Origin of the sequence: Bradyrhizobium sp. B120, assembly GCF_049075665.1 — a bacterium.
Taxonomy (GTDB): Bacteria; Pseudomonadota; Alphaproteobacteria; order Rhizobiales; family Xanthobacteraceae; genus Bradyrhizobium.
Genome location: NZ_CP185242.1, coordinates 8,363,181 through 8,476,191 on the forward strand (window position 1 = coordinate 8,363,181; position 113,011 = coordinate 8,476,191).

At 62.7% G+C, this 113,011-nt stretch carries 104 protein-coding genes and 6 pseudogenes (2 of these 110 only partly in view); 64 read left to right on the forward strand and 46 right to left on the reverse strand.

Features of this window, described 5'->3' with window-relative positions; translation table 11 throughout:
* On the forward strand, window positions 1–247 hold the 3' portion of the coding sequence (locus ACOIX3_RS38775; protein WP_173639261.1) for an HPr family phosphocarrier protein. The gene continues 80 nt to the left of window position 1, outside the view; the window shows 247 of its 327 coding nt (coding positions 81–327); the start codon falls outside the window, past its left edge; the stop codon is at window positions 245–247.
* A gap of 188 nt (window positions 248–435) precedes the next feature.
* On the opposite strand, the gene ACOIX3_RS38780 is transcribed toward ACOIX3_RS38775, so the two are convergent.
* From ACOIX3_RS38780 to ACOIX3_RS38790, 3 genes are all read right to left on the reverse strand, one after another.
* Complete coding sequence (locus tag ACOIX3_RS38780; protein ID WP_420967238.1) at window positions 436–2,049, reverse strand: glycosyltransferase family 39 protein; 1,614 nt, start codon at window positions 2,047–2,049, stop codon at window positions 436–438.
* Between the two features lie 174 nt (window positions 2,050–2,223).
* On the reverse strand, window positions 2,224–2,991 hold the full coding sequence (locus tag ACOIX3_RS38785) for a M15 family metallopeptidase (protein ID WP_420967240.1): 768 nt from the start codon (window positions 2,989–2,991) through the stop codon (window positions 2,224–2,226).
* The gene (locus ACOIX3_RS38790; RefSeq protein ID WP_420967241.1) at window positions 2,992–4,356 is read right to left on the reverse strand and encodes a YARHG domain-containing protein; all 1,365 of its coding nucleotides are present in this window, start codon (window positions 4,354–4,356) and stop codon (window positions 2,992–2,994) included.
* 161 nt (window positions 4,357–4,517) lie between these two features.
* Between ACOIX3_RS38790 and lepA the strand changes: the two genes are divergently transcribed.
* The 4 genes from lepA to ACOIX3_RS38810 all read left to right on the forward strand — a co-directional run bounded on the left by lepA (window position 4,518) and on the right by ACOIX3_RS38810 (window position 9,782).
* Window positions 4,518–6,329, forward strand: a complete 1,812-nt coding sequence (gene lepA / locus ACOIX3_RS38795) for a translation elongation factor 4 (protein WP_420967243.1) — start codon at window positions 4,518–4,520, stop codon at window positions 6,327–6,329.
* A gap of 418 nt (window positions 6,330–6,747) precedes the next feature.
* A complete protein-coding gene (locus tag ACOIX3_RS38800) occupies window positions 6,748–7,080 on the forward strand; it encodes a hypothetical protein (protein WP_420967244.1) in 333 nt (110 codons plus the stop codon).
* A 152-nt stretch (window positions 7,081–7,232) separates the two neighbouring features.
* Entirely contained in the window at window positions 7,233–8,459 is a 1,227-nt protein-coding gene (locus ACOIX3_RS38805) for an MFS transporter (RefSeq protein WP_420967245.1), read from the forward strand.
* Window positions 8,460–8,609: 150 nt separating this feature from the next.
* Window positions 8,610–9,782, forward strand: coding sequence for an acyl-CoA dehydrogenase family protein (locus ACOIX3_RS38810; RefSeq protein WP_420967246.1), 1,173 nt, complete (start codon window positions 8,610–8,612; stop codon window positions 9,780–9,782).
* A 148-nt stretch (window positions 9,783–9,930) separates the two neighbouring features.
* Here the strand turns inward: ACOIX3_RS38810 and ACOIX3_RS38815 are convergent, their stop codons facing one another.
* Window positions 9,931–10,344 carry a barstar family protein gene (locus tag ACOIX3_RS38815; protein WP_420967248.1) on the reverse strand — a complete coding sequence of 138 codons (414 nt, stop codon included), beginning with the start codon at window positions 10,342–10,344 and terminating at the stop codon, window positions 9,931–9,933.
* A gap of 375 nt (window positions 10,345–10,719) precedes the next feature.
* On the reverse strand, window positions 10,720–11,331 hold the full coding sequence (locus ACOIX3_RS38820) for a methyltransferase family protein (RefSeq protein WP_420967249.1): 612 nt from the start codon (window positions 11,329–11,331) through the stop codon (window positions 10,720–10,722).
* A 544-nt stretch (window positions 11,332–11,875) separates the two neighbouring features.
* Between ACOIX3_RS38820 and ACOIX3_RS38825 the strand changes: the two genes are divergently transcribed.
* Complete coding sequence (locus ACOIX3_RS38825; RefSeq protein WP_420967250.1) at window positions 11,876–12,205, forward strand: hypothetical protein; 330 nt, start codon at window positions 11,876–11,878, stop codon at window positions 12,203–12,205.
* A gap of 124 nt (window positions 12,206–12,329) precedes the next feature.
* Here ACOIX3_RS38825 and ACOIX3_RS38830 read toward each other — a convergent pair whose 3' ends face one another.
* Together ACOIX3_RS38830 and ACOIX3_RS38835 are read right to left on the reverse strand one after the other, a co-directional pair.
* Window positions 12,330–12,854: a DUF2867 domain-containing protein gene (locus ACOIX3_RS38830; RefSeq protein WP_420967252.1), complete on the reverse strand. Its 525-nt coding sequence runs from the start codon at window positions 12,852–12,854 to the stop codon at window positions 12,330–12,332.
* Window positions 12,855–13,242: 388 nt separating this feature from the next.
* Window positions 13,243–13,674, reverse strand: a complete 432-nt coding sequence (locus ACOIX3_RS38835; RefSeq protein ID WP_420967254.1) for a MerR family transcriptional regulator — start codon at window positions 13,672–13,674, stop codon at window positions 13,243–13,245.
* A 48-nt stretch (window positions 13,675–13,722) separates the two neighbouring features.
* On the opposite strand from ACOIX3_RS38835, the gene ACOIX3_RS38840 reads away from it, so the two are divergent.
* The 7 genes from ACOIX3_RS38840 (at window position 13,723) to ACOIX3_RS38870 (ending at window position 18,945) form a co-directional block, all read left to right on the forward strand.
* The gene (locus ACOIX3_RS38840) at window positions 13,723–14,109 is read left to right on the forward strand and encodes a mercuric transporter MerT family protein (RefSeq protein WP_420967255.1); all 387 of its coding nucleotides are present in this window, start codon (window positions 13,723–13,725) and stop codon (window positions 14,107–14,109) included.
* 14 nt (window positions 14,110–14,123) lie between these two features.
* Window positions 14,124–14,411, forward strand: coding sequence for a cation transporter (locus ACOIX3_RS38845; RefSeq protein ID WP_420967256.1), 288 nt, complete (start codon window positions 14,124–14,126; stop codon window positions 14,409–14,411).
* Between the two features lie 4 nt (window positions 14,412–14,415).
* Window positions 14,416–14,640 (forward strand): GDCCVxC domain-containing (seleno)protein, encoded by a 225-nt coding sequence (locus ACOIX3_RS38850; protein ID WP_420967257.1) that lies wholly within the window; start codon window positions 14,416–14,418, stop codon window positions 14,638–14,640.
* A gap of 7 nt (window positions 14,641–14,647) precedes the next feature.
* Window positions 14,648–15,019, forward strand: coding sequence for a hypothetical protein (locus ACOIX3_RS38855; RefSeq protein WP_420967259.1), 372 nt, complete (start codon window positions 14,648–14,650; stop codon window positions 15,017–15,019).
* 342 nt (window positions 15,020–15,361) lie between these two features.
* Window positions 15,362–17,329 (forward strand): methyl-accepting chemotaxis protein, encoded by a 1,968-nt coding sequence (locus ACOIX3_RS38860; protein ID WP_420967261.1) that lies wholly within the window; start codon window positions 15,362–15,364, stop codon window positions 17,327–17,329.
* A 70-nt stretch (window positions 17,330–17,399) separates the two neighbouring features.
* On the forward strand, window positions 17,400–17,858 hold the full coding sequence (locus ACOIX3_RS38865) for a DUF1801 domain-containing protein (protein WP_420967262.1): 459 nt from the start codon (window positions 17,400–17,402) through the stop codon (window positions 17,856–17,858).
* A gap of 280 nt (window positions 17,859–18,138) precedes the next feature.
* A complete protein-coding gene (locus tag ACOIX3_RS38870) occupies window positions 18,139–18,945 on the forward strand; it encodes a class I SAM-dependent methyltransferase (protein WP_342727039.1) in 807 nt (268 codons plus the stop codon).
* Between the two features lie 366 nt (window positions 18,946–19,311).
* On the opposite strand, the gene ACOIX3_RS38875 is transcribed toward ACOIX3_RS38870, so the two are convergent.
* Together ACOIX3_RS38875 and ACOIX3_RS38880 are read right to left on the reverse strand one after the other, a co-directional pair.
* The gene (locus tag ACOIX3_RS38875; RefSeq protein ID WP_420967263.1) at window positions 19,312–21,504 is read right to left on the reverse strand and encodes a putative bifunctional diguanylate cyclase/phosphodiesterase; all 2,193 of its coding nucleotides are present in this window, start codon (window positions 21,502–21,504) and stop codon (window positions 19,312–19,314) included.
* Between the two features lie 346 nt (window positions 21,505–21,850).
* Window positions 21,851–22,288 (reverse strand): L,D-transpeptidase, encoded by a 438-nt coding sequence (locus ACOIX3_RS38880; protein ID WP_420967264.1) that lies wholly within the window; start codon window positions 22,286–22,288, stop codon window positions 21,851–21,853.
* A 195-nt stretch (window positions 22,289–22,483) separates the two neighbouring features.
* On the opposite strand from ACOIX3_RS38880, the gene mepA reads away from it, so the two are divergent.
* The 6 genes from mepA to ACOIX3_RS38910 all read left to right on the forward strand — a co-directional run bounded on the left by mepA (window position 22,484) and on the right by ACOIX3_RS38910 (window position 27,780).
* The gene (gene mepA, locus ACOIX3_RS38885; RefSeq protein WP_420967266.1) at window positions 22,484–23,431 is read left to right on the forward strand and encodes a penicillin-insensitive murein endopeptidase; all 948 of its coding nucleotides are present in this window, start codon (window positions 22,484–22,486) and stop codon (window positions 23,429–23,431) included.
* 149 nt (window positions 23,432–23,580) lie between these two features.
* A complete protein-coding gene (locus ACOIX3_RS38890) occupies window positions 23,581–24,090 on the forward strand; it encodes a hypothetical protein (RefSeq protein WP_420967267.1) in 510 nt (169 codons plus the stop codon).
* 191 nt (window positions 24,091–24,281) lie between these two features.
* Window positions 24,282–25,097, forward strand: a complete 816-nt coding sequence (modA, locus tag ACOIX3_RS38895; protein WP_420967268.1) for a molybdate ABC transporter substrate-binding protein — start codon at window positions 24,282–24,284, stop codon at window positions 25,095–25,097.
* 2 nt (window positions 25,098–25,099) lie between these two features.
* Window positions 25,100–25,795 carry a molybdate ABC transporter permease subunit gene (gene modB / locus ACOIX3_RS38900; protein ID WP_342708339.1) on the forward strand — a complete coding sequence of 232 codons (696 nt, stop codon included), beginning with the start codon at window positions 25,100–25,102 and terminating at the stop codon, window positions 25,793–25,795.
* Window positions 25,796–25,797: 2 nt separating this feature from the next.
* A complete protein-coding gene (gene modC, locus ACOIX3_RS38905; protein WP_420967270.1) occupies window positions 25,798–26,469 on the forward strand; it encodes a molybdenum ABC transporter ATP-binding protein in 672 nt (223 codons plus the stop codon).
* Between the two features lie 93 nt (window positions 26,470–26,562).
* Window positions 26,563–27,780, forward strand: a complete 1,218-nt coding sequence (locus ACOIX3_RS38910; RefSeq protein ID WP_420967272.1) for a hypothetical protein — start codon at window positions 26,563–26,565, stop codon at window positions 27,778–27,780.
* Between the two features lie 66 nt (window positions 27,781–27,846).
* On the opposite strand, the gene ACOIX3_RS38915 is transcribed toward ACOIX3_RS38910, so the two are convergent.
* Complete coding sequence (locus ACOIX3_RS38915; RefSeq protein WP_420967274.1) at window positions 27,847–29,640, reverse strand: potassium/proton antiporter; 1,794 nt, start codon at window positions 29,638–29,640, stop codon at window positions 27,847–27,849.
* Window positions 29,641–29,860: 220 nt separating this feature from the next.
* Here ACOIX3_RS38915 and ACOIX3_RS38920 point away from each other — a divergent pair, with 220 nt between their 5' ends.
* Entirely contained in the window at window positions 29,861–31,177 is a 1,317-nt protein-coding gene (locus ACOIX3_RS38920; protein ID WP_420967276.1) for a mechanosensitive ion channel family protein, read from the forward strand.
* Between the two features lie 169 nt (window positions 31,178–31,346).
* A complete protein-coding gene (gene map, locus ACOIX3_RS38925; protein WP_092122802.1) occupies window positions 31,347–32,171 on the forward strand; it encodes a type I methionyl aminopeptidase in 825 nt (274 codons plus the stop codon).
* A gap of 22 nt (window positions 32,172–32,193) precedes the next feature.
* On the opposite strand, the gene ACOIX3_RS38930 is transcribed toward map, so the two are convergent.
* From ACOIX3_RS38930 to ACOIX3_RS38940, 3 genes are all read right to left on the reverse strand, one after another.
* A complete protein-coding gene (locus ACOIX3_RS38930) occupies window positions 32,194–33,393 on the reverse strand; it encodes an MFS transporter (protein WP_420967278.1) in 1,200 nt (399 codons plus the stop codon).
* A 57-nt stretch (window positions 33,394–33,450) separates the two neighbouring features.
* Window positions 33,451–34,008 (reverse strand): TetR/AcrR family transcriptional regulator, encoded by a 558-nt coding sequence (locus tag ACOIX3_RS38935; RefSeq protein ID WP_420967280.1) that lies wholly within the window; start codon window positions 34,006–34,008, stop codon window positions 33,451–33,453.
* A gap of 128 nt (window positions 34,009–34,136) precedes the next feature.
* Complete coding sequence (locus ACOIX3_RS38940) at window positions 34,137–34,856, reverse strand: DNA-3-methyladenine glycosylase I (RefSeq protein WP_420967282.1); 720 nt, start codon at window positions 34,854–34,856, stop codon at window positions 34,137–34,139.
* A gap of 119 nt (window positions 34,857–34,975) precedes the next feature.
* Here ACOIX3_RS38940 and ACOIX3_RS38945 point away from each other — a divergent pair, with 119 nt between their 5' ends.
* The 3 genes from ACOIX3_RS38945 to ACOIX3_RS38955 all read left to right on the forward strand — a co-directional run bounded on the left by ACOIX3_RS38945 (window position 34,976) and on the right by ACOIX3_RS38955 (window position 38,315).
* On the forward strand, window positions 34,976–35,587 hold the full coding sequence (locus ACOIX3_RS38945) for a JAB domain-containing protein (RefSeq protein WP_420967284.1): 612 nt from the start codon (window positions 34,976–34,978) through the stop codon (window positions 35,585–35,587).
* Between the two features lie 149 nt (window positions 35,588–35,736).
* Window positions 35,737–36,978 carry a tyrosine-type recombinase/integrase gene (locus ACOIX3_RS38950; protein ID WP_420967286.1) on the forward strand — a complete coding sequence of 414 codons (1,242 nt, stop codon included), beginning with the start codon at window positions 35,737–35,739 and terminating at the stop codon, window positions 36,976–36,978.
* Window positions 36,975–38,315, forward strand: coding sequence for a PDDEXK nuclease domain-containing protein (locus ACOIX3_RS38955; protein WP_420967288.1), 1,341 nt, complete (start codon window positions 36,975–36,977; stop codon window positions 38,313–38,315). The genes ACOIX3_RS38950 and ACOIX3_RS38955 overlap by 4 nt, the downstream gene beginning before the upstream one ends.
* 614 nt (window positions 38,316–38,929) lie before the next feature.
* Here the strand turns inward: ACOIX3_RS38955 and ACOIX3_RS38960 are convergent.
* Window positions 38,930–39,349 carry a hypothetical protein gene (locus ACOIX3_RS38960; protein ID WP_420967290.1) on the reverse strand — a complete coding sequence of 140 codons (420 nt, stop codon included), beginning with the start codon at window positions 39,347–39,349 and terminating at the stop codon, window positions 38,930–38,932.
* Between the two features lie 423 nt (window positions 39,350–39,772).
* Between ACOIX3_RS38960 and ACOIX3_RS38965 the strand changes: the two genes are divergently transcribed.
* The 6 genes and pseudogenes from ACOIX3_RS38965 (at window position 39,773) to ACOIX3_RS38990 (ending at window position 45,932) form a co-directional block, all read left to right on the forward strand.
* Window positions 39,773–40,480 (forward strand): Ulp1 family isopeptidase, encoded by a 708-nt coding sequence (locus ACOIX3_RS38965; protein WP_420967292.1) that lies wholly within the window; start codon window positions 39,773–39,775, stop codon window positions 40,478–40,480.
* Window positions 40,481–40,694: 214 nt separating this feature from the next.
* The gene (locus ACOIX3_RS38970; RefSeq protein ID WP_420967294.1) at window positions 40,695–41,123 is read left to right on the forward strand and encodes a hypothetical protein; all 429 of its coding nucleotides are present in this window, start codon (window positions 40,695–40,697) and stop codon (window positions 41,121–41,123) included.
* 161 nt (window positions 41,124–41,284) lie between these two features.
* On the forward strand, window positions 41,285–41,494 hold the full coding sequence (locus ACOIX3_RS38975; protein ID WP_420967296.1) for a hypothetical protein: 210 nt from the start codon (window positions 41,285–41,287) through the stop codon (window positions 41,492–41,494).
* Window positions 41,495–43,234: 1,740 nt separating this feature from the next.
* Window positions 43,235–44,350 (forward strand): NAD(P)/FAD-dependent oxidoreductase, encoded by a 1,116-nt coding sequence (locus ACOIX3_RS38980; RefSeq protein ID WP_420967298.1) that lies wholly within the window; start codon window positions 43,235–43,237, stop codon window positions 44,348–44,350.
* Window positions 44,351–44,794: 444 nt separating this feature from the next.
* On the forward strand, window positions 44,795–45,067 hold the full coding sequence (locus tag ACOIX3_RS38985; RefSeq protein WP_420971903.1) for a hypothetical protein: 273 nt from the start codon (window positions 44,795–44,797) through the stop codon (window positions 45,065–45,067).
* Between the two features lie 73 nt (window positions 45,068–45,140).
* A pseudogene (locus tag ACOIX3_RS38990) lies at window positions 45,141–45,932 on the forward strand (IS110 family transposase).
* 353 nt (window positions 45,933–46,285) lie between these two features.
* Here ACOIX3_RS38990 and ACOIX3_RS38995 read toward each other — a convergent pair.
* The gene (locus tag ACOIX3_RS38995; RefSeq protein ID WP_420967300.1) at window positions 46,286–46,519 is read right to left on the reverse strand and encodes a TauD/TfdA dioxygenase family protein; all 234 of its coding nucleotides are present in this window, start codon (window positions 46,517–46,519) and stop codon (window positions 46,286–46,288) included.
* Between the two features lie 48 nt (window positions 46,520–46,567).
* On the opposite strand from ACOIX3_RS38995, the gene ACOIX3_RS39000 reads away from it, so the two are divergent.
* The gene (locus ACOIX3_RS39000) at window positions 46,568–47,203 is read left to right on the forward strand and encodes a hypothetical protein (RefSeq protein WP_420967302.1); all 636 of its coding nucleotides are present in this window, start codon (window positions 46,568–46,570) and stop codon (window positions 47,201–47,203) included.
* Here the strand turns inward: ACOIX3_RS39000 and ACOIX3_RS39005 are convergent.
* Complete coding sequence (locus ACOIX3_RS39005; RefSeq protein WP_420967303.1) at window positions 47,189–47,734, reverse strand: GNAT family N-acetyltransferase; 546 nt, start codon at window positions 47,732–47,734, stop codon at window positions 47,189–47,191. The two genes, ACOIX3_RS39000 and ACOIX3_RS39005, sit on opposite strands and share 15 nt — an antisense overlap.
* An 882-nt stretch (window positions 47,735–48,616) precedes the next feature.
* Window positions 48,617–49,752 (reverse strand): IS3 family transposase gene (locus ACOIX3_RS39010; RefSeq protein ID WP_253576835.1). Its coding sequence is split into 2 segments (ribosomal slippage): window positions 48,617–49,494 and window positions 49,494–49,752, totalling 1,137 coding nucleotides; the frame shifts between segments, so codons are not numbered across the junction.
* Between the two features lie 81 nt (window positions 49,753–49,833).
* Here ACOIX3_RS39010 and ACOIX3_RS39015 point away from each other — a divergent pair.
* Window positions 49,834–50,770, forward strand: a pseudogene (locus ACOIX3_RS39015) (IS701 family transposase); the annotation flags it as partial.
* Here ACOIX3_RS39015 and ACOIX3_RS39020 read toward each other — a convergent pair.
* The 3 genes from ACOIX3_RS39020 to ACOIX3_RS39030 form a co-directional block, all read right to left on the reverse strand.
* Window positions 50,678–51,076: a hypothetical protein gene (locus tag ACOIX3_RS39020; protein WP_420971981.1), complete on the reverse strand. Its 399-nt coding sequence runs from the start codon at window positions 51,074–51,076 to the stop codon at window positions 50,678–50,680. The pseudogene ACOIX3_RS39015 and the gene ACOIX3_RS39020 overlap by 93 nt on opposite strands.
* A gap of 122 nt (window positions 51,077–51,198) precedes the next feature.
* Window positions 51,199–52,035 (reverse strand): alpha/beta fold hydrolase, encoded by an 837-nt coding sequence (locus tag ACOIX3_RS39025; protein WP_420967305.1) that lies wholly within the window; start codon window positions 52,033–52,035, stop codon window positions 51,199–51,201.
* 1,399 nt (window positions 52,036–53,434) lie between these two features.
* Window positions 53,435–54,733, reverse strand: a complete 1,299-nt coding sequence (locus ACOIX3_RS39030) for a DNA topoisomerase (RefSeq protein WP_420967307.1) — start codon at window positions 54,731–54,733, stop codon at window positions 53,435–53,437.
* 619 nt (window positions 54,734–55,352) lie between these two features.
* Here ACOIX3_RS39030 and ACOIX3_RS39035 point away from each other — a divergent pair.
* Window positions 55,353–55,787: a hypothetical protein gene (locus ACOIX3_RS39035; protein WP_420967308.1), complete on the forward strand. Its 435-nt coding sequence runs from the start codon at window positions 55,353–55,355 to the stop codon at window positions 55,785–55,787.
* A gap of 58 nt (window positions 55,788–55,845) precedes the next feature.
* Here ACOIX3_RS39035 and ACOIX3_RS39040 read toward each other — a convergent pair.
* Window positions 55,846–56,981, reverse strand: a protein-coding gene (locus tag ACOIX3_RS39040; RefSeq protein ID WP_253576835.1) for an IS3 family transposase whose coding sequence is annotated in 2 segments (ribosomal slippage) — window positions 55,846–56,723 and window positions 56,723–56,981 — 1,137 coding nt in all. Because the reading frame shifts where the segments join, the coding sequence is not laid out codon by codon here.
* A gap of 220 nt (window positions 56,982–57,201) precedes the next feature.
* Between ACOIX3_RS39040 and ACOIX3_RS39045 the strand changes: the two genes are divergently transcribed.
* From ACOIX3_RS39045 to ACOIX3_RS39055, 3 genes are all read left to right on the forward strand, one after another.
* A complete protein-coding gene (locus tag ACOIX3_RS39045; RefSeq protein ID WP_420967310.1) occupies window positions 57,202–57,408 on the forward strand; it encodes a hypothetical protein in 207 nt (68 codons plus the stop codon).
* A gap of 40 nt (window positions 57,409–57,448) precedes the next feature.
* The gene (locus ACOIX3_RS39050; RefSeq protein ID WP_420967312.1) at window positions 57,449–58,237 is read left to right on the forward strand and encodes a hypothetical protein; all 789 of its coding nucleotides are present in this window, start codon (window positions 57,449–57,451) and stop codon (window positions 58,235–58,237) included.
* Between the two features lie 707 nt (window positions 58,238–58,944).
* A complete protein-coding gene (locus ACOIX3_RS39055; RefSeq protein WP_420967314.1) occupies window positions 58,945–59,313 on the forward strand; it encodes a hypothetical protein in 369 nt (122 codons plus the stop codon).
* Window positions 59,314–59,406: 93 nt separating this feature from the next.
* On the opposite strand, the gene ACOIX3_RS39060 is transcribed toward ACOIX3_RS39055, so the two are convergent.
* From ACOIX3_RS39060 to ACOIX3_RS39080, 5 genes and pseudogenes are all read right to left on the reverse strand, one after another.
* On the reverse strand, window positions 59,407–60,732 hold the full coding sequence (locus tag ACOIX3_RS39060; RefSeq protein ID WP_420967316.1) for a hypothetical protein: 1,326 nt from the start codon (window positions 60,730–60,732) through the stop codon (window positions 59,407–59,409).
* 383 nt (window positions 60,733–61,115) lie between these two features.
* Window positions 61,116–61,385 carry a hypothetical protein gene (locus ACOIX3_RS39065; protein WP_420967318.1) on the reverse strand — a complete coding sequence of 90 codons (270 nt, stop codon included), beginning with the start codon at window positions 61,383–61,385 and terminating at the stop codon, window positions 61,116–61,118.
* Between the two features lie 245 nt (window positions 61,386–61,630).
* On the reverse strand, window positions 61,631–61,882 hold the full coding sequence (locus ACOIX3_RS39070) for a restriction endonuclease (RefSeq protein ID WP_420967319.1): 252 nt from the start codon (window positions 61,880–61,882) through the stop codon (window positions 61,631–61,633).
* A gap of 74 nt (window positions 61,883–61,956) precedes the next feature.
* A pseudogene (locus ACOIX3_RS39075) lies at window positions 61,957–62,610 on the reverse strand (restriction endonuclease); the annotation flags it as partial.
* Window positions 62,611–62,647: 37 nt separating this feature from the next.
* On the reverse strand, window positions 62,648–63,232 hold the full coding sequence (locus tag ACOIX3_RS39080; protein ID WP_420967320.1) for a hypothetical protein: 585 nt from the start codon (window positions 63,230–63,232) through the stop codon (window positions 62,648–62,650).
* Window positions 63,233–63,524: 292 nt separating this feature from the next.
* Here ACOIX3_RS39080 and ACOIX3_RS39085 point away from each other — a divergent pair, with 292 nt between their 5' ends.
* The 12 genes and pseudogenes from ACOIX3_RS39085 to glgX all read left to right on the forward strand — a co-directional run bounded on the left by ACOIX3_RS39085 (window position 63,525) and on the right by glgX (window position 77,725).
* Entirely contained in the window at window positions 63,525–64,544 is a 1,020-nt protein-coding gene (locus ACOIX3_RS39085; protein WP_420967321.1) for a caspase family protein, read from the forward strand.
* 1,373 nt (window positions 64,545–65,917) lie between these two features.
* A pseudogene (locus ACOIX3_RS39090) lies at window positions 65,918–66,082 on the forward strand (type II toxin-antitoxin system RelE/ParE family toxin); the annotation flags it as partial.
* 4 nt (window positions 66,083–66,086) lie between these two features.
* Window positions 66,087–66,458 carry an XRE family transcriptional regulator gene (locus tag ACOIX3_RS39095; RefSeq protein ID WP_420967322.1) on the forward strand — a complete coding sequence of 124 codons (372 nt, stop codon included), beginning with the start codon at window positions 66,087–66,089 and terminating at the stop codon, window positions 66,456–66,458.
* Window positions 66,455–67,774 (forward strand): SIR2 family protein, encoded by a 1,320-nt coding sequence (locus ACOIX3_RS39100; protein WP_420967323.1) that lies wholly within the window; start codon window positions 66,455–66,457, stop codon window positions 67,772–67,774. The genes ACOIX3_RS39095 and ACOIX3_RS39100 overlap by 4 nt, the downstream gene beginning before the upstream one ends.
* The gene (locus ACOIX3_RS39105; RefSeq protein WP_420967325.1) at window positions 67,774–68,304 is read left to right on the forward strand and encodes a hypothetical protein; all 531 of its coding nucleotides are present in this window, start codon (window positions 67,774–67,776) and stop codon (window positions 68,302–68,304) included. Before ACOIX3_RS39100 ends, ACOIX3_RS39105 begins: the two co-directional genes overlap by 1 nt.
* A complete protein-coding gene (locus ACOIX3_RS39110; protein ID WP_420967326.1) occupies window positions 68,301–70,349 on the forward strand; it encodes an AAA family ATPase in 2,049 nt (682 codons plus the stop codon). The genes ACOIX3_RS39105 and ACOIX3_RS39110 overlap by 4 nt, the downstream gene beginning before the upstream one ends.
* Entirely contained in the window at window positions 70,346–72,664 is a 2,319-nt protein-coding gene (locus ACOIX3_RS39115; RefSeq protein ID WP_420967327.1) for a hypothetical protein, read from the forward strand. Before ACOIX3_RS39110 ends, ACOIX3_RS39115 begins: the two co-directional genes overlap by 4 nt.
* A 5-nt stretch (window positions 72,665–72,669) precedes the next feature.
* Window positions 72,670–73,122, forward strand: coding sequence for a hypothetical protein (locus ACOIX3_RS39120; RefSeq protein ID WP_420967328.1), 453 nt, complete (start codon window positions 72,670–72,672; stop codon window positions 73,120–73,122).
* A 211-nt stretch (window positions 73,123–73,333) separates the two neighbouring features.
* Window positions 73,334–73,563 (forward strand): annotated as a pseudogene (locus ACOIX3_RS39125) (helix-turn-helix domain-containing protein).
* A 105-nt stretch (window positions 73,564–73,668) separates the two neighbouring features.
* Window positions 73,669–73,833, forward strand: a pseudogene (locus ACOIX3_RS39130) (JAB domain-containing protein); the annotation flags it as partial.
* 50 nt (window positions 73,834–73,883) lie between these two features.
* Window positions 73,884–75,245: a prenyltransferase gene (locus tag ACOIX3_RS39135; protein ID WP_420967329.1), complete on the forward strand. Its 1,362-nt coding sequence runs from the start codon at window positions 73,884–73,886 to the stop codon at window positions 75,243–75,245.
* Between the two features lie 365 nt (window positions 75,246–75,610).
* A complete protein-coding gene (glgX, locus tag ACOIX3_RS39140) occupies window positions 75,611–77,725 on the forward strand; it encodes a glycogen debranching protein GlgX (protein WP_420971904.1) in 2,115 nt (704 codons plus the stop codon).
* A 222-nt stretch (window positions 77,726–77,947) separates the two neighbouring features.
* On the opposite strand, the gene ACOIX3_RS39145 is transcribed toward glgX, so the two are convergent.
* Entirely contained in the window at window positions 77,948–78,835 is an 888-nt protein-coding gene (locus ACOIX3_RS39145; RefSeq protein ID WP_420967331.1) for a LysR family transcriptional regulator, read from the reverse strand.
* Window positions 78,836–78,944: 109 nt separating this feature from the next.
* Here ACOIX3_RS39145 and ACOIX3_RS39150 point away from each other — a divergent pair, with 109 nt between their 5' ends.
* The 4 genes from ACOIX3_RS39150 (at window position 78,945) to ACOIX3_RS39165 (ending at window position 84,022) form a co-directional block, all read left to right on the forward strand.
* Window positions 78,945–79,973 carry a DUF1254 domain-containing protein gene (locus ACOIX3_RS39150; protein ID WP_420967332.1) on the forward strand — a complete coding sequence of 343 codons (1,029 nt, stop codon included), beginning with the start codon at window positions 78,945–78,947 and terminating at the stop codon, window positions 79,971–79,973.
* Between the two features lie 114 nt (window positions 79,974–80,087).
* Window positions 80,088–81,953, forward strand: coding sequence for a sigma-54-dependent Fis family transcriptional regulator (locus ACOIX3_RS39155; protein WP_420967333.1), 1,866 nt, complete (start codon window positions 80,088–80,090; stop codon window positions 81,951–81,953).
* Window positions 81,954–82,034: 81 nt separating this feature from the next.
* Window positions 82,035–83,618 carry a hypothetical protein gene (locus ACOIX3_RS39160; RefSeq protein ID WP_420967334.1) on the forward strand — a complete coding sequence of 528 codons (1,584 nt, stop codon included), beginning with the start codon at window positions 82,035–82,037 and terminating at the stop codon, window positions 83,616–83,618.
* Window positions 83,618–84,022 carry a hypothetical protein gene (locus ACOIX3_RS39165; protein WP_420967335.1) on the forward strand — a complete coding sequence of 135 codons (405 nt, stop codon included), beginning with the start codon at window positions 83,618–83,620 and terminating at the stop codon, window positions 84,020–84,022. The genes ACOIX3_RS39160 and ACOIX3_RS39165 overlap by 1 nt, the downstream gene beginning before the upstream one ends.
* A 9-nt stretch (window positions 84,023–84,031) precedes the next feature.
* Here the strand turns inward: ACOIX3_RS39165 and ACOIX3_RS39170 are convergent, their stop codons facing one another.
* The 5 genes from ACOIX3_RS39170 to ACOIX3_RS39190 form a co-directional block, all read right to left on the reverse strand.
* Window positions 84,032–84,787 carry an SDR family oxidoreductase gene (locus ACOIX3_RS39170; protein ID WP_420967336.1) on the reverse strand — a complete coding sequence of 252 codons (756 nt, stop codon included), beginning with the start codon at window positions 84,785–84,787 and terminating at the stop codon, window positions 84,032–84,034.
* 317 nt (window positions 84,788–85,104) lie between these two features.
* Window positions 85,105–85,659, reverse strand: coding sequence for a flavin reductase family protein (locus ACOIX3_RS39175; RefSeq protein ID WP_092122778.1), 555 nt, complete (start codon window positions 85,657–85,659; stop codon window positions 85,105–85,107).
* Window positions 85,660–85,739: 80 nt separating this feature from the next.
* The gene (locus ACOIX3_RS39180) at window positions 85,740–86,840 is read right to left on the reverse strand and encodes an LLM class flavin-dependent oxidoreductase (protein ID WP_092122775.1); all 1,101 of its coding nucleotides are present in this window, start codon (window positions 86,838–86,840) and stop codon (window positions 85,740–85,742) included.
* A 396-nt stretch (window positions 86,841–87,236) separates the two neighbouring features.
* The gene (locus ACOIX3_RS39185) at window positions 87,237–89,579 is read right to left on the reverse strand and encodes a mechanosensitive ion channel family protein (protein WP_420967337.1); all 2,343 of its coding nucleotides are present in this window, start codon (window positions 89,577–89,579) and stop codon (window positions 87,237–87,239) included.
* Window positions 89,580–89,756: 177 nt separating this feature from the next.
* The gene (locus ACOIX3_RS39190; RefSeq protein ID WP_420967338.1) at window positions 89,757–89,906 is read right to left on the reverse strand and encodes a hypothetical protein; all 150 of its coding nucleotides are present in this window, start codon (window positions 89,904–89,906) and stop codon (window positions 89,757–89,759) included.
* On the opposite strand from ACOIX3_RS39190, the gene ACOIX3_RS39195 reads away from it, so the two are divergent.
* The 4 genes from ACOIX3_RS39195 to ACOIX3_RS39210 all read left to right on the forward strand — a co-directional run bounded on the left by ACOIX3_RS39195 (window position 89,905) and on the right by ACOIX3_RS39210 (window position 92,303).
* Window positions 89,905–91,383, forward strand: coding sequence for an ATP-dependent Clp protease adaptor ClpS (locus ACOIX3_RS39195; protein ID WP_420967339.1), 1,479 nt, complete (start codon window positions 89,905–89,907; stop codon window positions 91,381–91,383). The genes ACOIX3_RS39190 and ACOIX3_RS39195 overlap by 2 nt on opposite strands.
* Entirely contained in the window at window positions 91,347–91,634 is a 288-nt protein-coding gene (locus ACOIX3_RS39200) for a hypothetical protein (protein ID WP_420967340.1), read from the forward strand. The genes ACOIX3_RS39195 and ACOIX3_RS39200 overlap by 37 nt, the downstream gene beginning before the upstream one ends.
* A 103-nt stretch (window positions 91,635–91,737) precedes the next feature.
* Window positions 91,738–92,025 carry a type II toxin-antitoxin system RelE/ParE family toxin gene (locus ACOIX3_RS39205; RefSeq protein WP_420967342.1) on the forward strand — a complete coding sequence of 96 codons (288 nt, stop codon included), beginning with the start codon at window positions 91,738–91,740 and terminating at the stop codon, window positions 92,023–92,025.
* Complete coding sequence (locus ACOIX3_RS39210) at window positions 92,022–92,303, forward strand: helix-turn-helix domain-containing protein (RefSeq protein WP_420967343.1); 282 nt, start codon at window positions 92,022–92,024, stop codon at window positions 92,301–92,303. The genes ACOIX3_RS39205 and ACOIX3_RS39210 overlap by 4 nt, the downstream gene beginning before the upstream one ends.
* A gap of 36 nt (window positions 92,304–92,339) precedes the next feature.
* On the opposite strand, the gene ACOIX3_RS39215 is transcribed toward ACOIX3_RS39210, so the two are convergent.
* Complete coding sequence (locus tag ACOIX3_RS39215) at window positions 92,340–94,427, reverse strand: tetratricopeptide repeat protein (protein ID WP_420971905.1); 2,088 nt, start codon at window positions 94,425–94,427, stop codon at window positions 92,340–92,342.
* A gap of 152 nt (window positions 94,428–94,579) precedes the next feature.
* Here ACOIX3_RS39215 and ACOIX3_RS39220 point away from each other — a divergent pair, with 152 nt between their 5' ends.
* From ACOIX3_RS39220 to ACOIX3_RS39230, 3 genes are all read left to right on the forward strand, one after another.
* Window positions 94,580–95,044 carry an Rrf2 family transcriptional regulator gene (locus tag ACOIX3_RS39220; protein ID WP_420967344.1) on the forward strand — a complete coding sequence of 155 codons (465 nt, stop codon included), beginning with the start codon at window positions 94,580–94,582 and terminating at the stop codon, window positions 95,042–95,044.
* Window positions 95,031–95,849, forward strand: a complete 819-nt coding sequence (locus ACOIX3_RS39225; RefSeq protein ID WP_420967345.1) for a class I SAM-dependent methyltransferase — start codon at window positions 95,031–95,033, stop codon at window positions 95,847–95,849. The genes ACOIX3_RS39220 and ACOIX3_RS39225 overlap by 14 nt, the downstream gene beginning before the upstream one ends.
* A gap of 281 nt (window positions 95,850–96,130) precedes the next feature.
* Window positions 96,131–98,254, forward strand: a complete 2,124-nt coding sequence (locus tag ACOIX3_RS39230) for an Ig-like domain repeat protein (RefSeq protein WP_420967346.1) — start codon at window positions 96,131–96,133, stop codon at window positions 98,252–98,254.
* A 58-nt stretch (window positions 98,255–98,312) separates the two neighbouring features.
* Here ACOIX3_RS39230 and ACOIX3_RS39235 read toward each other — a convergent pair whose 3' ends face one another.
* The 8 genes from ACOIX3_RS39235 to ACOIX3_RS39270 all read right to left on the reverse strand — a co-directional run bounded on the left by ACOIX3_RS39235 (window position 98,313) and on the right by ACOIX3_RS39270 (window position 104,164).
* Window positions 98,313–98,489, reverse strand: coding sequence for a hypothetical protein (locus ACOIX3_RS39235; RefSeq protein WP_420967347.1), 177 nt, complete (start codon window positions 98,487–98,489; stop codon window positions 98,313–98,315).
* 79 nt (window positions 98,490–98,568) lie between these two features.
* Entirely contained in the window at window positions 98,569–98,847 is a 279-nt protein-coding gene (locus ACOIX3_RS39240) for a hypothetical protein (protein WP_420967348.1), read from the reverse strand.
* Window positions 98,848–98,923: 76 nt separating this feature from the next.
* Window positions 98,924–99,334 (reverse strand): DUF3597 domain-containing protein, encoded by a 411-nt coding sequence (locus ACOIX3_RS39245; RefSeq protein WP_420967349.1) that lies wholly within the window; start codon window positions 99,332–99,334, stop codon window positions 98,924–98,926.
* Window positions 99,335–99,615: 281 nt separating this feature from the next.
* Window positions 99,616–100,116, reverse strand: coding sequence for a Rab family GTPase (locus tag ACOIX3_RS39250; protein ID WP_298368275.1), 501 nt, complete (start codon window positions 100,114–100,116; stop codon window positions 99,616–99,618).
* The gene (locus ACOIX3_RS39255) at window positions 100,116–101,867 is read right to left on the reverse strand and encodes an OmpA family protein (protein ID WP_420967350.1); all 1,752 of its coding nucleotides are present in this window, start codon (window positions 101,865–101,867) and stop codon (window positions 100,116–100,118) included. The genes ACOIX3_RS39250 and ACOIX3_RS39255 overlap by 1 nt, the downstream gene beginning before the upstream one ends.
* Window position 101,868: 1 nt before the next feature.
* Window positions 101,869–102,231, reverse strand: coding sequence for a hypothetical protein (locus ACOIX3_RS39260; protein ID WP_420967351.1), 363 nt, complete (start codon window positions 102,229–102,231; stop codon window positions 101,869–101,871).
* Between the two features lie 159 nt (window positions 102,232–102,390).
* Window positions 102,391–103,047, reverse strand: coding sequence for a response regulator transcription factor (locus ACOIX3_RS39265; protein WP_050406118.1), 657 nt, complete (start codon window positions 103,045–103,047; stop codon window positions 102,391–102,393).
* Window positions 103,048–103,093: 46 nt separating this feature from the next.
* Complete coding sequence (locus ACOIX3_RS39270; RefSeq protein ID WP_420967352.1) at window positions 103,094–104,164, reverse strand: histidine kinase; 1,071 nt, start codon at window positions 104,162–104,164, stop codon at window positions 103,094–103,096.
* Window positions 104,165–104,436: 272 nt separating this feature from the next.
* On the opposite strand from ACOIX3_RS39270, the gene ACOIX3_RS39275 reads away from it, so the two are divergent.
* Entirely contained in the window at window positions 104,437–104,718 is a 282-nt protein-coding gene (locus tag ACOIX3_RS39275) for a hypothetical protein (protein ID WP_420967353.1), read from the forward strand.
* A gap of 38 nt (window positions 104,719–104,756) precedes the next feature.
* Here ACOIX3_RS39275 and ACOIX3_RS39280 read toward each other — a convergent pair whose 3' ends face one another.
* A complete protein-coding gene (locus tag ACOIX3_RS39280) occupies window positions 104,757–105,710 on the reverse strand; it encodes an alginate lyase family protein (protein ID WP_420967354.1) in 954 nt (317 codons plus the stop codon).
* 250 nt (window positions 105,711–105,960) lie between these two features.
* Here ACOIX3_RS39280 and ACOIX3_RS39285 point away from each other — a divergent pair, with 250 nt between their 5' ends.
* Genes ACOIX3_RS39285 through ACOIX3_RS39300 form a run of 4 tightly spaced genes read left to right on the forward strand, consistent with a single transcriptional unit; the run spans window position 105,961 to window position 108,577 of the window.
* Complete coding sequence (locus ACOIX3_RS39285) at window positions 105,961–106,413, forward strand: MarR family winged helix-turn-helix transcriptional regulator (RefSeq protein ID WP_420967355.1); 453 nt, start codon at window positions 105,961–105,963, stop codon at window positions 106,411–106,413.
* A 40-nt stretch (window positions 106,414–106,453) separates the two neighbouring features.
* A complete protein-coding gene (locus ACOIX3_RS39290) occupies window positions 106,454–107,029 on the forward strand; it encodes an isochorismatase family protein (protein ID WP_420967356.1) in 576 nt (191 codons plus the stop codon).
* Window positions 107,016–107,345 carry a hypothetical protein gene (locus tag ACOIX3_RS39295; protein ID WP_146988596.1) on the forward strand — a complete coding sequence of 110 codons (330 nt, stop codon included), beginning with the start codon at window positions 107,016–107,018 and terminating at the stop codon, window positions 107,343–107,345. The genes ACOIX3_RS39290 and ACOIX3_RS39295 overlap by 14 nt, the downstream gene beginning before the upstream one ends.
* A complete protein-coding gene (locus ACOIX3_RS39300; RefSeq protein WP_420967357.1) occupies window positions 107,342–108,577 on the forward strand; it encodes an MFS transporter in 1,236 nt (411 codons plus the stop codon). Before ACOIX3_RS39295 ends, ACOIX3_RS39300 begins: the two co-directional genes overlap by 4 nt.
* A gap of 130 nt (window positions 108,578–108,707) precedes the next feature.
* Here the strand turns inward: ACOIX3_RS39300 and ACOIX3_RS39305 are convergent, their stop codons facing one another.
* The 4 genes from ACOIX3_RS39305 to ACOIX3_RS39320 all read right to left on the reverse strand — a co-directional run.
* Window positions 108,708–109,925, reverse strand: a complete 1,218-nt coding sequence (locus ACOIX3_RS39305; protein WP_420967358.1) for an acyl-CoA dehydrogenase family protein — start codon at window positions 109,923–109,925, stop codon at window positions 108,708–108,710.
* Between the two features lie 90 nt (window positions 109,926–110,015).
* Complete coding sequence (locus tag ACOIX3_RS39310; RefSeq protein ID WP_420967359.1) at window positions 110,016–110,444, reverse strand: phasin family protein; 429 nt, start codon at window positions 110,442–110,444, stop codon at window positions 110,016–110,018.
* 23 nt (window positions 110,445–110,467) lie between these two features.
* Window positions 110,468–111,418 carry a poly(3-hydroxyalkanoate) depolymerase gene (gene phaZ / locus ACOIX3_RS39315; protein ID WP_420967360.1) on the reverse strand — a complete coding sequence of 317 codons (951 nt, stop codon included), beginning with the start codon at window positions 111,416–111,418 and terminating at the stop codon, window positions 110,468–110,470.
* Window positions 111,411–113,011 carry the 3' portion of an alpha/beta fold hydrolase gene (locus ACOIX3_RS39320; protein ID WP_420967361.1) on the reverse strand. 103 nt of this gene lie beyond the right edge of the window, so 1,601 of the gene's 1,704 nt are visible here — the last part of the coding sequence; its start codon lies beyond the right edge, outside the window; the stop codon is at window positions 111,411–111,413. Before ACOIX3_RS39320 ends, phaZ begins: the two co-directional genes overlap by 8 nt.

Below are 113,011 nucleotides of genomic sequence, written 5' to 3' on the forward strand. Positions count from 1 at the left end.
CAACAAGCGCGGCCTGCATGCGCGGGCATCGGCCAAGTTCGTCCAGCTGGTCGAGCGCTTCAACGCCGAGATCTGGGTGACGCGCGGCGGCGAAACCGTCGGCGGCACCTCGATCATGGGCTTGATGATGCTGGCCGCAGGGCCCGGCACCACGGTCGTGGTCTCCGCGAAAGGCGACGAGGCGCAGCAGGCGCTGGATGCGATCGCCGAGCTCGTCGCCAGCAAGTTCAACGAAGAAGGCACGTAGGGCGCCGCCTCGCGCGCTGCGCCAAGCCATCACCGTCACCCTGAGGAGCGCGCATCGCGCGCGTCTCGAAGGGTCGACGGCCCCGCTGGTGGCCGATTCATCCTTCGAGGCTCGCTCCGCTCGCACCTCAGGATGACGGAACGGCACTGACGTCTGTTTTCGAGTCAGTTGGCAACAATGCCCCAGCGCTACTTCGCCGGCGGCACCAGATAGACCTTCCACACCGTCGACGGGCCGGGATGGCCGTTGAAGAAGCGCATGGTGTTCATCACCAGCGGCTCGGCATCCTTGGCATGCTCGGCCATCCATGCCTCGCATGGCTGCAGGAACACCGGATCGGTGGTGTCGCAGACGCCGATGAAGCCGAGACGCTTGGCTTCGTCGAGCGACGTCAACCCCGACGACCACGCTTCGCCCGGCACCAGCGAGGCCGGATGATCCGGACTGTAGAACGTCATCGGCTCGCCGATGTCGGAGCGTGCGACGACCACCGCCCAGCGTGAACGGAATCTGTCCTGCCAGGTCTGGGTGAGCTCGCGCGCCAATTCGGAGCGCGCGGCGTAGGTCGAGCCGCCGACACGGTTGGAGGCGATCTCCTGCGTGGCGATGCTGGGCGCGGCGATCAGCGTGACGATCGTGGCCACGAACCACACCGCCGTGATCGAGAACAGCGCCATGCGGGAGAAACGCAGCGAGGGGATCGCAACCAGTGCAAGCGGCACCAGGAAGAACAGCGGGATGCCCCAATCGGTCTTGATGTAGACGGTGAACGCCAGTGCGCCGAGCGGCGGCCCGATCGCGACGATCGACTGGATGATCCAGATGTTGAGCGCCTGCGGAAGATTGACGGCCGGATTGGGTCCGCGCGACCAGATCCGCGCCAGCACGTCCGACGGCCGCCATGGCACCGACCCCAGCAGCAGCGCCACAAGGCCCAGCACGGTCGGAATCGCGAGCAGACCGAGATTGTGCACGATGTAGCCGATCACGAGCTGGACATTGAGCTCACGGCTCGACAGCGCGTAGACGTCGCCGGCATAGGTGAACGGCACGAAGTTCACCTCCTCCAGCCACACCAGATGCGGGATCATCGTCACGAGCATCGTGCCGATCGCAACCCATGGCGCCGGCGAGCGCAGGAATTGCATCCGCTGCGGATGGATCAGCGCGGCGAGCCCGATCGCGCCGATCATCGTCACCACCCAGTACTTGGTCATCAGCGCCAGCATGCCGGCAAAGCCGAGCCAGAGCCCCGACTTGAAGCTGCGCTTCTCGAACGCGTTCAGATAGGCCAGCACCAGCAGCGGCAGCGGCACCAGCTGCGCGAGGTCGGCGTTGTATTTGAAGCCCTTGAAATTGAAGATCGGGTAGAGCGCGAGCATCACCACCATGAAGAACGCACGGCGGCGATCGACGACGCGCAGCGCGATCAGCCAGCACACCACCAGCGCGAAACTGACCGTTGCCATCGCGAGCGCGTAGGTCGACCAGTTGGTGACGGGGAAGATCCTGAACCAGACCCCGGCGATCCAGCCCGACAGCGGCGGATGCTTGCCATAGCCGAGCAGAAAGCGCTGGCCCCAGGCATAAGCCTCCGCGACATCCATATGGACGTCCTGCGCAGCCTTGAGCTTGACCAGGATTAGCGTCCACAGCACCGCGTGAACCAATGCGAATCCGATCACGAACCACAGGCTGGTCTTGGGATCGGTGGCGCGCGAGGCAATCCAGGCGGCGATCCGCCGGATCGTCAGTCTGCGGGTCGTGCGCCTTGCGGCAGGGAGGGTGGTGGCGGTCGACATGGCCTGTGCCTGAGGCATGACCCGGAAACGTGGAAAGCGGTTTCCCGGAACGATCATGCCGAATGGAAGCGGAAGGAGCGATGAGTGATTGCTCACCAGCATTTCATCGCGCTTTAGCGCGTTTTTGTGGCCAGTGTAATCAGCTTGGCGTGAGAACGCCTCCAAGGAGCCGGTTCAGTTTCCGAGAAGCTCCGGCCGGTACTCGAAATGCATGGTATCGTAGTGATACCACTTGCCGCCCCAGATAAAGCCGTGGCGCTCGAAGATGTCGACGATCTCGCGCGGCATCCGGTTCTTGTAGGGGATGGTTTTGCCTTTACCTGCCCACAGCCAGTAATCCGAGACCTTCAGGTTGAGGTCGATCGCGGCCGCATAGCCATGCATGCTCATCCGCCCGGTATCGGCGACGGCGCGACAAGATAGCACACCCGCGATCGGAAAGGCCGCGGCGCGCAGCGCCGGATCGAGCGCGTCGATCTCGGCGGAGACCTGCTTCAGGCGCTCGGCGACGCCGTTGACCCGCGTGACCTGAACCGGCTTGCCCCAGGACCGCGGTAGCCAGGTGATCGTCACCAGGTTCCGCCTGACCTCCGCCGTGTTGCAGTCGCCATACATCTTCGTGAAGAAGGCCTCGTTGCGGAAACGGCCGGGATCGACGTTCGGGGCCGGCGGCGCCGATGGCCCGGACGGATAGGGCTGCCGCATCTGGTCGAGGATCGAGGCATTGCGCAGCAGCTGATCGAACGGCTTGCCTGAGACGCCGTCGTCGACCGGCATCACCGTGCCGTCGCGCCAGGTGATCGTGGTGTCGTCATGGGCGGACAGCGCATCGGGATAGGCGCGCACCAGGCGGTCGAGCAATTCGCTGTTGCTCTGCGCGTGCGCAAACGGCGGCAGCAGCGCCAGCAGAGCAACGATGCAGGCGGGCCAGCGCGCGGCCATTCAGCGCTTTCCGGCCTGATCGATCAGCGCGACATTGGCCTCCTCGATCGCGTTCAGCTTCGGATTCCAGCTGTTCGGCGCATACCATGGGAAGCGCGCGAAATACGCCTTGAGATCGGCGGAATCGAAATAGCGTCCCCTGCGGGCGAAGATCTCGTTGCGCGCGATCCGCAACTCGTCCCGCGACAGCCGCCGCAGATCGGCAGGCGTCAGCAGACGCCGGTCGGAATCCGGGAAGATGAAACCGCTCGGCGCAGCGCCGGCGCCGGATTCGAAGCGATCGATCAGCGCGACATTCGCGCTCTCGATCGCATTGAGCGGCGGATCCCATGAACGGGGCACGTACCATGCGAACCTGCTGAATCGCGCGGTCAGGTCGGGCGCGTTGAAGTAGCGCCCGCGCCGCGCGAAGATTTCATTGCGCGCGATCCGCAGATCGTCCTTGCTGAGCACCCTGAGATCGCTCTCCGACAGCAGGCGGCTGTCGGAATCCGCAATGATGAAATCCGATTGCGTGCGCGCCACCGGCGGCGGCACGTTTTGCGGCGGCAGGCTTTGCTGCGGCGGGACCATTGTCGCCGGTGGATCGGCGGTCGCGACCTGAGCCGGCGCGTTGCCGGCGAAATAGAACGAGCCGTCGATCGGCGAGGTCGAGACCCAGGGCTGCTGCGCGCTGCCGGTGGCACGCTTGACGACGAGACCAACCTGATTGAAGGCCTGCAGCACGTCGAGCCCGGGCTTCTGCATGGTGTCGACCAGCGCGCGCGTGTAGGGGCTGTGGCCGTCATCGCCGTCGAGCGCGACATTGCCGGGCTGGGTCGCGTAGGACAACAGCGTGCCCTCCGGCGCGCGGATCTGGGCGAGGCCACCGTCGGTAGCGCGCAGGCCGCGCCCGCCGAACGGATTGTTCCGGCAGGCGTCCAGGATGACGATGTTGAGCCGCGTCCCCGCGCCTTCCATCTGCCGCAGCACCAGGCCGACATCGACCATCTGGAAATCGACATCGGCCTCGCGCACAGGATTCGCCGACACCGGCACCAGGTAATTCGTTCCGCGCACCTGGATGCCATGGCCGGCGTAGTAGAACAGCGCGACGTCGGCGCCCATCAGCTGGCTGCCGAAGCGCTGGATCGCGGCATCGAAACCGGCCTTGTCCAGATCGACCTGGGCCTGCCCGCCGACCAGTGCAAAGCCCAGCCGCTGCAGCGTACCGGCCACGAGCTCTGCATCGCCCTTCGGATTCTGCAACCGCGACACGTTCTGATAGGTCGAATTGCCGACCACCAGCGCGACGCGCTTGTCGGCGGTTGCGGGCGCTGCGAACAACATTGCGAGCAATCCGGCGGCGAGAAGGGTCCAGCGCATCGTCAGATTCACGGTTTTGGGCCGAAACACCTAGCAGAAACATACCCGAAAATCGATCACGGCAGATCTGACTGAAACACGGCCGTGATTCGCCGTCACATCCCTGCAAAATACCGCAATATGGTTGCCCGTGCGGGGGTGCGGATGCTATCCCGCGCCCCATGACAACTGCCCCGATTTCGAACATCCGCAACTTCTCCATCGTCGCCCATATCGACCATGGCAAATCGACCCTGGCCGACCGCCTGATCCAGATGACGGGCGGCCTGTCGGATCGCGAAATGGCCGGCAAGGAGCAGGTGCTCGATTCGATGGATATCGAGCGCGAGCGCGGCATCACCATCAAGGCGCAGACCGTCCGGCTGAACTACCGCGCCAAGGACGGCAAGGACTACATCTTCAATTTGATGGACACGCCCGGCCACGTCGACTTCGCCTACGAGGTCTCACGGTCGCTGGCGGCCTGCGAGGGTTCCCTGCTCGTGGTCGACGCCAGCCAGGGCGTCGAGGCGCAGACGCTCGCCAACGTCTACCATGCGCTCGACGCCGGTCACGAGATCGTGCCGGTCCTGAACAAGGTCGACCTGCCCGCGGCCGAGCCCGAGAAGGTCAAGCAGCAGATCGAGGACGTGATCGGCATCGACGCCTCCGACGCCGTGATGATCTCGGCCAAGACCGGCCTCGGCGTGCCCGATGTGCTGGAGGCCGTCGTCACCCGCCTGCCGCCGCCGAAGGGCGACCGCGACGCGACCTTGAAGGCGCTGCTCGTCGACAGCTGGTACGACGTCTATCTCGGCGTGGTCGTGCTGATCCGCGTCGTCGACGGCGTGATGAAGAAGGGCAGCCGCATTCGCATGATGGGCACCGGTGCTGCCTACGACATCGAGCGCGTCGGCTTCTTCACGCCGAAAATGACGCAGGTCGAGGAGCTCGGCCCCGGCGAGATCGGCTTCATCACCGCGGCGATCAAGGAAGTCGCCGACACGCGCGTGGGCGACACCATCACCGACGACAAGAAGCCGGTCACCGAGATGCTGCCGGGCTTCAAGCCGGCGATCCCGGTGGTGTTCTGCGGCCTGTTCCCGGTCGACGCCGACGATTTCGAGACGCTGCGCGCGGCGATGGGCAAGCTGCGCTTGAACGACGCCAGCTTCTCCTTCGAGATGGAAACCTCCGCTGCGCTCGGATTCGGCTTCCGCTGCGGCTTCCTCGGGCTGTTGCATCTGGAGATCATCCAGGAGCGGCTGTCGCGCGAGTTCGACCTCAATCTGATCGCGACCGCGCCGAGCGTCATCTACAAGATGAAGCTGACCGACGGCACCGAGCTCGAGATCCACAACCCGGTCGACATGCCCGACGTGGTCAAGATCGCCGAGATCGAGGAGCCGTGGATCGAGGCCACCATCCTGACGCCGGACGAATATCTCGGCAGCGTGCTGAAGCTGTGCCAGGACCGCCGCGGCGCGCAGAAGGAGCTGACTTACGTGGGCTCCCGCGCGATGGTGAAATACGACCTGCCGCTCAACGAGGTGGTGTTCGACTTCTACGATCGCCTGAAGTCGGTGTCCAAGGGCTACGCCTCGTTCGACTACCATCTGACCGACTACAAGCCGGCCGACCTGGTCAAGATGCAGATCCTGGTCAACGCCGAGCCGGTCGACGCGCTGTCGATGCTGGTGCATCGGACCCGCGCCGAGGGCCGCGGCCGCGCCATGGTCGAGAAGATGAAGGAGCTGATCCCGCCGCACATGTTCCAGATCCCGATCCAGGCGGCGATCGGCGGCAAGGTGATCGCGCGCGAAACCGTGCGCGCGCTGCGCAAGGACGTCACCGCGAAGTGCTACGGCGGCGACATCACGCGCAAGCGCAAGCTTCTGGAGAAGCAGAAGGAAGGCAAGAAGAAGATGCGGCAGTTCGGCAAGGTCGACATCCCGCAGGAAGCCTTCATCGCCGCGCTCAAGGTGGACAGCTGAGGCGCCGTCACGGACCGTCGCCAGCCTGACGACTACCGCGCCGGACCGGTCCTGATCGAAAATCTCGAAAACAACCCCATGCACAGTAGCCGGGGTAGATAGCTGATGGGCTGTCGCAAGTGCGCATGACGATGCTCTCCAAGAGTACCGCGAATATTTCGAGATGCTTTGATTGTGGCGTTGCGCAGCCCCTGACCCGTCATCCTGAGGAGCGCGTAGCGCGTCTCGAAGGATGCGCGGCCCGGCTGGTGGCCGTCGACCCTTCGAGACGCGCGAAGACGCGCTCCTCAGGGTGACGGAGGCACATTTACCGCGCCGCTCGAATCTCATTGTCTTTATTGTCTCCATTCTTGTCCCGGCAACAAAACGCACCATGATTTGAATCGCCACGGCGCGGCGGCCCAACTAAGCTCCTCGTATGTTGCGCATCCTGTCCCTCACGATCGTCATCCTCGCACTGCTGCAGCCGGACCTGAGCGCGGCCGCTTCCTCGAAGAAGCGGCAGACCGCCCGCTGGCATGGCTATGGTTTCCTGCCCGGCTACCGTCAGCCGCCCAACGAGACCATTCCGGTGCTCGGTCCACGCGGCGCCGCCCGCGGCTACCCGGACTTTTCGCCGGAATATTACTATGGCGGCGATTGGCACTATTTCGGCCGGCCCGGCTTCCATGGCGGCGGACGCTACAATGGCGGCAGCTACGGCCCGTGCTGGAGCTGGACGCCGATCGGCCGGGCCTGGAACTGCGGCTAGCCGCGCGTCACTGCGACATCTTGCGCATGCAACGCACAATCCGCTTGATCCCGGAATGAGAGGCATGTTGCCCGTCATATTGCCCCTGGACCTCGGATAGGCCACCATCCTCCCTGCGCGCACCACAACAAACAACAGCGCCGGGGAAACGCATGAGCAAGGACGCTCGGTTCGACTATGGCTGGGTCGTCGTCGGCGCGGGCGCGCTGATGACCTGCGTCGGCTTCGGCACCATGCTGGCGCTCGCGGTGTTCCTGCAGCCGATCTCGGATGCGATGGGCTGGTCGCGCGCCGGCGTCTCGGCGGCCGCGACGCTGGATTTCCTCTGCATGGGTTTTGCGGCATTCGCCTGGGGCGCGCTGTCCGACCGCTTCGGCACCCGCATCGTGGTGCTGGCCGGCAGCCTGCTGCTCGGGCTTGGCCTCGTGACGGCAAGCCAGGCGCAGAGCCTGTGGCAATTCCAGCTCTGCTTCGGCGTGCTGATCGGGATCGCCGCCGGCAGCTTCTATGCGCCGATGATGGCGCTTGCGAGCGCCTGGATCGACAAGCATCGCAGTCTCGCCGTCGCACTGGTGTCGGCCGGCATGGGCGTATCACCGGTGACGGTCGCGCCATCCGCAAGCTGGCTGATCACGGCCTATGACTGGCGCTTTGCTATGCTCGTGATCGGCATCGCCGCTTGGGCGCTGCTGATTCCGGCATCGTTCCTGGTGCGCCCGGCGCCGCAGGGATCGAACGTTGCGATCCCAACGGCCGGCAATGCGCCGCAAGCGGAATGGACCGTGGCGCAGGCGCTGCGCACGCCGCAATTCATCACGCTGGCACTGGCGCATTTCGCCTGCTGTGCGGCGCATTCGGGCCCGATCTTCCACATGGTGTCCTACGCCATGGTGTGCGGCATCGCGCCGCTCACCGCGGTCACGGTCTACAGCCTCGCCGGCTTCTCCGGGCTCGGCGGACGCCTGCTGCTCGGGGTGCTGGCGGACCGGCTCGGCGCCAAGCCGGTGCTGGTCGGCGGCCTGCTGGTGCAGGCGCTGTCGATCGCGACCTATCTCGCAGTGGCGCAACTCGGCGAGTTCTACGCGCTGTCTGTCGTGTTCGGCCTCGCCTATGGCGGCGTGATGCCGCTCTATGCCGTGCTGGTGCGCGAGTTCTTCGGCGCGCGCATCATGGGCACGGTGTTCGGCGCGGTGTCGGCTTTCGCGAGCCTCGGCATGGCGCTCGGGCCATGGGCCGGCGGTTACGTGTTCGACACGTTCCATGGCTACACGTGGCTGCACGCCGGTTCCTTCGCGATCGGCCTTGCCGCCGTCGCCGTGGCGCTGAGCTTCTCGACCAAGCGCCAGCCGTCGCTCGATCTCGGCCGCGCCGCCGCCTGAGCGAGGATGCATGCGTCGATCGCGCGCGGCCGCGAGCGATGGATAGCTGATCTGCGTCGGCGCCGCCCCGCCTTGCCCTCCTTTGCCGGATGGGCCACCATCGCCTCAACCCGCCCAACAAGAACGTCAGAAGGGGCGCCGAGGACACGCATGAACAAGCCGCAGGGAGTAGACCTTGTCGAGCGGGCGCGCGCGCTGGCGCCGCTGATCATGAGCGAAGCCGACGAGATCGAACGGACGCGGCGGCTGACGCCTTCCGTCACCGCGGCCCTCGTCGAGAACGGGCTGTATCGCGCACTGCTGCCGAAGCGTTTCGGCGGCGCCGAGGCGACGCTGGACGCGTTCATGCAGATGCAGGAGGAGATCGCCAAGGCCGATGCATCGACCGCCTGGTGCCTCGGCCAGTGCAGCGTCTGCGCCATGACCGCGGCCTATCTCGAGCCCGACGTGGCCCACGAAATCTTCAACACCGCGCCCGGCATCCTGGCCTGGGGCGCGATCGCCCATGAGGTGCGCGCCGAGCCCGGCGGCTACCGCGCCAATGCGCGCTGGGACTTTGCCTCGGGCTCGCGGCAGGCGAGCTGGCTCGGCGCCCATGTCCGCGTCGTCGAGGCCGATGGCTCACCGCGCAAGAAGGCCGACGGCGCGCCGGAGATCCGCACCATCCTGTTTCCGGTGTCGCAGGCTGTGATGTACGACGTCTGGGACGTGATCGGGCTGAAGGGCACCGGCACCGATTCCTATTCGGTCGACAACCTCTTCATTCCGGAGACATTCGCCGCGCTGCGCGACGACCCCAGCGCGTGCCGCGAACCGGGGCCGCTGTACAAGCTCTCCACCAACATGGTGTTCAGCATGGGCTTTGCCGCCACCTCGCTCGGCGTCGCGCGCGCCATGCTGGATGCGGCGACCGAGCTTGCCCGCGGCAAGACCCCGCAGGGCCTCAAGGCGATGCGCGACAACAACGCCGTGCAGGGCCAGATCGGCCGCACCGAGGCGAGCCTGCGCGCCGCGCGCGCCTATCTGTATGCGACGGCGAACGAGGTCTGGAGCGATCTCGCCCGTGGCGATCCGATCAGCGAGGCGCATCGCATCGCGATCCGCATCGCCTCGACCTGGACCATCCACCAGTCGGCCTCGGTGGTCGACATCGCCTATCACATGTCGGGCGCAACGGCGGTGTTCGCGAAGAATCCGTTCGAGCGACGGTTTCGCGACATGCATGCGATCGCACAGCAGATCCAGGCCCGCGACACCCAGTATGAGGACGCCGGCAAGGCGATCCTGGCGGGCAATCTCGGCGCGGCGCCGACGACGCGCTAAGGCGTGATGAAGTCAGATTGAACGAGGGCTCGTACTCATCAATCCGCCATGCCGACTCTGACATAGCCGGGTGACCACAGCATGTCGGTTTTGGGCCAATTGCGGAAGTTGCGCAGCTAAACGACGATGTCGGCGACTGCCATGATTGTCATTGAAGAATAAGTTCGATGCCGTCCGCTTCTTCGTTGCCGCCAGGGCAATGGCGCCGGATTATCTCGACAATCCAGTCAAAGACCGTAGGTCCTTCGTGTTTCAGCGCCTCAGCAAGGTAGTTCTCGACTGAAGCTGTGTTGGACGGGTGACATCGCTCCAGCCTTTTCCGCAGTTGGCGAGCAGTCTCGTCATATCCGAGAGTTCGCTTCGAGATCTCGTGGTTGTCCCAGCAGAAAATGAAGCCTTCTTCCGGCGTCCCAAAACCTCCCCGCAGAATGTCGTTAAAGGCGTCGAGATTTCTGCCCCACTCGGCACCTGGGATGATGCGAAGGCCAACTTGATCGTAAAATCCTTCCAACGTTGAAAATTCATAACCGTCAATATGCAGCTTCTGCTTCGAGGCCATCATGGATGTATCTCTGATACTTGGACTCGACGGGCTTAGGCGGTCAACCCGTGTACTGCTGCTTGGACCGGCGTCAGATGTATCATCTCTGATACCTGATGTCCGCATCGGGTCAAACGGAGACATCATATCGCCGCCACGGCGTCCGCCGAGAACTTCCGGTCTAGCCCGGAGAACGGACCTACTGAGGCCTCCTGCTCATGTGTCAAACGGGCCAAGCCGCTGACTTTGTGGCAAACAAGTTCTGGTCGACGGCGACCTCGTTATCTTGCTTTTCGGTTGCCGTGCATGGCGTCGCCGCAGCTGCTGCACCTGATCAGGGAGGAGAAGCGCGCTTGGACCTTAGCGAAGGCAGTGCCCGTCGTCATGATGCTCGCGTTACGGGACTCGCCATGGGGTCAGCCGTGGTATCCAGCGCGGGACATTGGCCCGAAAGTCCTCGTACTGCGCGCCAAATGTCTGCTTGAGCGTTGGTTCTTCGTACACCAAGACGAAGACGTGGAAAAAAAGCCAGAGCAGCGCGGCATACCAGAGGAGGCGCCAATCGCCGAATAAAAGTGCTTGACCAAAAATGACAGCAACGACCCCGACGTAAATCGGATTTCGTACGTGGCGATAGAGACCCGTGATCACCAGATTCTGTGTCGGCGCGATCGGGGCTGGCGTTCCCAGACCCTGCAGTGCAAACCGCGCGAACGAATCTACGACTCCGGGCACTCCGGCAATGATCAACATAAGTCCGATGGCGCGGGTTAGTTCAAAGCCAAAAAAAGCCGGCCGGAACTCCCAATGTGTGATCCACCATGGGACGAACCCCGCCAGCACCAAGGGCGCGACGACGAAGAACAGGGCAGAGCCCAGGATGGCAATCGCCTTCGACACGCGTAGCCCTGATACCAATGTTGCAATCCACGCTACTCCAACCAAGCGCGAACCGGAAGACGGGCCAAAAAGCTCCTTCCATCCAAAGCCCCATGTCGGAAGCGCCATGTCGGCTTGGGATCAATCGTCGTTTTGCAGTCGGCCAGCTACGTCCGGTCTTCCCTCGACTTCGGCGATGTCGCTGCACTGCGCCAGCTGACGCGGTGGGCCAATAGACGTCGTCGCCAATCATCAATACGATTTGAACCGAGCCTTTGAGAAACGCGAAAGAAAGGACCGCCTATAGGTTGCCGATGATCGAGCCACAAAAAATTACATGTGAGAACTGTCATGAGATGGCTTCCGTCGTATCCAACGCGCGGTGATGTGAAAGGTATTCTATTCATCGTCGCTCTCTTAGGTCTCATGGCTCTCATCTTCTATTGGTTTCCGAACTCCAAGCCTCACAATTATGGCTTCGGTCCGGACTGGGACTGCACCCCGGTCCCCAACGGCCAACCGATCTGCATAAGAAGGCTAGGTCGGTGACCGCCTGGCACGCTGGCGGGAAGAGACATGGCGATGAAGCGATGAGATACCGCCTTCCGCTCTCGCGAGGCTTGGTTGAGCTTGGGCTGGGTCTCGGCATTGAATGTTTTGCGGACCCACAACCATGACCCGGGATCTTGGCAAGACGCCCCCAACTGAGGGGACCCACGAGGCAGGTCTAGTGCCGATAGACAAGGAAGCTTCTCGCATCTGGCGCGGTCGGATCAGAGAAATTCTGAACCAGCAGTGGGATCCGATTGGCGGGTGCCCCGCCGACGAATACGATGCTTATGTTGGTACTATCGCCGCCATGGTCCGCGATAATATGACGGACGATGCCCTGATGAAATATTTGGAATGGGCTGAAGCCGTGCATATGGGCTTTGGTCGGTTTGATTCCGAGCGCGCTCGGATGGTCATCGCATCAATAAGAGCACTAGGTGCCGCACCATAGACGGGTTTTGATATGGAAGGGCCGCCAAGTGAGGCAGGCTCAGCCCATCGGCCTGTGAACCAGGAAACAGAAAGTCTCGCTCTGAACTGGCCAGAGCGCGTACTCATCAATCCGCCATGCAGCTCTACTGCAATTGTGTTTGTGCACAGCGTGCCAGGTTGGCCCTGACCACGAGGTGATGAAAGGGCCTGATCGCGTTGAGGTAGGTGAAGCCAAGGGCATTGTGGGTATGCACAACGGTCGTCGCAATGAGCAACGTGCCTGTTGGAGAATGGCGTCGGAGCAGAGATAGCCGGAAGTCCAGGTGTCGGTCATCGGTACCGAGCACAATTTCGTCCTTGCCCTCCCAGTGCACCGGGAAGAAGTCCACCCGTTCATGGCTGTCCGGGAACGTCCTGACCGTATCGGAGGTCTTGATGCCAAAGGGCGTAACCATGGCGTCGCGCAGCGCGATCAACGTCTTCTGCCACGCGGGTGGATTGACGAGTGTCCGCGTCGCCAGCTCGCGCATGCTCGACTGTTCCGATGCACTCAAGTCAATGCTGTAGCTATCGAGTAAACTGGCGTTCTCGTACCAGCTCGCAACGACACTTTCCGACGGCGGCGTCGTCCGGCGTACCTGCGGTTTGCGGTCTAAACCCATGCCCATGATGATGTCACCTATTCAAGGGGCCAACAGGAAGAGCCATTCCCAGTTTTAGACGCGAGTAATTTCCCGACGCCGAGCGCGCAACTCGTCGCTGGTTTGCAGGCCTTCAATCCTACGGTGGCCGGCGCGGGGTCTCAAGGCCGATCTGCGCGTTGCAGCATTGATCGCACGAACGATAGAGGGGTCAATGTTCGAGGCTTAATCACGCTCAAACCGCGAGGGACTGATTGCGGCCAGCTGCATGGAGAAGGAAGTCCGCATTGGGTCAAAAGCCGTCGATCGCGACCGAACCCAGGGACTTCCGGTTCACGTCGGAGAGCCGACGTTCTCGAAGGTCATTCAGACCATCAGCTATGCGCCAACAACCGACATGCATCGGATATATGGCCTAGCCTTCCCGACCGGCATCCAGAATATCGAGCACCGGGCAATCGGGTGTAGCGCCTTCAGAGCATCGAGCGACCGTTTCCGCCAAGATGGCTTCGAGCTTGACGAGGTCGGAGAGCTTACTCCGAACGCTCGCCAGATGAGCGCTCGCTATCTTGTGCACGTCGGCGCAAGATGCACGTTCTGGACCTCCCAAGGCCAGCAGGGCTCGAATTTCCTCAAGCGTGAAGCCGAGGTCACGGGAGCGCCGGATGAACGCCAACGACCGCTTTTCGGTTGGCCCATAGACCCGCCGCCCGCTTGCGGTGCGTGGGGGCGGTGGCAGCATTTTGATGCGCTCGTAATAGCGGATGGTCTCGATGTTCACGCCGCTATGCTTGGACAACTCACCGATTGAGATGTTTTCGGCTCCCGGAGACGTGATGGTCCGCATGAAATCGTCCTTGATCCTGTAGTCGCTACAGGATGTACGGTTTAGCCCATGACAATCAATCAAGCTGATCACATTGGCGACAACCGGCGGCGGCAAGGTCTCATAGCGGCAGGTGGGCTGCTCGGGGCGCTCGCGGCCTCGTCCTGTTGCATCTTGCCCCTGATGCTGTTCGGCCTTGGGGTCAGTGGGGCATGGATCGGGAATTTCACCCAGCTTGCAGCCTATCAGCCATACTTCATCACCGCGACGCTTGCGCTTCTCGGATATGGCTATTGGCTAGTTTACCGCGCATCAACGCGCGCCTGCGCTGACGGTGAGGCCTGCGCACGCCCGCTGCCGAGCCGCATCGTCAAGACAAGCCTCGTCCTCGCAACGATCCTCGTCGTCGCCGCGCTCGGCCTCGACTTCATCGCGCCGCTCTTTCTCAACTCGTGACCGGAGATCTTCCCATGAACAGGCACCCCCTCGCCGCCGCAGCATTCGCCCTCGGTATCATCGCGTCGTCTTCAGCGATGGCGGCAGAGAAAACCCTTACATTGGCTGTAAAGAACATGGATTGCGCGGCCTGTCCTTCGATCGTCAAGGGCAGTCTGGAAGCCGTCCCCGGCGTTGCGAAAGTAGCGGTGTCCTACAAGGACAAGACGGCAACGGTCATCTATGACGATGCCAAGGCTGATGTGAGCCAACTTACCTCGGCGACCACGAAGGCGGGTTATCCATCCGCACCCAAGAGCTGATCCGATGCTACTTCAATCGACCATCACCTGTCCGCACTGTGCCATCGCCAAAGCCGAGACCATGCCAACCGACGCCTGTCAGTTCTTCTACGAATGCACCGGCTGCGGAACAAAGCTAAAGCCCAAGGCGGGCGATTGCTGCGTGTTCTGCTCCTACGGCTCGGTGCCCTGTCCGCCAATCCAGGCAGTCCGTTCTGGCGAGCCGGGGGCCGCCTCCTGCTGCACGTGAACCGGCGATGACCAACGTGCCAACCCAAACCTCCCGCGACTGGCTTGGCGGCGTTTACACCAGCTCGCTGGCGTGGTGGATCCCCAAAGCAGCTATCTTTGCCAGTCTATTTGTCTCCGTATCTTTTCGCACCGTAATCTGGATCGTCGCCCTCGTCTGGATGGGCACCGCGTGCTTGTTGAATGCGAAGCGCTGTAGTCGGACGCACTGCCGATACACTGGACCTTTTTATCTTGCGATGATCGTACCTGTTGTCGCGTTGGGCACTGGGGTCGTTGCCGCGGGAATCTACGGATGGATCGGCTTGGGCGTATTCACTGTCGGCGGCAGCGGGCTCATCTGGTGGGCCACGGAACGGACATGGGGCAAGTTCTCTTAGGCTGAGAGGCCGGACGTCGCTCACTGCGCGACGTCCGCTTCGGGTCATTCTCGACCGATTTCAACGTGGCTTCGCGATGTCCGCTTATTCTCTGGAAGCGGACATCGGACCGCTGGCGTTTACGAGTACCCGCCCTAACGACCGCGACGACGCTGCGCTCCCTCTCCCGCTTGCGGGGAGGGCTGGGGTGGGGGTATCGCCGCGAATCCCGTCGTGCATGGTACGAAAGTAGGCACCGGCGACAACGGTCGCGGTACGAATATCGGCGGCAACAACACCCGGTTGTTAAGCTTTTTCTGGGATTTTGCGCCCGGCGCTAATGCCTGGAGTTCCGCTGGTCCCATGTTCAAGCTTCGATCGATTGCCGCCCGCCTGATCCTGGCGATCTCACTGACCGTTGCCGTCGCCTGCGCCATCCTCGGCAGCTTCTGCATCAGCCAGCAGCGCACGTTGACGCGGCTCGCGCTCGATCAGCAGCTCAAGCTGCAATATGACAGCGTGATTGCAGCGATCGAATACGAAGGTCGCGCCGCGCTGGCGGTCTCGGCCGTGATCGCCGCCCTGCCGCCGGTCGAAGATGCCATTGCCAAGGGCGACCGCGAGGGCCTCGGAAAGCTGCTCGGGGCGCCCTGGGCGGCGATGAAGGCGCAAGGCATTCCGCTGATCTCGTTCTGGCAGGCGCCGGCAACCAGCTTCTACCGTGTCCATGCGCCAAAGCTGTTCGGCGACGACGCCTCCACGCGGCGCACGACGGTGGTGGAATCGATCAAGGCCGGCAAGCCGATCGTCGGCGTCGAGCCCGGCCGCGAAGCGCTGTCGATCTTCGGCATGACCCCGGTCATGCATGACGGCAAGACGCTGGCCAATGTCGACGTCGGCGCCGCGTTCGGCAAGGAATTCGTCGACCGCGCCAAGAAGCGCTTCGGCATCGACCTCGCCGTGCATTCGTTCGACGGTCAGAGCTTCAGGCGGCTGTCCTCGACCTTCGGCGACACCGTGGTCGCGACCCCGGACGAGCTCAAGAGCGTGATGAACGGCGCAGCCCTGTTGCGCGACGCGAAGCTCGACGGCCATGCGGTGGAGCTCTATCTCGGGCAGATCAAAAACTATGCCGGCGAACCGGTCGCCGTGCTCGAGATCATCAAGGACACCAGCGATTATGAAGCCGCCGCGGCGAGCGCGCAGCGCAATCTGATCCTCGGCACCGTCGCGATCCTGGCCGCGGCCGTGTTGCTCGCATTCCTGCTCGGCCGCGGCCTGTCACGGCCGCTCACCGCGATCACCGCGGTCATGAACCGGCTGTCCAGCGGCGACACCAGCGTCACGATATCAGGCAGCGAGCGGCGCGACGAGCTCGGCACGATGGCCAAGGCGGTCGACGTGTTCCGCCGCGGCATGCTCGAAACCTCCTCGCTGCGCGATGCACAGGAGGCCGACAAGCTGAAGGCTGCGGCCGACAAGCAGGCGCTGCAGCGGCAGATGGCCGACCGCTTCGAATCCGACGTCAAAGGCATGGTCGCCGCCGTCGCGCAGTCGTCGAGCGCCATGCAGCGCGTCGCGGGCGAGATCACCACCAGCGTCAACGGCACTTCTGAGCGGACCGCGGCTGCAGCCGCCGCGTCCGAGGAGGCGTCGGCCAGCGTCAATGCGGTCGCAGCCGCCACCGAAGAGCTGGCGTCCTCGATCACCGAGATCGGCCGCCAGGTCACCCATTCCAGCCGCGTCGCCGACAATGCCGTGGCCAAGGCGGCGGAAACCACCGAGATGGTGACGAGCCTTGCCGCATCCGCGGAGAAGATCGGCGACGTGCTGCGCCTGATCAGCGCGATCGCCAGCCAGACCAATCTGCTGGCGCTCAACGCCACCATCGAGGCTGCGCGGGCCGGCGAGGCCGGCCGCGGCTTTGCCGTGGTCGCAGCCGAAGTGAAGGGGCTGGCGAGCCAGACCGCGAAGGCGACCGAGGAGATCGCCGGCCAGGTCGGCGCGATCCAGTCCGCCACCGGCAATTGCGTCAGCGCGATCGGCGACATCAGCGGCACCATCCGCGAGATCTCGGGCATCGCCACCGCGATCGCGGCCGCCGTCGAGCAGCAGGACTCGGCGACGCGGGAGATCGCCCGCAGCGTCCAGCAGGCGTCCTCCGGCACCGTCGAGGTCTCCGCCAACATCGCGGGCGCGAGCGAAGCCGCCGGCCAATCGCGCGCCCTCACCGGCAATGTGCTGGATACCTCGAGCCAGCTCGGCGATCACGCCTCCGCGCTGTCGCACAGCGTCGACACGTTCCTCGCCGGCCTGCGCAACGCGGCCTGAGCGGCGGGCTATGTGACGTTCAAGGCGCTATGGTAGATTGACGCGATACGTCGTCCTCGCGGAGCCCACCATGCGCAAGCCGGCAACATCGACCAGCAAGGCGGCACGACGTCCGCAAGCGAAAGCGGCAGATGCGCTGTTCGACGCTTACCCTGCCCCCGTCAGGGCCAAGCTGCTGGCGCTGCGGCGTCTGATCTTCGACACCGCGAAGACAACCAGGGGCGTCGGCGCGCTGGAAGAGACGCTGAAATGGGGGCAGCCGAGCTACCTCACGCCGGAGACCGGCAGCGGCAGCACAGTCCGGATCGATCAGGTGAAGCCCGCCGCCGACCAGGTCGCGGTCTACTTCCACTGCCAGACCAATCTGGTCGAGACCTTCCGCGAGCTCTATCCCGAGCTCAGCTACAGCGGCAACCGCGCGATCCTGCTCGATGTCGCGGCCAAGCTTCCGGAGCCCGCGCTGCGCCACTGCGTTGCGCTGGCGCTCACCTATCATCAGAAGAAGCGGACGACAGATAGCGCGGCCTAGCTCCACGTCATTGCGAGCAGCGAAGCGACGAAGCAATCCATCCAGCCGGGCGTGAGGCTACGGCGTGTATCCATCATTCGGGGATGTCCGCTTTCGAGGCGAAGCGGACACGCGGCGCAGACCGCGGGATGTCGCCTTGTGACCCCTTCCAGACATGGGCCTCACGGGCCCGCGCCCTCAGCCGATGACCCCGCAATTTACCGATCCCCGCATTTGGACTAGGCTCTAATGCATAGGGCAATGCGCGCGATGTTACGTCTCGGCCAAAGGGGGAAAAGTCATGCCCGAACCGAACACCCAGTATGCTTGGAGTGATGCCGACGCCTATGAGGCATTCATGGGGCGCTGGAGTGGACTCCTCGCTCCGATATTCATCGACTTCACGGGTATAGCCCCGGGCGCGCGCGTGCTCGACGTCGCTTGCGGGACCGGCGTGTTGTCGAAAGCCCTCGCGGAAGCAGGTGCGAGTGTGATCGGCGTTGATGCCTCGGCAGGATACCTGGCCGGCGCGCGTAGTCATAGGACTCACCCCAATATCACATACCAGGATGGCGACATTCGCCGGATGCAGTTCACCGACAACTCCTTCGATGCAGCCGTTTCGACGCTCGCGCTGGATGTGCTCCCAGAGATCGAGCAAGTGGTTTCCGAGATGAACCGCGTCACCCGCCCCGGCGGCATTGTAGCCTCGGCCGTGCATCAGTTCCTCGGTGGCATGACCGCGTTCGACCTCGTGATCAACACAGCGGCCGTTCTCGATGCCAGCATCCGCGAAGTGCGAGACGCTCGGGCGGGCCGTCAGCAATTCTGGCCGAATGGACAGGCGGCGCTGTGGCGGAAGATGGGCCTCGTAGATGTTGCGGAGATTCCTGTCGTCGTAGATTGCGAGTATCCGTCGTTCGCCGATTATTGGGCAACGTTTACGAGCGGTCAGGGCATCGTCTCTAGATATCTGATGGCTCTCTCGGACGATGTGCAGAGAACCGTGCAGGAGCATGTTCGTGGTGGATATCTGCTTGGCCGGCCGGACGGGCCGCGGTCCTTCCCCATGATGTTCCGCGCGGTGCGAGGGATGGTGCCGAACTGACGGCGAGACCGGTCGGGTAGTACGCGCTCAAAAGAGCGCGATCACCAGACTTGCGGTACAGACGCCCGCGACATTCGAACTTGTCATCGACTTCAAAGCCGCAAAAGCGCTCAGTGCCACCATCCGCAGGCAATCCCTAGCCGCGCCGACGAGCTGATCGAATGTCGTCTTTTGGCGCTTTGCGGACATTCACTTAGGCATCGTCGATGTCTGTTTTTGAGGGCAACCAGGACCTCGCTATTCCCGCGCTAGCGCGTACCGGCTTTGTGAGTACACGCCGTAGATGGATTGCTTCGCGGAGCCTGTCATCCGGCGGCGCTTCGCGCCGACCGGGTGGCTCGCAATGACGCGGTGAAGGCGGCTTCGCTACGCCGCCGTGGCGACGCGCTGCGCCTTCAGCAGGCTGATGACCTCGGCATTCGGCCGCGCGCGGCTGAACAGAAAGCCCTGGCCCTCGTGGCAGCCCTCGGCGCGCAGGCAGCTCAACTCCGCCTCGGTCTCGACGCCCTCCGCGGTGATGGTGACGCCGAGCCCGACGCCGAGGCTGACGATCGAACGCACGATCGCCTGCGCGTCCGGGTTCGCGCCGAGGTCGCGCACGAACGACTGGTCGATCTTGATCTTGTCGAACGGAAAGCTGCGCAGGTAGCTCAGGCTCGAATAGCCGGTGCCGAAATCGTCCATCGACATCCGCACCCCGAGCGCGCGTAGCGCATGCAGCGTTGCCAGCACCTGGCTGCTCTTCTCGAGCAGCAGCGTCTCGGTGATTTCGAGCTCGAGCCGTCGCGCCGGCAGGCCGGATTGCCGCAGCGCATCGGTGATCAGCGCCAGCAGATTGCCGGTGCGGAATTGCAGCGGCGACAGATTGACCGCGACGCGCACGTCGTCGGGCCATTGCGCCGCGTCCCTGCAGGCGCGATGCAGCATCAGCGCGCCCAGCGGATTGATCAGGCCGGTCTCCTCGGCCACCGGGATGAACTCGCCGGGCGAGATCATGCCGCGCTCCGGATGCGGCCAGCGCACCAAGGCCTCGAAGCCGGTGATGCGTCCGCTGGTGAGATCGACCAGCGGCTGGTAATAGGGCCGCAAGCCCTCGTTCTGGATCGCGTCGCGCAGATCGATCTCGATCTTGCGGCGGCTCTGCGCGCGCGCATCCATCTCGGCTTCGAAGAACGAGAAGGTGCCGCGGAATTCGCTCTTGGCGCGCGACAACGCCATGTCGGCGCTCTTCAACAGCTTCTCGGAATCCTCGCCGTCGCCGGGCGACATCGCGATCCCGATGCTGGCGCCGACCACCACCGAATGGCCGTCGAGCAGATAGGGCTCGCCGATCGCATCCAGGATCCGCCGCGCCAGCAGCACCGCGTCTTCCGGCCGCATCACGCCGCCCTGCACGATGGTGAATTCATCGGAGTTGAGCCGGGCCAGCGCGTCTTCCTCGCGCAGCGTCGAGCGCAGCCGCTTGGCGACCCCGCGCAACAGCTTGTCGCCGATGCCGTGGCCGAGCGTGTCGTTGACCGCCTTGAAATTGTCGAGCCCGAGCATCAGCACCGCGACCTTGTCGGTCGAGCGGCGGGTGTGCTGCAGCATATCTTCCATCTGCTGGCGCAGCAGATTGCGGTTCGGCAGGCCGGTCAGGCTGTCGTGCTGGGCCATGAAGGCCAGCCGCGCCTCGGCGCGCTTGCGCTCGGTGATGTCCATCAGCGCGAGCAGCATCGCCGGCTGGTCGCCATGCATCAGCTGGCGCGAATAGATCGCAAGGTCGATCAGCGTGCCGTCGGCGCGCACATGCTTCCAGGTCCGCGCCGCCTGCTCGTCGCTGCTGCGGCCAGCGGCCCAGGGCAGCTCGGCATCGAACGCCTGCAGGCTCTTGATCGTCATCTTCTCGAATTCGGCGCGGACATAGCCGTAATGCGCGATCGCGGCGTCGTTGACCGCCAGAATCTTCTCTCCGTCGAGCGCGCACAGGATCATCGGCACCGGATTGCCGTCGAACAGCAGGCGGAACGAGGCCTCGCGCTGTTTCAATTCGGTGATGTCGACGCGCAGGCCGACGATGCCGCCGTCCGCGGTCAACCGCTCCTCGATCAGCACCACGCGGCCATCGGCCAGGACCTGCTCGTGCCGCTCGCCCGGCCGGTACATCTTCTCGAGCCGCTCGGCGATCCACTCTTCCTCGCGCCCGGCCGCCTCGGGATAGTCGCCGCGCGCGACGCCGACGCGGATGGTGTCTTCCAGGCGCGCACCTTGCTCGAACAGGTCGGAACTGCGCTTGTAGATTTCCGAGTATTTCTTGTTCCAAAGGGTGTAGCGGCCTTCGGGGTCCAGGAACACGATGCCTTGCGGCAGGATGTCGATCGCCTCGCGCAGCCGCGCATTGGACTTGCGGGCCTCGGCGATCGCGGCATCGGCCTGCGCGCGCTGGCGCACCAGTTCGCCGATCTCGACGGCGGTCCGGCGCGAACTGCCGGACAGCTTCGGCATCGGTCTGGGCCGGCGGCCCTGAGGACCGGACAGTTTGGCCTGCTTCGGTTTCTTGATCTTTTTCGGCCGCATCATCGGTATTGTACGCCCCACGCGCATTCCAGTTCGGCGACATTTCTGCGATAAGTGTCTGAAAAATTGGTATCTCTCGGCGAATAGCTGCGCTGCCTGAGAAAGCCGTAGCTGCCTGCTTTGGAGGCGAGCTCACGCCGAACGCGAGGGGCCGGCGCTGCGCAAGCGCCACTGCGCGCAGATTTGCAGCGTGGAAGCGCCGGAGCGTGGTGAAGGAAGGGTAAACCAACGTCCGCCTGCACAGTGAATGCGCCGAAAACGCTGCACGCGCATCAATGTTTGCCAGCGTGTGACAGGGTTATCACGAGGTAAAGGCACGACCGGATTCACATCGTCCTGCGGAGCTGGTTTAGTTGGTGATCTCGATCCGCGTGCCGCTGCGCCCATTGCGCTCGACCAGCCCATAGAGCTGTGCGGCGTGCGAGGGATGCAGGCGTACGCAACCATGCGAGGCCGGTCCACCGAGACGCGTGAGCTCGTAGGTGCCGTGGATGGCGAAGCCGCCGTGGAAGAAGATCGCGTACGGCATCGGCGAGTTGTAGTACTTCTTCGAATACCAGCGGCGCGCCAGCATCTGCGGACGGAACACGCCGTTCGGCGTGCCGTAGCCGCGGCGCCCGGTCGACACCGGCCAGTTGTAGCGCGGCGCGCCGTCGACGCTCACCGCCATGCGCTGCGACGATTTATCGATGTGAACGACGATGTCGGCTTTCGCCGGAGAGAGCGCCAATGTCGACGCGGCAATCGCGGCGGCAAACGCCAGCCGTACGCAACATACGCTTGTCATAACAACGCCTGCCTGAAAATTATTGCGCGCATGATGTCGCCTGCAACGCGTACTTGTAAAGTGGCGTGGATCACATGCGAGCCGGGAAGCCGCGGGTCATCTTAATCCGCCTTGTGGGCGATCAAGCAAATGGGATGAAAGCGCGGTTCGCCTGCTTCGAATCCATGTTAGCCTTGCGCAGACAGAGTGATCCGAATGACACCCCGCCTGCGTCTGATCCCGCTCCTGATCTCGACCCTCCTCGCCTGCACCATCTCCGCGCGTGCGCAGGACAAGGGTTCGCTCAATCCGCAGCCATTGCCGCCGCTCGCTAACCCTAACGATCCAACGATCGGGGCGAAGCAGCTGTTCGCGCGCAAGGTGCTGCCGGCGGCGATGCCGACCCAATCGATCGGCGGCTACACCAAGGGCTGTCTCGCCGGCGCCGCGCAGATGCCGCTGAACGGCGACACCTGGCAGGTGATGCGCCTGTCGCGCAACCGCTATTGGGGTCACCCCAACATGATCGCGCTCCTGAAGCGGCTTGCAGCCAACGCGCACAAGGACGCCGGCTGGCCCGGCATCCTGGTCGGTGACATCGGCCAGCCGCGCGGCGGTCCCGCGCTGTCAGGTCATGCCAGCCACCAGATCGGGCTCGACGCCGATATCTGGCTGACGCCGATGCCCGATCGCAAATTGTCGCGCGAGGACCGCGAGGAGATGTCGGCGGTGATGATGGTGCGCGACGACCGGCTCGATATCGATCCGCGCGTGTTCACGCCGGCTCATGTGCTGGTCCTCCGCGACGCGGCGCGCGAGCCTGCCGTGCAGCGCATCTTCGTCAACCCGGCGATCAAGAAGGCGCTGTGCCGCGAGGCCAAGGGCGACCGCGGTTGGCTGTCAAAGATCCGGCCGTGGTGGGGCCACGACTACCACTTCCACATCCGCATGCGGTGTCCGTCCGGCAGCCCCGCATGCGAGGGGCAGAAGGCGCAATCGGAGGGCGAAGGCTGCAAGCCGTCCGATCTCGCCTTCTGGTTCAAGGATTCGGTGCTGCATCCGAAGCCACCGCCAAAGCCGCCGAAACCTCGCCCGCCGATGACGCTGGCGCAGATGCCGGCGGCCTGCAAGACGGTGCTGAACGCAGCCGACGCCAAGCAATAATACTCAGAGCAATAACATCTTTGTCAGGCGGCTTTTCCGGCCGGCACGAACTGCGTTATGATTGCGCGTCGTCGCGCCGTAAGCGCGTTCGAGCGATGGATCGGGGCCGCTGATCTCTCTTCATCCGTCACAATTGCATTGGACCAGTCATGCGCAAATCGCTCCTCGCCGCATCGCTCCTGCTTGCCTCAGTTCCCGCCTTCGCGGCGGAAGAGCCGAGCGGCTGCGACAAATTCAAATGGTCGATCGACCGCGCGCGCACCGCGCTCAGCGCGCCCGATCGCGCCAAGCTTGCCTCGGGCAGCGAACAGGCCGCATTGCCGCCGACCGCCATCACGCTGGCGCTGGTCGCGCCCGGCGATGCCAAACTGCCGAGCCCGCCGGAACGCGCGCCGAAGGACGGCACCTTCGCCGGCTTCACCAGCTTCAAGGCCGCACCGAAGGCCGGGCTCTATACCGTCAGCCTGTCGGCCGGGGCCTGGGTCGACCTGGTGCAGGACGGGCATTTCCTGAAGCCGAAGGCGTTCAGCGGCGCGACCGACTGCGACGGTATCCGCAAGACCATGAAATATGACCTCGCCGCCAGCCCCTTCGTGCTGCAGGTCAGCGGCTCCAAAGAGAACTCGCTGTCGATCGCGATCCAGCCGTCGGATGAATAGGACTGCCCGTTAGACAAAGGGTCGCCTTTACCGTAAGTCCCAGCCTGCTATGTTTGCAGTGCGATATCCCCGAGGACCGTAAGTCCTTCGGGGACCAGCGGAACAGCGCTTCCGTCCGTCGCGCCCAGAACCCACCCAACGCCTGGTTTGCGCGCGCCTGTCCGTGCGCGAGCTCGCACGGAGCGCTTTCCATGTCACGACTTTCGATTTCAAGGCTTGCAGTTTCAAGGCTTGCCGGACTTTTCACTGCCTTCGTCATCCTGCTCGGCGCGATCCATTCGCCCGCACGAGCCGAGGACAAGACCCTCACCGTCTTTGCCGCCGCCTCGATGAAGAATGCGCTCGACGAGATCGACGCGGCCTACACCGCCAAGACCGGCGTCAAGATCAGCGCCAGCTATGCCGCGAGCTCGGCGCTGGCCAAGCAGATCGAGCAGGGCGCGCCGGCCGACGTGTTCGTCTCCGCCGATACCGACTGGATGGACTATGCGATCAAGCAGAAGAACATCAATGAGCCGACGCGGGTCAACCTGCTCGGTAATTCGATCGTGCTGATCGCGCCGAAGGACTCCATGATCAGCAACGTCAACATCGGACCGGGCTTCGATCTCGCCAAGCTCGCCGGCGACGGCAAGATCGCCACCGGCGACGTCAAGGCGGTGCCGGTCGGCAAATACGCCAAGGCCGCGCTCGAGAAGCTCGGCGCCTGGCAGGCCGCGGAGCCGAAATTCGCGATGGCGGAAAGCGTTCGCGCGGCAATGACGCTGGTGGCGCGCGGCGAAGCCGTGCTCGGCATCGTCTATTCGACCGACGCCAAGGTCGAGCCGGGCGTCAAGATCATCGGCACCTTCCCGGCCGACACCCATCCGGCGATCATCTACCCAGTTGCGGCGACCACGACCGCCAAGCCCGAGACCGCCGACTATCTCGCCTTCCTGCGTTCGTCCGCGGCGAAGACGATCCTGGAGAAGTACGGCTTCAAGTTCCTGATCAGCCCGACGACTTGAGCGTGTTCGAGATCTCGCCGACCGAATGGACGGCGATCCTGCTGTCGCTGCGGGTCGCCGTCATCGCAACGCTGGTGGCGACCCCGTTCGGGATCGCGCTGGCCTGGCTGTTGGCGCGGCGCGATTTCTGGGGCAAGTCGCTGCTTGATGCCGCCGTGCATCTGCCGCTGGTGCTGCCGCCCGTCGTCACGGGCTATCTGCTGCTGCTGACCTTCGGTAAACGCGGACTGGTCGGCGGCTGGCTGGCCGATCATCTCGGCATCGTGTTCGCGTTCCGCTGGACCGGCGCTGCGCTCGCCTGCGGCGTGATGTCGTTTCCGCTGCTGGTGCGCCCGATCCGGCTTTCGATCGAGGCGGTCGACCGCCGCCTCGAGCAGGCCGCCGAGACGCTCGGCGCCGCGCCCTGGCGGGTGTTCGCAACGGTGACGCTGCCGCTCGCGCTGCCGGGCGTGCTGGCCGGCATGGTGCTCGGCTTTGCCAAGGCGATCGGCGAGTTCGGCGCGACCATCACCTTCGTCTCCAACATTCCCGGCGAGACCCAGACCATTTCATCGGCGATCTATTCGCTGATCCAGACGCCTGACGGCGACACCGCCGCGGCGCGGCTCGTGATCATCTCGATCGTGCTCGCGGTCGGCGCACTGGTCGCGGCCGAAGTGTTCGCGCGCCGCGCCACCGCGCGCCTGCACGGACAATAGCGATGCTGCGCGTCGACATCACCAAGCAGCTCGGCGAATTTACGCTCGCGGCATCATTCACCAGCGAGGGCCGCGTCACCGGCCTGTTCGGCGCGTCCGGCTCTGGCAAGACCTCGCTGATCAACACCATCGCCGGGCTGGTTCGTCCTGATCGCGGCACCATCGTGATCGACGGCGAGACGGTTGACGATACGTCGGCAGGCATCCATGTCCCGACCTACCGGCGGCGCATCGGCTACGTCTTCCAGGACGCCCGGCTGTTTCCGCATCTCGATATCAGGCAGAACCTCGATTACGGCCGCCGCATGAACGGCCTCACCGAGGATCCTGCGCAACACAAACGCGTCGTCGATCTGCTCGACATCGGCGCCCTGCTCGACCGCCGCCCCGGAAAGCTCTCCGGCGGCGAGCGGCAGCGCGTCGCGCTCGGCCGGGCCCTGCTGTCCAAGCCGCGGCTGCTGCTGCTCGACGAGCCGCTGGGCGCGCTCGACGAAAGCCGCAAGCTCGAGATCCTGCCCTATCTGGTGCGGCTGCGCGACGAGGCCGGCGTCCCGATGGTCTATGTCAGCCACGACGCGGCCGAGCTTCGCCAGCTCGCCACCCAGATCGTGATGCTGCGCCGCGGCCAGGTCACCGCGTTCGGCGGTGTTAAGGTGTTGACGGGCGGCGCGTAGCTGGCCGTTTTTCCGAAAGTCGGCATAAGATAGCCCATCTTGTCTGCTAGGCCCGGATCGGGACATCCGATCGGGCATGGGGAAAGGTGCACTTTGCGACTGACTGGCTGGGTATTGCTGCTGATCGGCGGGCTGCTGTGCGCCACGATTGCGTGGGCCGCGCTCGGCTTCCTGCTGATGGGCATCGGCCTGATCTCGCTGCAGGTCGCCGAGCGCCGCCGACGCCTCGGTGATGATGCCGCGCCGGCCGGGGCTGGCGGATTTACCCCACCGCGCCTCAGCGCCGGGCTACAGCCGCCGACCCTCGACCCGGTCAGCGGTCAAGACACTGGCCAGGACAACGGCCAGGGCACCGGACCGCAGCGCCAGCCGCGCCGGGTGGCCTGGCCCGACAAGAAGGGCGACGCGCCCTACGACCGGCAGGCCTGGCGCCGGCTGGTCGAGAGCGATCCTGATCTCGCCCAGCTTGCCGAGGTGCTGGCCGATTACGGCCCGCAATATGTCGATGAACTCGCGGCCAGCTATCTCGCCGCCCCCGACAAGAGCCGCCTGGGCGCGATCGTCGACGGCATCATCGCGCGCGCCCGCGACGGCCAGCCGGCCCCGCCGCCCGCACCGGTCGAAGCGTCGCGGCCACCGCCGCTCCGGCCGGAGCCAAAGCAGGTGGCCGCCCCTGGCGCCAAGCCAGCGGCTTCGCCGAGCAATCCCGCCGATGCACTGGAAGCGTCCCTGCTCGCCACGGTCGAGGAGGCTTCCGCCAGGATGGCCGCCGAACGCGCGGGTCTCTTCAAGCCTGGCAAGGAGCTTAATAAGGAGCCTGGCAAGGCCACCGACAGCCGGCCGTCGACGGCGAGCCAGCAAGAACCGCTGTTCGGTCGCGCACCCCGGGACGCGAGGCCTGCCGAGCCGCCGCCAATGCCAGCGGCACCGCCGCCGGTCCCGACCGAGACGCCCGCCGACCTCGAAGCATCGTTGATCGCCGCCGTCAGCGAGGCCGCCGCCAGACGGGCGGACACATTCAAGCCGGGGGCAGAGCCAACGCCGCCGCAGCGCGAGCCCGAGATCCGCGCCGGCGCCCAGCCCGTTGCGCCTCCGCCCGCCAACACGCCGCCTGCAAAGACACCGCCTGCAAAGACACCGGCCGACCATCTTGACGAAACGCTGCTCGCAGCGCTGGCCGAGATTTCCGGCCAGAAGTTCAAGGACGAGCCGAAGCCGGACGCTGCGTCCAAGGACCCGCCGGGGGACGACGGCCTGTCCGACATGATCAAGAAGTTCGCCCCGGATTCGAGCTTCCTGCGCAAGCAGTAGCGGCGCCGGTCTTATTCTGACGCGTTTTCTTCACGCGAACCGGCATCCACTTCGCTCGCAAACGCTTCAGACGCCGGCGACCGACGCCCAGATATCGGCGAGCTTGCGCCGAACGGTCTGCATCCGCGTCTGCGGTGCGACCTCCTCATCTTCCTCCGGCAGGCGCAGACCGACGACATTGACGCGGCCGCCGCTGATGCTGCGCGCCACCAGCACGATTTCGTCGAGCGCGAGCTCGGCACCTTCCTTCGGCGCGCGGTCGAGATTGACGTCGAAATAATCCGCCAGCGTCAGCTTGGCCTGATGCTCGTCAACCTTGACGCCGTAGATCTCGGCGAGCTCGCCGAGCGTATGCTCGCCCGACACCATGAAGTCGCCGAGCAGATGCGGATCGGGAGCTGACGACGGCGCCATGTCGACGAAGAAGCGGTCGAGCGCCTCGGCGCGCTCCGGCGGCGCCAGCAGGTAGATGTAGTCGCCGGGCGCGACCGGATCGGCTTCGACCGGTGTCAGGATCCGCTCGTCGCGGATCACCAGCGTCGGCTTCGACCAGGACGGGATCAGCCCGCGGCGGAAATACAGGCTCTTGGGCCGCACCGGATAGCCGACCAGCTGCTGCTCGAGCTGACCGGGCAGATCCAGCTCGACACGGCGCGGGCCGCGTTCGGCGCGCGGCAGCGCGACGTGCAGCCGCCGCGCCGCCGGCGCCAGCGTCCAACCCTGCAGCAGCAGCGAGATGATGACGACGACGAAGGCGACGTCGAAATAGAGATAGGCCTTCGACAGGCCGACCAGCATCGGGATCGAGGCCAGGAAGATCGCGACCGCGCCGCGTAAGCCGGTCCAGGCGATGAAGACCTTCTCCCGCCAGTTGAACTTGAACGGCGCAAGACAGATCAGCACCGCCAGCGGCCGCGCCACCAGCATCAGCGCGAACGCCACCAGCACCGCGCCGCCGGCGCTGGAGAGCAGGCGATGCGGCGACACCAGGAGGCCGAGCAGCACGAACATCACGATCTGCGCCAGCCAGGTCGCGGCGTCGAGGAACGTCACCACCGAATTATGCGCGCGGGTCGGCCGGTTGCCGATGATGATACCGGCGAGATAGACCGCGAGGAATCCCGAGGCATGCACGATCTGGGAGCCGCCGAAGATCACCAGCGCCGCGGTCGTGACGAACGGCGCATGCAGGCCCTGCGGCAGCGCGACGCGATTCAGCGCAATCACCACCAGCCTGCCGCCGATCACCCCGATGATGGCGCCGAGCACGGCTTCCTGGATGAACTCCATCGCGATGTGCGCGGCCGAGCTCTGGCCGATCGAGATGAACTCGACCAGCATCAGAGTGAGGAAGATCGCGAACGGGTCGTTGGTGCCGGACTCCGCCTCGAGCGTCGCGCCGACGCGCGGGCGCAGGCGCAGGCCCTGGGTGTGCACCAGCAGGAACACCGCCGCGGCGTCGGTCGAGGCCACGACGGCACCGACCAGCAATGACTCGGTCCAGTTGAGGTCGAGCACATAGCGGGCGACCGGTGCCGTGATCAGCGCGGTGAGCAGCACGCCGGCGGTCGCCAGCATCATTGAGGGCGCCAGCACCGTGCGGATGCTGGCGAACCGCGTCTTCAATCCGCCGTCGAACAGGATCAGCGCCAGCGCCACCGAGCCGACCAGATAGGTGGTGCGGACGTCGTCGAACTGCAGCCGGCCCGGGCCGGAATCGCCCGCCAGCATGCCGACCAGCAAGAACACCAGCAGCAACGGGGCGCCGAACCGCAGCGCCAACAGGCTGGACAGGATGCCGGCCATCACCAGCACCGCACCGAGCAGGATCGCTATACTGACGGAGTCGAGGGATGCCATGCGCCTTCGGGGGTCTCAAATACTTGCAATTGCATCCTTATCGTCGCCACACTGGGACGCCAACCGATTTCTGTCCTAAGCGGCAATGTGCCCGGTCCTACAGCCCTAGGTCGCCCCGACACTGTGGTGTATCGATGGTCGCGTGCGCGCCTTTGTGGGATTCTGGCTGCACCTTCGAATCACATTTGCCTGACCCGCACTTCAAGTTGAGACTTTGCCGATGGACATGAGCTGGAAGGACGTCCTGGAATCGATCCAAATGGCAGCGCGCTCGGTCGGCGCCGAGATCGCCTCGCCCTGGTTCTATCTGCAGTTCGGCATCATCCTCGCCGCCGCGGGCCTCGCCTACGCCGCCGATACCGCCATTCATGCGCGGGTCAACATGTCGTCGCTGGCGAGCCGCTGGCCGCTGCCGCTCCGGCACTTTGCCCGCGTGATGGTATCGAGCGCCTCCACCGCCGTGTTCGCGGTCCTGATGGTGATCTCGCGCATCGTGATGTGGCACGCGACCTGGCCGAGCCGCAGCTATCTGATCGCGGTCTCCGCCAAGCTGGCGCTGGCCTGGCTCGTGATCCGCCTCGTGACCTCGGTGATCGACAACGCCTTCATCGTCAAACTGGTCTCGGTCGCGGCCTGGCTGGTCGCCGCCCTCAGCATCATCGGCCAGCTCGACTGGGCGGCCGATACGCTGGATTCGTTCGCGGTCGTCGTGGGCGGTCTGCGGCTGAGCCCGCTGCTGCTGATCAAGGCCGGCGCGGTGCTGATCCTGGCGCTGTGGCTGAGCAATATCGCCAGCAATTTCATCGACGGCCAGATCACCCGCTCGACCGACCTGACCCCGTCGATCCAGGTGTTGCTGGTCAAGATCATTCGCATCGGCCTGATGGTGGTCGCGGTCGCCATCGCCTTGAGCGCCGTCGGGATCAACCTGTCGGCGCTGGCGGTGCTGTCCGGCGCCGTCGGCGTCGGCATCGGTTTCGGCTTGCAGAAGATTGTCGCCAACTTCATCTCGGGCATCATCCTGCTGGTCGACAAATCGGTGAAGCCGGGCGACCTCGTCACCATCGGCGACAGCCAGGGCCGCATCAGCGCGATGAAGACCCGCTACATCTCGGTCGCCGCCGGCGACGGCCGCGAGTTCCTGATCCCGAACGAGGACCTGGTGACGCAGAAGGTCACCAACTGGACCTACACCGACAAGAACACGCTGGTGAAGATCGCTTTTGCCGCCAATTACGACGCCGATCCGCGGCTGGTCTGCAAGCTCGCGATCAATACCGCCACGGCCCACGCCCGCGCGCTCAAGGGCAAGCCGCCGAACTGCATCCTGACCGAATTCGCCGAGCTCGGCATGAAGTTCTCGCTGACCTTCTGGATCGCCGATCCCGACGGCATGGACGGTGTGAAGAGCGACGTCATGCTGTCGCTGTGGGACGCCTTCAAGCAGCAGGGCATCAAGGTGCCTTACCCGGTGCGGGAACTCCGGATCCGCGGCGGCGCGCTGCCGGTCGAGAGCGTGGTCGAGGTCTCCAGCTAGCGCCTCGTCACGGCTTTTTCGGACAAGCGGCCGCGGCTGTTCCGGATTTGGCCCGGAAAATCAAGCCGTTTGAGCATTGTCCCCATGCCCAAGCTTGGCTTGCGCCGGGCGCGCCGATCATTAAATTGGGGCCTGAAATCAGCCCCTTGCCCGCAGAAACAGCCCGCCCATGAGCTATATCGACGCCACCGACACCTCGCTTCGCAAGACCGGCCAGATCAAGCTGCACGGACCGAGCGGCTTTGCCGGCATGCGCAAGGCCGGCGCCCTGGTGTCGAAATGCCTCGACGCGCTCACCGACATCGTCAAGCCGGGCGTCCCGACCTCGGTCATCGACGACTTCGTCCGCAAGTTCGCCTTCGACCACGGCGCCTATCCGGCGACGCTGATGTATCGCGGCTATCGCTACTCGACCTGCACCTCGATCAATCACGTGGTCTGCCACGGCATGCCGGGTGACCGCCCGCTGAAGGAAGGCGACATCGTCAATGTCGACGTCACCTTCATCGTCGACGGCTGGTACGGCGATTCCAGCCGCATGTATGCGATCGGCGCCATCGCGCGGAAGGCCGAGCGGCTGATCGAGGTGACCTATGAGGCGATGATGCGCGGCATCGCCGCCGTCAAGCCCGGCGCCACCACCGGTGATATCGGCCACGCCATCCAGAGCTTCGTCGAACCGCAGGGCATGAGCGTGGTGCGCGACTTCTGCGGCCACGGCCTCGGCCGCCTGTTCCACGACGAGCCGAACATCATCCATATCGGCCGCCCCGGCGAAGGCGCGCCGCTGAAGCCCGGCATGTTCTTCACCATCGAGCCGATGATCAATCTCGGCAAGCCGCATGTGAAGATCCTGTCCGACGGCTGGACCGCGGTGACCCGCGACCGCTCGCTGTCTGCGCAGTTCGAGCATTCGGTCGGCGTCACCGCCGACGGCGTCGAAATCTTCACGCTGTCCGAGCGCCACGGCGAGAAGCCGTGGGTTCAGGTGTAAGGCCACAGCGACCGCACTCCATCTATTTGGTCTCCGTCGCAAGATAGGCGAGCGCGCAGAGCGGCAGCGCGCCGCCGATTGCGGCCGCCAGCCACCATCCGCCCGAGGCGTAGGCCCAACCGCCGACGCCGGAGCCCAGCGCGCCGGCCAGGAAGAACGTCGCCATATAGAGCCCGTTGAGCCGACTGCGCGATTCCGCGCCGAGCACGAACAGTGCGCGGAAGCCGAGCACGACGTTGGCCTGCACGCCGAAATCGATCGCGATCGCGGCGGCGACGAACAGGGCCAGCGACAGCGTCGAGCCCGGCTCGGTGATCATGGTGAGCGCGAAGCCTATGCTCGCCAGCAGCAACGCCACCGCGGTGGCCGGGCGTGTCCAGCCGCGATCCGCGACGCGGCCCGCGAGCGGCGCGGAGACGACGCCGGCGGCACCGACCAACGCAAACAGCGCGATACCGGATTGCGAGAATCTGAAAGCTGGTCCGGCGAGGACCAGCGGTACGGTGGTCCAGAACAGGCTGAACGCCGCGAACAAGCTGGCCTGGTAGAGCGCGCGACGCTTCAGAACCGGCGTATTGCGGGCGAGGTGAACCATGGAGCGCAGCAGCGCACCATAGCCGAGACGCGCCTGCGGCATGCGCGTCGGCAGCGTTGAGCGCAGGAGGATCGCGAGCGACACCATCAGCGCGGCCGAGATCCAGTAGACCATGTGCCAGGACGAGATCGACGCGATGAAGCTCGACGCCGGACGCGCCAGCATCACCCCGACCATCAATCCGCTGGTGACATTGCCGACCACCTGGCCCCGGATGCGCTCGGGCGCCAGATGGCCGGCATAGGGAATCAGGATCTGCACGGCGACCGACGAGAAGCCGACCGACAGCGCGGCGGCAAGAAATGGCAGCGGATGCCGCGACAGCGCAGCCGCGGCCAGCGCGACCGCGGCAAGCGCGATCACCGTGGAGACCAGCCGGCGGTTCTCGATCAGGTCACCAAGGGGAACAATGAGCAGCAGGCCCGCGCCGTAGCCGAGCTGGGTCATCGTCACGAGCAGGCCCGCATGTTCCGGCAACATGCCGAGGTCCGCGGCGATCGGCCCCGCAAGAGGCTGGGCATAGTAGATGTTGGCGACCACCAAGCCGCAGGACAGTGCCAGCAGGAAGGTCAGCCAGGTGGATACCGAATCCGGCCCCGGCGCGGCATCGGATGTGATCGTCGTCATAAGCACTCCATTTCGGGAATAGTCATTTCCTAATTAGCCACGAAGCTGGCCGGCCGTTCATGCCAGCAGCTTCATCGCGATATCGACGGCGGCGGCGGTGTCCGCCGGTGCGCGCCCGGATTTTCCGACCACGCGCAGGCCCTGCGTAAGGCAGACCATCACGCGCGCGGTGTCCTGCGGATCGATCCGGCCCGAGACCGATCCGTCCGCCTGCCCTTGCCGGATCAGATCGGCCAGAAACGCCTCGTTCCGCGCCAGGGTCGCGCCGACGCGCGTGGCGACCTCGCGGTCGGCGATGGCGAGCTCGACCGCGCTGCCGACGACCATGCAGCCGCGCCGCCCTTCGACGCCCTTGGCCGAATCGATATAGAAGCCGAGCACCGCGCGCAGGCGCTCGCGCGCCGAGCCTTTCGTCCGGGCGGTCGATGCAACCTGATCGTTGCGCAGGAGCATGTAGCGGTCGAGCGCCGCCAGGAAGACCGCGCGCTTATCCTTGAACGCCTTGTAGATACTGCCGGACGCCAGCCCCATTGCCCCGGTCAGGTCCTCGATCGAGGTCGCGTTGTATCCCTGTTCGCGAAACACCTTGATGGCCTTGTCGAGTGCCTCGTTCACGTCGAATTCCCGCGGCCGTCCCCGCGGACGCCCGACCTGACGCAATGGCTGGACCATGGTGCTCATTTGCCCATTTAGGAAAAGATCATTCCCGAAATCAAATCACGTCTTTGTGCGGCGCGGAAAAATCAATAATCGCTCCGCGTCCGCTCGATGATCTCTTCAGCCGTGTGGTTCTCGCCGATCGACATCGCGCAGATCCGCGACAGGTGCAGATAGGATAGCCCGGTCTCGTCCGCCCAGGCGTTGAACTGCGCCTGCACCTTGGCGAGATCGCGCTTCGACTTGACCTCCTCGGCGATGTCGAGGCCGGCGTCGCGCAGGCAGGCGACGACGTCGCGCGAGGTGACGAAACCGTCCCAGCCGAGGAAGCGCAGCAGCATCTGCCCGGTGTTGCCGCCGAGCCGGCTGCCGCGCTTGGTCAGCAGATCGAGCAGCCCGATCTCGTCCGATGACGGCCAGGCGCTAAGGAATTTGCCGAAGCTGCCGTGCTCGCGCGCGATCTCCTGCACGAAGCGGCCATTGTCGCGCACCGACATGATCTTGGCGCCGTTGCGCACGATCCTGGTATCGCTGACGAGCTTCTCCCAATATTCGTCCGGCTTGAAGGCGAGCTTGGCCGGCTGGAAGCCGAGGAAGGCGTCCTCGAAGCCCTCCCATTTGGCGTCGATCACGCTCCAGGCGAAGCCCGCGCAGAACACGCGCCTGGTCATTTCGGCCAGCACGCGGTCGTCGCCGAGCTTTGCCAGCGCCTTGGCGCCCGCCGGCGGCCGCAGCAGTTTCTCGAGCGCCTTCGGCCCGCCCTTGCGCTTCTCGGCGCGCGAGCGGATTACCTTGAATGACGTCACGCCGCTCTCCCCTTTTCGATCACGTTGCAGGTGACGGTAATTCGCCCGTCGCGCGGTGGCAAACCGGGAAGTTGCTTCAGCTCTTGCAAAACGCGGCAGGCACGGCATGGTTGTGGCCGATGCCCGCCAAACCCGATGCCAGCAACGACGACACCAGTGAGACGCCGCATTATCACGGCCATCGCGAACGGCTGCGCGAGCGCTTCTACGCCGCCGGGCCGGACGCGCTGACCGACTATGAGCTGCTGGAGATGGCGCTGTTCGCCGCGATCCCGCGCCGCGACACCAAGCCGTTGGCGAAGGCGCTGTTGAAGAAGTTCGGCTCGTTCGCCGAGGTCGTGCACGCGCCGCCGGCGCGGCTGCGCGAGGTCGAGGGCGTCAAGGACGCCTCGATCAACCAGCTCAAGCTGCTCGCCGCGGCAGCGGACCGGATCGCCAAGGGCGAGATCAAGCGCAGCATTGCGCTGTCGTCCTGGAACGACGTCATCGACTATTGCCGCACCGGCATGGCGTTCGCCGACAAGGAGCAGTTCCGCCTGCTGTTCCTCGACAAGCGCAACCAGCTGATCGCCGACGAGGTGCAGCAGACCGGCACCGTCGATCACACCCCGGTCTACCCCCGCGAGGTGATCAAGCGCGCGCTGGAATTGTCGGCCACCGCGCTGATCCTGGTGCACAACCACCCCACTAGCCCGTTTTCGATCACGCTTGGTCACACTCAATCCCTCTGAAACACCTATAAAATTAGGCGTTTCCTCGCATTGCGTGCTGGCGGTGGCTATGGCAAATTGGGAGCGGTTAGAGGGATAGAGAACGGCCTTCCGCTCCCAGCAAACGATCCCCGTTTCTCCCGACCGATCCCAGTTGCGGAACAGAAGAAATGCCAAGCCTGACCGACACCGCGATCCGACATGCGCTGAAGCGCGTCGAACTCAGCCGGAAACAAGAAAACCTCGCAGATGGTGAGGGCCGCGGCACCGGCCGTCTCGTCCTCGTCCTCAAGCCGATGCCGAAGCGTGTGACCGCCGACTGGATGGCGCAGCAATGGCGCGACGGCAAACGCACCAAAAAGAAGCTAGGCGCCTATCCGTCGACGTCCTTGGCTCAGGCGCGCGAGATCTTCAAGCGCGACTATGCCGACGTGATCCAGAAGGGCCGGAGCATCAAGATCGCAACAGACACCCGCCCCGGCACGGTCGCCGACCTGTTCGAGGGCTATGTCGCGTCGCTCAAGGCTGCCGGCAAGCCGTCCTGGAAGGAGACAGAGAAAGGCCTCAACAAGATTGCCGACACGCTCGGGCGCCACCGCCTCGCGCGCGAGATCGAGTCTGGCGAGATCGTCGAGCTTATCCGACCGATTTACGAGCGTGGCGCCCGCTCAATGGCCGACCACGTGCGATGTTACATCCACGCGGCCTATAGTTGGGGGATGAAATCCGACAACGATTATCGGAACACATCCCCGCGCCGTTTCCGTATCCCATACAATCCGGCCTCGGAAATTCCGACTGAACCCAAGGTCCAGGGCACGCGCTGGCTCAACGAGGAAGAGTTCGTGCAACTCTTTCGCTGGCTGGAATGCCCCGATACGCCGGTTCATCCCTCCTATCCTCGTGCAGTGCAGCTCATCATGCTGACTGGTCAACGCGTCGAGGAAATCGCGCGCCTGCATGTCGATCAATGGGACGCCCCGGAGAGGATCATAGACTGGTCCAAGACCAAGAACCTTCAGCCGCATGCCGTTCCAGTGCCGTCGATCGCCGCCGAACTGATTGCGTCGATCAAGCCAAACAAGTACGGCTGGTTCTTCCCCTCAGCGAAGGATCCATCCAAGCCCGTGAGCCACGGTACGCTCTATAGCTTCGTTTGGCGGCAGCGAGACCGCGGCGTGATCCCCTACGCAACAAACCGGGACCTCCGGCGAACCTTTAAGACTCTGGCAGGCAAGGCCGGTGTCTCAAAAGAGATTCGGGATCGTCTGCAAAATCATGCGCTGCAAGACGTCAGCTCCAAGAACTACGACCGCTGGCATTACATGCCTGAGAAGCGTGCCGGTATGGCAAAGTGGGACAAATTTGTGCGCGCGATGCTTACCAAGAAGCCCATGAAGGCGGCGGCATGACCAAGCGCCCGTCCAAACCCACGGCTCCGCGAAAAGGCGCGAGACCGACGACCGAGATCGACGCGCAGAGCTACTCGGCATTCGTCGGCGATCTCAAGACGAAGATTGCCGAGGCGAGGCATCGTGCCGGCCTATCGGTGAACCGCGAATTGATCCTGCTGTACTGGACGGTCGGCCGCGACATTCTCATCCGGCAGGAGAAAGAAGGTTGGGGCGCCAAGGTCATCGATCGCCTCGCCGACGACCTTGGCCGCGCCTTCCCCGAGATGACAGGTCTGTCCTCCCGAAATCTCAAGTATATGCGGGCCTTTGCGGAGGCTTGGCCGGACGGCGAATTTGTGCAACAGGTTGTTGCACTATTACCCTGGGGCCATAACGTTCGACTTCTCGACGCCATCAAGAGGCCCGAGGAACGCGCCTGGTACGCTCGCCAGGCCATTGAACACGGATGGAGTCGAAACGTCCTCCTCCATCAGATCGACAGCAATCTGTTCGCCCGTCAAGGCAGCGCGCTGACAAACTTCTCGCGGACCTTGCCGGCGGAGCAGTCGGAGCTTGCCCGGCAGATCCTCAAGGACCCCTACACTTTTGACTTTCTCTCGCTCGGCCCTGAGATGCTGGAGCGCGACCTCGAACGCGGGCTGATTGAGCACCTCCGCTCGCTCATCCTCGAACTCGGCAAGGGCTTCGCCTTCGTCGGCAGCCAATACCATCTCGAGGTCGGCGGCCAGGACTACTATCTCGACCTGCTCTTTTATCACTTGCGGCTACGATGCTTCGTGGTGATCGAGCTAAAGATCGAGGACTTCAAGCCTGAATTCGCGGGAAAGATGAACTTCTACCTGTCAGCGGTCGATGACCAGCTTCGGCACAAGGATGACCAACCGACGATCGGCATCATTCTCTGCAAGGGCCGGAACGAGGTGATCGTCGAGTATGCCTTGCGTGACACCAGCAAGCCGATGGGTGTCGCCCACTATCAACTCTCGCCAGCCCTGCCACCCCAGCTTCAGCAAGATCTGCCAACCGTCGAGGAATTCGCCCGCGAGTTTCCGCTCATGTCCATCGTCAAGCTGCGGATCGAGATCGAGCGCGCGCTACGCGATTTCGCGACCGCGAACGGCTTTTCTCCATCGCAGCCGACTAGCCTTGGCATCATGCTCCGAGAGCTACAGCGCCGTGGGCTAGCACCGGCCAGCACGCAACAGTTTCTCGATTCTCTCCGCGTTATGAATGAAGCAGCGCATGGCGTTGATGTCGATCCGGAGAGCGCGCAGCGGGCCGTGGATGTCGGAACAATCTTTCTGGCGGAGCTCAGCCCCAAACGCCGGCCGTGAAAATTGAGCCCGCGCCGACTCTTACGCGCACAATCAAGGTGATGACGCGCAGCTTCCAAACGAGGCAACCGACCCAGAGCGTCTCGTAGAAAAACCAGGCGCAAATCAGCGTCGCGGCCAAAGAGGTTGAACGTCGAATTGTCCCCTCAACTCCTCGACGCCCTCTTCGATGGCCCAACTCAGTCGTCGGTCCGCGCCTCGCCTCGAAAAGCGCGCGTCATGCGTCGCTTGCGGGCGACGGATTCTGGAGTGAGATGGTCGCCTCGTCTAAGGTCAACCGCGACCACGTCGCAGACAATTGAGAGATAGGTCTTCAACGCCAGCACCGGGCGATCACACCTCAGAGGACGTCGATTGCGGTGCTGGTCCGGTGGCTCTGAGCACAAACGACCGGAGAGTCGCAGGTTGAACAATGCGGCTCCGAACTCGCTACATGCAAGCGAAAGAGTTTTATTTTGCCATCGAATGCCGGCGGGAGTACGCCACGAGCGTGATCAATCCGATGAGGATTGGGCCATCATGCGTATTCCGCTATGGCAGAAACATCCTTCGCTCGGCTAGGTATCCAAAGGTAGCCATGATCCTCTTTCACTCGGTGCTTACACGCCTTGATTTCATCGCCTGCGCCGTGCAATCTCGTCAGCAACTGCGCTGGCGGCGCGCACCAGCCGTTCATGCAGGGTCTCGAACATGCCGAGGATCTCATCATTGGGTTCATTCCTGCCGTCTTCGATAGCCTCGGCAACCAGTTCGTCGAGAGGCGTTTCCACCAATTGACCTTTCTCGAGAAGGTGTTCAAATAGCCCGTCGCTGCCCGGCTGCGGTTGGATGCGGCCGTCGGAGTTGCACCAAACCCCGAATGTCTGATGGCCCATAACGGCTTGCTCGACCATCTCCGCCTCCAGTGAGATCAGCGTACCCCACGCCTCGCCCTCCTCATCGAGGAATCCCGCCACATATATCTGTTGCTCCTCAGCGTCTTCATCGCGCGGGCGGAAGAACGGCGTAAGGACGATTCGAGGGGGATTTGCCATAGTAATCTCTCCAGGGGGCTCAAGCACAAGTTGCATCAGTTCATGGCAGCATCAGGACCTGCGCCGAACACGCTGGATCATGCGAAAAATGTAAACTGTAGGAGCGGCCGTGGCCGCCCCCTCCAATTAACAGTTCGTTCTTTTATTCATCGCTCTGGCAGATAGATTTTTCTGATGCGACACCCGATCGTATCGGCCAACCCTGTCCATCTCCTCGGCTGCCCGCAATCGACAACGACTTTGGCTGCCTGAGTGAATCAACCGGTATTGCCGTCCGGATCGAACACGAATGAAGTTCCGAAAGGCAACTAGGATGAGCGAGGAGCTTGAGCGGCAGATGCAAGAACCGGCATCACCATCAACTGCCAGGGCTCAGGATCCTATCGTGGGTTTGAGGCACTGCTTGATCCGGATCCGGCCGAGTTGGATGACAATGCTCACTTTGCGCCAGCGCCCTCTGCCAGGGCTCGCTCAGACATCTACGGCGGTTTTCCATTGGTTGATCTGACTGCGCCCACGCTGTCCGAATTACGCAACAAGGTTGATTCTGTGCGGGCGTTTCCGACCACCTCCAATACTCAGATCGGGACTTTGGATCCGACAGCCTCGTCCAGCCGTAGCCGGCTGACGCTCGGCGACACGCAATGGCTCACCGACGAGCATATTCTCAGGGATTATCAGCTCCTGGAGGAGGAGTTGCGGAGGACCAATCCGAATCTCGCCGGCCAGACGCAGTTCGTGGACCCCCTTGTAGCCACTCAGCTGACCTGGGGCGACACGCTAAGCGCCTTCCACAGCATCGTCCATGATCGGCAAGGTCACGATACAGCCGGCTTCTTGTTCCTGCCAGTGAACGATGCCCATCCTACAGATCCTGATCTCCGCGGCAGCCATTGGTCGCTGCTGTTCGTTGATCGCAACAACCGGCAAAGGCCGGTTGCCTATCACTACGACTCCATCGGGCGCTACAATGCGAAGCCTGCAAGACAGCTCCCAGACCGGCTAGGCGCAAGCCTGGAGTGGCCCCGCGCGCCCACCAGGACAACACCTATGATTGCGGCGTCTTTGTCGTCGACGCCACGCGGGAGCTGGTTAGTCAATTGGCGCAAGGAGGGCAGCCAGACCTGCTGAACCTCGACGATCGTCGTCGATCGGCAGGCACTGCAAAACCGACTGAGGGGCTGATGTCGGCTTATGCCGATGACAGGACTCCGGCCAGACACTCCGATCTGGCAATCGGTGATCTTGCCTGCCGAGCCGGGGTACGGCCGCGCGACCCCGCACGAGGCCAGCCAATTGAGTTCGACTACCGGCGCCGAAGAGACTCGCCGCTGCGCAGCGGCTCATGAAGAAGCTCTTGAAATCCGCCGTAGATGAATGCTCGACCGGGCCGAGGGCAGTGAAGACTAGCGGTTATCGCGCAACGTTTGATCAACGATGGCACATTGAACAGATTTGTGGAGTCAACCGCGAAAGACCGCCGTCGCCAGAAGATGGTCCCACGGACCTTGAAGGGGCGCGGGGGCGAATCCCAACCGCGAGCGACACCCACGGCGCGCCCTTGCTTTCCAAGAACCGCTGGCGCGGTGAGCGCGACCGTACCGCTCATCATGGCAACTTGGATGTAGCGATGTGCTGGCGACAACCGCCGGCCACGATCCGCAATTCGATCCAATCCAGACCGGTCGGCGCGTTGGTGTTCGATCCGCTCAGACACATCTGGGGCCTCATCGAGCGCAAACCGCCGCCAAGGTTGCGACGTAAGAGCCGCTAGGTTGTTGATTTATCTTGTTTCGTAAGATGTTTGCGCTCCGTTTTCGGTGATTTCAGCCAGTTCGTTGCATTTTCGCTGCGCCATTCCCTAAATGATGTAAGCTTGCGGGCCGCTCGCCGGCATTTCGGTTTACGTTTTGACCAAATTGTCAGGAGATGAGTATGCCCGCCCTCACTCAAAGCGCCAGTACCTCGCACACTGATTTCATGCGAGCCGCGAATGACGAGCTAACCAAATTTGAGCGCCGCGACCGTGAATTTCGAAGGAAAGACCGCGACGAACGGGCCAAAAGATTGCAGTTGCCGGTGGAAAAGTACGACGCCGAAGATTGGCGCGCAAGGAAACCATTAAGCCCAATTCATCGAACGTGAGACCGCCGTGGCTGGATATGAGTTTCTTATGACAACGTAACCTTCGGCACTAAGACGCAACCAGTCGTATCCGCGGCAACACCGGCAAGTTCCACGTCATCCGGTAGGCAAACCGGCGCTGGTGAATCCGCGTCCGCGGAAGCGGTTGCGGCGCTGGCGGCAGTTAACGACAGGAATCGACAGGAAGCGACGCCCATCAACGACTTGCGGAGGCTGGCCGGGCCTACCCGTTGAGCCTCCACTGCTACGCGACCTTTTCGTGCGGTTGCTTGGAGCACCAGCCTGAGCTCGTTGGTCTCGGGGTGCACACGCACGGGCCTGCTCTGTCTCAGAGATTGTTCTGATGTGGACTCCTCAAAATGCTTCAGGCCGGCCGCGCTAACGTCGCGGGACGAAGGTCACATCGGAGTACTGCACGTCGGACCGGGACCGGCGCGGGCGGAATCAAGGTCGACAATCGACGCCGTTCCTTTTGCTAACATCGATCGTCGGTTGCGGGATAAGCCTTCCCCAATGAGAAGCAAAGCGCTCCTGCTCGCTGCTGTCGAGAAGCCCCCTGGTCACGGAAGACGATGACCTTGTGCTCAAGCAGGACGCCGTTGATCACAGCGATCGTCTGGTCCGAAAATACCTCGATGGCTTGATACTCCTGATTTCGGCGCCGATACGCGTGCGCGTTTGACAACATCAGAGAGCGAAATGACCTATCGATCAAAGCCGTTTCACTCATAGTTCCACGGTTGCGGTTTCTTTCGCCGGGCAGCACTATTGAGTTTTGACACGAACGGTGAAACGTCTGATGGCAAACGCATTACGCCGTGGTCAACTACCAACGGTAGTAGTTGATCTGGATCAAACACGCGTGTCACTGGCTGGTTGATGAACGACGGCCCAATCAAATATCACCTGCAGGTGTTCGACATGGAACATCAACCCCATCTTGCTCTCGCCAGCGGCCTTAATCGATGCGCTGACTTGTTGCTTACAGAGATGCTGCGCGCTCACGTCTGCTTCAGCCGTCACTCTCCGCACTCATGGAAGCGCAGGCAGTGCACTCCAGTGCGACCAAGCGCAGCAAGATTCACAGGCCTTTGCGCGTCGGGCCGATCACTTGCCTACCCTCTTGGCTCTCGCAACACTAACGAAGCTTCACGGAGCGAACTCGTGACGTGATCGAGCGCATCGTCGATTCGACCGAACTGCCTGTGCTGGTTGACGGCGATAGCAGCTTCAGGAATTTCCAATTATGCGCGCATCTTGGTACGCAAGCTCCGTCAGCGTGGCGCTCGGTGATAGCCGTTTTCTGAAGATGAGCTCGCTTCTTGGCGAGCAACATCCCGTCGCCGATCGCTGAATTCTATGGCCGGCCCCGGGCAGTGAAGAATAGCGGTTATCAGGAGGATCAATGATGACTAACTATTCGCGAGGGACGGGCGAGAATGGTGACACAGACCCTTGAGAGGACAAGCGCATCCCAAAGCGATCCACATCTTGCCGCGCCTCAACCATCATGCTGGACCAAAAGCGCTCACGTGGTTGCCGCCGCCTCGGAAGAGGTCATAATTTGCCAGAGGGGCAATTTCTCTGTCTCGACCGGAATGCTCCGGAAGCGGTCGGATCGCGCATTGGTCGTCCAATGCCTCGAGACACAATAGAGCGAGCGGTCACGATCGTGGCGGAGCCCCTCTTTGCCAATAGCTTCTCCTCCAACAAGCGCCTGGCTAGCTGAGGGAGGACTCGATGTTGGTCGCAGTTGTCGGAGCTGGGATTATGGGCGCGTCGCTCGCCCTTCATTTTGCTGCGAACGAAATGACGGTACTGTTGATTGATAGCGCCGTCCCCGGCTCAGGAGCGACGGGATCAAGTTTCGCGTGCCTAAACTTCTTTGATGGGGCGACGTCGGACTACATGAAGTTCAGGTCCGAGGCCCTTTACTACCACATGGAACTTGCACGCCCGATTGGTCTGGCAGACGCCATTAGAGCAACAGGAACATTGCGGTGGTCAACCGAATCCACGCAACATAAGACGTTGCTTCGTGTAGCCAGTATGGCCGAGGGACTAGGAAGGACCGTGGAGTACCTTTCACGAAATGATGCATTGAAGCTTGAGCCCAATCTGAGCATTGTGGGGTCTCCCGAAGTTATTGTGCGAGTTCCTCAAGAGGGATGGCTTGATTCTGTTCATTTCACAAAGCGCATGATCGACGCTGCCGTTGCTACCGGTCTCGCCCACTGCGTCTCTGAAAAATGTACAATGATAGAGCCTCTCAACCAAGGCGCCGTGGTCTGGACTGATCGTACTTGCTATCTCGTCGATGCAGTCGTGCTGGCCAGCGGCATCGGAATCAACGCTCTGCTTAAAGATCTCGCGTGTGCGCCATTGGTTCACGAGTCGCCCGAGGTGCTTACACAAATGCCGTATTTCGGCCCTCCGATCGAGCACGTTGTCTTTGCTAATCATATTCGTTTCCGAGCAAACGGGCCTTCTCTCATCGTCGGCAATGCCGACGATCCTACGGGCGTCCGCGACTCTGGTGTGGAGCTCAAGGTTGCCAGAGAGAGAGCCTCGTTAGTAAGGGGCGAGCTAAAAGAACCATCCTTTGGGGACTCCATTGCTGTGCGGAGAGGGATTCGCCCCGTTCCCAAAGATGGCTACCCGATTGTCGGGCGACTACCTGGTCAAGAGCATATATTCATTGCCGTTACGCATGCAGGTGTCACCCTTGCCCCATATGTCGCGCTACTGCTCACCACGGAAATTGCAGGGGAAGGGTCATGTGGGGCGCTTGGCGCCTTCCGGCCCGAGCGCTTCAGTCTGCCGATAGTTCAAAACAAAATGCCAAGAATCCAGTAGTTCCTGCTCACAGTCGCTGGAGGCATCTAAATGGGAACCTTGAGCGTTGTGCGATCGCGGCGCGAGCCACGCGATCTATCGTGCGTGTGCCCTCATGGAAGCCGGATTGAACGAAGCTGTGGAGTTGTCGCATTTCCAGCGGGCTGGCATTGCTCCGAGGTAGCCCGGCCCCTACGACGAAGAGTGTGATCCAGAAAATGCGCTTGCGACCGAACTCGTCGGCAAGCGCGCCAGCCTGACGATTCCGCTCGATGTCGCCCAGCATTCCGAGATGATCTCGCCCACCCTTTCCGATATGATGTCGCCCACCATTCCGGGATGATGTCGCCCGGGTGACGAGGCCTCTTCTGGCTCCCATAGGGTCAACCCTTTCGGCTTTGCGAAGGGGGACCCTGGATGCCGACGGAGAGGCTTGTGATGCGCCGTGTGCGCGATGTGATCAGGATGAAGGCGGCCGGGCTGCCGAGCCGCGAGATTGCGCGACGGGTAGGAGCGGCGCCCTCGACGGTGCGGCAGGCGATCCGGCAGTCCCAGGCCGCGGGTCTGACCTGGCCGTTCCCACGAGCTCACGGACGCGGCCCTGGAACTCCACCTGTTCGCCAAGACCGGCAATGGCAACCGGCAAGGGTCACCGCCGCATCGCCGAGCCCGATTGTGCGTCCGTGCACCGCGAGCTCAAGCGCAAGCAGTGACGCTGTTGATCCTGTGATGGGGTGAACGCCCCCTCAATGGCTTCGATGTGCCAAGATGGTCGGCGTTGAACAGCCACGGCAGAGAAGGAGCGTCCGCCATCGAAGTTAGCACTATCGGGCTGGATTTGGCGAAGAATGTATTTCAGGTGCATGGGGCGGACGGTGCAGGTGCCACTGTCTTCCGCGAACGCCTTCGTCGTCACGAGGTGTTGGAGTTCTTCGCCAAGCAGCCGGCGCGCCTGGTCGCGATGGAAGCCTGTGCCAGCGCGCATCATTGGTCGCGCGAGATCGGCTAGCTCGGCCACACGGTTCGCCTCATCCCGCCGGCTTATGTGAAGCCTTTCGTGAAACGGGGGAAGAACGACGCCGCTGATGCCGGGGCGATCTGTGAGGCCGCTCAACGGCCGACGATGCGGTTTGTTGCGTCAAGAGCAAGGAGCAGCAGGCCGCAGCGGTGGTATTTCGGGCGCGCGCCCCCCTGGTGCGACAGCGCACCCAGGTGGTCAACGCTCTGCGTGCCCACCTCGCCGAACACGGGATAGTCGTTCCTCGAGGGCCCGCTCACATGGTCAAGCTCATTGAGCTGGCGCGGATCCGACAAGCGATTTGCCAGAAGCCGCCCGAGTAGCGCTCGAGGTGCTGATTAATGTGCTGCGCTCGCTGGATCACAGGAGCAAACATCTTGACGTCGAGATCGCACGCCGTGCCCGGGAAGACAAAACCGCGCGGCGGCCGGTAACCATTCCCGGTGAGCTTGCGCCGTCGTGAGCACGCCCGCCCGCAAGCCGCCTATGCTCGTGATCGTCGCTCTCGCCAACAAGATGGCCCGCATCGCCTGGGCTCTTTTTTTGAAGGGCGGGGTCTACCAAGCTCCGGTCGCGTCGGCATAGTCGATCGGCCAGAGGTCGTCGAGGGTGTAGGAATGTCAACGGAAGGTACGGAGCAATAGTCGATGAGACGGGATCGGGAAAGCCAGTTCCTCCCACAGTGCCCCAGTTCGAGCACGCTTCTGTGATTTGGCCCCGATCCGCGAACTCCCATACAGGCCCGCGACGAATGACCGGTCGCACCAGAGGCCGGACAAATGTCAGCACCCGACTACGCGCTGCGCCTTACGAACGATTCCTCTTGCGCTCACGGGGGCGTCCACAGAATGGCTTCCTCGAGATGCTTCATGTCTGCCTCGCTGGCGCGAGTCTTTAGGGCATGGCCGTAGACGTTGGTGTGAACGGCCCAGAGCTCGTCAGCAAGGCTTTGCGCGCGGCGGGAGCTCAAGATAAGCGGCCGCGTTGTTTGACCACATCGTGTCGCCTCCGAATGGTGGGATCACAACGCCTCGCAGCACCACAATCTTGGGATAGGCATCCACGTACTCCAGATCGATGTGCCAATTGTCAGTCCAGATACCTCCGCGTGCGGAATCAATCTCGAACATTGACATCGTTCCCTTTTTAGCGCGGACCGTTGGAGACGGCATAAGGCTCCCCAAACGACGAGCAAAGCGCTCCTGCTAGGCGTCGTCGATATGACCCTGGTCGCGGAAGAAGATGACATTGTGCTCGAGCAGACGCTACTGATCGCAGCGATCGTCTGGCCCGGTAAATCGCCCGACAGCTTGACATTACTGATTTCAGCGCCTACGCGCGGTGCACGCTTGACGACATCGGCAAGCGGGATGTCCTTATTGATCAAAACCGTTTCACTCATGGTCGCATTCTCCAGAGCTGCGGATACTTCGGCAAACAAAACACGGAATTCGTTCCGAAACCCCTGGGTGGAGGTGAACGGAACGCCGATGCTGCACAACGCGCTCCATCAGTTGTCCGACCTCGGGACTCGCGAAGCAATTATCGTCATCGAATATCGCGAGGAAGCCATCAAACACGAGGATGTCGACATCGAGTATGTCCACAATCCCGGCAGCGCCCATTCCCTATGGCTAGCGCGAAATACAATGCTTGCCGGCGACACCGTCTTTTTCGATGGCGAGGTGTTCTGGCCAAAACCTACATGCATTATCCATACTGCCGGTGACAAGGGGACGCACAGTGTGCTGTTTCCGAGGCCACCCAAGTGCTCTCCCGAACCATCCGTCCTGGACCGCAGCCGAAAATGGCAGAAAACCTCAAGCAGAAAACTTCCATACCTACCCTGTGACTAGATGGTGCGCCTGGGAAAAATACTCCTCGCGGGTCATTTCGTAGTATTGCCAGAACTTGCCGCAATACCAGCGGTCGTCAATATAGCGTAGCCCCAGCTTCTTAGCTGCCCGCTCGGCCCGCGGGTTCCCATGCGCAATGAGGCCAACGACTTTCTCCTTCGTAGAGTTTTGCAAGGCTTGTGTGATGGTGACGCGTGCGGCCTCAGGGCCTAGACCTCGCCCTGCTCCGAATTTGGTAAATGCATAACCGAATTCCAGATCGTTCGTGTCCCCGTAGTCGCTTAGGCCACAGCGACCGATGAAAAACGGACCATCACTGGCCTTTTCGTAGACGATCCACTCGCCAAAGCCGTTTTTACGCCAATGAGACAAATACCAATCGAGCGACCTGCGGACATCCTCGTTACTCTGCGGCACATTTTTGAAGATCACCTCCTGGATCAGCGGATCGTTGTGCAGCTTGAACAATTCTGCCTCGTGTTCGGGTCGCATAGGCGTGAGGATCAAACGCTGAGTTTGATATTTTCTCATCAGTATTCTCCTAATCGGAGACCTTTTTCGGGTTCACAAGGGCAGTCGCCTAATTCAATCAATGAAAGCGTCCTAAATTCTCGAATCTGAATATGATGTTGGCTACCGATTAGCCTGCGTAGAGGATCCGGCCCGCACGTGATAGCCTCCGAGAATCGCTCAGCACCAGAGGGCAATATACAAATCGGACCGATGCAGATCGAACTCGGGCGGATGCCCGCATATTCCTTCAGCGAGCCCAGATCGATGCGGATGGCAAGGCTATGTGTCGCGATCCGGCATGATGTTGCGGACGAGAGATACCCGGCATGCTTGGGCTGACCATCGCCAGTTGGTCCAGCAACGGTTCGTGGATCGTCTCGCCTGTCAGATGAGCATACGACGATGGCATCACGCCGGCAATCAGCAAAGGGCGGATAGCCAGACTGATAAAAGAGAAACGCAATTCCGTTCGCTTGCAAGAGCATCGTCTCGATACCGGTCGAATTGGAATCAACGGATACGGCGTGTGGATCATTACCTTTCCTCTACTCGCAATAACCCAGCCTTCATTCACGTGCGTCTGGCGACAACCGATCCACGGAATCTACGAGCGGCACACTAGCGGGCGCAGAGATGCACGCACCTATCATTGTTGGGAGTGCGCTTAGCCAAGCGCACCCCGTGATCGAGAACGTGTTGGGGTTACGCTTAACCGGCGGGTGATAGGCTCTTCGATCCGACTTCTCCTCGTGCACGACGCCCCAGGCTCGCCCTCAAGAACGAGGGCCAACGCAAAGCCGCCGCCAACTGTCAGATCCGAACGACGAACTCATGTCGACTGAGGTGGTCCCGGTTGTCTGAACAGATTTTCCGCGTCGATAAGTGGAGCCTCTGCCATGGTTAGGCTGCCAAGCGGAGTGGCAGCGGGTTGAAGTAGGCTTGATCGGGGGTGACGCCGTCAAGGCTCGAATGCGGGCGCCGACCGTTGTAAAAGTCGAGGTATCGGCCGATCGACGCGAGGGCCTCGCTGATGCTGTCATAGGCCCGCAGATACACCTCCTCGTATTTGACGCTGCGCCATAGTCGTTCGACAAACACGTTGTCCCGCCAGGCTCCCTTGCCATCCATGCTGATCGCAATGCCGTTGTCGGCGAGCACGCCGGTAAAAGCCTGTCCGGTGAACTGCGAGCCCTGATCCGTGTTGAAGACGTCCGGCTTGCCGTGACGAGCCAGGGCATCCTGAAGCGTCTCGACACAGAACGCCGCCTCCATGGTGATCGATACGCGCCACGACAGCACGCGGCGGCTGAACCAGTCGAGCACAACCGCCAAATAGACGAAGCCGCGCGCCATCGGGATGTAGGTGATGTCCATCGCCCACACCTGGTTCGGCCGCGTGATCTCCATCCCGCGCAGCAGGTACGGGTAGATCTTGTGGCCCGGCTCGGGCTTTGTCGTGCGTGGACGGCGATAGAGCGCTTCTATCCCCATCCGCCGCATCAGCGTCTTCACATGCCGACGGCCGATCTTGCACCCATCGGCAGCCAGCAGCCCTCGCAACATGCGAGAGCCGGCAAAAGGGAACTCCAGATGCAGCCGGTCGAGGCGCTGCATGATCGCAAGGTCGGCGTCCGGCACCGGCCGCGGCAGGTAGTACACGCTGCCGCGGCTGATGTTCAAAGCCTCCGCCTGCCTGGTGATCGACAGCTCGTGCTCACGGTCGATCATCGCTTTGCGCTCAGCAATCCCGCCTTGGTGAGCGCTCCTTCTAAAAAATCGTTCTCCAGCGTCAGTTCGCCGATCTTGGCGTGCAACGACTTCACGTCGATGGCTGCTTGCTCCGCTCCGGAGCCGCCGCCGGGACCGAACGCATCGGCGGCCTTGCTTTCAAGCTGAGCCTTCCACGCCGTGATCTGATTGGGGTGGACGTCGAACTGCTCGGCAAGCTGAGCCAGCGTTCGATCGCCCTTCACGGCGGCGAGCGCCACCTTCGCCTTGAAGGCCGGTGTGTGGTTCCGGCGTGTTCTTCTGCTCATTGTCGCTCCTGATTCGCAGGCACAGCGTGCCCGCTGTCAGGCGGAAACTCCACTTATCGCCCTGTGCAGAATTCCGGGGCCGGCTCTGCCTCGTGTGGGATCGCACGCCAGTACACCGTTTCGGCGGGCAAGATCACCAACTGCCAGATCGGAGTGTTTGGCTCCTATATGTCGCGGCATGGCCATGCCTTTATCGATCGGGTGCTCTACCTGCCAAAGGAACGGACGGACGACCTCGCTCGCCTGAAGGCAGCGTATGTCCCTGGCGATGTGAGCTTTGCGACGAAGCCCAAGATCGCGCGCCGAATGATCGCTCGCGGCATCGCCGCAAGGATGACGTTCTCGTTCGTCGCGGCGGACAGCCTGTGTGGCACGGGAGATCGAAGCCCTGCTACGCGAGGCGGACCAAGGATATGTTCTGGGTGCTGCTTCCAATCACGTATTCCATTCACAACAGCTTGTCGGCGGCACCGCATCCGCGATCGCGCAGAGCCTCCCCAAAAGACCTAGCGCCGACCTGCCGTTCGGCGAAGGGACCAAAAGTCCACACTAGCACGACGGCGCCTATCTCGAGATCGTCGATCTCGGCGCGAGCGAATACAACGACGACCGCACCGGGGAGTGGACTCGGGGTCTTTTGATCTGCCGCAATGTTGCCGACGACAGCTTGGCCATCTTCTCCACATGGTGCCCCAATGGCGCGTCCATTCAGAAGCTGGTTTGTGGAGGGCCATGTCTGGGGGCCATCGAGGACAGCTTCGAAACCGCCTAGAGCATTTTCGGTTCTGATTGAATCAGAACCGAAGCTCTCGATTCTTGTTTTGACGCGTTTTCTTCACGCGAACCGGGTCCACTTCGCTTGAAAACGCTCCAGAATGAGCTCGGTCTTGACCACAACGAAACTCGCTCCTGGCATCGCCATGTCTCACTCGTCATGCTTGCCTTCGCCATGGGGGCCGTCATTCGTTATCGGGCCAACACTGGGGTCGTTGCCATAAAGTCGCGGCAGCGTTCTTGATCGGAGCATCGTTTGATCTGCCGGTCGATGCAGGAAATCCGCCGCATCGATACGAAGCTGCCCCGCGGCGTGTCCTGCGCGCGCATATCCTCGCAAGGTCCTCCTGGCCCAGGGCGCATCAAGCCAGCGCGCGCTAAGCTCACGCGCCTCAACATCGACCTCAACATCGACAATGACGCGCCGCCCGCTCACCTGCTCGATCTCAATTCGCCGCTTGCTCGGATGTTGCGTCTCGTCCCCACCGTCATCATGCGCAGATCCTGCCCTTCTCGATCCAAAGCATAGCTGCATCTGAGGAATGGTCATGCCTCGTGGAAGGACAGCCCCAATTCGATCGGTTTGAGGCACTGATGCACGTTAAATGGTCATGAATATGTCGAAGTACTAGCCGGAAAACTGCACCGTCGACACTGTCGAAAAAAGTGAATCTAACTCTTCAAGAACGATCTTATCGTGGCCCTAGTCTCTTCCGGAGCAGATTCGTAAATGGTATGTCCGTGGTCTCTAATCACATGCAGCTTTGAGCTCGGGATTAATTCATGCATTTCAACCGAGCAAGCAAGAGGGGCAATCCAGTCGTTTTCGCCACACATGATCAAGGTTGGAACGCGCAACATCGGTAACTGATTGCGCACGTCAAACGACGATCCCATATAATAGCGCCGATGCACCTCTACATTGCAAGGATCAGTCAAGGTTGCTTTTAACGCAACGTCGACCGGATAATTCTCGTCATAGAGACGGCTGATGGCAAAACGAATTATCCGAAATTCGATATCGCTCTCCAAATCTCCACGTAGATACCTCCGGATCATATCCCTTGTGGCCATTGGTGCCAGATGCGCGCGCTTCTCAAACTCATCAAGGGCCATCTCTTCAAAGTCACTACAAGCGGCCCCGCCGATGAGAACCAGCCCGGATACACTGTCTTGATAACGTAGGGCATGCAATAGAGCGAGTTGTGCTCCAAACGAAACTCCAATAATCGCTGCCGGAGCCAAGCCAAACAGTGCCTTGCGAAAGGACTCAACATCCTCGATCAACTGATCCACCGTTAAAGGTTCTTTAAGCTCTGATTGGCCCAAGCCTCGCCGCTCGAACGAAGTGACCCGAAATTTGTCACTAAGTGGTTCAAACGCAGAAAAGTCGTCAAGAAAGTATGAGGCTCCACGTCCTCCGTGAATAACGATAATAGGAGGCGCGTCAATTCTACCCGCTTCTTGATAGGCATGCAGCGCTCCGTTTATAAGCAACTTGTCGCGCACCTCGATAGACTCCTATATGACGATCTTGAGAAACAGGCAGAAACGCGCGGCAGCAAAGCCGTTTTCCATACAGTTTTCATCAGTTCGGCAATGGCGATCGCGATCAGGGCCGGTAAAAATGACGGTCCAGGCTCGACACGGGCGAGCGAGTTCGCGGCAGTCGCTCAGATGGCAATCCGGTATAGGCTTGCTGCTCTCTGCTATTATCTCTCCAAGCTTAGTGGCAAAACTTTCGCCCCGGAAGCTTGCGTAATCCCGCCACCAATCAACTCCGCCCGAGGATTGTCGCTCTGCCTGATCTTCCTCGAGCTTTCCATTTTCGACGACGAGCGCCTAGCCGCGTAGAGTATATGCGCAGCTTTGGATCAATGAATACTACTAACCTTCGTCGGCTCGTCGTTTCCCGGTTTTGGGTACGAGAGCAGAGCCGCTGTGGGAAACACGCGTCGCGCAGAAGGCCTGCCGAGAGGCACGCACGACCTGATCGCTATGCCCACACCTCGCGCCATCTGACAAAAGCCTTCTGTTCATCAAACAACTTGCTTACGGAAAGATGAACCATAGGTGGAGCGATTAGCACGCGACGTACAATGGAGGCTTGGAAGCCCTGAACTCGGATACCGTAGTCCACGTGACTCGACATCACTACCCCTGCAAAGCTGCACTTATGGAAGGCGAAGCCACTGCTGGTCTCGGACAAGGGCCGAGCTAGCCTCACCAGAAGCTTCTCCCGGCTATGACACAGCCTCAGTGCGCCAGGGTCAACTACCAACGTTAGTAATTGATCTAGTGACGGAAGCACATCAATTATTTGACGAATAAGCATCAAGATCGAGCAAACCTCCGCTTCAAGGAGTTCAAAATGCAATCTGACACACAATCTGTTGCCGACGGCCTGATCGATGCACTGACTGCCGGGCCGCAAAATGCTGTGTGCTCATGCCTGCTCCAACCGTGACCTCTCCTTCCTAGTATCAGTGCATGATGCGCTCCTATGCGCGATGAAGAGTTCGTTGGTATCGATGAACTCGTTAGCCACATTGGCCACGACGGGCTTCCCGAGAGGACACGAGTGATATCTGCCAAATTAGATCGCGCACCGGTCGCCAAGCGTTGGGATCACCTTATCAGCTCAGCAGGACGCTCATCTTGGCGCAAGGCATGCCTTTGTGGTCAGGTTCGGCAAATGGAGACATGTAACACCAACCTCCAGGAAGAGGCGTTATGAAGGCAAGCCAAAGCGATAGACCACGAGCCAACGAAAGGCCTTGATCCGGATGCCCGCTCAAAAGGGTATACGCCGGAGAATTTTGGAAGTGCTTACGATGCGCCGTGCGATTTCAGGAAAAACGCTCAAGAGGCCGGCGACACACGATGGTGGAATTGTGTATTGGACCGATCAGCTACAATGCGGTGATGCCTTTCGCGTCACTGCTGCATAGCTCTTGTCTGCGAGTTTGTCGATGGTGTTGACATTGGGAATGACGGCATGATGGCTCGCACCCTCAAGCCCCTTGTCGTAGAAAGTGCCGCTCGCACCTCTACGAATCATCGGCGGCTCGGGTACAGGAAACGCGCCGAACGATTGGCCCACCCGCAGTCCGGCTATGATTCGCGGCACGTCCGATATCAAGATTTGCGGCAGGTAACGCACTTCGGCACGAGGATACGTGACAATCTTCTTGCCTTGGCCGTCATAAAGCTCCTGCGCCACGTCGAGCGTTTTGCTGGCTGACCAGCCAAAGCGCGAGCCGCAGAGCTTCTGCAACGACGGCAAATCATGCAGCTTGGGTGGCCCTTGCCGCTTATCCTCGACGCGCACGGCAAGCGCACCCTCGAAACCCTCAGCCGCTTTGACAACGGCCTCTGCCCTTTCGCGCTTAACAATTCGGTCCTGCGGCGCATGCCGCATCTGGAATTGCCCGTCCGCGACCTTCGCGGTGGCGACAGTTTCGAAATAGGCAAGCGGCGCGAAGTTTCGAATTTCCAACTCGCGCTTGCATACAATGGCTAATGTCGGCGTCTTTACACGACCAACTCCAATCACTCTTCGCGCGCCCTGTCCCAGGATGACGGTTGCTGCGCGAGTGAGTGAGAGGTTGTAAATCTGATCAGCCTGCCGGCGCGCCACGGCGGCGGCGTAGAGCCGGGCATATTCGATATTGGGTTTTGCGCGACCAAATGCGTCGCGGATGGTCTGCGAATCCTGCGCGGTGAACAGCACCCGCATCACCTGACCGTGATACTCGTAATGCTCAAGAATTTCCTGACCGATCAGTTGGCCCTCACGGTCACAATCGGTTGCAAGCCAAACTCGTTTGGCAGTGCGCAATGCCTCGCGAATAGCCTTGAGCTTAGCGGCCTTGTTGCCACCCTCTGCCGGGCGCGTTCCGTAAAGAGCTTCAGGCCGCAGAAGTATTGGCGACCACCGCTTCCAGGCCGGGACAACCTCCTCCGGTTCGAGGAGATCGAACAAATGGCCCTCTGCTGGAAGAACATCACCGTAGCGCGAACCAATTGCGGCGCGGACGTCTTTGGCCTGGCTGGTTTTCTCGGTGATAACGATCTGATCTGCCAGACCGGCGCGTGGGTCGGCCAGGACTGCATCCCATGATTCACCCGGCACCACGCGGTTCGCTGCCGGATCCGGCCTCTTGATATCGCGCCGACGAGCAGCCTCCGGCGCCAGCTTTTCCATCTGCTTCGCGGAGGGCATTCGGGAGCTTGCGGGTCGCTCGTTCGTCATGGTCAGGCCAGATTGCTAAAAGAACATATAGAGAACATTGTTCGCCGGTCGGGTCAAGCAGTTGGAGTCAGGCCATGGCTGAAGTCACCTATTTTGTCGCGCTGCCGTTCATCGCCGCCGATGGCGGCATGCCGCTGGCGAACCCACGGAATGTTTTAATCCAAACGCCGCTGTAATAATCCTGCAAGGAAGGTCACGTCGCGCTGACGCCTTGCCCTGTTGCTTGCTTTTGCTATGCCCCCAATCGCGCAGGCAGAAGACGTCGCACCTAGCCGGATAGACAGCGTTACCAAATCGGCGCGCGACATGATGCCAGCCATGACATGATGCCAGCCATGTCCGAGATGTCGTCCCTCTCGCTGCCGTCGATGCCTGACCTTTCGCTGCCCGACTTCTGGGACACGACGGGCAGGCTAATAACTGAGTTCAATACCTTCACGCAATAGGTCGGCGACGCGCTGCCCATTCTCGAACAGATGGGTTACGAGGTTACGACATTTAAAGTGACATGGGCCTCCCGCCCAAGGCTCGACTCCGATTGAAGTCGAGCGGTAATTCAGACATCCCGAAAGTGAACGCCATCGCAACCAAGGCGGCAAACGGCGGCGTACTGGTTACTGTGTTAATCACGAGCGCCGCGACCGCAAAACGCATCCAAAGCACCAAGACGCTGGGAACCGCGTATCTCGATTTAAACTTCGCGGTGCCGCCGCGAGTTCATCATCCGTCTGGTGATGATCTTTCAGTTTGCCTCGTTTCCTTTGATCCAAAAATTTACAAGTTTCATTTTATCCCGAAGGCCAAGTTTCTAACCCGTGAGATTATAGATGGTCTGAACGATGGACCAGGTGCCGAGGTGTTTGTCGTGGGCAGGTTTGTTAGTCACGAAGGAAAACAGCAAAATCGACCAACTGCTGGATTTGGCTTCATTGGGGAGATGCCCTTTGAGCCCGTCGTGCAGGATGATGGCTTTAAGCAGGAGAGTTTTCTTGTGGGGGGTCAGTGAGGTGGTCCCGGTTGTCTGAACAGATTTTCCGCGTCGATAAGTGGAGCCTCTGCCATGGTTAGGCTGCCAAGCGGAGTGGCAGCGGGTTGAAGTAGGCTTGATCGGGGGTGACGCCGTCAAGGCTCGAATGCGGGCGCCGACCGTTGTAAAAGTCGAGGTATCGGCCGATCGACGCGAGGGCCTCGCTGATGCTGTCATAGGCCCGCAGATACACCTCCTCGTATTTGACGCTGCGCCATAGTCGTTCGACAAACACGTTGTCCCGCCAGGCTCCCTTGCCATCCATGCTGATCGCAATGCCGTTGTCGGCGAGCACGCCGGTAAAAGCCTGTCCGGTGAACTGCGAGCCCTGATCCGTGTTGAAGACGTCCGGCTTGCCGTGACGAGCCAGGGCATCCTGAAGCGTCTCGACACAGAACGCCGCCTCCATGGTGATCGATACGCGCCACGACAGCACGCGGCGGCTGAACCAGTCGAGCACAACCGCCAAATAGACGAAGCCGCGCGCCATCGGGATGTAGGTGATGTCCATCGCCCACACCTGGTTCGGCCGCGTGATCTCCATCCCGCGCAGCAGGTACGGGTAGATCTTGTGGCCCGGCTCGGGCTTTGTCGTGCGTGGACGGCGATAGAGCGCTTCTATCCCCATCCGCCGCATCAGCGTCTTCACATGCCGACGGCCGATCTTGCACCCATCGGCAGCCAGCAGCCCTCGCAACATGCGAGAGCCGGCAAAAGGGAACTCCAGATGCAGCCGGTCGAGGCGCTGCATGATCGCAAGGTCGGCGTCCGGCACCGGCCGCGGCAGGTAGTACACGCTGCCGCGGCTGATGTTCAAAGCCTCCGCCTGCCTGGTGATCGACAGCTCGTGCTCACGGTCGATCATCGCTTTGCGCTCAGCAATCCCGCCTTGGTGAGCGCTCCTTCTAAAAAATCGTTCTCCAGCGTCAGTTCGCCGATCTTGGCGTGCAACGACTTCACGTCGATGGCTGCTTGCTCCGCTCCGGAGCCGCCGCCGGGACCGAACGCATCGGCGGCCTTGCTTTCAAGCTGAGCCTTCCACGCCGTGATCTGATTGGGGTGGACGTCGAACTGCTCGGCAAGCTGAGCCAGCGTTCGATCGCCCTTCACGGCGGCGAGCGCCACCTTCGCCTTGAAGGCCGGTGTGTGGTTCCGGCGTGTTCTTCTGCTCATTGTCGCTCCTGATTCGCAGGCACAGCGTGCCCGCTGTCAGGCGGAAACTCCACTTATCGCCCTGTGCAGAATTCCGGGGCCGGCTCTCAGATCGATCTGCGGCTATAGCGGCTCTCCGGTCTTTCTGTACGCAATGCCAGTCGTGCCAGATACATTTGCCGCGCGAAAGGTGCAAGCCTACGGGATGTATGGTGAGTGGCTACGCGGTGTGGAGTGGGGGATGCTTTTGAATTGGGAGCCGGTGCGCAACGAACGTGCTGAGCTGGTGAACCCGAACAATCCTAGCGGTATGCGGGTTCCCATAAACACGGGCATGATGGGAGCCGTACCCGTTTGGAAGCTGGCGGAGATGTTGGATTACGGTGCGATTGCAAATTCTCGGATTGAGCAGGAGCGAATTGCAAGAGAAGGTATGACCCGGGCCTGATGCGGATATTATCACCTGAACGAAAAGCGGCGATTACATGATGTCCAGGAGAACAAACCCCGAGATATTGCTTGGCCTCTTGCTGGCATCGCTGTTCTGGATTGGCGTTCTGGGATGGCAGGCGTCCTACTTCCCGAGAAGTCAGCAGGCGAACGAGTGCTACGATACCGCCAAAAAGGCCGGGACCAAGACCGATGATTGTAAGGGTTTTTGGGAGCGAACTACGAGCGACCCCACCGCGGCCTTCACCTTGGGGATATTCATATTCAACATCGTACTTGGTCTCTCGACCGTCGCCCTATGGCAGGTGACCCGCAGATCGACCGACATTGCCGAACGAGCCTTTTCCGATTTGGAACGGCCCTATGTCTACATCTTCGGCGCGAAAGGCTTGGAACGCGAATCGGAGCGAATGGACCCTTACGACTTCCTCAAATACTCAGTCGCCAATTACGGTAAAACGCCCGCCAGCCTAGAAAGCGTTTGCCTCAAAATCAGCCTTGGCAATACGCCGGAGGTTCCGATTCCGGTAGGCCAATGGCACAGCCTTAGGGCCTTGCCGATCTTGACGCCAAACGAGCGGAGAGATGACACGGAGGTTGTTCCCGAGAGCATCTCAACCTCGCAATATGCCGACGAGAACACCCCGCCCGATGACTCCTTCACTGTCCCCGATCTTGAGGATGGGACCGAGTTCTTCTTGTGGGTGCAGATCAAATATCACGGCCCTTTTAGCAGGGGCCACGAAACGTCCGCGTGTTGGAAGTGGGACCGGGATAGTTCTCGCCTGATCTTATACGCCGATGAGAAATACAACTACACGCGCTGAGTATCATTCGATCTCGGAAAGTCAAAAATATGCTTCCCGATAAAACGCCTGATTTGAGCATCGACGAATGGATGACGGCCAATTCTGAGTTGGGCCATAAACGGCTTCACGCGCTCGGGGTGATAACTCAGAGGTGGAATAGAGCCGAGCGGTGGCTGTTCACGATATTCTGCGACGTATCCGGGTACGATGAGGCCGAGGCGTGGGCCTTGGTTTACAACTTGAGCACGCCCGCAATTTCGGAGCGAATAAGATCACTGCTCAAGATCAGAAATAACGCCACCGAAGCCCCGTTAATCGAGAACGCTCTCGAAGTCTTTAATGTGTGTCGCCAGAATCGAAATTCTGTCACCCACGCATGGACGCGTGGGCTATCCGCCGATGGGCAATTGGCCTTGGCGAGCAAAAGCAGGAAAGCGGATAATTTTGATGCCGATCCATTTCCGAGCAGTCTTGACGACTTGCGAAGGGTCGCGGATGAAATTGAAAGTCTCAACACGCGGCTGTGGCTGCTGAGTTGCTTCGCGGAGGACTCCCAGCCTACGTCGTCACTTGAGAGACTTCCCTTGCCGTTCCTGCTTGTACAGCCTCCACAGCAGCCTAGCGCAAAGCTGCCACGTCCGCCTCGTACGTCTGCGGCATCGAGGAGATCAGCGGCGACTTCTCGGACTGAGAAATAAAGAGAACCGGCGTGTGCAGGAGCGAACATGATGATCGCAGCACGGGTTTTCGCTACTTGCGGGCTGTCACTGATTTTGATGACGCCAGCAGCGGGTTTCGAGTATTCATCGAAACAGTCGAATGCGATTGCGAGCGTCGCCCAGGCGAACGTCGCTGGCGGGAACTGCCCCGGACAAGAGGCCATAAACACCGCGATGGCGGATGAGCTTCGTGAAGCGGGCTTCGTCGCCGACCCTTACAAATCAACCGAGTTTGAAAGAGTGTGGAGGGCAAATACTGTCGAACTCTACGGCTTGCTCCATCGCTCGTCCGCGGCATTGTGCGCCGCTCTCTGGCAAAGGCTCGGTCCCAGCGGCAGCCATGGTCATCAGATGCTAAAGGTGCGGAACCGTTGAGCCGAACATCCGGTAGAAACATTGCCCATGACACGCGAGGCCGGGCGCAACTGTCGCCGCTTCAAGTGAAGAAAAGGTTGGAGCTGCTGTCGCTCAATCGTATTTCTTGATTGCCTCACACGCTTCCGCAATACTTTCTTTCGCCGCTCCAGACTGCATTTGCGCCAACATCATTGTCATAAGGCGCTCGTAGCGGCCACCCGGCTGGATATCGGACGGCTTCACTTCGGCGTCGGACGCCCATCGTGCGATCTTATCATCGTGGGATTTCGACGACGGACACCGTTGCTGGAGGGAGATCACGCGCGCAGCCATCATCGCAAAAGCCTTCACGTTCTGCGGAATTTTTGGGTCTAGATACCATTCTGCGAACCGCAGTGCCTCAGCGGATTTTCTGTCGTCTTCAACCTTTATGTCGCGTGACACCATATCGGCGGCATTTGTCGCCCTTTCAGAGATATCGGGTTGTGCGGGATCAGGACCAAAACGTCTGTAGATGGTGACGCTCCCGCCGCCGCCGTCTCGCGTGAATGCTTGGCATTCGATTTTGACGCCACGGATTTCCCGATCAGCGTTTTCGGCGGCATTCGGCTTGAGCGCGTCGGAGACGCATCCCGACGCCTCCGTTGTAATTTCTACGCGATTGGCTCCAGTTACGAACTCGCCACCCTTGGCGATAAGAGCGATAGTATTCGAGGCTGGCCGTGCCCGTCCTTCCCAGTAAACTGCAAAGTCGGCTTTTTGTTTTGGACCGAATGGACAGCCATACGTCGCGTTATCGGCTCCGACGTGACCGATCTCGACGATCATGCTCGTCTGCCGCCCCGTCCCACCTCCAAGATGCGCGGCAAGCTTCTTCGCGCCAGCGAGACAGTTTGCAGCTTTTGCCGCATCGTCGAGAGTTGATGCGGGCAAGGTGACAGCTTGAGTAACGTCGGTGGTCAGCATCGCCTTGATGCTGATATCATCAATCAATTTGCCAATTTCGATTGGCGGTCGCTCGGACGGGATCGGGTAGTCCAGCACGTCGGTCATGGTGAAGATATGATTATCCGAGGCCCGCTTCGTCGTTTCGGTCCCACCTGCGCCGGTCAGCATTTGTACCTTTGCTTCTGCGCATGGCTTGCTCCTCCGGAGCGAGACCGCAGTTAAGGTCAAAAACTGAGCGGGAAACTTGAAGCCCTCTTTGACCTCGTAGCGCCACGTTGATGGGTCCTCCGGCTTCCCGGTGTTTTGCCCATCATCCTCGAAGACGGTTGTCGCCGGAATGACAATTTCATCTTTGGGCCTGAGGTGAACGTCGTTGTCTGTAAGACATATCCTTGCAACGCCGGACGTACCCAGCGGCGGTTCTTCCTTCGCATGCACCGGGCTCGGCAGGGCGAATGCCGCGACAGTCGCGAGCAAAAGATATTTCATGGTTGTGATGCTCTCCGCTGCAATCGTAGTGAAGCCCATCGGATGCGTTCGCCATCCCGCTCGTGCAAAACTTCAGATCCCGCGACGGGAACGGACATTATTTAGCCCGTAGCGCGCATCGCCATAAGTACATCCGCATAGATTTTCACCTTAGCCTTTGCATTCAGCCCTTTCATGCCTCCAGACATCCTGGTCGGGGTGGGCAAAATATAAAACGCGATCTCCCGACCCTCGATGTATTCGGACAAGATCGGTCCGCTAAATTTTTGTGCGATCCGCTCCTCGTCAGACCGCAAACGCTTGCAGATTTCGTTCCGGCGGGAGATTGCGACTCTGTATCGAGCGCCTAGCTGTGTCGCAGAATCGGACAGTTTTCGAAAAGTTCAATCCGCTGCTTGCTGGCTGGTAAAGGCGATTTTGTTTATGCGACGCTTAGCCGCAAACACCAGCCGAAAGTCTGTGAGATCGAATTCTTCTATGTCGGCGTCCCTTGCGCTCGTTTCTCTCCCGCTCTTTCGTTTGTATTCTTGCAAGACGTCGTACATCCAGAAGTCGTTGGCAATAAGGAAATTATGCCAGTTCGTTCGTCTTTGCGCGTTGTCGGATTCCTCCAGCAAGGACGTGCCAGTGATGCCGCTGAGAAGTCGCCACATCCCGCTACTCTTCGATCCGTAGTAGAAGCAGGTATCACGCGTGAGTAGGCTCATATCGGGCCGGGAGAAACGCGGCGGCGGTCGGCGGTGCTGTACCAACGATAATCGTCGAGACGCTGTCCGGTATTGCCTCAAGACAGTTGTAAGGATGCTTTTCGGTAAGGCGCTCCAAATCTATCCTCGCTGTGTGTCGGCTCGCCGCATATGCGTGTCACCCGTCCAATATCAATTGGTGCCAGTCCCGACTAAGCTGATGTTTCCCCAACAGGCGGGCCGAAATCGAATGACGGTGGTTCTAAGTGCCAACGCACCAGGTCATCCATCGCAATAAGCACGATCCTGTCTGTCAGAGCGGCTGAGCGGATGGCGTCCTCGGTGAAACTGGACGTCGTAATGATGAAGCCACGGTGAGCGCTTTGTTCTTCAGCGACGCCCTTGAATTGTTGGATGGCTGGACGGCCCACTTTGTTTTCCGCCGAGTTTCGCTTGCATTGCACGATATCAATCCGTCAGGATTGACGGCAAAACCGTCCACCCCAAAATCGTTCGATTTTCGTGTAGCCCACGCTTCAAGTCCCGCCCTTTGAAAAAAGCTCATGCTGTGGCGTTCAAAATTGAACGGGTCCATATCGAGCAAATGCTGTCGTAGCGCCATCTCCTCCTTCGGCATTGCGAAACGGGTGGGATCCATCGGCTGCTCTTTCATCGCAGCCTTCATTTCGGCGCTGGTGCGACGCAACCGTTCATCTGAAATAATCACGTCGATAATTTCGGCGACGTGAGTTTGGGCCTCTGGGCTTGACACGACGGCTTCGATGATTGAGGTGATTCCCGCGGTCCCGAGAAAAATCAATAGAAGTACCGGGACGCCGAGAGCGCCGCCAAACGCCGCGATCCCGGCAGCATGACCACCAACCAACGGAATCGCGGCGAGCGTTGCAGGCAGCGCTATCTTCATAGACCAAGGCAGGTTCGATTTGCGGTAGTTCGAGACTACCTCCGAGACACTGTTCGCAATTGCCACGATAGCCGCGCGCGAGTTGATGAGCGCATTCAGTTGCTTGAATTTGTCGGTGGTGCCAATATCGCTCGCGACGACATCGCGCGACTGACTAAGCCATCGTATCGCAATCACCCGATCCTCCGGCCTAGACGTGTGCTTTATGGTCGAGGCGAAGAGGCCAATCAGCCACTTTTTAGTGCTGTCAGTTACATTGTCGAACATGGCCCCTCCGAACGGGTATAGCTGCGATGTAGGTTTTTTATTTGCAACTGATCTCTAAATCATCGGTATCGCGAGGCAATTCCTCTTTCGCATTCGGCTTTAGGCTTACGAATTTCATGTTGACCCGAGGTGGCACGGCGAAGTCTACATCGAGGTACGCTGTGCCGAGCTTCATGGTGCTTTGGATGCGCTTCGCCGTTGCGGCGCTCGTAATGAGAGCAGTGATCAGCACGCCGCCGCTCGTGGCCTTCGCGGCGATGGCGTTCACTTTTTGGATGTCCGCGTTGCCGTTCGACTTCAACCGCAACCTGGCCTTCGGCGGAAGGCCCCAAGACACTTTGAAAGTCGTGACCTCGTAACCCATTTGTTCAAGGATCGGCAGTGCATCGCCGACTTGCTGCGTGAAGGTATTGAACTCAGTCATGAGCTTGCCGGTAGTGTCGGAAAAATCAGGCAACGACAAATCCGGAATCGATGGCATCGAGACGGATGGCAATGAAGGCATCGCGGGTATCATGTCGCGTGCAGATTTGGTGATGCTGTCGATCCGGCTGGGCGCATCTTCGGCCTGAGCAGGAGCCAAACTCGAAATTAGCACGGCTATTACGAGAAGCGGTCTCATTCCATTTCCTTCGGGCAGGATTGAGTTCTTTCGCCGAAATTGACGCCAAAACGCTAGGTTGTCGAGAGGGATATGTCCGACTGGCGGTCGCGCAGGCCGCGAACTCCGCCAACAATGCTTGGCAAGTCGCGGCCCGGACCACCGGACGAACTCGCGTTCAAAATTGCCGAGAATGTGTGACCTCCGACGCCTTCGAGCAGCCGTGCTGTTGGCAGCAATTGACCCGTCGTTTACAGTGTGCCAGTTCAAGTAGACGATTTCCTTCGTTCATTCGTCCGTTCTGGAGAGCGCCATGACGTGGGGGCGTTTCATTTTCATCTTTTTTGCTTTCGTTCTCGTCTCTGTACCCGCTTCTGCTGCTGACCGCGTAGCCCTGGTGATTGGCAACGGCGCGTACCAAAAAGTGCCAGCCCTCCCGAATCCATCGCGGGACGCTGACGATATCGCTCGTGCACCAGAGCGCCTTGATTTTAAGGTCACCGAGGTAAACAACGCGACCGCCGCTGATATGCGAAAGTCGCTGGTCGAGTTTGGCCGTGCCGCGGAAGGATCCATGATGGCGGTCGTATTTTACGCCGGTCATGGGATGGAAGCCGGAGGAGAAAACTGGCTCATTCCAACGGACGCCGAACTGCGGAGCGACACCGATGTAGAAAGCGAGGCCGTCAGTCTCAGGTCGGTCAATCTACAGGTCAGCAAAGCGCGCCAACTTGGTTTGATTATCCTTGACGCCTGCCGCAACAACCCATTTGAAGCAAAGATGAAGCGTTCGCTGACCACCCGGGCGGTGGCGCGTGGATTGGCTCCGACAGAACCCACGGACAGCGTTTTGATCGCCTATGCCGCTCGCGACGGCACCACGGCAAGTGACGGAGACGGACGAAATAGCCCGTTCACGACCGCCCTCCTGCGGCACATCGAGACGCCGGGGCTCGAAATATCGTTCTTGTTCCGCAGGGTTCGCGATGAGGTCATGAAGGCGACCAAACGGGAGCAGCAACCCTTCGTGTACGGATCGCTATCGAAGGAGGAGATTTACCTAAAGGCTCCTGCCGCGAGCGCGAATACTTCTCCGATTGCTAGTGTCTCGACGCCTCCCGCCCTTAGCCAGCCGATGGCGGCTCCTAAGGAAGACGAACAATTTTGGCTGGCAATCAAGACATCAACCGTCGCAGGGCTGTACGAAGAATTTTTGTCCGAATACCCGAGAAGCAGTCACGTGGATGAAGCGCGCGAACGGATCAAAGATCCTCAGATCCAAACAGGTCGCGGCTGTGTTGCCGACGACCAGTGCTTCCCCGTCCGGCGGTGATACGAATATGGCCAAGGAAGAGCCAAGTCCGGGTTCGAATCCGCCTGACCGTGGCCTGTTTACGCCTGAGGACAGCCGACTGGTGGAAGCTGTGGGCGCTAGGCTGCAATTTAGGATGCCACCTTTTACTATCGGGGCGACCTGGGATTCTCCGAGTTCTTATGCGGGATTTATCGGTGTGTGGTCGAGCAAGCGCGGTTGGGGGAATGGTAAGGGCCGCCACGCCATGTTGATCGTCACAGGGGTCTCGACGGAGGGCCTAGCGCGTGGGTACTACCTGTGGGGGCCTCCGACAAGGGCGTCCTGGGAGCAATCGCCAGCGGGCTACACGCAGTTTTTCACTGAAAAGATCGTAGAGAACGCTTTTTTAATTAGGAGCGGCGACCAAACGGTGAATGCAAGACTCGACAAGAGCAACACTATGACCTTGTCTACATTCAAATCAGGAAAGCCGTCTGAAAAGGCTAGTATCGAGCTTTATCCGATCTGGCAACCGGCCGCGCTGGGGCAGAACGCCACCGGACCGTCTGTTGATCGTGGGCAGAAGTCAAAGAATGCGTCGATCATCAATCCGTCTCCAGGAGGACAACAGCCGAAGGTGGAGCCGAGCCGCGCACGGTCAGAACCAACTGCCAATTCGAGAGCTACAGAGAAGGAAGCTCCAGCGGGAGACTCGCGGTGTAGCAACATGCACGACCGGTTGGGCTGCTTATGCGCGGTGCGGAACGGGGGCGGCATATCGTCGGACGGCAAGAGTTGGTACTCAAAGCGCCATGGGAGCGACCTCACGAACGAAGCATTCGTTCGGTGCCAACTTCAAGCGGGCAGAAGATAGATAGCTTTTCACCATTGTGTTTGTAATTTTCGGGGTGCGGCAGACCTGCTGGGCGCATTCAGCTATGGATCAATTTCGTAGGCTCATGCAGCAAAGGGGCGCGCAGCAAGGTTTTTGCGCCGAGGCCAACATTCCATCGATCATGTACTTGCCGCCTCCGTTTATCGTGGTAACAACCCGGCTTCATGATCAACAGGAGCGATTGACTTGAAGAAAGCTAGGGCCGCTAGGAAGACCGTCAAGCGCCGCGAATGGACGAAAGCCGATCTAAGAGAACTCAAGGATCATTCAAAGGCGCGAACGCCAGTTGTCAAAATATCAAGGCTCACTAAGCGCTCGGTCGGAGCCCTCCGCCAGAAAGCGTTGCACCTGGGGATAGGACTGGGCCACCGACGATAGTTGCTGATGCACCGAGCGGCATGTCGAAAAGAACACGCCGCGCGGCGCGATAGATTTAGCCCCTGGCGTGCTTTTTAATGATAAGCTTAGTGAAAGGCTTCTCGTTGCGAGAGGACCGATTTTCCAAACCGTTGCAAGATGGCGTGCAGGCTTCGCGTTCGATCCGGAGAGGAACGCCATCGTCGTGGTCGCGGGCGATAAGTCAGGCGGTAGCCAGAAGCGCTTCTACAAGCAGCTTATCGCCAAGGCGGACAGCCGGTTTTCCGACCATTTGGAAACCCTGAAATCCGTAAAGAAGGGATGATCCTATGGGACGGAGCATCGATCAGGCCATAGCTTCCCTGCCCTGCGACCAGCAGGAGCAGATTGAAGCGCGTTATGGTGAACTCCGGCAGGAGGTCGAAGGACTGCGGGAGTTGCGCCAGATCGCCGGCAAGGCCCAGGAAGATGTCGCGACCGCCCTGAACATCAAACAACCGTCAGTTTCCAATATCGAGAACCAGGCGGACAGGCATCTCTCGACACTCCGCAGCTACGTCGAAGCGATTGGTGGCAAACTGGAACTGACGGTGAAGCTGCCGGCGCGACCGCCCGTGAGGATCGAACATCGCGGCGACTTAACTCAGCCAGCAGCGAAGCCATCAACTCGGCGAGCAGGCTCTCGGCGGAGGCTTGCTTGACGCCTGAGACGATCACTCGACTGCTAGCCTCTATGAACGCCGGCCGCCTCTTGGTGGTCTGCGGCGCCGGGCTTTCGATGGCGGCGCCCAGCAGCCTGCCATCGGCCCGCGCGGTCGCCGAGCGGTGCTTCGACAAATATCGTCTTGAAGCCGATCCGAACTGCGACATCGCTCTTCGGGACAATCTCGAGGCACTCGCCGAGCACTTTGCAGGCCTCAACACCCTGCAATCGGTCTTCATCGAACATCTCGTGCCCTGGCCTGCATTTGTGCGGCCTTCGAACACGGGACATGCCGCAATAGCGGATTTTCTCATCACCCGCGCCGCCGTTGCCGGCATATCGAGCAACTACGACACGCTCATCGAGCGACGCGCCTGGGACTACGGCGCAGACTTCCGGGGCTCGCTCGACGGAGACGAAGCCACCGTCGATTCCGTCCGTCAGGCGCCGCTGCTGAAATTCCATGGCTGCTCCCACCGCGATCGGCCAGCGACGGTCTGGGCGCCTTCGCAGCTCGACGATCCGACCATCTCGACCCGCATTGCACGTAGCAAAGTTTGGATGGCTGCCAACCTCCGTCAGAAGGATCTGCTCGTCGTCGGCTTCTGGTCGGACTGGGAATACCTCAATGCCCTGATCGGCGACGCGCTGATCGACGTGCAGCCGCTGTCCGTGACCGTGATCGACCTCTCGCCGACAAATGCGCTCGAGCAGAAGGCCCCGCAGCTCTGGGCGATGGCGCACGCACAAAACGTGACGTTCGAACATGTCCAAGAGTCCGGGGCTACGGCGCTCGACGAGCTTCGTCGCGCGTTCTCATCGAACTACCTTCGTCAGGTCCTGAACGCCGGACGGGCCGCCTTCGAGCGCGCCACCGGAGTCCAATGTGACCCAGCTTGGCTGAACGTCGGGAATTTCGATAGCGAGGCTCTGTATGGTCTGCGGCGAGATGCCGAAGGCGTCTCGGCGGCGGAGCCAGCCAAGCTCCTGCGCCCAGCAAATCCAGAAGCCCTCGGCTTCTTCCATTTGCTGCTCCGTCAGGCCGGCGCTGTTCAACGCGCCGACGGTTATGATCTGAACGGCCGGAGCATCCGAGTCCTCAACGGAGCGCAATTCATCCTCGGGACGCTACGGGGAAAATTCGTCGAGCCGCCTGCCGCGATGCAGTCTGACATCGTTGTGGCGGTGGGCGCGACCGACTTGGGCGTGCCGGACAACGTCGTGCGCAGCGGACGCGCCGGTGACGTCATTCGTCCCGACCCAGCCGGCGAATGGTACGACCTCCCCGGGGCAAGAGCTGCGTTGGGCATCTGATGGACATATTCACGCAAGCCGAAATCCTTCTTCGCGACGCCCAATATGAAACTTGGACATGGACTGGCTCGGCCGGCCCGGTGACCTGTTTCGAAAACGCGGCGCTGATGGGGTTCGTCCACGTCTTCGACACCGCAGATGCTCTCCTCACGGCCTGGAAGGAAAACCAGCAAGCCGCCCTCACTCGGCATTCTGCTTCGCTGCGCGGCGCCGGAGCGAAGGCGTGGAACGTCTATTCGGTCTTCCTGACCCCGCATCAGGACGCGCGCCGAGGGCGGCAGATCGAGCGCATCGAAGAGGATTTCTCTTTGACCCGAAAGATCGCCAGAGCCTCGATCACCACAGCCGATGATGTCGAGAAGGCGCTTCTACCGTTGCTGTCCATACGCTCCAAGCCGCTGCTCGGCGCATCTAACTTTGAAACGAGACTGCGCACCAGGCTGAAGGACATTCCTCCGGATGCTGTTACCGCGTTCCTTAACGAGACCACGCCGGCAGAGGTCGCCCGCATCTTGGGAGCGACATCATGAGGCTGGATTTCATTGAAGTATGCGGCTTTCGTGGCTTCAGGGATGTCGTCCGGATCAATTTCGGACGGGGCTTCACCGTCATCACCGGTCGCAACGGCGTGGGCAAGAGCACGCTGTGCGATGCTGTCGAGTTCGCGATCACCGGCTCTATCGATAAGTACGCCGTGGAGAAGGCGGCGAAGGAAAGCCTCAGCGATTACCTTTGGTGGCGCGGCGAAGGTGTTCCCAAAGCTCATTATGTCACCGCCTCTTTTGTTGACGACAACGGAAAGCCATTCACTATCACGCGAACGCGGCAATCCGGCTCCGATCGCTCACCAGAGGAAATCCAGGCCGCGCTTTGCCGTGGACCTGCACCAGAGGACGCACTTCGTCAGCTCACCCGAACGTCCATCATCCGTGACGAATGGATCGCCGCGCTTAGCCTGGATCTCACTGAGACGGAGCGGTTTGATCTCGTCCGCTCCGCGCTCGGTGCACTGGAAGGTTCGGAAGCCGGTAGCAGAGCCAAGGAGGTCGTGGCTGCTGCCGAAGCCGCGCACAATAAAGACGAGGCCGCCTATGAGGCTGCCCGTTCGCGGCTGGCGGACCGACTGACGCAGCAGTCTGAAACGCAAGCCGCGCTCAGCAGATCAGGGGATGTGTCCACCGCGCTCCAGGTGATCGCCACCGCGGTGCCGGATGCCTCCACCGAGCTGACCGCACGGCTGGCTGCCGGTCGAAACGCGCTCGCAAACGGACGGGCCCGATTGGGTCGAATGGGCGATGCGCTTCAACTCGGTCGCGAGGTCGCATCGGCGCAGGCGGCCTACAACGCTCCAGAGGCCGTTGCGAGCCGCGAGGCCGCATCGGCAGCGCATGAAGCGGCAAAGCGCGAGCATGAGGCTGCACAGCAGGTCGTCTCGGAAGCTGAACAACGCCTCATGCGGGAAGAAGAGATGGACGCGACGGCGGCGTCGCTGAGCCTCCTCGTCGAGCACGGTGAGCGCCTCGGGCTGCACGAAGATCATTGCCCGCTGTGCGCGGCCCATCGGACGTCGGACGAGTTCGCCGCCGGTCTCGCCGCGGCGCGGCGACGGATTACATCACTGGCGTCAGGGGTTCAGACCGCTCGCGATGCTCTTTCGACTGCGAAGGCGAACGCACGGCAACCCAGCCTCACGTTGCAGACAACCGCCGCCGCAGTTCAAACTCATGCAGATGAGCTGAGCCGGCTGCGCGAGCGGGAAGCGGCTCATGTCGATTTCTACAATCAATGGGCACTCGATCACCGCTTCATCCAGGATCCTGACGCGCTCGAGCAGGCCATCTCCCCGGAACGTGACCGACTGATCGACCTTGAGCGTGCGCTCCTCGTGCTGGAGGCCTCGCAAGCGGTATCGCGAATGTCGTCGATCGAAAGCAACATCTCAGCGCTGCGAGACGAAATAGAGAAATTAGCTCAGGCAGTTACTCAGTCGCAAAATGCCGTTACGGCGGCGCGCGAAATCGAACGCTCTGTCAGGCGCGTGAGTGCCGAAATCATCGATGAGCGGCTCGCTCAGATCAGTCCCCTCCTCAACGAGCTTTACCAGCGCCTGCGACCGCACGCCGACTGGCGGACAATCGACTACAGCATCCGCGGCGACGTCCGACGTTTCCTGAGCCTCAAGGTGGGAGACGGCCTAAACCCGCAGTTTGTCTTCAGCAGCGGACAACGTCGCGCAGCCGGTCTAGCCTTCCTTCTTTCCGTCCACCTCGCTCGAGCTTGGACACCGCTTAGGTCTCTCCTTCTCGACGATCCCGTTCAGCACATCGACGATTTCAGGGCCCTCCACCTAGTCGAAGTGCTTGCCGCCCTTCGCTCGGATGGGCGCCAGATAATCTGTGCTGTCGAAGACCCTGCGCTGGCCGATCTGCTGTGCCGGCGTTTGGTGAGCACCGCGACAGAGGGCGGCCGACGTCTCGATTTTGACCTTGGGTCGCTCGGCGCCCCGAGCGTGGCGGTGGACCAGGAAATCTATCCGATGCCGGTCGGCGTTCTACGCGGTGCCGCCACCGCATGACGATCGAGAGCGTGCAAATTGAACTTCCGGCACCGCGCAAGCGTCAAGGGCACGGCCCGTGGAGCGATCTGGCGCTCCATACGATCGGTTGGCGGGCGTTTCAGGATCTTTGCTCGCAGGTATGCGAGGTCGTGCTCGGTAGGCCCGTGGAAATCTTTCGCGAGGCCCAGGACGGCGGTCAGGACGCGGTCTTCCTTATCCCGTTGGGGACCGGTGGTCCGCCGATCGGCACGGTCCAGTGCAAGCATACGTCCGATGCCGCGAAGGCCTTAAAGGGCAGCGATCTCACCGCTGAGATTGAGAATGTCGAGGAGCTGGTCAAAGCCGGCCAGGCGGACACCTACGCGTTCATGACGAACATGAGCATAGATGCGCCCGTCGCGGCCGCGATGCGCGCAAGGCTCCGGGCGCTCGGCGTGCGTAAGCCGCACATCCTTGGACGCCAGTACATCGTCAGGGTCATCAGGAGCAGCGCGCGGCTGCGCGCCCTCGTCCCACAGGTCTACGGCCTGGGAGACCTCACCTCGATCGTTGATGAGCGCCTGAGCGAGCAGAGCCGGGCGCTGCTTGATAGCTGGATCCCAAAGCTTCGTACCTATGTTCCGACAAAATCCCATCGCGACGCGGTCAACGCGATCTCCCACCATGGCGTAGTACTGCTGCTGGGCAATCCCTCAAGCGGAAAATCAGCAATTGGCGCGATCGTCTCAACAATAGCCTCAGAAAATCCGGCCAATACCGTGCTTGCTTTGACCAGTCCACGCGATTTTGAGGTGGGCTGGAATCCGAACGATCCGGGCCGCTTCTTCTGGATCGACGATGCCTTCGGCTCGAACGTGCTGCGCGACGACTATGTGCAAGACTGGGCCTCGGCCTTCTCCAAGCTGCGGGCCGCAATCAAGCACGGCAACCGCTTTCTCCTGACGTCTCGCAAACACATCTACGAAGCGGCGAGGCGGCGGCTCGGGCAACGCAACCTTGCTCAATTCGCCGACGGTAGCGCCGTAGTCGATGTCGGCGAGCTCACGTTCGAAGAAAAGGCGCAGATACTTTATAATCACGTGAATTTCGGCGGGCAGAGCCAGAGCTGGCGATCGAGCGTCAAGCCCCACCTCCCAGCGGTCGCCGCTGTACGCGATTTCCTTCCGGGTATCGCAGAACGTCTTGGTGACCCGAACTTTACGAAAGGGCTCGCGCCCCGCGAAAGCTCGCTAGTTCGGTTCATGCAAGAGCCAACAGAACATCTAATCGATACGGTCAATGCCCTGGATGTTCAGTTGCAGGCGGCGCTCATCCTCGTTTACGTCCATCAAGCCGGCTTCGATCCAAGCGACTACGATGTGCCGGCTGCCCAGGCAGTCGCGGACCTGACAGGCTATAGCCTGACGAAGATCCAAGATTGTTTCACTGAACTGAAAGGCTCTTTCCTGAAGCTCTCCGGGTCCAAATGGGCCTTCGCTCATCCAACGATATCTGATGCTCTGACTGAGATCCTTCGCCAGAAGCCGCATATGATGGCGGCGCTCATACGCGGCGCAACCATCGACACCATTCTCAGCAGCTTTACCTGCGAGAGCTCGCCTCTCATTCGAGATGCGCTTGTTATCCCCACAACCCTCGACGACGCCCTGGTCGCCCGGCTCGGCCGCACGCCGGACGAATGGCACCGCAATTGGATGCTGTTCCACTTCTTGTCCTACCGCGCCAGCGAATCGGTATTCGCCAAGGCGATTCAGCAATTTCCGGATCTGCTTCGGCGTTCGTGCTGGCATACTGACCTCATTGGCAACGATCCTCGGCTAAACGCATATGGTCGCGCCCACCATCAGGGTGTCTTACCTGATTGTCTCCGCTTGGAGGCAGCCGACAGCCTGGAGGCAGCCGCACTTACGGACCTCGATACGTCCTTCCTTGACGAAGAGAACATGCTTGCACTTATTCCGCCATCCCGCCTTGTTGGGCTGGGACTGGCGCTGCGCGCGAAGGTCTTACCGTCGCTTGTAGAACGCGCCGACGAGATCGCCGAGGATGTAGATCTGGACGAAGAGCCTGATAGCCATTTCAAGAAGCTTCTTGGTGTATTGGACCGCATCGAGGCGACGGCGGGCGACCCAGAGACCACATCCATGATCGATGACACGCGCGATCGGGTAAAACGGTCGATCAAGGCGATTGAAGAGCGCAAGCGCGAGCACGACGACAGCTCCGAAGACGAAACTGATTGGACGCACATCGTGACTCAGAAGAAGGAGGAGTCTTCACCATCAGCTCCCGTCACGACGAAGCGCTCGGTGTTCGATGATGTCGACAAATAGTCATCTTGACCTCACGCTCCTCGCTTTCGCTTGGCAATGTACTGACGGTCTGCCTCGAACTCCTCGCGCATATGCTCCCGCCGGATGTACTAGCCATCGCGCCACCCGATGGACATGGATCGACCGAATTCCGGGAATTGTTCGCGATCGCGCAACTGCAACAGCTCGTCAATCGAGGATTGTGGAATTTCATGCAGATCGAGGCCTACATTCCGGCGGTCACCGTGACCGGCTCCGGCTTTGTTATTTCAGGCCAGGCTTTTCTGACGCCCGGCACCCACCTCACCTGCCACTGGCCATTGTCGCCCTTGCTCTGCGCCAGGTCAGCCGAGCATGGCCGATGGGCGCTAAGGGGAGATAGGCAAGATCCGCATCAAGAGCGGGCGCGTCGCAGCGCTTGCTCTGCTGCGCTAGGGGGATCGATTGTGCCGAGAAGCGGATTGATCGCGAGCGTCTAGTGACTATCCTTCGCTGTTTCGATGTCGATCAAGCCCATACCAGTTTGCAACCATTCCTTCCTTTATCCCGCTGCATCCGTTTTCACGACGGCGGAAATCCTCCCTTCCAACATACGTGCGGCCGCTCCATTAGACAGTGCGCGAGCATGATCGGGTGCTCTTTAGCCTTCCCGAATGTGATCGGTTGGTGGCAACGCTAGGGGAGAGGTCGATGACTGATGGAAAGTTTCTGACCGCTGAAGAAGTCTCTGAAAGATATCGTGGCAGTGTTTCAATTGGCACTCTTGAAATTGGCGAGCGATGAAGATCGGTCCGACCTTCGTCAAGATTGGCAAGGCTGTTTTGTATCCGACGAATGAACTTGATGCTTGGGATCAAAAGAACACGGTGACGTGCCGAGCATCAAAGGGACTCGACGTGGATAGTGGTGAAGAAGCGTGAAGATCACGTACGAACACGCGAAGCCGCTCCCAGATGCAGACCCCTTGCGGCGCAAGCTGATGCACAAATGCCTTTGTTTTCAATAACTTATGTAGCACGAGTAGAGTCGTGCACAATCACCCCTCCGGCGACCCGACCCCGTCGCAGGCCGACATCCAGATGACCAAGGCGATTGTCGACATCGCCAAGCCGCTCGGCATCGCCGTGCATGATCACATCATCGTTGGCAAGAACGGGCATACCAGCCTGAAGGGCATGAAATTGATGTAGTCTCGCTGCGTCAAAATGCGTCCCGCCGAGGCGCCTCCACGGAGATATTCATGTCGAATGGTCCGAGCGCAATTCTCTCTTTCGACGAGATCGACGCGATTGCACGTGACGCCGTTGCAGAAGGACAGGCGGACCGCAAGCAGGCGACATCGCAGAAGATCCAACCCCTACGAAAGGCCCAGCGCCACCAGCCTGAGGCCGCGATGGCGTTGTTATGGATTGTCGACGAACGAAGCCTCACGAGGGAAGAGGCAGCCGACATTCTTGCAGAGATCGCCGACGCCCGCGATGACGACATAGCTATCCTCTCGTGGCTCGGCATGTGCCTCGAAGCGGTCCGCGACATCGACGATCTGAATGCGCCACCGCCGGAGCACCCGATATTTCAGACGATGGTCGCAAAGCTGGACCGCTTGTCCAAGCTCAATGAAGGGCGGCCTGAACAGGAGCAGATCCTGCGCGGGCTCGCCACGGCGGCGCGAATGATGGCGCGCCAGCACGATGCGATCGCCGAGGACAGTCTTCGGAAACTGACCGAAATCGATCCGCAAAAGAGCGCACATCATTACAATCTGGGGCTGTTCTACAAGACGCGCGGCAGATTCGCCGAAGGCGTGGCGGCAAACCGCGCCGCGGCAAGCCTGTCACAAGAGGCTGTCGACAGCACCGAATGGAACCTCGGCATCTGCGCCACCGGCGCAAGCGACGCCGCGACCGCCTTGGGCGTGTGGAAGCGCATGGAGCAGAAAATCGAGCATGGACGCTTTGGGTTGCCGGAGGGTGGATATCCGGCTTGCAAGGTGAGGCTTGCGGAGCGTCCCCTCGCTGAGCGGACGGCAGATCGTGATGACCCAGGCGAGGAGGAAACGGTCTGGATCGAACGATTGTCTCCGTGCCATGGCATTATCCGCAGCGTGCTGTACCGCGATCTCGGCGTCGATTATGGCGACGTCATCCTCATCGACGGCGCCCCGATTACGCATCACACCTATGGCGAGCAGCAGATACCGGTCTTCCCGCATCTGGCAACGCTGCTGCGCCGGAATTACCGGTTCTTCGCTTTCGCAGGCACGCAGCAGACGGCACGGCAATTGGCCGACATCAGCGAAGAGTTGGACGGGGACGCCGTGATCTATTCGCACTCGGAGAGCTTCAAGATCATGTGCGCAAATTGTTGGCGCAACCCCGATATCGATCACGCTGAGCACGAGACAATGGAAAAGCACGTCGTCGCCGGCCGCATTGCCGCGGCTCCCGAGATCGGGCCTGCGCAGCTTCTGGACATGATCGACAAGGCGATCGCAGAACGCGGAAGCTGCCAGCTCTACGCGCCCGATCTTTGCGCCGCGGCAGGACAATCGGCGCGCGAACGGATCGACCGACGGCGGTTTGCACTGCTGACGGGCAACTAGCGCGATGGTCCTGGCAGGAATGGGCATGCAACTGATTTGAGGGAACTGGTCGCGACGCCTACCGTCGTCGTCCCGGCGAAGGCCGGGACCCATACTCCGCAGCCGATGTTGTGAGCGGGACTCGTCGCTCTAGCTTCGCGCAACAAGTTGCTTTTGTGGTTATGGGTCCCGGCCTGCGCCGGGACGACGGCGAGTATGTGGCATGGCCTGTGAGTCAAGCATCCGCGACTCCGCGACCACGCTCAGCCTTCCCCCCAACCGTCACACGATCCATGACAACTGCCGCTAAAATCACCAATGCAACGTTTTCCGCGCCGCGGCGTTTGTTGCAGGTTGAATTGATGGCTTCCAGGCTTGGGGGACCGATGTCCGATTTCGTGATCGAGGAAGGGCTGCCGTATCCGCTCGGCGCGCATTGGAGCGGCCACGGCACCAACTTCGCGGTGTTTTCCGCCAACGCCACCAAGGTCGAGGTCTGCCTGTTCGACGGCGAGCACGAGACCCATCGCTTCGAGCTGCCCGAATACACCGATCAGGTGTTCCACGGCTTCATCAACGGCGTACAGCCCGGCACGTTCTACGGCTATCGCGTCTACGGCCCCTACCAGCCCGACGGCGGCCACCGATTCAATCCGAACAAGCTGCTGCTCGATCCCTATGCGTGTGCCCATGCCGGCAGCCTGACCTGGAATCCGGCGGTGTTCGGCTACAAGATGGAGAGCGGTGACGATTTGACCTTCGACGAGCGCGACAGCGCGCCGTTCATGCCGAAATGCGTGGTGGTCGATCCCGGCTTCGACTGGATCCAGGAGGCGCAGCGGCAGGACGTGCACTGGGACGAGACCGTCGTCTACGAGACCCACGTCAAGGGCTTTACCAGGCAGCACCCGGGCATCCCTGAAAACCTGCGCGGCACCTATGCCGGCTTCGGCGCGAACGCCGCGATCGATCATCTCAAGGCGCTCGGCATCACCTCGGTCGAGCTGCTGCCGGTGCATTCCTTCATCAACGACAGCAACCTCCTGGAAAAGCACCTCACCAATTACTGGGGCTACAACACGATCGGCTTCTTCGCGCCGGATCCGCGCTACGCCGCCGATGTGCCGAACAGCCTGCGCGAATTCAAGGAGATGGTGTCGCGGCTGCATGGCGCCGGGCTCGAAGTCATTCTGGACGTCGTCTACAACCACACCGCCGAAGGCAATGAACGCGGTCCGACACTGTCGTTCAAGGGCATCGACAATGCGAGCTATTATCGCCTCTTGCCCGACAAGAGGCGCTACTACATCAACGATACCGGCACCGGCAACACGGTGAACCTGTCGCATCCCCGCGTGATCCAGCTGGTGATGGACAGCCTGCGCTACTGGGCCGGCCACATGCATGTCGACGGCTTCCGCTTCGATCTCGGCACCATCCTGGCGCGCGAGGTCTACGGCTTCGACGAGCAGTCCGGCTTCCTGAAGGCCATGAACCAAGACCCGCTGCTCGCTACCGTCAAGCTGATCGCGGAGCCCTGGGACTGCGGCCCCGGCGGCTACCAGGTCGGCGGTTTCCCGGCCGGCTGGGCGGAATGGAACGACAAGTACCGCAACACCGTGCGCGATTTCTGGCGCGGTGAGGCTGCGCCGGGCGCGCTGGCGCCGCGGCTGCTCGGCTCGCACGACGTGTTCAACCGCGAGGGCCGCCGCACCTGGGCCAGCGTCAACTTCATCACCGCGCATGACGGGTTCACGCTGAACGACTGGGCGAGCTACAACAACAAGCACAATGAGGCCAACGGCGAGCACAACAACGACGGCTCGTCCGACAACCACTCCTGGAATTGCGGCGCCGAGGGTCCGACCGACGACCCCGAGATCCGCACTTTGCGCGAGCGCCAGAAGCGCAACATGCTGGCGACCTTGCTGGCATCGCAGGGCACGCCAATGCTGCTCGGCGGCGACGAGTTCGGCCGCAGCCAGCGCGGCAACAACAACGCCTATTGCCAGGACAACGACATCTCCTGGTTCGACTGGAATTTTTCCGACGACGCCAACAAACTGCTCGCCTTCACCAAACGGATGATCAAGCTGCGGCGCGACTATCCGATCCTGCGCCGCAGCCGCTTCCTTTCCGGCGATCGCGATCAACAGCTCGAGATCCGCGACGTGGTCTGGATCGGCACCTCAGGCGTGGAGATGACACAAGCCGACTGGACCACCGGCTGGATCAAGTGTTTCGGCGCCGTGCTCGACGGCCGCGCCCGCAAGACCGCCATCGCCCGCGCGGGCGAGGACGAAACCGTGCTCGTGATTCTCAACAGCTATGAAGGAGAGGTCGACTTCAAGCTGCCGCCGACGTCCGCCGGCCCGCAGTGGTCGCTGCGGCTCGATACCAACGCGCCGGAGCAACCGGCGGGCGCGCAGTTTGCGTTCGGCGGCACCTACAAGACGGCCGGACGCTCGTTCGTGCTGCTCACGGCCGGCGAAGTGAAGTAGTCTCGATAGGGCGGACTAGCGAAGCATATCGACGGGATGTAGTTTCCTCCGTCGTCATTCCGGGGCGTGCGAAGCACGAGCCCGGAATCCATTGGGCCGCACATTCCGCGAATGAATGGATTCCGGGCTCGATGCTATCGCGTCGCCCCGGAATGACGAGGAGCGAGACACGGTCCATGCGGGGATTATGTACGGCAAGGTCTCGATGCCGGGCCCCTCCGCTCACACCGCGCACGCCTGAACGATCTTCGGCAGATAGCCCTGGCAGAAATCCAGATAGGTTCGCACGATGGTCGATTGGTGACGATGCGGCGGATAGAGCAGGTTGAGCGACCACTCCGGCAACAGATGTTGCGGCAGCAACCGGATCAGGCGTTTCTCGCGGATCGCCGCCGCTGCCAGGAAGGGCGGCAGCTCCGTGACCACGTCGCCGCGCAGCGCGCGGGTGCACAGATGATGATAGTCGTTGGTGGACAGCACGGCGTTGGGCTCGACGACATGCCCGCCCAGCTCCCAACGCACCTGGGTGTCGATCCGCGATGCCCATACACCGCACGGCAAGTGACGTAGCGCGTCCGGATGCTTCGGCAGCCCGAAGCGCTTGACCAAGCGCGGACTGGCGACGAGAACATTGCGGAACGACAGCACCCGGCGCGCCACCATCGCCTCGTGAACGATCGCGCCGACCCGAAGCGCGACATCGATGCCGTCCTCGACCAGGTCGACGCGACGCTCGGTCGAGTAGAGGTGAACCTGGATGTCCGGATAGCGCTGCTGGAAAGCGGCCAGCAACTCCCACCACGGCTCGAATGTCTGCGGCAGCGATAGCCGCAAACGTCCCTTCAACCGCATCTGGTCGTTGACGACCACCTGCTCGGCTTCCAGCAGCTGCTCGATGCCCTGGACGGCGCGCTCGTGCAGCCGCGCGCCGGCATCCGTCAGCTTCGCGCCGCGCGCCGAGCGCTCCAGCAACTGCACCTTCAGCTGCCGTTCGAGGTCGCGGATACGGCGGCTCAGCGTCGGCAGCGGAATCTCGAGCCGGGCGGCTCCCGCCGAGAGGCTGCCGGCCTGAACGACCGCGACGAACATCCTGACCGCGTTGAGATCCATGCGAGCAGCCTATCATATCTGGAAGGTTCGTTGCCAATCATAGGCATTCATTTTCATATTTGGCTGGCCTACTTCTGCGGCCATGAGGGACCTCACCTCCGGAGAGCCTATGAAAACGAGCATTCTGACGGCCATGACATTCGCGCTCGCAAGTTCGGCCACATCGGCCCAAACACCGGCGTCACCGCCGCAACCCGTCACCGTCGCGAACTACGCGCGGGCACAAACCGACGTCTATTTCGCCGGCGTGGTCAAAGGCGGCGGCTTCGGAAAATTCCGTCATGGCCGCGAGCTTGCGCCACCGGTGCAGCAAGGCATCGTCCGCCCCAACCGCGATACGCTGTACTCGTTCGCGATCTTCGATCTCGATGCCGGACCGGTGACGATCACGCTGCCGGACGGCGCGAAGCGCTTCATGGCGATGCAAATCGTCAACGAGGATCAATACACCACGGCTGTCTATTACGGCGCGGGCAGCCACACCCTGACGCGCGAGACGATCGGCACCCGCTACGCCATTGCGGTGGTCCGCTTCCTGGTGGATTTCTCCGACAGCGAAGAGATCCGGCAGGTTCACGCCTTGCAGGACGCGATCGCGTCGGACCAGCAACGCCCCGGCACGTTCGACATTCCGAACTGGGATGAAGCCGGCCTCAACAAGGTGAAGGCGGCGCTGCTGCAGCTCGGCACCACGGTCTCCGATACGCGGCGGATGTTCGGCGCCGATGCGCACCAGGTCGATCCGGTGAAGCATTTGATCGGCAGCGCCATGCTGTGGGGCGGCAATCCCGAGAAGGACGCGCTGTATCTGCCGACCACGCCGGCGCGCAACGACGGCAGCACCATCCACACGTTGACGGTGAAGAACGTTCCCGTCGACGGCTTCTGGTCGCTCACGGTCTACAACAGTGAGGGCTATTTGCAGCCGAACCCGACCGGCAGCTACGCGGTGAACAGCGTGACCGCCAGGAAGTCCGCCGATGGCGCGGTCACCATCCAGTTTGGCGGCTGCGACGGCAAGGTCGCCAACTGCCTGCCGATCACGCAGGGCTGGAATTACACGGTGCGGCTGTTTCAACCGCGGCCCGACGTTCTGGATGGCAGCTGGAGTTTCCCCGAGGCGCGGCCTGCGGATTGAGCCGCGTCCGATGTAATGATCCCTCCAAGGTCCCTCCCCGCGACCCCGTCGGCCAATTGACATTCGCCGTCGGGGTGCCAGACTTCGCGGAAAATGAGGGGTGGAGACCTCTGGATGGCCAATCTTTCGGCCTCGAATCACGTCGCCCGGGTTTTATCGGCGGCCAATCAGGTGGCCGGCGTCGACACCGAGGCGCGGATCGCCGCGTCCTGGCGGCGCTGCGTGGTCAATCACAACCTCGATCCGGCCCGGCGCGGGCCGCCGCAGACCCTGACCGAAGCCGAGGTCCGACACATCGCCGAACCGATGGAGGATTTGATCCAGGTCGCGATCCCCGAGCTCGAGGATCTTGCCCGCGTGCTCCACGACTCCGGCTATTGCGTCAACCTCGCCGATCCCAACGCCACGATGCTGGTGAGCCGCCTGCCCGGGGGCGACTACGCGCGGATGTTCCTGGAGTGGAAGATCTACACCGGCTCGAACTTCGCCGAGACTTTTGAGGGCACCAACGGGCTGGGCACCGCTCTCGCCGAGCAGCGGCCGATCATCGTGCATGGCGACGAGCATTTCCGCGAGCAGTGGCACATGTTCACCTGCGCGGTATCGCCGCTGTTCGACCATGCCGGCCGGCTCGCCGGCGCCGTCAACATCTCCTCCTGCCGCAGCGATCTCGGCCGCAGCGCGCATGAGCTGGCACTCGCCGTCACCGCGGAGGCGACGCGGCGGATCGAGCAGTCGTTCTTCCGCCGCCGCTACCGCGCCTCCTGGATCGCGACACTGCCCGGCGACGGCCACGGCATGCTCGCCTATGACGACGACCGCCGCGTGGTCGGCGCCTGCCGTACCGCGCGCGGCGAGTTCGGCTTGACCGATGCGATGATCGATGACGGCATCGACCTGTCGCGCCTGATTCAACTGGACGATCGCGCGGCGCGGGCCGCGGACGAGCCGGTCGCGCTGCGCCGGGCCGACGGCACGCCATGGGGCCGCGGCCGCGTGGTGCCGCCGGTGCGCGCGCGCGTCTCCCGTCCGCTGCCGGCACCGGCGCGCGAGGCGCCGGCCGGACAGTTTTCCGGCCTGCACCGGCTCGCGGGCCGCGATCCCGTGCTGATCAAGGGCGTGAAGCGGCTGATGACGGTCGGCAATCTCGATCTGCCGATCCTGCTGCGGGGCGAGACCGGCGCCGGCAAGGACGTGTTCGCGCGCGCCATTCATGCGGCCAGCAATCGCGCCGGCCGCAACTATGTCGCGCTGAACTGCGCGGCGATGCCGGAGAGCCTGATCGACGCCGAGCTGTTCGGCTACGAGGCCGGCGCCTTCACCGGCGCGCGGCGCGAGGGATCGAAGGGGCTGATCGTGCAGGCCTCTGGCGGCACGCTGTTCCTCGACGAGATCGGCGACATGCCGCTGTCGCTGCAAACCCGGCTGCTCCGCGTGCTGGAAAATCGCGAGGTCTGGCCGCTCGGCGCGCTGAAGCCCGTACCTGTCGACATCCGCCTGATCAGCGCCACCCATCGCGACCTCGCAGCGATGGCGGAGGACGGCAGCTTCCGCTCCGACCTGTATTATCGGCTGCGCGGCATGGAGATCCGCCTGCCCGCGTTGCGCGAACGCGCCGACCGCAGGGACATCATCACGCAGATCGCCGACGAGGAAGCGCCGCACTGCCGCATCGCACCGGATGCGTGGGCGCAGCTGATGGCCTATCCGTTCCCCGGCAACATGCGTCAGCTCCGCCATGTGCTGCGGCTCGCGGGCGCCACCGCCGAGGGCGGCGTCATCACCGAGGCCGATCTCGATCTGCCGCCGTTCGGCGCGCGCCATGTGGAAGCCGATCATGCGGCCGCCGAGCGCGCCGCGATCGTCGAAGCATTGCGTGCCAATGACGGAAGAGTGACGGACGCCGCCAAGGCACTCGGGCTCAGCCGCGCGACGTTGTATCGGAAGATCAAGGCGTTAGGGATCGAGCTGGACAGCTAGACCGGAAGCGCACCTGTTGTTCCGGCCGCGCGGGAACGGTGCTATCCTACGCCTTTCATTCAACGCCACGGAGCGGGTCCCATGACACGGTTTCCCCTCGCTGTGGTCGTTGGCCTCATTGCCGCGACCATTTCGCAGCCTGCTGCTTCGGATTCTACTGAACAACGATTGGGCAAAGTCCATTTTGCGACATCCTGCAAACCGGAAGCGCAGGAACTGTTCGACCGCGGCATGCTGTATCAGCATTCGTTCTGGTACAGCGCATCGCGCCGCACCTTCGAGGAGGTGCTCGAGGCCGACCCGCAATGCGCCATCGCCTATTGGGGGATCGCGCTCAGCTATCTCTACAATCCGCATGGGCCGCCACCGCCGGAGAACCTTCCGCTCGGCCTCGAAGCCGCCAGGAAAGGCCAGGCGCTGGGTGCGGGCACCCCGCGCGAGCGCGAATACATCGATGCGATCGCCGCGATGTATGTCGACTATGACAAGGTCGATCACCGCACCCGCGTGCAGAGATTCCTCGCGGCCGAAGAGCAGGTCGCGACACACTATGCCGACGATGACGAGGCGCAGATCGCCTATGCGATCACGCTCAACGTCGCAGCATCCCCGAGCGACAAGACCTATGCCAACCAGCTGAAAGGTGCGGCGTTGCTCGAGCCGATCTTCAAGCGCCAGCCAGAGCACCCCGGCATCGCCCACTATCTGATCCATCTCTACGACTATCCGGCGCTCGCGGAGAAGGGCCTCCCCGCGGCGATGCACTATGCCAAGATCGCCGAACGCGCGCCGCATGCCCAGCACATGCCGTCGCACATCTTCACGCGGGTCGGCTACTGGAAGGAATCGATCGCCTCGAACAAGGAATCCGCGCGCATCGCCAAGGAAGACGGCGAACAGCAGGATCAGGCGCACGCGATGGACTACCTGGTCTACGCATATCTGCAGCTCGGTCAGGACAAGGAGGCGCGCGCGGTGGTCGACGAACTCGACAAGCTCGCGTTCAAGCAGGATCGGTTCGCCGGCCCCTACGCGGTGGCGGCAAGCCAGGCCCGCTATGTCTTCGAGCGCGGCGACTGGAAGGGAGCTGCTGCGCTTGAAGTGCGTCCGACCAAGTACGCTTACGCGGACGCCATCACCTATTTCGCGCGGGCGGTCGGCGCTGCGCGCTCCGGTGACCCGGCTGCCGCCAAGACCGATATCGCCAAGCTCGTCGAGCTGCGCGACAAGTTGAAGGACGCCAAGGACGCCTACTGGTCGAACATCGTCGACATCCAGCAGCAGATCGCGAGCGCGTGGGTGCAGTACGCCGAAGGCAAATATGACGAGGCGCTCGGCGCGATGAATGCCGCCGCGGAGGCGGAAGACAAGACCGAGAAGCATCCCGTCACCCCGGGACCGCTGGCGCCGGCGCGCGAGCTCTATGCCGCCATGCTGCTCGATCGCGGCAAGGCCGCCGACGCGCTCGCCGCCTACGAGGCCGTGCTCAAGAAGGAGCCCAATCGGCTCGCGGCCTATCTCGGGATGATCAAGAGCGCCAAGGCGTCCGGCGATCAGGCCAAGACTCGGGAATGCGCTGATCAGATCGCCCGACTTACCGCGGATGCGGATCTGTCGAGGCCGGAGTTGATCGAATTGCGCCAGACAACCGGAAGCAAGCTGTGATGCGGCTCACGACATGGCGCAACGGTGGAGCGGCCCTGCTCGGCGCCGTTGCGCTCTGTCTTTGCAACGTGCCGCCGCTTGGCGCGATGGAGATCCTCGGCCAGGCCGGCGTGCTCGGCGAGTGGGAGCTGACCGGGCATCTCACCGAGAGCGGACCGGATGCGCGCAAGCAGTTCTCCGGACCGCTGAAGATGAAGCATGTCGGAATCTGCGTCCAGGATGGACCCGAGGAACGCGCCGGAGAGATCCGGCTGCAATTCACGGGTGCGGATTCGCAGGTGACGGCCGAACTCGTGCTGGACGGCGCGGCCTGCACCTACAGCGCCCGCAAGACGCGCAATTACGAGGGCACGCTGTCCTGCGAGGGCCGCGCGCCCGTTCCGCTGCTGGTGTGGCTCAAATAGGAACTGCCGTCAGGCCGCCGGCCGCGAGCGGCGCAGCCATTCGTTCAGATCGATGCGGCCGAGGCGCGCCTCGCCCAACGGCACCAGCGAGTGCTCCTCGACCCGGCCGCCCCAGTACAGGGCGTCGGGGTCGTTCACCACCTGACGCGGGTCGCCTTTTGCCTTCAGGTAGCGGGCCACGATTTCGTTGAATGGCGCCCGGTCCGGACCGGCGATCTCGACGATGCCGTTGCGCGGCGGCTCGAGCGCCACATCGGCCACAAGGGCGGACACATCCTCCGCCGCGATCGGCTGGAACAGGCCGGGCGAGAGCCTGACGGTGTTTCCAACTGCACCCGCATCGGCGATGGCGCCGACGAATTCCATGAACTGCGTCGCGCGGATAATGGTGTAGGGGATGCCGGACGCCTCGATGAGTTTCTCCTGGGCGACCTTGGCGCGGAAGTATCCGTTCTCGGGCGTGCGGTCGGTTCCGACGATCGAGAGCGCGACATGGTGCTTGACGCCGGCCGGCGCCTCCGCCGCCAGAAGGTTGCGTCCGGAAGTCTCGAAGAACGCCATCACCGCCTTGTCCTCGAATGATGGCGAGTTGGCCAGGTCGATCACGACAGCCGCGCCGGCCAGTGCCTCCTTGAGCCCCTCGCCGGTGATGGTGTTGACGCCACTCTTGGGCGAAGCGGCGACAACGTCGTGGCCGCGTTGACGCAGAATGGCAACGGTCCTGGAGCCGATCAGTCCGGTGCCGCCGATCACAACGATCTTCATGATTGAGTCTCCCTTGTCGATGACCAGAGATTTGGCGATCTCGGGACGCGCTTGTGCTTCAAGCTTGCCGGCGGCAAGCGCGATGGGCGCAGCGATTGATCGACCCATCGACGAACGTTGCGGGCTCGCGACGCGAGATCGCGCGGACGTCCGGCTGACGAGGAGAGTTGAAGAACTCGCGCCGCCGTATCGATCGCTCCTGCATGCGCGACGACAGTTATATCATGCCGCTCGCGTTGATGGCGCGTTCGTCAAAATTGATCAGGATTGGTCAGCAGTGCTGATTGACTCGGAGAGGCGTGCCGCCCGTCGCCGCTTCAGGAAAACTCGTTCCAGCTGACGCGGCGGGCATCGATGTCGCCGAGCACGACCGGATCATGGATGTTGCGCACGCTCTGGAAGCCAGAGCGCAGATAGATCAGCGGATCGACCGTGGTCACGGCGCGGACATGCTGGACTTCGCCGATGAAGATCGAATGGGTCTTGGTCTCGAGCTCCTGCGCCAGCACGCAATCGAACGCCGCGACGGCATCCTCCAGCACCGGGGCGCCGGTGGCGCCGGTGGTCCAGCGGCCGAAGCCAAAGCGGTCGTCACCGTTGACGCCCTTCTGGCCGGAGAAGGTCAGCGCCAGCAGCGCATGGTCCTCGTTCAGGAAGTTGATGACGAAATGGCGCTCGGCGCGGATGCGCTCATGCGCGCTGGCATTACGGTTAACGCAGACCAGCACCGAGGGCGGATTGTCCGACAGCGAGCAGGCCGAGGTCACCGTCAGGCCGGTGCGCTGCCCCGGCTCGCGGCCGACCGTCACCAGCGCCACCGCGCCCGCGCAATGCCGCATTGCCTGCTTGAAACTCTGTGCGTCGACCGTCATGCCCTGACCCTGAACCGGAATAGTTCCCTTGAAGATATGCGAGACAGGGTGCGAGGCAAGCCCCGCACCCTGCCTATCTGTCATGCAGCCTTCTCGAACTCGGCGCCAAGATGCTTGAGCCGCGGCATCACCTCGTTCTTGAGCAGGTCCAGCGAGTGCCGCCAGGCCTCCGGCTTGTGCTTGTAGTCGAAGCCGAATACGCAGAGCACGCCGAAGCCGCCGACCTCCCGGTAGATCTTCTCGATCTTCTCGGTGACCGTCGCGGGCGAACCGACGACCCAATTCCGGCGCGCGCAATATTCGACGGTGACGTCGCTATCAGGCACGTCGGGGGCATGCTTCAGGTAGTCCTTGAAGCCGAAATGGCCGAGCAGCGGCAGGAAATACTCGCCCATCATCCGGCCCATCATGTCGCCGGTCGACAGCCTCCACGCCTCCTCATCGGTATCAGCCACGAACACCTCGCGCACCAGCCGCCAATCCCTGCGGCTCGGCTTGCGGCCGGTCTTGGCCGCGCCGGCTTCCACCGAGTCCCAATGGCTGCCGACATAGGCCGGGTTGAGGTTGAGGCTCATCGGGATGAAGCCGCGCTCGCCGGCGAGCTTGAGCGTGTCGGAATTCTTCGACAGGCCGGCGACGCCGATCGGCGGATGCGGGCCCTGTAACGGCTTGATGTGGGGCTTGAGGAAGTCGAACATCGTGTCCGGCTTCGACACCGTCCAATACTTGCCCTTGTGCGTCCAGGGTCCGGGCTCGGACCACATCTTCAGGATGATCTCGAGCGCCTCGCGGGTCATGTCGCGGTTCTGGCCCGACATGCCGTCGACGTTGAACATCGCCCAGTCGCTCGGCAGGCCCGAGGCGGCGACGCCAAAATTCAAGCGGCCGTTCGAGAGATGATCGAGCATCGCGACGCGATTGGCGAGCTCCGCCGGGTGATGATACGGCAGCAGGAAGCCGCCGGGCCCGATGCGGATGTTCTTGGTCTGCAGCAGCGCCTGCGCGACCAACAGGTCGGGCGACGGGTGCGGCTCCCACGGCGCGGTGTGATGCTCGCCGATCCAGGCTTCCTGATAGCCGAGCTCGTCGAGCCAGCGCAGCGTCTGCAGGTCCCAGTCGTGGCCCTCCTTCAATCCGCACTCCGGCGGGTGCGAGGGCATGGTAAAGTAGCCAAGCTCCATGTGCGTTTCCTTCCTTCGCTTGTGATTCAGTCATGCAATGCGTCTTGCCGCGCATTCGAAGATGCGTTGAGCAAGCGCTGTGCCAGCGTGGAAATCGCAGGAGAGGCGGAGAAAGGCGGCGTTTTCGGCCAGGTGCAAGCCATGCCTCGGGCCCGGCGAAGCCATTGCCGTCTCATCGTCGCGAGACGGTGTCGCATGCCATGAGACTCGCCGATAAGCATTCAGCTAGTTTGCCCCCTCTCCCCGTACTTACGGGGAGAGGGTTGGGGTGAGGGGCTTGCTCCGCACACACGGTAGCAGTTGAAGTCGCGGAGACTCCCCCTCACCCGGATCGCATCTCCGATGCGATCCGACCTCTCCCCGCACGCGGGGCGAGGTGAACCGGAGCCCGCCGATCTAGCCCGCGGCGCGGCGCGGCAGCTTGTTGGAATCCGCCTCCGATAGCGCGGGAAGCTGCATCAGGATGGTCTGGCCCATCGAGGCGATCTCGATGCCTTCCTCCTGGAAGCGCCGCTTCATGCGACGGTTGAACTCGCGCTGCACCGACCAGCGGCCGCCGTCGGTGCAGCGGATCTGGCCGACGATGGTCACGACCGAGCCGTCGACCTTGTCGACGCCCCACAATTCGAGATCGCCGCGGATCAGCGCGCGATACGCGGTCTCCTGGCGCATTTGGGCGACGATGTCCTTCAGCACCTCACCGGCGCGGTCGGTGTCCTCCTTGTAGGACACGTTGACGCTGACCGCGGCATTGCCGGCGCCGCGGCTGGCATTGGTGATCGTCGTCACCGCGCTGAACGGCACGATATGCACCGAGCCGTCGCCGGCGCGCAGCCGCATGGTGCGGATCGAGACGTTCTCGACCACGCCCGAGAGGCCCGACACCGTGACGGTGTCGCCGACCTGCACGGTGTTCTCGAGCAGCAGGAACAGCCCGGTGATGAGATCCTGCACCAGCTTCTGCGAACCGAAGCCGATCGCGATGCCGACGATCCCGGCGCCTGCGAGCAGCGGTGCGACATTGACGCCGATCTCGCTGAGCGCGGTGAGCCCAACCACCGCGACGATGATGCAGAACAGCGCGGTGCGCAGCATCGGCTGGAAGGTGCGCAGGCGCGCGGCGCGGGCGAAATGCCCCTCGCGCGACAGCGTGTCGATCTGCCGGTCCATCAGCGCATTGGCGACTTCCCAGATCACGGCCGCGGCGAGCGCGGCGATGCCGATCGTCACCAGCGCCGAGATCAGGCGAGAGCCGATCTGGCCGCCATAGAACCAGACGATGGCATCGACGCCCCAGACCTCGAGCAGCGCGACGAAGCCGACCACGGCGATCACCGCCGTGACCACCTTGCGCAGCAGCGGCAGATAGCGGTTGGCACGGGTCTCGAGCCCCGGGAAGCGCTGCATCAGGTCCGGGCTGATGCGGAAGCCGCGATCGATCAGGCTCAGCACCACCATGGTGACGAGCCGGGTGACCAGCAGCACCGCGACGGTGCCGACGAAATATTGCAGCAGCAGCGAATAGCCGTTGCGGATATTGAGCGCCCACACCGCCCACAGCGCGAGATCGAGCGCGATCGCCAGCACATGCCACAGCGAAGCGAGACGATTGCGCGTCCGCGCCGCAAGGCCGGTGCGATCGGCCGGCGCGCGGATGACGTCGGCGACCTGGCGGCGGCATTGCAGGATGATGACGACGACGAAGAGATGCACCACCAGCATCACGAGCCGGAGCAGCGCGGCGTAGCCGGCGTGGGATAGCCCAAGCAGCAATGCGACATTGGCCAGGCAGATCCCCGAGACCCCGACGGCGACGATGCGCCGCGCCCAGATCTCGATATAGGCCGCGGTCTCGGCACGGACACGGACCAGGCCGAATGGGCCGGCCAGCGCGCGCACCGCACAGATCAGCGCGCGCGAGAAGGCGTAGGCGTTGATCACCGCGAGGATCACGAGCCGCGTGGTCGACTGATTGCCGATCTCGGTGCTGAGCAGCGCAGCGGCCACGCTGAGAAACACCACCACCGGCAGCAGCTCGAGCACGAGGCGCCCGAGCACGAAAGGCAGCCGGACCAGCGACTGCCAGGCCCGTGCCAGGCTGAGCCGGCGGCGATGCAGATCGCCCTCCGGCGTGACGTCGGCAACCGACGACGGCGGATCGGCGCTGGCGAGCGCCTGCACCGGCACGCGCGCGGTCTGCGGCAGCCGCGCTTCGAGGAACGCGACCGGCCGCTTGATCAGGCGGAACACCACCCATTCGGCAGCCAGCGCGCAGCCGAGCACCAGCGCCAGCTTCCAGGCGATGTCGATCATGAGGCCATAGGCGGCCGGATCGTTGGCGGTGCGCAGGAACCAGTAATAGAACGCCGGGAAATGCGTCAGCGTGCGCGCCACGTCGGCGACCTCGCGCGACATCTCGCCGACCTGCTCCGAGACCATCAGCAGAAGCTGCGCACCGAGGCTGTCCGCGTTGAGCGGGATCGGCGACTGCTGCTGCTCGGGCGCCGGCTGCGCGGCCGCCTGCGGCGAGGCATTGGCGATGGCGCGCAGCGTGTTGATGATCTCGCCGCGCTTCCTGTCGTCCTGCAGCGTCTCGAGCGCGCGCTTCGCCTGCTCCGGCGTCAATGCGTCGCTGGTACTGGGTTGCGGCGGCGCCGGCTTGGCAGCCGGCTGCGCAAGCGCGGGAGAGACGAACAAAGTGAGGACGAGAAGGATCGCAAAGCGAAGTTTGTGCGACACGAGGGCCTCTTATTAAAATAATTGCGCGACCGCAGATCCCCGGGAGGACTCTGCTCTCGCGCTCGCGCCATGTCGGATCGCCCCTTTTCGCCTTGATGATGTGTCGGAAGTTTGCTGCTGCGACGACCATCTCTTGGCATTTGCCGCAACACGATCGTCACAAGTGTTGAGCAGCGTTTACGCATCCGGCTGTTCCGGGCCGAGCCGGCCGATCGGCGCGCCACACGTCAGGGATGAGGCGGCAGAATCTTTCGCTTGACGCAGGTCGGCGGCCATGATGTTCTTATTTTGTTCTTTTGGTTTCCGAGTGTGTTCCGAGGTGATCATGCACGACGTCTTTGCCGAGAACGGCCCGATCAGGCTCTTCATTCACGACGACAGCGAGACACCGATAGAATTCATCCGCAACCTGTTGCGCACGGTCTTTGGCAAATCGCGGAAAGAGGCGGTTGCCGCTACCGCACGGATCGAGGCGCAGAACGGAATCGCATGCGGCCCCTACCCCGCGGCGGTGGCCCAGGCGCTGCTGGAATCCGCGCTGCAATTGATCCGCAGCAATGGTCATCCGTTGCTGATCACGACCGAAGCCGCCGACGCGGCGCGGCCGTGCAACCTCTGTGGCTCGCTGGAATCGGTGACGAACGTCTTTCTCTTCCGCAAGACAGTCTGCCTGTGCAGCAACTGCCTGCTCGCGGCCAGGGCGAGTTCGGAAAACCTTCCGGGCGAGGATTTCAGATATGCCTTCGTGGCGCTCGATTGGCATTTTGCCGGAACGACGCGCAACCAGATCCTGACCCGGTCGCGGCAGTTTCCCGGTCACATGCGTGCCGATGTTCAGATCGCGATCGACAGGCTGTTCGATGCGCCGATCCACTTCTTCGGTCTTCATGAGGAACACCGCTACGAGACCCTCGCTTTCGCCGCGCTGATGGAGAACAGCCGCAACGCGCCGGCGATCGCGCCGCCGCAGTATCACGACGTCGACGTCGGGGCGGCCGAGCCGGTGAAATGCCTCACCAATGGATTGTGGCTGTGCCAGACCGAAGAGCTGCGCTACGCGGTGCTGCTCAGCTACCATCGCGATTATCAGAGCGAGCCGAGCTTGCGGATCGAGCTCGCGGTGCCCGCAGGCGCCGCCGGAAACAGCCTGGTGCAACGCACCTTTGCCGAGCTGGAAGCTGCGGTGCAGGCGGCGCGGTCCTATCGCGGCAAGATCCTGTCGCTGGAAGATGCCGCCGACTACCGCGGACGGGCGCGCGGTGTGACCGTGCATCGGCTACCGACGGTTGCCCGCGATGACGTGATCCTGCCGGAACGGACACTGCGGCTGCTCGACCGCAATGTGCTCGGCTTTGTCGAAAGCCGCGATCTGCTGCGCAAGCTCGGCCAGTCGACCCGCAAGGGCATCCTGCTGTACGGCCCGCCCGGCACCGGCAAGACCCACACCATTCGCTATCTCGCCACCAATCTGCCTGATCACACCACGCTGATTATCACCGCAGAGCAAGTCGGCCTGCTCGGCGCGTACATGAACCTTGCGCGCCTGCTGCAGCCGGCCATGGTCGTGATCGAGGATGTCGACCTGATCGCGCGCGACCGCGAGGACATGGGCGGGCCGTGCGAGGAATCCCTGCTTAACAAGCTGCTCAACGAGATGGACGGCCTGAAGGAGGATTGCGACATCCTGTTCCTGCTGACCACCAACCGCCCCGAAGAGCTCGAGGGCGCGCTGGCCGGCCGCCCGGCCGCATCGACCAGGCAATCGAAGTGCCGCTGCCCGACGAGACCGGACGCGGCAAGCTGATCCGGCTCTATGGCAAGGGCCTGCCGCTCGAACAGCCCGTCATCGACGAGGCCGTGCGACGCACCGAAGGCGTCAGCGCCGCCTTCATCAAGGAGCTAATGCGCCGTCTCGCCCAGGCCAGCATCGTCAGCGACGGCGACGGGCAGGTTACCACCTCCGACCTCGTCGGCGCGGTCAGTGAAATGCTGTTCGACGGCGGCCGGCTCAACGCCAAGCTGCTCGGCGGCGCACAGGGAATGAGCGCGGGGTGATCAGAGTGACAGCAATCCGCGGCAGTTTTGCCACTTTGCCCCATCTCAAAAATGAGATATCCTCGCGACGGCCTGGAGTGTCGAAATCCTCAACGAGGTCGTCGTGGATGAGATCGCGGCGCTGCCGGCCGACATGCAGGCGCGCTTCATCCGCCTTTCGGAGCGCATTTCTACCGCTGGGCTGGAAAGTCTGGGCGAACCACATGTGAAGCATTTGGTCGGCAAGCTTTGGGAGTTGCGATTGACCGGGCGGGATGGAATCGCGAGGGCACTCTATGTGACGGCCTTCGGCCGGCGCGTTGTGATCGTCCGCGCGTTCGTGAAGAAGTCCCAGAAGACGCCACCGGGTGAGATCGAGTTGGCGCTGCGGCGAGCAAAGGAAGTCACATGACGATCCCGTTCGAAAAACTGAAGGCACGCCTGTTGGCCAATCCAAAGGTCCGGGTGGAATACGATGCGCTCGCGCCTGAGTTCGAAATTGCTGCCGAGTTGCTCAAGGCGCGTCAGCGCGCGGGACTATCGCAATCCGAGCTGGCAGCCAAGATGGGCACCAGCCAATCGACCATCGCCCGCCTCGAAAGCGGCCAGACGCTTCCAAGCACCAAGACGCTGCTGCGATTTGCCAAGGCAACCGGCAGCAAGTTCCAGATCCGGCTCTCGGCGGCGTAACGCTCTGCCAAGGCAGCAGACAGCGCGGCTAGCCGATCACTTCGTCGCCTGTGGCAGCAGCAGGTCCCGCGCCCCTCGCGCGACGCGTGCAAGCTCGTCGGCCATCCGCGTCAGCACGCCCTCCCAGGCCTGCGGTCTGTCCTGGCGGAACAGCCGCATGGTCGGATACCAGGGCGTGTCGGCGCGGTCGCGCAGCCAGCGCCAGTCGAGCGCATAGGGGCACAGCATCCAGACCGGGCGGCCGAGCGCGCCGGCAAGATGCGCCACCGAGGTGTCGACGGCGATGACGAGATCGAGCGCGCAGACGGCCGCGGCGGTGTCGGCAAAATCGCCGAGCGTCGGTGCGAGATCGACGACGTCAGCACCGAGACGCCGCAGCACCGGGGCATCGTCCGGCCGCGGCTTCTTCTGCAGGCTGTAGAGCTGCACGCCAGGTGTGACCAGCCGCGGCAGCACGGCGTCTGCCGGCAGCGAGCGCTGGCGGTCGCCCTTGTGCCTGGCATTGCCGGCCCAGACCACGCCGACCTTCAACGCGGACACGCTGGCGAGCGCCTCGCGCCAGCGTGCGAGCTTAACGGCGTCCGCCTGCAGATAGGACACGGCGGCGGGGATGGTCTCGACCGTGGTGCGGAAGATCCGCGGCAGGCTCAGCAGCGGCAGTTGCAGGTCGAACGGCGGCAATGGCTCGCCGCGGGCGAACACCGCGACATCCGGCAGCATCGGCCGTAGCAGCGAGACCAGCGCCGGCTGCACCTGCAGAATGATCCGGCCGCCGCTGCCCGCCAGCATCGGCACATAGCGGACGAAATTGATGGCGTCGCCGAGCCCGTATTCGGCAAACAAGAGCAGCGTGCGTCCCGCCAGCGGCTCACCCTGCCATTCCGGCTCGTCGAACACAGGATCGCCTTCGCTGAGCATCTTGGTCTTGCGGCGCCACTGATACTCCTCAAAACCCTCCTCGAACTCGCCGTTCATCAGGAGGAAATGCGCGTGGTTGTAATGCGCCAGCGGCTGTTCGGGATCGAGCGCGATGGCCCGGCGCGAGGCCACCAGCGCCGCATCGATCTCGCCGGCATTGCGCAGCGCGACCGCAAGATTGGCGTGGCCCTTGGCGTAATTGGGTTCGAGCTCAATGGCCCGCCGATGCGCGGCGACCGCCGCCTCGACCAGATTCTGCGCCTCGAAGATGATCCCAAGATTGGTGTGCGCGGCGGCATAGTCCGGCTTGAGCGCCAGCACCAGCTCGGCGCAGGCGATGGCGTCGTCGACCTGTCCGAGCTCGAACAGGCAGGCGCCGAGATTGTTGAGGATGACGTGATCGGACGGATCGCGGGCCGAGACCTGCCGATAGATGCGGACCGCCTCCTCGCGCTCGCCCAGTTCGTGCAGCACCATGGCCAGCAGACGCCGCGGCGCCAGATTGCCGGAATCGAGCGCGATCGCGCGGCGATAGTGCAGGACTGCGTCCTCGAGCCGGCCCAGCCGGTAGAGCGCCGCGCCAAGGCCGCTATGCAGGCCGGAATGATCGGGATCCGCGCCGAGCCCGCGGCGATAGGCGGTGGCGGCGGCGTCGTGCTTCTTCTGATCGGTCAACGCATTGCCGAGGTTGAGCCAGACACCGCGATAGGCCGGATCACGCGCGATCACCTCGCGATAGGCCTGCTCGGCCTCGACCGGCCGCTGCTGCCCGGCCAGCGCAACCGCGAGGTTGAACCGCGCCCGCGTCAGGCCGCCATCGAGTGCGATCGCGCGGCGAAACGCCGCCTCGGCGTCGTCGAAGCGCGACAGCTCGCACAGCGCAACGCCAAGCTTGATGTGCAGGCCGGCATCCTTCGGCCGCAGTGTGACGCCGCGCTGGAACGCCGCCACCGCACCCTCGTGCTCGCCCTTCACGGCGAGCGCATCGCCGAGCGTGGCGAACGCAGGTCCATGATGCGGATCGAGGCTGAACACCCGGTTCAGCAGCACCGCGCCCTCCGCGGCGCGATCGGTCACGAAGGCGATGACGGCGGACAGATGCAGCGCCGGAATATGGTCCGGATCGGCGGTGAGGATATCGCCGCACAGCGTGCCGGCCTCCATCGCGCGGCCCGCGCCATAGTGCGCCACCGCATCCAGCAACATCCGATCAACAGCCACACTGCCCACGATACCGCCCCCGCCTCTCAAGACCCGATGGGAATTAAACGGGCGGCGCCGCCAAATCCGGCACGCGAAGTTCAGCGTCCGCTATCCCCCTCTTGACGTCCATCCCATCATGTAACATATGAAGTTACATGATACGCGATAGCCGTCTATCCGGTGTCCTGCACGGCCTGCTCCACATGATCGGAGCGGGCGAACCGGTCACGTCGGAGCAACTTGCACAGGCGATGGCCACCAACCCGGTGGTCGTGCGCCGCGTGATGGCGGGCCTGCGCGAGCAAGGCCTGGTCCGCTCCGAGAAGGGCCATGGCGGCGGCTGGACGCTGGCGCGCGAACCCGCCGACATCACGCTCGCCGACATCTATCGCGCGGTCGGCGCGCCCACGATCGTCGCGATGGGCCATCGCTCGGAAAATCCCGGCTGCCTGGTCGAACAGGCCGTCAACGACGCGTTGTCAGACACGTTTCGCGAGGTCGAGGCGATCTTCCTGAAGCGGCTCGGCGCGGTGACGCTCGACGCGCTCGCGAAGGATTTCAAGCGCCGGCTTGCCAAACACAAGCAAAGTCTCGAGGACCAGATTCATGCAGCCAAATGACCAGGCGAAGCCGCTTCCGTTCAACGACCCCGCGCACTGGGACAAGATGGTCGCGACCTACGAGGCGCAGTCGCAGCCGTTCACGACACACTTCGCCGAGGCCGCGGTCGCGATGCTCCCGATCGGCCCGTCATCGAAGGTGCTCGACGTCGCCACCGGTACCGGTGCCGCGGCGCTTGCGGCCGCGCGCAGGGGCGCTGACGTCACCGCGATCGACTTTTCGGCGGGCATGGTGGCACGGGTCCGCGCGCATGATGTGGCGAATATCGCGGCACGGCAGATGGACGGCCAGGCGCTCGATCTGCCGGATGCTGCCTTCGATGTGGCGGTGTCGGTGTTCGGCGTGATGCTGTTTCCGGACTGGCGCGCCGGACTGCGCGAGATGGCGCGGGTGACGCGGCCGGGCGGATCGGCGGCGATTGCGGTCTGGAAGAGCGCCGACGGCGCCGCCGTGTATCTCTTGCTCTCGCAGATCATCCGGCGGCTCTACCCCGATAACGTCACGCCGATGCCGTGCACGGGCCTCGCCGAGCTGGCCGATCCCGGCCGCCTCGCTGCGGCGGTCGGCGCGGCCGGCTTCGCCGACCCGGCGATCGTCGAGATCACCCACGACTTCAAGCTCAATGTCGCCAATCCTGCCGACGTCGACAAACTGTTCGAGTTCATGCCGCATTGGAGCGGGCTCGATGCGGACCAGAGCGCCGCGGTTGCGCGGGCCTTCCGGAGCGAGATTGAGCGCGGGCGGGTCGGTGACACCTTCATGATTCCCTCGACAGCGCTGGTCGCGACGGCGCTGCGGCCGTAGCCGCCGCGAATCCGGCAGCCATCGCCACATGAGACGGGTGCGTTATCAACGACCCACTTTGCGTGCGCTGAATGCGAATGACGGCCTGCTCGCAGCAATATCGTGCGCTAACGGCTTCTCAAATCGTGCAATGACGTAGCAGCCCAGCAACGCCGCGTTACAAAAGCCAATGCGTACGGAGATTCCGCGGCGTGCCGCGCGAGCCGCGTATTACAACAAACCCGTATTTTTTGAATGTGCGCCGATTCCGCAGCGGGGCCGGCGCGACGGGGGTTTCCTTGTTGCCGATCGCAAATTTCTCGCGGACTCGTTTCCGCTCCGCCGCCTCGCGTCTTGCACCCGACTTCTGCACCAGACTGACGGCGATCGCTCGACGCACCGGATGCGGCCTCGCCCTGATCGCCGCCGCACTGTTCAGCCAGGTCGCCGCGGCTAGCTCGCCACCGGCGGTGGTCTCGATCTCCCCGACGACGGGGCCCGCGGCGGGCGGCACCACCGTTGTCATCGCGGGCGGCAGCTTCAACACCGCCACCGCCGTGCACTTCGGCGCCACCAGTGCAACGAGCTTCACGATCGATTCGAACGAGCAGATCACCGCCATCGCGCCGGCAGGGACCGGCACGGTCGATGTCACCGTCACCAACCCGTCCGGGACGTCATTCGCGTCTCCCGTGGATCGGTACACCTACGTGGCATCCGCGCCGACGGTGACGTCGATCTCGCCGACCACAGGCCCGACCAGCGGCGGAACGACGGTCATCATAACAGGGGCAGCTTTCACCGCCGCGACCGCCGTCACGTTCGGCGCAACCCCTGCAACCGGCTTCACCGTCAATTCCAGCACCCAGATCGCGGCGACGTCGCCGGCGGGAACGGGAACGGTCGATATCACGGTGACGACGGCAGCCGGGACATCGGCGACATCAGCGGCGGACCGCTTCACCTTCGCAGCAGCAACGACGACCCAGACCACGCTGACCTCGTCGCAGAATCCGAGCAGTTTGGGCCAATCGGTGACCTTCACGGCGAACGTCACCGCCCCAGCAGGAACGCCGACCGGCACAGTGACCTTCAGCGACAATGGATCGCCGATCGGCACCGCGACGCTCGCGGCAGGCGCGGCGAGCTTCGCGATCGCGACCCTCAAGGTCGGCAGCCACACCATCACGGCGAGCTATGCCGGCAGCGGCGCGTTCAATGCCAGCACCTCGCCGGCGCTGGCGCAGAGTGTGAATGTCCCGACCGACAGCGTGAAGCTGCGGGCATTGCAGATCGACATCACCAAGCTGGTGGCGCAGAGCTCCGGCCAGGCGATCTCGGGTGCGATCGACAACGCGATCTCGGAAGGGTTCAGCGAAGGCGGCAGCTTCATGACGCCGAGCGGCGCCGGCATGCGCTTCAACTTCGCGGCCGATCCGTCAGACGGCGTGGCGCAGGCCGATGCGGCGGGGAATCGCAGTGCTTATGCGCCGGATCGCACTTCCGGCGCACCCGGACGCAGCGGCGGCAGTTCGCGGATCGACAATGCGTTCGCGGCGATCGATCAGCAGATGCCGACCAAGGCGAAGCCCAAAGCCTACCGCGAGGCGCGCGACTGGCTGTTCTGGATCGACGTCAGGGGCAGCGGCATCGACCGCTGGTCGTCGCCGACCTCGCCGGGCGTCGGCACAACAGGCTCATCGATCTATGGCAGCCAGCTCAATGCCCTGATGGGACTGACCTACCGGGCGCTGCCCAACCTCCTGCTCGGTGCCGTCGCCGGCTATGAGACGTTCAACTACACAGCCCAGGACATCAACGGAAAGCTCACCGGCGACGGCTGGACCGCAGGGACCTATCTCGGCTGGATGATCACGCCGGCGCTGCGCTACGACGCCGCCGTGACCTTCTCGCAGATCGGCTACAACGGCGTCGCCGGAACGGCACAGGGCAATTTCAACGGCGACCGCTGGATGTTCGCGACCGGGCTCACCGGCAGCTACAGGATGAGCAGCCTGCTGATCGAGCCGTCCGCGCGCCTCTACACGCTGTGGGAGCATGAGAACGCCTATGTCGACACGCTCGGCACGCTGCAGACGGCGCGTGACTTCGTCACCGGCCGCGCATCCGGCGGCGTCAAGCTGAGCTATCCGCTGGCAACGACCGACGCCGCCGTGGTCTCGCCCTATCTCGGCGTCTATGGCGACTACTATTTCAGCAGGGACGACGCCGCGGCACTTTCCGTGAGCGGCATCCCGATCAACCCGACGCTGGTGCTGGAGGGCTGGTCGGCCCGCGTCACCGGCGGGCTGAACGCCAGGCTCGCGGGCGGCATGATGCTCGGCCTCGGCGCGGAGTATGGCGGGCTCGGCGGCACGGCACGGCTCTGGACGTTCTCGGCCAGGGCGCGCGTGCCGTTCAACTGATTGAAGACGGCGCCCCAGAGCCCGCATTCTCGGCGATGCGGGTCCATCAGCGGCACGCTTACTTGCGCTGGCGCTTGTCGTCGGCTTGCTTTTCTCCGTCACTCGGCGGCTGCAGGCCGGGGCTGTTGGCCCAGCGGTCGAGGTCCTCGATGACCCGCCGGTGGCTCGGCCGCAGTGACGGCGGACCGCCGGGCTCCTGAGACAATTTTCGGGGCAGCTTGACCTGTCCTGGCATTGCGAGGCTCCAGAGCTGAGCGCATTCGCAGCGACCGTGACGCAAATGCGGATCGCCGTCCGCAACGAAGGCGCGAAGATTACTTGTGGTCTGCCGGCTTCGCTGATGTTGCGACCGGCTGCGCAGGCGCCGCCTGCTCCCACAGTGCCGGCAGGATGACCCGCGCCGGCGGCAGGGTCTGCGCGGCGCGCTGCACACCTGCACTCACGTTCGCCGGCTGCGGCTCGTCGCCGGCGTTATCGGCGTGCGCGACGGCGATGGTGATGCCCAGCGCCAATGCGGCGAGGCCCGCGCCGATCGAGGCGGCAACGACGCCGGTCCGCGGCCTGTTCAGGATGGCAAGATGAGATGAGGTCATCACAACTGCTCCTCACGCAATACACATGGTTCGGAGCCGTGCGGACGCGACCGTCGCGCACGGCTCAAGGCGGTGATCAGGTCTTGATGTCGGCCGGCAGCTTGCCGCCATTGGCGGCGAGCTTGGCCATCACCTGCTGATGCAGCCAGACATTCATGGTGGCGGTGTTGTTGGTATCGCCGGTGTAGTGCAGCTCCTTGGCGAGCTCCTTGCGCGCAGCAAGGCTGCTGTCGAGCCCGAGCGCCTTCATCAGGTCGACGATCGAGGTGCGCCAGTCGAGCTTCTCGCCGGTGGCAGCCGCCGCCTTGTCGACGATCGCCGCGACGTCGACCGTCTGCGCCGCGGATGTGCCGGGTGCCGGCGATGCAGATGCAGACGTTGACGTCGATGCCGGTGCGGCGCCGGGTGCAGCCGTCGTGGTCTCAGCTGTCTTGGCCTGGGCACCGTGGCCGAAGATTGCACCCATGATGCTTCCAAAAATGCTCATGATCTCTCACTCCGTGCGCCCGGGACACCGTTGGTCCCGTGACTGGTTCCAGTGACGGGTGGACGATAGGCAGGCCATTGGCCGAGTGGAAGATGACCATCGTCACTATCGGAGTGTGGGACGGCGTGGTGCAGTCGGGGAGAGAATCGTGCGGTCCTGCGCCGCACGTCGCGCGCGTTTCATCGTACGCCCCACGTGCGATGAAGTCAGCCGTCCCGGCCCGATTCGCCAGCCCCGAGAAGTCGGGACGGCTGACACAAACCTGCGCGAAGTTATGTGAACTAGAGCTGACGGCGGCGAATGGTCTGCGCGAGCTCGACAAAGCATTCGGCAATGCCGACGCCGGTCTTGGCGCTGACCGGCTTGACGCTCGACTTGGCGAGCTCGGCAATCGCGCCGGCGCTGCCGGCAGCCTCCGGCAGGTCGATCTTGTTGAGCAGCGCCCGGTAGGGCCGGCCCGGGAAGCGCTCCTCGAAACCGCGGACCAGCTCGACCATGCGAGTCACCGTCTGCGGCCGCGTGACATCGGACACGATGATTGCCGCCGATGCACCGGTGACATAGACGGTGTCGAAAATCTGCGTACCGAAATCGCCGTCGGTGTCCCAGAGCACGAGGCGCATCGGATCGCTGCCATCTGCCGGCACCACGTCATGGCTCAGGATCTCGACGCCCAGCGTCGATTTGTACTGGCCCTCGAACCGGTTGTAGATCAGCCGATAGAGGATCGAGGTCTTGCCGACCCCCATATCGCCGAGCAGCATGACTTTTGCGGTGAGCATCAGCGGGCCACTTCGCCTCGGTAGACCGTCTCGAACGCCACACGGCGGTTGCCGCCGGCGGTCGCATCGAGCCGGTCGGTGATCGGCATCGTCGCGGCGCGCGAAACCAGGATCAGCCGCGACGGATCGACCCCGAGCGCGGTCAGCTTGCGCTGCACCTGCTCCGCCCGCTTGCGCCCCAGCGTCTTGTTGGTGCCTTCGGTGCCGCTCTGATCGGCGTAGCCGACGATCCGCAGCCTGAGATCATTGTTCGTCAGCAGCCCGGCGAGCTCGTGCAGCTGCTGCTCGGCCTGGTCGTTGTCGAGGAATTCGTCTGAATTGTTGACGAAGAAGATCGCGGTCGAGGCGATGAAGCGGTCGAGCCGCGCCGCCGGACCGTCGGCGACGGATTGCAGCTTCGCAGCTTGCTCGCTCAACTTCGCGTATTGCTCGCCGAGCTTGTCATATTGCGCGGCGAGAGCGGCATATTTCTGGTCGCCCGACTTCGCCTGCGCGCCCATCGCCTCGCGCATCTGGTCGAGGCTCGCCTGCAGCCGCGTCAGGCTCTGCTGCAGGCCCGCGATGCCGGCCTGCGATGCCGCCGCCTGCTCCGGCGTGGACACCAGTCCGATGCGGTCGACCACCTTGTACGGCGCCGCGGCCGCAGCGAGCGCGTCGATCAACGGCGCCGTCTCCAACTGGCTCGGCTCGATGCCCGAGACGGCCAAGCTTCGGCTGCCGTGATCGAAGTCGAGCCGCAGCGGGAACGTGGCCAGCAGGGGCTGCTTCGCGGCGAGCTGCTCCAGCGCGGCATGGGTACGCCGCTCCAGCAGCGCGCGCGTCACCGTGGTCGCGGCAAAATAAAGCAATAGCGCGGCCACAGCGGCGAGCACGGCAAACAGGATCACCTTGCCGCGCCGGCTCGCGATCCGCCGCGGCGTGTCGTCGGTCTCGATCGCGGTTGCGAGCGAGGCGAGCATCGGCCCGTCGCAATCCGCGCCGCGGTCGATGCGCTCGATCGCATCGAAGAACAGCGAATTGATCCTGGCGTTGTCGGCGGGGCGCAGCGGCCCCAGGCACTCCGCCGCCAGGATGAAGCGGGGCGAGGCGCGCAGCGCGAGCTGCCGACCGCCGAAATCGAGCGTCTGCAGATTGCCTTCGCCGGCCAGCGCCTGCACGGAGAATTCGAGGATCGCCGCGACCATGGCGCTGAGCAGGTCGGCGCGCTCGTCGACGGCCGCCTCGCGCTTCCAGTCGGCGATCAGGCGGCCATTGCCGCGTTCGATGATCAGGAGCCGGTTGATCTGCGGCGGACTGTCGGCGAGCACGAACTCGCTGATCGGACGTCCCGTCACCAGCGACTTGACCCGCCCGACCCACAATTGCGCCGAGGTCAGCGCATTGATGCGCTGCTCGAGCGAGGCAACCAGTTCCCGGAACGCGTTCGCGACCGCGGCGCTGACCAGCCGGCCGACGATCGGATAGAGCGCCTCGATCATCTGCTCGCGCGAATTCTTGATCTCGCTGCGGATCGCGGAGACCACGACCGGCGCGATCGCTGTGGCGAGCTCGCGCGGCCGGTTGACCTCGGCGCGCTCGAGCGCCTCGACCAGAATGCCGGCGGTGGCCGTCTCCAGGCGATCGGCGTTGCCGACATAGCGCTGCAGCGAGTCGAGATCGGCCTCCAGCGACGTCAGACGCGTCGCCTCGGGCTGAAACAGCAATGTCCTGAGCTGCTCGATCTCGCGGTTCTGGCCGGCAGCAGCTGCCATGCTATTTGCCCGTGCGGCCGGATCCCAATCCGCTGATCGCAGCGCCGAGCTGGGTGATGGCCGCACCGACATCCTTCAGCGAGTCGAGGCGCTTCTGCTCGGTATCGCGTTCGAGGTCGGAGAGCCGCGCCTGCAGCGCGGTGAGCTCGTTGGTGAAGTCGGCCTGCATCTGCTTCAGCGAGGCCTGCATCTCCTCGCGCAGACCCGAGAGATTGGTCTCAATCGAGCGTTGCGCGCCGCCGAACAGGAGATCGCGGACCTGATCGATCGCCGCCATGCTAGGCGCCGCCGAATCCGCGCCGTTGCCGGCCGCCGCGTTTGCCAGTCCATCGCTATCCTTGGTCTGGCGCTCGATACCCTTCATGGTCATTCCCTGTTTAGTCAAAGCCGCGCAATCCGGACCTGCCGTGTCAAAAAGCAAATCCGAAACAAACCTATAGCCAATTTTGTCGGCGCGGCCCAGAGAAAGGCGAGCAATCTCAGCCGGATCAACCGCGTGGTGTGCGATTGGGGGCAGTTATTTCTAGTAAGTTATTGCCTTTATTGCCAGTTCCGTACGGTTCTTGACCTGGCATTTCTCCAGGATGGTGCTGACATAGTTCTTCACCGTGCCCTCGGCCAAATGCAGCCGTTCACCGATCTCGGTATTGCTCTTGCCCTCGACGATCAGCGTGAGAATTTCATTCTCCCGCGCCGTCAGCCCGTCGCGAACCGGCAGCTTCGCCGAGACGCGCGGGCCGCGCAGCCGCTTGAACTCGTCGAGGATGCGCGCGGCGACGCTGGGCGACAGCCCGGACTGGCCGTTGATCACCGCGCGGATGGTCGAAGCGATCTCCTCCATCCTGGCGTCCTTCAGGAGATACGCCTTGGCGCCGGCGCTGACCGCCTCGAAGATCAGGTCGTTGGTCTCGAACGTCGTCAGCACGACGATATGGGTCTGCGGCAGCTCGCGCAGGATCCGCTGGGTCGCCGCGATGCCATCGACACGCGGCATCTGCAGGTCCATCAGGATGACGTCGGGCCGATAGCGCCGCGCGAATTCGATGGCCTGCTCGCCGTCGGACGCGCCGGGAAGGATCTCGAAATCGTCGTTCTGCTGGGCAAGCAGTGTGGCGATACCTTCCCTGATCAGGGTCTGATCCTCGGCGATCAGCACCCGCACCTTCTCAATTCTGCTCACGGGCTTCCGTTATCCTCTCGAAGGTCTTGAATGCGCGGCAACGACATCAATCGGCCAGCAGGCCGGCAGACGCTGCCGGCGGCGCCGCCACGGGGAGCGATATCCGGACCAGCGTTCCCTGTCCGGGCGCGCTCTCCACCGCGCAGCTTCCGCCGACGAGTTCAGCAAATTCGGTCATCCCGATCAATCCGAAATGTCCGGGAGTAGGCACCGCGAGATCGAAGCCGCGGCCGTCGTCGCGGATCTCGACAACGAGCTTGCGACCGACCGCGGCCGGCGCTTCGAAGGCGTGAAACGAGACACGGCGTGCCTTCGCATGTGCCTGAACGTTGCGCAATGCCTCGCTGAGGATGCGTTGAACCGTCAAGCCGCAATCGCGCAAGCCGGGACGCGCCTCTTCGTCGATCTGGATCGACACCCTGACGCCGCTGCGCGCGGCGAAGTCGCTGAGCAGTCCCTCGACATCGGGATCGAGCTTCAAATCGTCGGGCGTGCGCAGGCGATCGATGGCCTCGCGGGCACGCGAGAGGCCGCTCGCTGCGGCGTCTTCGGCTGTCGCAAGGCTGTCCGCCACACGCGCCGGGTCGGCCGAAAGATAATGTCTGATCAGCCGGATCTGGGTCAGCAGCGCCACGATCGAATGCACCAGCGTATCGTGCAGGTCGCGCGCCAGCCGCAGCCGCGTCCGCGCCAGCGAGGCAAAGCGCACTTCCGCGCTGGCCGCCTCGAGCTGCTGCTCCATCAGGCGGCGGGCCCGGCGCTCGCTGCCGAGCAGCGTTTCGACCTGACGTCCCGCGAAGTCCGGCATGGCGATGACGAAGTAATGCGACTGCGCGTGATTCCACAGCACGACCGCCGTCATCGGCTGCGCGATGTCAGGCGAGGCACCGCGGACACCGGCCAGCGCGATCATGTCCCGCTGGCCTCCGGCAAGCGCCGCCAGCTCGGCCTCCATGCCGACCAGCAGCATGCATTCGCAACAATCGACGCCGATCGCGGGAAGCCATTCGACCAGCCGCCCGATCTTCCGCTGCATGCTTCGGTCGGCACCGATGACGGCGAGACCGATGACGTCGGCTCCTGCGGCCGCAAGCAAATCCGCGCTCAGATCGATCATGCGTTGCCCATCAACTCAGCGAGCAGCCCACTCTGGCGTAAGCCCGCAGCGGCCGCAAACGAATATGACTTTCGTCACAACTGATCCTGACTTTCGTCAGATGTCGCTGCCGCTCGAAATGCGGTTCTGTCTTACGAATGAGCAACAGCGCAAGCCATGATGTGCCACATGCCGGCGTCCATGGCGATGCCGGCCGGGCGCCGCGCCTCGCGGAAGGTCGCGCCAGTCGGCCGGAGTGTGAGCTGACAATGAAGGCCGCGCCACGGAAATCGTTGGGTATCGAGCTCATGTTGGCGGAAGCGGAAAAGCCTACGCGGCGCCGGCGCCTGAGCGCGACCCAGAAGCTGGCGTTGCAGGAAGCGCTCGCCGGCCGCCTGCAGCTCTACCCGCGCGGATATGCCGCGAGCAAGACCGGGCCGTTCCACTCGCGCCGCGCCATCCTCGGACTGGTGCGCGCCGGCCTGATGAGCCTCAGTGCGACCGCGCGCTATGCGGCCGTGACCCGGCGCGCACGGGACATGTACGCGGCGTCGGTCACCAGCGAGAGCGAATAGCACGCGTCATCGGGGTCCTGCGCACCTCCGACCGACGCCTAGTCCGGCAGGGGGGCGCCCCAGGCCACCGTCACGTTGCCGCCGAGCCGCGGATTGTTGAGAGGCCTTCTCGAGCTGAGAATTGGCGGCAAGCGCGGATCGTGAAACCGGGCGTAATACGGCTCCATCCAGGCAAGGTCTCCCTGAAACGTCCAGGGGAAAAGCTGCTGCGGAACGTTGGTGAAAGCGCCGAAGCTGCGCTCGTCCTGCACCGCGCGAACGATCAGGTCGGCGAGCCGACGGATCGCTCCGTTGTTCTCCGCATAGAGGTCGATCTTCCGGCGGCTGGCGAGCTCGGCGCAGAACACCAGCGGGATCAGCGCAAAATTGTGGTAGTGCAGCGCGCGTTCGCCACGCTTCAACTCGCGTTCCAATTCGCCGTGGGCGCCGATGTCCCTGATGCCCTGGCGCGCCCGGGAAATGCCGGCATCGATCAGGTCACTGCTATCCGTCAGGGTGCCGATCGACATCAGATCGAGCCCGGCCCAATAGACCAGATTGTTGTCGAGGTGGTTGATGCGATCGGCATCACGCGTCTCCTCGGCAATCCGGATCAGCCACGGCTTGATTTGCTGGAATCGATGATCGGCCTTGATGGACGCGCCAGGGAAGCGCAGCAACGCCAGCGCGAAATCGGTCCCGGCCCAGGAGCGTTCGAAATCACCCTGATAATTCGCGCCTGTTGTCAGCAGCGCACTTCCGCTGGCCCAGCCTGCGAGCAAGTCCATGACGCAATCCAGATCGCGTACGTCGGCGGCCTTGTTGACCTCAGCAATGAATGCATGCAGCGGCTTGATCGCTTCCGCGTACCCGCCTGCATCCCGGTAGAAGCCGGGCGGATCGACCGATGTCAGCGCCGGTGGCGCCTCGCAGGTCCGGGCCGCGGCCGGCTGCGCGAGGCAAGCAAGGACGATCGATCCGCCGATCGCCGTTAAACGAAGATCAAACTTCATTCCAAACAACTCCGCGAGCCACCGCGGGACGAGACGCCGCGTCGTGAGCGCCGACGCAGTCATCGACAAACGCGCGCGACATGACAACCAAATCTAATGTGATGCGTATAAGAACCGAGTTCAGCTGCGGTTCAGATTTTGAAGCATCGTCCAACAATGCTCTGTCACGCGCTGACGATCACGGGAATATGAAGGTAATCTGCGAAGATAACCTTTACAGTTTACCTTCATATATGCCAGGATGAGCGGCATGAACAATTCAGCAGCCCGTACCGGATCAGCGCGCACATCGGCGCTCGCCGAGGATCTTCGTTTGTTGTTCGGAACGCTGAAGCGCCGGCTGCGTGAGCAGGGCCAGCGCGAGGATCTTCCGCCGTCCCAGGTCGCGGTCCTGCTGCGCCTCGAAAAGGACGGCCCCGCGACCGTGTCCAGCCTGGCGCGGTCAGAAGGCATGCGTCCGCAGTCGATGAGCTCGGCGATAGCGGCGCTCGAGTCCGCGGGCCTGGTCCGCGGCGCGCCCGATCCGGACGACGGCCGCCAGACCATCATGTCGCTCACCGATACCTGCCGCGAGCGGCTGCGCACCGGCCGCGCCGCGCGGCAGGACTGGCTGTCCCGCACCATCGCCGCGCGGCTATCGGCGCGGGAACAGGATGAACTCGCCGCCGCCGTCGGCTTGCTGAAACGGCTGGTCGCGGATTGATGCCGGCCGCGCCGCGCCAATCGCGAGAAAGGAGACGATCATGGCTCTGACGACGCTCGATCCGATCACCGCCCTCATTGTCGTCGACCTGCAATCAGGGCTTGTCGGCGCGCCGTTCGTGCGTCCGTTCGGTGACGTCGTGGCGCGCGCCTGCGCCCTCATCGATGCGTTTCGACGGCGTGGATTGCCGATCGTGCTGGTCAATGTCGACGGCACGGCACCGGGACGAACCGAGCGGCCGCGCCACAATGGACAATTTCCCGATGGCTGGACCGACTTGATTCCGGAGCTCGATCGGCAGCCCGGCGACATCGTCGTGACCAAGCGGACGTGGGGTGCGTTCGCCAGCACCGATATCGAGAAGCGGCTGCGCGCCCGCGGCGTCACGCAGGTCGTGGTCGCCGGCGTTGCGACCGGCACCGGCGTCGAATCCACGGCACGGCAGGCCTATGAGGCCGGCTTCAACGTCACGCTTGCGGTCGACGCCATGACCGATGCGCGGCCGAACGCACATGACTACAGCATCGAACAGGTGTTCCCGCGGCTAGGCGAAACCGGCTCGACGCAAGCGATCATCGATCTGCTTGAAAGGACCAATGCGCATGAACTGGCTTGACCTCGTCGCCTATTTCTTCGGCGGCGCCTTCCTCACCAACGCGATCCCCCACGTCGTCGCCGGCATGATGGGCGAACCGTTCCAGAGCCCGTTCGCCAAGCCGCCGGGCGAGGGCCTGTCGTCATCGACCGTCAACATCGTGTGGGGCTTCTTCAACCTCGCCGTCGGATATCTCCTGGTCTGCCGCGTCGGCGACTTCGGCCTGAGAACCACAAGCGACGTCGCAGCGCTCGGTCTCGGCGGCCTGCTGATCGGCCTGTTCCTGGCGCGGCGGTTCGGACGGTTTCACGGCGGGAATGATCCTCAGCGAACATGAGACGCGTCTTTCGATCGCTCGCAAGCTTCAACTACCGGGTCTGGGCGGCCGGCGCGCTGGTATCCAACATCGGCACCTGGATGCAGCGCGCCGCCCAGGACTGGCTCGTTCTCACCCAGCTGACGCAGCATAGCGCATCCGCCGTCGGCATCGTGATGGCGCTGCAATTCGGGCCACAACTATTATTAATGCCGTGGAGCGGCTTTGCCGCCGATCATTTCAACCAGCGCAAGCTGCTGATCGCGACCCAGGCGACGATGGGCGCACTCGCGCTGGCGCTTGGAATTCTCACCGTAACCGGACTTGTGCAACTCTGGCACGTCTATGTGTTCGCGTTCCTGTTCGGCTGCGCTGCAGCGCTCGACGCGCCGGTGCGCCAGACCTTCGTGGCCGAGCTGGTCAGCGACACCAACCTGTCGAACGCGATCGCGCTGAACTCGACCTCGTTCAATGCCGCGCGCATGATCGGCCCGGCCGTCGCCGGTCTCATCATCGCCTCCGTCGGCACCGGCTGGGCGTTCCTGTTCAACGGCGCTTCGTTCCTAGCGGTGCTGACCTCGCTGACCCTGCTGCGCACCTCTGAGCTGCGCCCGAACGCGCGGGCCCATCCCACCAAGGGCAGCGTCATGCAGGGTTTTCACTATGTCTGGTCCCGCCCGGATCTCCGGGCGACCTTGATCATGCTGTTCCTGATCGGGACCTTCGGACTGAACTTTCCGATCTTCATCTCCACCATGGCGGTCGGCGTGTTCCACACCGATGCACGCGGCTTCGGGCTGCTGTCGTCGGTGATGGCGCTCGGCACGATGTCAGGCGCGCTGCTCGCCGCGAGCCGCGACCAGCCGCGGTTCTCGTCCCTGATGCTGGGATCAGCGATCTTTGGCCTCGGCTGCACGCTTGCCGCCCTGGCGCCGAACTATTGGCTGTTCGCTGCCGCGCTCGTCGTGATCGGCGTCGCCGCGCTGACCGTCGCCAACACCTCGAACGCGCTGATGCAGCTCGCGACCGAGCCCGCGATGCGCGGGCGCGTGATGGCGCTGCGGCTCGGCGTGGCGCTCGGCGGCACGCCGATCGGCGCACCGATCGTCGGCTGGGTCGCCGATCACCTCGGCCCGCGCTGGGCACTCGGGGTCGGCGCCGCCGCCGGCTTTGCCGCCGCACTCGTTGCCCTCGGCATGCTGTCGCGAACAAACGCCGAAGCCGGCCATGGCAGCCTGCCCCCGGCGGCGTGAGCGGTCGCGCGGGTCCATCCCCGTCATTGCGAGCGAAGCGAAGCAATCCATTGTTGCCGACCGCGCGGAAAGATGGATTGCTTCGTCGCTTCGCTCCTCGCAATGACGGTATTAGACGCCTTGCAACGCCTCAGACGAAGGCGCTCAATCCCGTGATCGACTTGCCGACGATCAGGGTGTTCATCTCGCGGGTGCCCTCGTAGGAATAGATCGCCTCGGCATCGGCCACGAAGCGGCCGATATGGTTCTCGAGCAGGATGCCGTTGCCGCCCAGCAGCTCGCGCGCATAGCCGACCGTCTCGCGGCATTTGACGGTGCAGAACGCCTTCGCCAGCGAGGCATGCTCGTCCAGCATCACGCCCTCGTCCTGCATCTGTCCGAGCCGCAGCATCATCGCCTGGGTCGCGGTGACGTTGCCGAGCATCCGGACCAGCAGATCCTGCACGAGCTGGAAGCCGCCGATCGGCCTGCCGAACTGCTGCCGCTCGGTCGCATAACGCAGCGCATGCTCATAGGCGCCCATCGCGCAGCCGACGGCAAACCATGCCACCCCGGTGCGGGTCATGCGCAGCACCTTGGCGGTGTCCTTGAAGGAGTTGGCGTTTTGCAGCCGGTCCGCCTCGGGCACGCGGCAGTCCTTCAGGGTGATCAGGCCGTTTTGCACCACGCGCAGCGCCATCTTGGTCTTGATCTTCTCGACCGAGAAGCCGGGATTGTCCTTGGCCACGACAAAGCCCTTGACCTGGTTCGAGCCCTCCTCGCGCGCCCAGATCACGTTGATGTCGGCGAAGGTGGCGTTGCCGATCCACTTCTTCTGGCCGTTGAGAATCCAGACGTCACCCTCGCGCCGGCAGGTGGTCAGCATCCCGCCCGAGGTCGCCGAGCCGACCAGCGGCTCCGTGAGACCGAACGAGCCGATCTGCTCGAAGCGCATCATCGCAGGCAGCCAGCGCTGCTTTTGCACCTCGTCGCCGCACAGATAGATCGAGCCCGCCGAAAGCCCGGTGTGCACGCCCCAGAAGGTCGCGACCGAGGAATCGACCCGCGCCAATTCCATCGCGACGAAGCCGTTCAGCAGCCAGCTGCCGCCCGCCGCGCCATAGCCCTGGTAGCCGACGCCGCCGATGCCGATCTCGGCCATGTCAGGGATGATCGCGAACGGAAATTCGTCGCGGCTCCAGAACTCCTCGATCACAGGCGCGACGACACCCTCCGTGAACTCGCGCACGCGCCGCACCAGCGCGCGCTCCTTGTCATTGAGGACAGTGGCAATCCCGTAGAAGTCGCCGTTGATCGGCGGCGGCGCGTAATCCGGCTTGCCCGACCGTGTCGCCTGCGCGTTGGCCATGGTGTCCTCCCTGATGCATGGCGATGCTTCGCCCTAATGTCGCGCTCCCGGCAGGACCTACGCCCTGCCGGGATTCATCTCATCGTGAGGTCAGGTCGGCTTGTTCGGGCGGACGCCGGCGCGGAACTCCTCAAAATTCTCCTTCATCCGGTCCTGGATGATCTTCACCGCTTCCGTGGTCGACTGCCGCGCCGTCGACGCGCTGTCCTGCGCGCCCTTGACCGCGATATCGAACACCTTCCGCGCGAATTCGGTTTGCAGGGCGAGGTTCTCATGAATCTTGCCGAGCGGCTTGTACTCGCGCGCCAAGGTCGAGGCCTCGCGCAAGCCCGCCTCGATCACCTCGCGCTGCTTCTGCGCCACCGATTGCGCGCCCTGGGCCGCAACCTTCGCGCTCTGGCCGAGCGCCTCGAGGTTCTTCTTCTGCGCCTGCAGCAATTCGTCCACATTCAACTTCGGCAAGCCGAGATCGCTGCCGAACTTGCGCAGCATGTCGATGTAAGAGGTATTGTCGGTCACGATATCCTCCCTGGTTGCTGTGTTTAAGGCTTCTGCTGTCCGCCTCCGGACGTTGGAACGAGATCCCTGAAGTAGCTCGTCGTTCGCGAGAGCAGGGATGACGACACGGCCTGACGGCTCTCGTCGGCCAGAAACGCCTCGATCAAGTCGGCGGTTTCCTTTGGCCGCGTCACCATGAACAGGTGTCCGTCGTCGATCAGGCGCAGTTCGGCGTTCGGGATCAGGCTCGCCATGATCTGACCGTTGACCGGAGGGACCAGCGGATCGTCACTGCCCATCAGGATCAGCGTCGGCTGCGGCAACGACCACAGCCAGGGCAGGCTGGTCCAGCCGGTCATCGCGAGCAGTTGATAAAGATAGCCCATGCTGCGCGCGCCGTGCATCGCGGCCGCATGCCGGCCGATCAATGACGGATCGTCGCGGAACGCCCCGCCATAGATGTCGGCGGCGATCGTCTTCATGTAGCCCTTGTCGGTGTAGCGGCGCGGCGTCGCCATCTTCCACAGCACCGACGGGCTTGCCGGCACCATGGTGAAACCGGGCGCGGTCGCGGCAAGCACCAGGCGGCGGCAGCGCTTTGGAAACTGATGCGCGAATTGCTGCGCGATGCCGCCGCCCCAGGACACGCCGGCGACATCGACCTCGGCATAGCCAAGCTCCGCAACGAGCCCGGCGGCAAGCCGCGCCAGGGTCGACGGACGATACGGCCATGCCGGCCTCGGCGATCCGCCGACGCCGGGCACGTCGAAGATGATGGCAGTGGTGCCGGTCAGCGCGTCGAGGAACGGCTTCGCCAGCTCCCAATTGGCGCCGATCCCGTTGAACAACAGTAATGGCGGCCCGCTGCCGTCGCCGTGTCGGATCGCGACCTGAAGCAACTGGTCGTCGATCGTGATCTGCCGCGTCTCGATCGTGCCGGGCTGCGCAACCGTTGCAGGCCTCGCCGTATCGGCGCTGGTGAAATCGTCACTCAAAGACGTAGGTCCCCGGTGCCGCGCCAAGGGATGGATGGCGTGCGCTGCCGAGCGAGGCGGGCGCTGCCACCTCGTCACCCGAGCGCGCCTGCAGCCAGTCGCGCCAGTCGAGCCACCAGCTGCCCTTGCGCTTCTCCGCCGAGGCCATGAACGCATCGGGCTTTTCCTTGGAGATCGGCCCGATCATGAAGGACGCCTTCGGATTGCTCGGCGGATTGATCAGGCTCTGCAGGTGCCCGCTGTTCGACAGCACAAAGGTGGTGCCCTCGCCCATGATCTGGGCGGTCTTGTAGACGCCCTTCCATGGCGTGATGTGGTCGGTCGACCCCGCGACCACGTAGCTGTCGGCCTTGACCTTGCTCATGTCGATGGTCTTGTCGTTGAGCGTCAGCTTGCCGGCGTTGACGAACGGGTTGGAGAAATAGAGATCGAGATAGTCGCCGTGCAGCGCCGCCGGCAGGCGCGTCGTGTCGGCGTTCCAGTACAGGATGTCGAACGCCGGCGGCTGGTTGCCGAGCAGATAGTTGTTGACCCAGTAGTTCCAGATCAGGTCGTTGGGCCGCATCCAGGCGAACATCCGCGCCAGGTCGTGGCCGTCGACGATGCCGCGCAACTGCGAGGTCGCCTTGGCCGCACGCATGGTCTCCGGCGTCATCAGGCAGCCGAACGTGCTCTCCTCGGCCGAGTTGGGATCGAGCAGGCAGACCGCCAGCACCAGGTTCTTGATCTTCTTCTCAGTGGCGCTGCCGAGGGTCGCGAAATAGGCCGTCGAGGTGATGCCGCCGGAACAGGATCCCATCATCGAGATGTCCTCGCTGCCGGAAATTTCGCGCGCCGCGTCGACCGCCTCGTCGAGCGCGGCGACATAGGTGTCGAGCCCCCAGTCGCGGTGCGCCGCCGTCGGGTTGCGCCAGCTCACGGCAAAGACCTGGAAGCCGCTCTCGAGCAGGAAGCGCACCATGCTCTTGTCCGGCGACAGATCGAGCGCGTAGTACTTGTTGATCTGCGGCGGCGTGATCACGAGCGGCCGCTTCCTGACCGTCGGCGTCGTCGGGGTGTACTGGATCAACTCGATCAGCTCGTTGCGGAAGATCACCGCGCCCGGCGTGGTCGCAAGGTTCTCGCCGACCTTGAACGCGCTCATGTCCACCATCGACGGCATGCCGCGATTCTGCGTCAGGTCGCCGATGTAGTTCTTCAGGCCGCTCCACAGGCTCTGCCCGCCGGTGTCGATGAACTTGCGGACCGCCGCCGGGTTGGTGAGCATGGTGTTGGTCGGCGCGACCGCATCGATCAGGATATCCGTGATCAGATGCGCGCGCTGCTTGTCGATGTCGCTGAGGCTGGTCTTGTCGACCAGGCCGTTGACCGCCTCGCCCCACGCCAGATAGGCCTTGAGCAGGCCGGAATGCAGCGAGCTCTCCTTCCAGGTCGGATCGGCAAACCGCTTGTCGCCGGCCTTCGGCGCCCGCTCGGACTTCCCGGCAGCGATCGAGCCGAGCTCGCCGACGAAGGACAGCCACTGCTCGGTCGCGACCTTCGGCTCGTTGATGACCGCTTTGAACAGGACCCCGGCGCCCTCGACGAGGTCCT

What these genes read in the sequence shown, in the direction of transcription:
- ACOIX3_RS39235 (WP_420967347.1), bottom strand. Translation starts at nt 98,489, where the DNA reads ATGCCAGGACAGGTCAAGCTGCCCCGAAAATTGTCTCAGGAGCCCGGC.
- ACOIX3_RS38860 (WP_420967261.1), top strand. Translation starts at nt 15,362, where the DNA reads ATGTTCAAGCTTCGATCGATTGCCGCCCGCCTGATCCTGGCGATCTCA.
- ACOIX3_RS39115 (WP_420967327.1), top strand. Translation starts at nt 70,346, where the DNA reads ATGACGATCGAGAGCGTGCAAATTGAACTTCCGGCACCGCGCAAGCGT.
- ACOIX3_RS39005 (WP_420967303.1), bottom strand. Translation starts at nt 47,734, where the DNA reads ATGAGAAAATATCAAACTCAGCGTTTGATCCTCACGCCTATGCGACCC.
- ACOIX3_RS39175 (WP_092122778.1), bottom strand. Translation starts at nt 85,659, where the DNA reads ATGACGGTCGACGCACAGAGTTTCAAGCAGGCAATGCGGCATTGCGCG.
- ACOIX3_RS38825 (WP_420967250.1), top strand. Translation starts at nt 11,876, where the DNA reads ATGACCCGGGATCTTGGCAAGACGCCCCCAACTGAGGGGACCCACGAG.
- ACOIX3_RS39305 (WP_420967358.1), bottom strand. Translation starts at nt 109,925, where the DNA reads ATGGCCAACGCGCAGGCGACACGGTCGGGCAAGCCGGATTACGCGCCG.
- ACOIX3_RS38870 (WP_342727039.1), top strand. Translation starts at nt 18,139, where the DNA reads ATGCCCGAACCGAACACCCAGTATGCTTGGAGTGATGCCGACGCCTAT.
- map (WP_092122802.1), top strand. Translation starts at nt 31,347, where the DNA reads ATGAGCTATATCGACGCCACCGACACCTCGCTTCGCAAGACCGGCCAG.
- lepA (WP_420967243.1), top strand. Translation starts at nt 4,518, where the DNA reads ATGACAACTGCCCCGATTTCGAACATCCGCAACTTCTCCATCGTCGCC.
- ACOIX3_RS39300 (WP_420967357.1), top strand. Translation starts at nt 107,342, where the DNA reads ATGAGACGCGTCTTTCGATCGCTCGCAAGCTTCAACTACCGGGTCTGG.
- ACOIX3_RS39000 (WP_420967302.1), top strand. Translation starts at nt 46,568, where the DNA reads ATGACCCTGGTCGCGGAAGAAGATGACATTGTGCTCGAGCAGACGCTA.
- ACOIX3_RS39080 (WP_420967320.1), bottom strand. Translation starts at nt 63,232, where the DNA reads ATGAGACCGCTTCTCGTAATAGCCGTGCTAATTTCGAGTTTGGCTCCT.
- ACOIX3_RS38950 (WP_420967286.1), top strand. Translation starts at nt 35,737, where the DNA reads ATGCCAAGCCTGACCGACACCGCGATCCGACATGCGCTGAAGCGCGTC.
- ACOIX3_RS38875 (WP_420967263.1), bottom strand. Translation starts at nt 21,504, where the DNA reads ATGATGCGGCCGAAAAAGATCAAGAAACCGAAGCAGGCCAAACTGTCC.
- ACOIX3_RS39240 (WP_420967348.1), bottom strand. Translation starts at nt 98,847, where the DNA reads ATGACCTCATCTCATCTTGCCATCCTGAACAGGCCGCGGACCGGCGTC.
- ACOIX3_RS38805 (WP_420967245.1), top strand. Translation starts at nt 7,233, where the DNA reads ATGAGCAAGGACGCTCGGTTCGACTATGGCTGGGTCGTCGTCGGCGCG.
- ACOIX3_RS38865 (WP_420967262.1), top strand. Translation starts at nt 17,400, where the DNA reads ATGCGCAAGCCGGCAACATCGACCAGCAAGGCGGCACGACGTCCGCAA.
- ACOIX3_RS38790 (WP_420967241.1), bottom strand. Translation starts at nt 4,356, where the DNA reads ATGCGCTGGACCCTTCTCGCCGCCGGATTGCTCGCAATGTTGTTCGCA.
- ACOIX3_RS38880 (WP_420967264.1), bottom strand. Translation starts at nt 22,288, where the DNA reads ATGACAAGCGTATGTTGCGTACGGCTGGCGTTTGCCGCCGCGATTGCC.
- ACOIX3_RS38980 (WP_420967298.1), top strand. Translation starts at nt 43,235, where the DNA reads ATGTTGGTCGCAGTTGTCGGAGCTGGGATTATGGGCGCGTCGCTCGCC.
- ACOIX3_RS39135 (WP_420967329.1), top strand. Translation starts at nt 73,884, where the DNA reads ATGTCGAATGGTCCGAGCGCAATTCTCTCTTTCGACGAGATCGACGCG.
- ACOIX3_RS38930 (WP_420967278.1), bottom strand. Translation starts at nt 33,393, where the DNA reads ATGACGACGATCACATCCGATGCCGCGCCGGGGCCGGATTCGGTATCC.
- ACOIX3_RS38890 (WP_420967267.1), top strand. Translation starts at nt 23,581, where the DNA reads ATGCGCAAATCGCTCCTCGCCGCATCGCTCCTGCTTGCCTCAGTTCCC.
- ACOIX3_RS39290 (WP_420967356.1), top strand. Translation starts at nt 106,454, where the DNA reads ATGGCTCTGACGACGCTCGATCCGATCACCGCCCTCATTGTCGTCGAC.
- ACOIX3_RS39195 (WP_420967339.1), top strand. Translation starts at nt 89,905, where the DNA reads ATGCACGACGTCTTTGCCGAGAACGGCCCGATCAGGCTCTTCATTCAC.
- mepA (WP_420967266.1), top strand. Translation starts at nt 22,484, where the DNA reads ATGACACCCCGCCTGCGTCTGATCCCGCTCCTGATCTCGACCCTCCTC.
- ACOIX3_RS39160 (WP_420967334.1), top strand. Translation starts at nt 82,035, where the DNA reads ATGACACGGTTTCCCCTCGCTGTGGTCGTTGGCCTCATTGCCGCGACC.
- ACOIX3_RS38960 (WP_420967290.1), bottom strand. Translation starts at nt 39,349, where the DNA reads ATGGCAAATCCCCCTCGAATCGTCCTTACGCCGTTCTTCCGCCCGCGC.
- ACOIX3_RS39285 (WP_420967355.1), top strand. Translation starts at nt 105,961, where the DNA reads ATGAACAATTCAGCAGCCCGTACCGGATCAGCGCGCACATCGGCGCTC.
- ACOIX3_RS38800 (WP_420967244.1), top strand. Translation starts at nt 6,748, where the DNA reads ATGTTGCGCATCCTGTCCCTCACGATCGTCATCCTCGCACTGCTGCAG.
- ACOIX3_RS38820 (WP_420967249.1), bottom strand. Translation starts at nt 11,331, where the DNA reads ATGGCGCTTCCGACATGGGGCTTTGGATGGAAGGAGCTTTTTGGCCCG.
- ACOIX3_RS39020 (WP_420971981.1), bottom strand. Translation starts at nt 51,076, where the DNA reads ATGACCATTCCTCAGATGCAGCTATGCTTTGGATCGAGAAGGGCAGGA.
- ACOIX3_RS39190 (WP_420967338.1), bottom strand. Translation starts at nt 89,906, where the DNA reads ATGATCACCTCGGAACACACTCGGAAACCAAAAGAACAAAATAAGAAC.
- ACOIX3_RS39065 (WP_420967318.1), bottom strand. Translation starts at nt 61,385, where the DNA reads ATGTGGCGACTTCTCAGCGGCATCACTGGCACGTCCTTGCTGGAGGAA.
- ACOIX3_RS39150 (WP_420967332.1), top strand. Translation starts at nt 78,945, where the DNA reads ATGAAAACGAGCATTCTGACGGCCATGACATTCGCGCTCGCAAGTTCG.
- ACOIX3_RS38845 (WP_420967256.1), top strand. Translation starts at nt 14,124, where the DNA reads ATGAACAGGCACCCCCTCGCCGCCGCAGCATTCGCCCTCGGTATCATC.
- ACOIX3_RS38850 (WP_420967257.1), top strand. Translation starts at nt 14,416, where the DNA reads ATGCTACTTCAATCGACCATCACCTGTCCGCACTGTGCCATCGCCAAA.
- ACOIX3_RS39045 (WP_420967310.1), top strand. Translation starts at nt 57,202, where the DNA reads ATGCTTTTGAATTGGGAGCCGGTGCGCAACGAACGTGCTGAGCTGGTG.
- ACOIX3_RS39215 (WP_420971905.1), bottom strand. Translation starts at nt 94,427, where the DNA reads ATGTTGCTGGATGCGGTGGCGCACTATGGCGCGGGCCGCGCGATGGAG.
- ACOIX3_RS39250 (WP_298368275.1), bottom strand. Translation starts at nt 100,116, where the DNA reads ATGCTCACCGCAAAAGTCATGCTGCTCGGCGATATGGGGGTCGGCAAG.
- ACOIX3_RS39295 (WP_146988596.1), top strand. Translation starts at nt 107,016, where the DNA reads ATGAACTGGCTTGACCTCGTCGCCTATTTCTTCGGCGGCGCCTTCCTC.
- ACOIX3_RS38955 (WP_420967288.1), top strand. Translation starts at nt 36,975, where the DNA reads ATGACCAAGCGCCCGTCCAAACCCACGGCTCCGCGAAAAGGCGCGAGA.
- ACOIX3_RS39095 (WP_420967322.1), top strand. Translation starts at nt 66,087, where the DNA reads ATGGGACGGAGCATCGATCAGGCCATAGCTTCCCTGCCCTGCGACCAG.
- ACOIX3_RS39225 (WP_420967345.1), top strand. Translation starts at nt 95,031, where the DNA reads ATGCAGCCAAATGACCAGGCGAAGCCGCTTCCGTTCAACGACCCCGCG.
- modA (WP_420967268.1), top strand. Translation starts at nt 24,282, where the DNA reads ATGTCACGACTTTCGATTTCAAGGCTTGCAGTTTCAAGGCTTGCCGGA.
- ACOIX3_RS39050 (WP_420967312.1), top strand. Translation starts at nt 57,449, where the DNA reads ATGTCCAGGAGAACAAACCCCGAGATATTGCTTGGCCTCTTGCTGGCA.
- ACOIX3_RS39055 (WP_420967314.1), top strand. Translation starts at nt 58,945, where the DNA reads ATGATGATCGCAGCACGGGTTTTCGCTACTTGCGGGCTGTCACTGATT.
- ACOIX3_RS39270 (WP_420967352.1), bottom strand. Translation starts at nt 104,164, where the DNA reads ATGATCGATCTGAGCGCGGATTTGCTTGCGGCCGCAGGAGCCGACGTC.
- ACOIX3_RS38915 (WP_420967274.1), bottom strand. Translation starts at nt 29,640, where the DNA reads ATGGCATCCCTCGACTCCGTCAGTATAGCGATCCTGCTCGGTGCGGTG.
- ACOIX3_RS38810 (WP_420967246.1), top strand. Translation starts at nt 8,610, where the DNA reads ATGAACAAGCCGCAGGGAGTAGACCTTGTCGAGCGGGCGCGCGCGCTG.
- ACOIX3_RS39085 (WP_420967321.1), top strand. Translation starts at nt 63,525, where the DNA reads ATGACGTGGGGGCGTTTCATTTTCATCTTTTTTGCTTTCGTTCTCGTC.
- modC (WP_420967270.1), top strand. Translation starts at nt 25,798, where the DNA reads ATGCTGCGCGTCGACATCACCAAGCAGCTCGGCGAATTTACGCTCGCG.
- ACOIX3_RS39170 (WP_420967336.1), bottom strand. Translation starts at nt 84,787, where the DNA reads ATGAAGATCGTTGTGATCGGCGGCACCGGACTGATCGGCTCCAGGACC.
- ACOIX3_RS39180 (WP_092122775.1), bottom strand. Translation starts at nt 86,840, where the DNA reads ATGGAGCTTGGCTACTTTACCATGCCCTCGCACCCGCCGGAGTGCGGA.
- ACOIX3_RS39280 (WP_420967354.1), bottom strand. Translation starts at nt 105,710, where the DNA reads ATGAAGTTTGATCTTCGTTTAACGGCGATCGGCGGATCGATCGTCCTT.
- ACOIX3_RS39145 (WP_420967331.1), bottom strand. Translation starts at nt 78,835, where the DNA reads ATGGATCTCAACGCGGTCAGGATGTTCGTCGCGGTCGTTCAGGCCGGC.
- ACOIX3_RS39105 (WP_420967325.1), top strand. Translation starts at nt 67,774, where the DNA reads ATGGACATATTCACGCAAGCCGAAATCCTTCTTCGCGACGCCCAATAT.
- ACOIX3_RS38815 (WP_420967248.1), bottom strand. Translation starts at nt 10,344, where the DNA reads ATGATGGCCTCGAAGCAGAAGCTGCATATTGACGGTTATGAATTTTCA.
- ACOIX3_RS39060 (WP_420967316.1), bottom strand. Translation starts at nt 60,732, where the DNA reads ATGAAATATCTTTTGCTCGCGACTGTCGCGGCATTCGCCCTGCCGAGC.
- ACOIX3_RS38945 (WP_420967284.1), top strand. Translation starts at nt 34,976, where the DNA reads ATGCCCGCCAAACCCGATGCCAGCAACGACGACACCAGTGAGACGCCG.
- ACOIX3_RS39255 (WP_420967350.1), bottom strand. Translation starts at nt 101,867, where the DNA reads ATGGCAGCTGCTGCCGGCCAGAACCGCGAGATCGAGCAGCTCAGGACA.
- ACOIX3_RS39260 (WP_420967351.1), bottom strand. Translation starts at nt 102,231, where the DNA reads ATGAAGGGTATCGAGCGCCAGACCAAGGATAGCGATGGACTGGCAAAC.
- ACOIX3_RS38830 (WP_420967252.1), bottom strand. Translation starts at nt 12,854, where the DNA reads ATGGGCATGGGTTTAGACCGCAAACCGCAGGTACGCCGGACGACGCCG.
- ACOIX3_RS38840 (WP_420967255.1), top strand. Translation starts at nt 13,723, where the DNA reads ATGACAATCAATCAAGCTGATCACATTGGCGACAACCGGCGGCGGCAA.
- ACOIX3_RS39155 (WP_420967333.1), top strand. Translation starts at nt 80,088, where the DNA reads ATGGCCAATCTTTCGGCCTCGAATCACGTCGCCCGGGTTTTATCGGCG.
- ACOIX3_RS38985 (WP_420971903.1), top strand. Translation starts at nt 44,795, where the DNA reads ATGAAGGCGGCCGGGCTGCCGAGCCGCGAGATTGCGCGACGGGTAGGA.
- ACOIX3_RS38855 (WP_420967259.1), top strand. Translation starts at nt 14,648, where the DNA reads ATGACCAACGTGCCAACCCAAACCTCCCGCGACTGGCTTGGCGGCGTT.
- ACOIX3_RS38835 (WP_420967254.1), bottom strand. Translation starts at nt 13,674, where the DNA reads ATGCGGACCATCACGTCTCCGGGAGCCGAAAACATCTCAATCGGTGAG.
- ACOIX3_RS38970 (WP_420967294.1), top strand. Translation starts at nt 40,695, where the DNA reads ATGAAGAAGCTCTTGAAATCCGCCGTAGATGAATGCTCGACCGGGCCG.
- ACOIX3_RS39165 (WP_420967335.1), top strand. Translation starts at nt 83,618, where the DNA reads ATGCGGCTCACGACATGGCGCAACGGTGGAGCGGCCCTGCTCGGCGCC.
- ACOIX3_RS38995 (WP_420967300.1), bottom strand. Translation starts at nt 46,519, where the DNA reads ATGCCGTCTCCAACGGTCCGCGCTAAAAAGGGAACGATGTCAATGTTC.
- ACOIX3_RS39030 (WP_420967307.1), bottom strand. Translation starts at nt 54,733, where the DNA reads ATGGAAAAGCTGGCGCCGGAGGCTGCTCGTCGGCGCGATATCAAGAGG.
- glgX (WP_420971904.1), top strand. Translation starts at nt 75,611, where the DNA reads ATGTCCGATTTCGTGATCGAGGAAGGGCTGCCGTATCCGCTCGGCGCG.
- ACOIX3_RS38780 (WP_420967238.1), bottom strand. Translation starts at nt 2,049, where the DNA reads ATGTCGACCGCCACCACCCTCCCTGCCGCAAGGCGCACGACCCGCAGA.
- ACOIX3_RS39210 (WP_420967343.1), top strand. Translation starts at nt 92,022, where the DNA reads ATGACGATCCCGTTCGAAAAACTGAAGGCACGCCTGTTGGCCAATCCA.
- ACOIX3_RS38920 (WP_420967276.1), top strand. Translation starts at nt 29,861, where the DNA reads ATGGACATGAGCTGGAAGGACGTCCTGGAATCGATCCAAATGGCAGCG.
- ACOIX3_RS39245 (WP_420967349.1), bottom strand. Translation starts at nt 99,334, where the DNA reads ATGAGCATTTTTGGAAGCATCATGGGTGCAATCTTCGGCCACGGTGCC.
- ACOIX3_RS39110 (WP_420967326.1), top strand. Translation starts at nt 68,301, where the DNA reads ATGAGGCTGGATTTCATTGAAGTATGCGGCTTTCGTGGCTTCAGGGAT.
- ACOIX3_RS38975 (WP_420967296.1), top strand. Translation starts at nt 41,285, where the DNA reads ATGCCCGCCCTCACTCAAAGCGCCAGTACCTCGCACACTGATTTCATG.
- ACOIX3_RS39220 (WP_420967344.1), top strand. Translation starts at nt 94,580, where the DNA reads ATGATACGCGATAGCCGTCTATCCGGTGTCCTGCACGGCCTGCTCCAC.
- ACOIX3_RS38785 (WP_420967240.1), bottom strand. Translation starts at nt 2,991, where the DNA reads ATGGCCGCGCGCTGGCCCGCCTGCATCGTTGCTCTGCTGGCGCTGCTG.